The organism is Acinetobacter sp. YH12023 (assembly GCF_013420135.1).
Classification (GTDB): domain Bacteria; phylum Pseudomonadota; class Gammaproteobacteria; order Pseudomonadales; family Moraxellaceae; genus Acinetobacter; species Acinetobacter amyesii.
Genome location: NZ_VOYU01000003.1, coordinates 1 through 115343 on the forward strand (window position 1 = coordinate 1; position 115343 = coordinate 115343).

General features: G+C 39.3%; 119 protein-coding genes and 2 pseudogenes (1 of these 121 running past the window's edge). 43 read left to right on the forward strand and 78 right to left on the reverse strand.

The features are described 5' to 3' along the window. The 32 genes and pseudogenes from FTT92_RS02935 to FTT92_RS03090 all read right to left on the reverse strand — a co-directional run. Window positions 1-1414 (reverse strand): hypothetical protein (locus tag FTT92_RS02935; protein ID WP_180171409.1); only part of this gene is annotated, 1414 nt, incomplete at its 3' end. A 9-nt stretch (window positions 1415-1423) separates the two neighbouring features. Then, a complete protein-coding gene (locus FTT92_RS02940; RefSeq protein WP_180171410.1) occupies window positions 1424-3394 on the reverse strand; it encodes a hypothetical protein in 1971 nt (656 codons plus the stop codon). Beyond that, window positions 3394-3799, reverse strand: a pseudogene (locus FTT92_RS02945) (hypothetical protein). Before FTT92_RS02945 ends, FTT92_RS02940 begins: the two are co-directional and overlap by 1 nt. Beyond that, window positions 3796-7032: a tape measure protein gene (locus FTT92_RS02950; RefSeq protein ID WP_180171411.1), complete on the reverse strand. Its 3237-nt coding sequence runs from the start codon at window positions 7030-7032 to the stop codon at window positions 3796-3798. Before FTT92_RS02950 ends, FTT92_RS02945 begins: the two are co-directional and overlap by 4 nt. A gap of 76 nt (window positions 7033-7108) precedes the next feature. Continuing rightward, a complete protein-coding gene (locus tag FTT92_RS02955) occupies window positions 7109-7693 on the reverse strand; it encodes a hypothetical protein (RefSeq protein WP_180171412.1) in 585 nt (194 codons plus the stop codon). A gap of 58 nt (window positions 7694-7751) precedes the next feature. Beyond that, window positions 7752-8342 (reverse strand): hypothetical protein, encoded by a 591-nt coding sequence (locus tag FTT92_RS02960; protein WP_180171413.1) that lies wholly within the window; start codon window positions 8340-8342, stop codon window positions 7752-7754. A gap of 71 nt (window positions 8343-8413) precedes the next feature. Further along, window positions 8414-9172 (reverse strand): hypothetical protein, encoded by a 759-nt coding sequence (locus FTT92_RS02965; protein ID WP_078193405.1) that lies wholly within the window; start codon window positions 9170-9172, stop codon window positions 8414-8416. A 9-nt stretch (window positions 9173-9181) separates the two neighbouring features. After that, complete coding sequence (locus FTT92_RS02970) at window positions 9182-9604, reverse strand: hypothetical protein (RefSeq protein ID WP_180171414.1); 423 nt, start codon at window positions 9602-9604, stop codon at window positions 9182-9184. Further along, window positions 9579-10094 carry a phage virion morphogenesis protein gene (locus FTT92_RS02975; protein WP_180171415.1) on the reverse strand — a complete coding sequence of 172 codons (516 nt, stop codon included), beginning with the start codon at window positions 10092-10094 and terminating at the stop codon, window positions 9579-9581. Before FTT92_RS02975 ends, FTT92_RS02970 begins: the two co-directional genes overlap by 26 nt. 7 nt (window positions 10095-10101) lie before the next feature. Continuing rightward, window positions 10102-10542 carry a gp436 family protein gene (locus tag FTT92_RS02980; protein ID WP_180128171.1) on the reverse strand — a complete coding sequence of 147 codons (441 nt, stop codon included), beginning with the start codon at window positions 10540-10542 and terminating at the stop codon, window positions 10102-10104. A gap of 7 nt (window positions 10543-10549) precedes the next feature. Beyond that, on the reverse strand, window positions 10550-10906 hold the full coding sequence (locus FTT92_RS02985; protein WP_180171416.1) for a hypothetical protein: 357 nt from the start codon (window positions 10904-10906) through the stop codon (window positions 10550-10552). A 10-nt stretch (window positions 10907-10916) separates the two neighbouring features. Further along, window positions 10917-11993: a major capsid protein gene (locus tag FTT92_RS02990; protein ID WP_180128175.1), complete on the reverse strand. Its 1077-nt coding sequence runs from the start codon at window positions 11991-11993 to the stop codon at window positions 10917-10919. Window positions 11994-11996: 3 nt separating this feature from the next. Further along, the gene (locus FTT92_RS02995) at window positions 11997-12380 is read right to left on the reverse strand and encodes a hypothetical protein (protein ID WP_180171417.1); all 384 of its coding nucleotides are present in this window, start codon (window positions 12378-12380) and stop codon (window positions 11997-11999) included. Continuing rightward, window positions 12380-13348 carry a hypothetical protein gene (locus FTT92_RS03000; RefSeq protein ID WP_180171418.1) on the reverse strand — a complete coding sequence of 323 codons (969 nt, stop codon included), beginning with the start codon at window positions 13346-13348 and terminating at the stop codon, window positions 12380-12382. The genes FTT92_RS02995 and FTT92_RS03000 overlap by 1 nt, the downstream gene beginning before the upstream one ends. A 54-nt stretch (window positions 13349-13402) precedes the next feature. Then, the gene (locus tag FTT92_RS03005) at window positions 13403-14605 is read right to left on the reverse strand and encodes a phage minor head protein (protein ID WP_180171419.1); all 1203 of its coding nucleotides are present in this window, start codon (window positions 14603-14605) and stop codon (window positions 13403-13405) included. Further along, complete coding sequence (locus tag FTT92_RS03010) at window positions 14606-16066, reverse strand: DUF935 family protein (RefSeq protein ID WP_180171420.1); 1461 nt, start codon at window positions 16064-16066, stop codon at window positions 14606-14608. A 12-nt stretch (window positions 16067-16078) separates the two neighbouring features. Continuing rightward, window positions 16079-17326, reverse strand: coding sequence for a PBSX family phage terminase large subunit (locus FTT92_RS03015; protein WP_180171421.1), 1248 nt, complete (start codon window positions 17324-17326; stop codon window positions 16079-16081). 12 nt (window positions 17327-17338) lie between these two features. Continuing rightward, a complete protein-coding gene (locus FTT92_RS03020) occupies window positions 17339-17764 on the reverse strand; it encodes a DUF2280 domain-containing protein (RefSeq protein ID WP_168377682.1) in 426 nt (141 codons plus the stop codon). Between the two features lie 58 nt (window positions 17765-17822). Continuing rightward, entirely contained in the window at window positions 17823-18464 is a 642-nt protein-coding gene (locus FTT92_RS03025; protein WP_180171422.1) for a putative metallopeptidase, read from the reverse strand. A 138-nt stretch (window positions 18465-18602) separates the two neighbouring features. Then, window positions 18603-19043: a hypothetical protein gene (locus FTT92_RS03030; RefSeq protein ID WP_180128189.1), complete on the reverse strand. Its 441-nt coding sequence runs from the start codon at window positions 19041-19043 to the stop codon at window positions 18603-18605. Between the two features lie 68 nt (window positions 19044-19111). Next, entirely contained in the window at window positions 19112-19774 is a 663-nt protein-coding gene (locus tag FTT92_RS03035; protein ID WP_180128191.1) for a hypothetical protein, read from the reverse strand. A 75-nt stretch (window positions 19775-19849) separates the two neighbouring features. After that, entirely contained in the window at window positions 19850-20035 is a 186-nt protein-coding gene (locus FTT92_RS03040) for a hypothetical protein (protein ID WP_180115709.1), read from the reverse strand. Between the two features lie 121 nt (window positions 20036-20156). After that, on the reverse strand, window positions 20157-20804 hold the full coding sequence (locus FTT92_RS03045) for a hypothetical protein (protein ID WP_180128193.1): 648 nt from the start codon (window positions 20802-20804) through the stop codon (window positions 20157-20159). A gap of 60 nt (window positions 20805-20864) precedes the next feature. Next, window positions 20865-21350 (reverse strand): hypothetical protein, encoded by a 486-nt coding sequence (locus tag FTT92_RS03050; protein ID WP_180171423.1) that lies wholly within the window; start codon window positions 21348-21350, stop codon window positions 20865-20867. Further along, on the reverse strand, window positions 21347-21757 hold the full coding sequence (locus FTT92_RS03055) for a hypothetical protein (protein WP_180171424.1): 411 nt from the start codon (window positions 21755-21757) through the stop codon (window positions 21347-21349). Before FTT92_RS03055 ends, FTT92_RS03050 begins: the two co-directional genes overlap by 4 nt. Then, a complete protein-coding gene (locus FTT92_RS03060) occupies window positions 21754-22041 on the reverse strand; it encodes a hypothetical protein (RefSeq protein WP_218951552.1) in 288 nt (95 codons plus the stop codon). The genes FTT92_RS03055 and FTT92_RS03060 overlap by 4 nt, the downstream gene beginning before the upstream one ends. Before the next feature lie 193 nt (window positions 22042-22234). Beyond that, window positions 22235-23005, reverse strand: a complete 771-nt coding sequence (locus FTT92_RS03065) for a hypothetical protein (RefSeq protein WP_180171425.1) — start codon at window positions 23003-23005, stop codon at window positions 22235-22237. A 1-nt stretch (window position 23006) separates the two neighbouring features. Further along, window positions 23007-23894 (reverse strand): replication protein, encoded by an 888-nt coding sequence (locus tag FTT92_RS03070; protein WP_180171426.1) that lies wholly within the window; start codon window positions 23892-23894, stop codon window positions 23007-23009. Further along, the gene (locus FTT92_RS03075; protein ID WP_180171427.1) at window positions 23891-24199 is read right to left on the reverse strand and encodes a hypothetical protein; all 309 of its coding nucleotides are present in this window, start codon (window positions 24197-24199) and stop codon (window positions 23891-23893) included. Before FTT92_RS03075 ends, FTT92_RS03070 begins: the two co-directional genes overlap by 4 nt. Continuing rightward, the gene (locus tag FTT92_RS03080; protein WP_257231568.1) at window positions 24196-24453 is read right to left on the reverse strand and encodes a hypothetical protein; all 258 of its coding nucleotides are present in this window, start codon (window positions 24451-24453) and stop codon (window positions 24196-24198) included. Before FTT92_RS03080 ends, FTT92_RS03075 begins: the two co-directional genes overlap by 4 nt. 55 nt (window positions 24454-24508) lie before the next feature. Further along, window positions 24509-24955 carry a phage regulatory CII family protein gene (locus FTT92_RS03085; protein WP_180171428.1) on the reverse strand — a complete coding sequence of 149 codons (447 nt, stop codon included), beginning with the start codon at window positions 24953-24955 and terminating at the stop codon, window positions 24509-24511. A gap of 21 nt (window positions 24956-24976) precedes the next feature. Next, the gene (locus FTT92_RS03090) at window positions 24977-25180 is read right to left on the reverse strand and encodes a Cro/CI family transcriptional regulator (protein WP_180109393.1); all 204 of its coding nucleotides are present in this window, start codon (window positions 25178-25180) and stop codon (window positions 24977-24979) included. A 100-nt stretch (window positions 25181-25280) separates the two neighbouring features. Between FTT92_RS03090 and FTT92_RS03095 the strand changes: the two genes are divergently transcribed. Both FTT92_RS03095 and FTT92_RS03100 read left to right on the forward strand, forming a co-directional pair. Then, window positions 25281-25928: a LexA family transcriptional regulator gene (locus FTT92_RS03095; protein ID WP_180171429.1), complete on the forward strand. Its 648-nt coding sequence runs from the start codon at window positions 25281-25283 to the stop codon at window positions 25926-25928. A 31-nt stretch (window positions 25929-25959) separates the two neighbouring features. Further along, on the forward strand, window positions 25960-28038 hold the full coding sequence (locus FTT92_RS03100; protein ID WP_180171430.1) for an ATP-binding protein: 2079 nt from the start codon (window positions 25960-25962) through the stop codon (window positions 28036-28038). 6 nt (window positions 28039-28044) lie between these two features. Here the strand turns inward: FTT92_RS03100 and FTT92_RS03105 are convergent, their stop codons facing one another. Beyond that, complete coding sequence (locus FTT92_RS03105; RefSeq protein ID WP_257231569.1) at window positions 28045-29364, reverse strand: DNA cytosine methyltransferase; 1320 nt, start codon at window positions 29362-29364, stop codon at window positions 28045-28047. Between the two features lie 370 nt (window positions 29365-29734). On the opposite strand from FTT92_RS03105, the gene FTT92_RS16670 reads away from it, so the two are divergent. The 4 genes from FTT92_RS16670 to FTT92_RS03125 all read left to right on the forward strand — a co-directional run bounded on the left by FTT92_RS16670 (window position 29735) and on the right by FTT92_RS03125 (window position 32700). Next, on the forward strand, window positions 29735-30007 hold the full coding sequence (locus FTT92_RS16670; RefSeq protein WP_228145162.1) for a hypothetical protein: 273 nt from the start codon (window positions 29735-29737) through the stop codon (window positions 30005-30007). Then, window positions 30007-31128 carry an ATP-binding protein gene (locus FTT92_RS03115; RefSeq protein WP_180171431.1) on the forward strand — a complete coding sequence of 374 codons (1122 nt, stop codon included), beginning with the start codon at window positions 30007-30009 and terminating at the stop codon, window positions 31126-31128. The genes FTT92_RS16670 and FTT92_RS03115 overlap by 1 nt, the downstream gene beginning before the upstream one ends. After that, entirely contained in the window at window positions 31125-32294 is a 1170-nt protein-coding gene (locus tag FTT92_RS03120) for a hypothetical protein (RefSeq protein ID WP_180171432.1), read from the forward strand. Before FTT92_RS03115 ends, FTT92_RS03120 begins: the two co-directional genes overlap by 4 nt. A gap of 139 nt (window positions 32295-32433) precedes the next feature. Then, entirely contained in the window at window positions 32434-32700 is a 267-nt protein-coding gene (locus FTT92_RS03125) for a helix-turn-helix domain-containing protein (protein WP_180113407.1), read from the forward strand. Between the two features lie 13 nt (window positions 32701-32713). Here FTT92_RS03125 and FTT92_RS03130 read toward each other — a convergent pair whose 3' ends face one another. Together FTT92_RS03130 and FTT92_RS03135 are read right to left on the reverse strand one after the other, a co-directional pair. Beyond that, window positions 32714-33976: a tyrosine-type recombinase/integrase gene (locus FTT92_RS03130; RefSeq protein WP_078193444.1), complete on the reverse strand. Its 1263-nt coding sequence runs from the start codon at window positions 33974-33976 to the stop codon at window positions 32714-32716. A gap of 492 nt (window positions 33977-34468) precedes the next feature. Beyond that, on the reverse strand, window positions 34469-35866 hold the full coding sequence (locus tag FTT92_RS03135) for an iron-containing redox enzyme family protein (protein ID WP_180171433.1): 1398 nt from the start codon (window positions 35864-35866) through the stop codon (window positions 34469-34471). A 246-nt stretch (window positions 35867-36112) separates the two neighbouring features. Between FTT92_RS03135 and FTT92_RS03140 the strand changes: the two genes are divergently transcribed. The 5 genes from FTT92_RS03140 to FTT92_RS03160 all read left to right on the forward strand — a co-directional run bounded on the left by FTT92_RS03140 (window position 36113) and on the right by FTT92_RS03160 (window position 40443). Beyond that, a complete protein-coding gene (locus FTT92_RS03140; protein WP_111885491.1) occupies window positions 36113-36586 on the forward strand; it encodes a CinA family protein in 474 nt (157 codons plus the stop codon). Window positions 36587-36775: 189 nt separating this feature from the next. Next, window positions 36776-37117, forward strand: a complete 342-nt coding sequence (locus tag FTT92_RS03145; protein WP_180171434.1) for a hypothetical protein — start codon at window positions 36776-36778, stop codon at window positions 37115-37117. Window positions 37118-37201: 84 nt separating this feature from the next. Then, window positions 37202-37498 (forward strand): hypothetical protein, encoded by a 297-nt coding sequence (locus FTT92_RS03150; RefSeq protein ID WP_078193446.1) that lies wholly within the window; start codon window positions 37202-37204, stop codon window positions 37496-37498. Between the two features lie 43 nt (window positions 37499-37541). Continuing rightward, window positions 37542-38237: a DUF421 domain-containing protein gene (locus FTT92_RS03155; protein WP_180171435.1), complete on the forward strand. Its 696-nt coding sequence runs from the start codon at window positions 37542-37544 to the stop codon at window positions 38235-38237. A gap of 127 nt (window positions 38238-38364) precedes the next feature. Then, window positions 38365-40443, forward strand: coding sequence for a catalase (locus FTT92_RS03160; protein WP_180171436.1), 2079 nt, complete (start codon window positions 38365-38367; stop codon window positions 40441-40443). 45 nt (window positions 40444-40488) lie between these two features. Here the strand turns inward: FTT92_RS03160 and FTT92_RS03165 are convergent, their stop codons facing one another. Next, window positions 40489-42459, reverse strand: a complete 1971-nt coding sequence (locus FTT92_RS03165; protein WP_180171437.1) for a choline BCCT transporter BetT — start codon at window positions 42457-42459, stop codon at window positions 40489-40491. A gap of 525 nt (window positions 42460-42984) precedes the next feature. Here FTT92_RS03165 and FTT92_RS03170 point away from each other — a divergent pair. Both FTT92_RS03170 and FTT92_RS03175 read left to right on the forward strand, forming a co-directional pair. Further along, complete coding sequence (locus FTT92_RS03170) at window positions 42985-43545, forward strand: lipocalin family protein (protein ID WP_078190805.1); 561 nt, start codon at window positions 42985-42987, stop codon at window positions 43543-43545. Window positions 43546-43720: 175 nt separating this feature from the next. Further along, window positions 43721-43954, forward strand: a complete 234-nt coding sequence (locus tag FTT92_RS03175) for a DUF2171 domain-containing protein (protein ID WP_078193451.1) — start codon at window positions 43721-43723, stop codon at window positions 43952-43954. A 480-nt stretch (window positions 43955-44434) separates the two neighbouring features. Here the strand turns inward: FTT92_RS03175 and FTT92_RS03180 are convergent, their stop codons facing one another. From FTT92_RS03180 to FTT92_RS03220, 9 genes and pseudogenes are all read right to left on the reverse strand, one after another. Beyond that, entirely contained in the window at window positions 44435-44590 is a 156-nt protein-coding gene (locus FTT92_RS03180; protein WP_180171438.1) for a hypothetical protein, read from the reverse strand. 144 nt (window positions 44591-44734) lie between these two features. Then, window positions 44735-44944, reverse strand: a complete 210-nt coding sequence (locus tag FTT92_RS03185; RefSeq protein WP_180115730.1) for a cold-shock protein — start codon at window positions 44942-44944, stop codon at window positions 44735-44737. 363 nt (window positions 44945-45307) lie between these two features. Next, a complete protein-coding gene (locus tag FTT92_RS03190) occupies window positions 45308-45577 on the reverse strand; it encodes a hypothetical protein (protein WP_078193453.1) in 270 nt (89 codons plus the stop codon). 169 nt (window positions 45578-45746) lie between these two features. Beyond that, window positions 45747-46091 (reverse strand): annotated as a pseudogene (locus tag FTT92_RS03195) (hypothetical protein); the annotation flags it as partial. A gap of 54 nt (window positions 46092-46145) precedes the next feature. After that, a complete protein-coding gene (locus tag FTT92_RS03200; RefSeq protein WP_078193454.1) occupies window positions 46146-46358 on the reverse strand; it encodes a hypothetical protein in 213 nt (70 codons plus the stop codon). Window positions 46359-46361: 3 nt separating this feature from the next. Continuing rightward, window positions 46362-46577 (reverse strand): cold-shock protein, encoded by a 216-nt coding sequence (locus FTT92_RS03205; RefSeq protein WP_180171439.1) that lies wholly within the window; start codon window positions 46575-46577, stop codon window positions 46362-46364. A gap of 125 nt (window positions 46578-46702) precedes the next feature. Continuing rightward, on the reverse strand, window positions 46703-46924 hold the full coding sequence (locus FTT92_RS03210; RefSeq protein WP_067766975.1) for a transposase: 222 nt from the start codon (window positions 46922-46924) through the stop codon (window positions 46703-46705). Window positions 46925-47857: 933 nt separating this feature from the next. Continuing rightward, complete coding sequence (locus FTT92_RS03215; protein ID WP_180171440.1) at window positions 47858-48067, reverse strand: cold-shock protein; 210 nt, start codon at window positions 48065-48067, stop codon at window positions 47858-47860. A gap of 1220 nt (window positions 48068-49287) precedes the next feature. Next, a complete protein-coding gene (locus FTT92_RS03220; protein WP_078190858.1) occupies window positions 49288-49518 on the reverse strand; it encodes a hypothetical protein in 231 nt (76 codons plus the stop codon). Window positions 49519-49754: 236 nt separating this feature from the next. Between FTT92_RS03220 and FTT92_RS03225 the strand changes: the two genes are divergently transcribed. Together FTT92_RS03225 and FTT92_RS03230 are read left to right on the forward strand one after the other, a co-directional pair. Then, a complete protein-coding gene (locus FTT92_RS03225; protein ID WP_180171441.1) occupies window positions 49755-50231 on the forward strand; it encodes a CinA family protein in 477 nt (158 codons plus the stop codon). A gap of 78 nt (window positions 50232-50309) precedes the next feature. Beyond that, window positions 50310-50927: an aminotransferase gene (locus FTT92_RS03230; RefSeq protein WP_180171442.1), complete on the forward strand. Its 618-nt coding sequence runs from the start codon at window positions 50310-50312 to the stop codon at window positions 50925-50927. A gap of 64 nt (window positions 50928-50991) precedes the next feature. Here the strand turns inward: FTT92_RS03230 and prpC are convergent, their stop codons facing one another. Both prpC and prpB read right to left on the reverse strand, forming a co-directional pair. Then, on the reverse strand, window positions 50992-52128 hold the full coding sequence (gene prpC / locus FTT92_RS03235) for a 2-methylcitrate synthase (protein WP_078193462.1): 1137 nt from the start codon (window positions 52126-52128) through the stop codon (window positions 50992-50994). Window positions 52129-52130: 2 nt separating this feature from the next. Continuing rightward, complete coding sequence (prpB, locus tag FTT92_RS03240) at window positions 52131-53015, reverse strand: methylisocitrate lyase (RefSeq protein WP_180094557.1); 885 nt, start codon at window positions 53013-53015, stop codon at window positions 52131-52133. A gap of 239 nt (window positions 53016-53254) precedes the next feature. Here prpB and FTT92_RS03245 point away from each other — a divergent pair, with 239 nt between their 5' ends. From FTT92_RS03245 to FTT92_RS03255, 3 genes are all read left to right on the forward strand, one after another. Further along, window positions 53255-53908: a TetR/AcrR family transcriptional regulator gene (locus tag FTT92_RS03245; protein WP_180171443.1), complete on the forward strand. Its 654-nt coding sequence runs from the start codon at window positions 53255-53257 to the stop codon at window positions 53906-53908. Window positions 53909-54020: 112 nt separating this feature from the next. After that, complete coding sequence (argF, locus tag FTT92_RS03250; RefSeq protein WP_078193464.1) at window positions 54021-54941, forward strand: ornithine carbamoyltransferase; 921 nt, start codon at window positions 54021-54023, stop codon at window positions 54939-54941. 91 nt (window positions 54942-55032) lie between these two features. Continuing rightward, the gene (locus FTT92_RS03255) at window positions 55033-55509 is read left to right on the forward strand and encodes a hypothetical protein (protein ID WP_180171444.1); all 477 of its coding nucleotides are present in this window, start codon (window positions 55033-55035) and stop codon (window positions 55507-55509) included. A gap of 47 nt (window positions 55510-55556) precedes the next feature. On the opposite strand, the gene FTT92_RS03260 is transcribed toward FTT92_RS03255, so the two are convergent. The 8 genes from FTT92_RS03260 to rpiA form a co-directional block, all read right to left on the reverse strand. Further along, window positions 55557-55910 (reverse strand): YnfA family protein, encoded by a 354-nt coding sequence (locus tag FTT92_RS03260; protein ID WP_180005569.1) that lies wholly within the window; start codon window positions 55908-55910, stop codon window positions 55557-55559. Between the two features lie 77 nt (window positions 55911-55987). Further along, window positions 55988-58264, reverse strand: coding sequence for an ATP-dependent Clp protease ATP-binding subunit ClpA (gene clpA / locus FTT92_RS03265; RefSeq protein WP_078193466.1), 2277 nt, complete (start codon window positions 58262-58264; stop codon window positions 55988-55990). Between the two features lie 12 nt (window positions 58265-58276). After that, window positions 58277-58690, reverse strand: coding sequence for an ATP-dependent Clp protease adapter ClpS (clpS, locus tag FTT92_RS03270; RefSeq protein WP_078188641.1), 414 nt, complete (start codon window positions 58688-58690; stop codon window positions 58277-58279). Window positions 58691-58708: 18 nt separating this feature from the next. After that, the gene (locus FTT92_RS03275; protein WP_180171445.1) at window positions 58709-59458 is read right to left on the reverse strand and encodes a hypothetical protein; all 750 of its coding nucleotides are present in this window, start codon (window positions 59456-59458) and stop codon (window positions 58709-58711) included. Between the two features lie 79 nt (window positions 59459-59537). Beyond that, window positions 59538-60590 (reverse strand): N-acetyl-gamma-glutamyl-phosphate reductase, encoded by a 1053-nt coding sequence (gene argC / locus FTT92_RS03280; protein ID WP_180084340.1) that lies wholly within the window; start codon window positions 60588-60590, stop codon window positions 59538-59540. A gap of 184 nt (window positions 60591-60774) precedes the next feature. After that, window positions 60775-61146: a hypothetical protein gene (locus FTT92_RS03285; RefSeq protein ID WP_180120001.1), complete on the reverse strand. Its 372-nt coding sequence runs from the start codon at window positions 61144-61146 to the stop codon at window positions 60775-60777. A gap of 11 nt (window positions 61147-61157) precedes the next feature. After that, window positions 61158-61838: a SprT family zinc-dependent metalloprotease gene (locus FTT92_RS03290; protein ID WP_180171446.1), complete on the reverse strand. Its 681-nt coding sequence runs from the start codon at window positions 61836-61838 to the stop codon at window positions 61158-61160. A 126-nt stretch (window positions 61839-61964) separates the two neighbouring features. After that, a complete protein-coding gene (rpiA, locus tag FTT92_RS03295; protein ID WP_078188646.1) occupies window positions 61965-62636 on the reverse strand; it encodes a ribose-5-phosphate isomerase RpiA in 672 nt (223 codons plus the stop codon). 107 nt (window positions 62637-62743) lie between these two features. On the opposite strand from rpiA, the gene ilvA reads away from it, so the two are divergent. The 4 genes from ilvA (at window position 62744) to FTT92_RS03315 (ending at window position 67096) form a co-directional block, all read left to right on the forward strand. Continuing rightward, on the forward strand, window positions 62744-64282 hold the full coding sequence (gene ilvA, locus FTT92_RS03300; RefSeq protein ID WP_180171447.1) for a threonine ammonia-lyase, biosynthetic: 1539 nt from the start codon (window positions 62744-62746) through the stop codon (window positions 64280-64282). 193 nt (window positions 64283-64475) lie between these two features. After that, window positions 64476-64943: a hypothetical protein gene (locus FTT92_RS03305; protein ID WP_180106453.1), complete on the forward strand. Its 468-nt coding sequence runs from the start codon at window positions 64476-64478 to the stop codon at window positions 64941-64943. A gap of 104 nt (window positions 64944-65047) precedes the next feature. Then, complete coding sequence (locus tag FTT92_RS03310) at window positions 65048-65707, forward strand: TrkA family potassium uptake protein (RefSeq protein ID WP_078188649.1); 660 nt, start codon at window positions 65048-65050, stop codon at window positions 65705-65707. Between the two features lie 51 nt (window positions 65708-65758). Beyond that, window positions 65759-67096 (forward strand): TrkH family potassium uptake protein, encoded by a 1338-nt coding sequence (locus tag FTT92_RS03315; RefSeq protein WP_168378596.1) that lies wholly within the window; start codon window positions 65759-65761, stop codon window positions 67094-67096. A 67-nt stretch (window positions 67097-67163) separates the two neighbouring features. On the opposite strand, the gene FTT92_RS03320 is transcribed toward FTT92_RS03315, so the two are convergent. From FTT92_RS03320 to FTT92_RS03335, 4 genes are all read right to left on the reverse strand, one after another. Further along, window positions 67164-68321: a phospholipase A gene (locus tag FTT92_RS03320; protein WP_180171448.1), complete on the reverse strand. Its 1158-nt coding sequence runs from the start codon at window positions 68319-68321 to the stop codon at window positions 67164-67166. 18 nt (window positions 68322-68339) lie between these two features. Beyond that, window positions 68340-71279 carry an insulinase family protein gene (locus tag FTT92_RS03325; RefSeq protein WP_180171449.1) on the reverse strand — a complete coding sequence of 980 codons (2940 nt, stop codon included), beginning with the start codon at window positions 71277-71279 and terminating at the stop codon, window positions 68340-68342. A 141-nt stretch (window positions 71280-71420) separates the two neighbouring features. Beyond that, complete coding sequence (locus FTT92_RS03330; protein ID WP_180171450.1) at window positions 71421-72188, reverse strand: hypothetical protein; 768 nt, start codon at window positions 72186-72188, stop codon at window positions 71421-71423. A gap of 173 nt (window positions 72189-72361) precedes the next feature. After that, the gene (locus tag FTT92_RS03335) at window positions 72362-72811 is read right to left on the reverse strand and encodes a GNAT family N-acetyltransferase (RefSeq protein ID WP_078188654.1); all 450 of its coding nucleotides are present in this window, start codon (window positions 72809-72811) and stop codon (window positions 72362-72364) included. 278 nt (window positions 72812-73089) lie between these two features. On the opposite strand from FTT92_RS03335, the gene FTT92_RS03340 reads away from it, so the two are divergent. The 3 genes from FTT92_RS03340 to FTT92_RS03350 are packed head-to-tail and all read left to right on the forward strand — an operon-like array spanning window position 73090 to window position 75045. After that, window positions 73090-74094, forward strand: a complete 1005-nt coding sequence (locus FTT92_RS03340) for an adenosine kinase (RefSeq protein ID WP_180171451.1) — start codon at window positions 73090-73092, stop codon at window positions 74092-74094. Continuing rightward, on the forward strand, window positions 74094-74420 hold the full coding sequence (locus tag FTT92_RS03345; RefSeq protein ID WP_180041404.1) for a Rieske (2Fe-2S) protein: 327 nt from the start codon (window positions 74094-74096) through the stop codon (window positions 74418-74420). The genes FTT92_RS03340 and FTT92_RS03345 overlap by 1 nt, the downstream gene beginning before the upstream one ends. A 16-nt stretch (window positions 74421-74436) precedes the next feature. Further along, complete coding sequence (locus FTT92_RS03350; protein ID WP_168378601.1) at window positions 74437-75045, forward strand: OB-fold-containig protein; 609 nt, start codon at window positions 74437-74439, stop codon at window positions 75043-75045. A gap of 86 nt (window positions 75046-75131) precedes the next feature. Here the strand turns inward: FTT92_RS03350 and FTT92_RS03355 are convergent, their stop codons facing one another. Together FTT92_RS03355 and FTT92_RS03360 are read right to left on the reverse strand one after the other, a co-directional pair. Further along, window positions 75132-75758, reverse strand: a complete 627-nt coding sequence (locus FTT92_RS03355; RefSeq protein ID WP_180171452.1) for a YidB family protein — start codon at window positions 75756-75758, stop codon at window positions 75132-75134. Between the two features lie 112 nt (window positions 75759-75870). Then, window positions 75871-76341, reverse strand: coding sequence for a DUF6231 family protein (locus FTT92_RS03360; RefSeq protein WP_078188659.1), 471 nt, complete (start codon window positions 76339-76341; stop codon window positions 75871-75873). Window positions 76342-76375: 34 nt separating this feature from the next. Between FTT92_RS03360 and FTT92_RS03365 the strand changes: the two genes are divergently transcribed. Continuing rightward, window positions 76376-77245 (forward strand): DUF2797 domain-containing protein, encoded by an 870-nt coding sequence (locus FTT92_RS03365; protein ID WP_180023994.1) that lies wholly within the window; start codon window positions 76376-76378, stop codon window positions 77243-77245. A gap of 78 nt (window positions 77246-77323) precedes the next feature. Here FTT92_RS03365 and FTT92_RS03370 read toward each other — a convergent pair whose 3' ends face one another. The 4 genes from FTT92_RS03370 to FTT92_RS03385 all read right to left on the reverse strand — a co-directional run bounded on the left by FTT92_RS03370 (window position 77324) and on the right by FTT92_RS03385 (window position 81412). Then, the gene (locus FTT92_RS03370) at window positions 77324-78226 is read right to left on the reverse strand and encodes an alpha/beta fold hydrolase (RefSeq protein ID WP_180171453.1); all 903 of its coding nucleotides are present in this window, start codon (window positions 78224-78226) and stop codon (window positions 77324-77326) included. 278 nt (window positions 78227-78504) lie between these two features. Beyond that, window positions 78505-80370, reverse strand: coding sequence for a SurA N-terminal domain-containing protein (locus FTT92_RS03375; protein WP_078193478.1), 1866 nt, complete (start codon window positions 80368-80370; stop codon window positions 78505-78507). Between the two features lie 132 nt (window positions 80371-80502). Then, complete coding sequence (locus tag FTT92_RS03380) at window positions 80503-80775, reverse strand: HU family DNA-binding protein (protein WP_078188662.1); 273 nt, start codon at window positions 80773-80775, stop codon at window positions 80503-80505. Window positions 80776-80941: 166 nt separating this feature from the next. After that, window positions 80942-81412 (reverse strand): phasin family protein, encoded by a 471-nt coding sequence (locus tag FTT92_RS03385; RefSeq protein WP_111883718.1) that lies wholly within the window; start codon window positions 81410-81412, stop codon window positions 80942-80944. 205 nt (window positions 81413-81617) lie between these two features. Between FTT92_RS03385 and FTT92_RS03390 the strand changes: the two genes are divergently transcribed. The 8 genes from FTT92_RS03390 (at window position 81618) to fdx (ending at window position 87793) form a co-directional block, all read left to right on the forward strand. After that, the gene (locus FTT92_RS03390) at window positions 81618-82265 is read left to right on the forward strand and encodes a hypothetical protein (protein WP_078188664.1); all 648 of its coding nucleotides are present in this window, start codon (window positions 81618-81620) and stop codon (window positions 82263-82265) included. Window positions 82266-82377: 112 nt separating this feature from the next. After that, on the forward strand, window positions 82378-82851 hold the full coding sequence (locus tag FTT92_RS03395) for an Rrf2 family transcriptional regulator (RefSeq protein ID WP_078188665.1): 474 nt from the start codon (window positions 82378-82380) through the stop codon (window positions 82849-82851). A 1-nt stretch (window position 82852) separates the two neighbouring features. Further along, window positions 82853-84070: an IscS subfamily cysteine desulfurase gene (locus FTT92_RS03400; RefSeq protein ID WP_078188666.1), complete on the forward strand. Its 1218-nt coding sequence runs from the start codon at window positions 82853-82855 to the stop codon at window positions 84068-84070. Window positions 84071-84174: 104 nt separating this feature from the next. Then, a complete protein-coding gene (gene iscU / locus FTT92_RS03405; protein ID WP_078188667.1) occupies window positions 84175-84561 on the forward strand; it encodes a Fe-S cluster assembly scaffold IscU in 387 nt (128 codons plus the stop codon). 37 nt (window positions 84562-84598) lie between these two features. Then, window positions 84599-84919 (forward strand): iron-sulfur cluster assembly protein IscA, encoded by a 321-nt coding sequence (gene iscA, locus FTT92_RS03410; RefSeq protein WP_078188668.1) that lies wholly within the window; start codon window positions 84599-84601, stop codon window positions 84917-84919. Window positions 84920-85023: 104 nt separating this feature from the next. Continuing rightward, window positions 85024-85539 (forward strand): Fe-S protein assembly co-chaperone HscB, encoded by a 516-nt coding sequence (hscB, locus tag FTT92_RS03415; protein WP_180007824.1) that lies wholly within the window; start codon window positions 85024-85026, stop codon window positions 85537-85539. Window positions 85540-85578: 39 nt separating this feature from the next. Further along, window positions 85579-87438: a Fe-S protein assembly chaperone HscA gene (gene hscA / locus FTT92_RS03420; RefSeq protein WP_180171454.1), complete on the forward strand. Its 1860-nt coding sequence runs from the start codon at window positions 85579-85581 to the stop codon at window positions 87436-87438. A gap of 16 nt (window positions 87439-87454) precedes the next feature. After that, complete coding sequence (fdx, locus tag FTT92_RS03425) at window positions 87455-87793, forward strand: ISC system 2Fe-2S type ferredoxin (RefSeq protein ID WP_078193483.1); 339 nt, start codon at window positions 87455-87457, stop codon at window positions 87791-87793. A 175-nt stretch (window positions 87794-87968) separates the two neighbouring features. On the opposite strand, the gene FTT92_RS03430 is transcribed toward fdx, so the two are convergent. The 5 genes from FTT92_RS03430 to aspA form a co-directional block, all read right to left on the reverse strand. Beyond that, the gene (locus tag FTT92_RS03430) at window positions 87969-89435 is read right to left on the reverse strand and encodes an adenylate/guanylate cyclase domain-containing protein (protein ID WP_180171455.1); all 1467 of its coding nucleotides are present in this window, start codon (window positions 89433-89435) and stop codon (window positions 87969-87971) included. 61 nt (window positions 89436-89496) lie between these two features. Further along, window positions 89497-89931, reverse strand: a complete 435-nt coding sequence (locus tag FTT92_RS03435; protein WP_067762788.1) for an HIT domain-containing protein — start codon at window positions 89929-89931, stop codon at window positions 89497-89499. 223 nt (window positions 89932-90154) lie between these two features. After that, window positions 90155-93622 (reverse strand): transcription-repair coupling factor, encoded by a 3468-nt coding sequence (gene mfd, locus FTT92_RS03440; protein ID WP_180171605.1) that lies wholly within the window; start codon window positions 93620-93622, stop codon window positions 90155-90157. Between the two features lie 179 nt (window positions 93623-93801). Beyond that, window positions 93802-94158 carry a hypothetical protein gene (locus FTT92_RS03445; RefSeq protein WP_078193486.1) on the reverse strand — a complete coding sequence of 119 codons (357 nt, stop codon included), beginning with the start codon at window positions 94156-94158 and terminating at the stop codon, window positions 93802-93804. A 335-nt stretch (window positions 94159-94493) separates the two neighbouring features. Beyond that, the gene (gene aspA, locus FTT92_RS03450) at window positions 94494-95942 is read right to left on the reverse strand and encodes an aspartate ammonia-lyase (RefSeq protein ID WP_180171456.1); all 1449 of its coding nucleotides are present in this window, start codon (window positions 95940-95942) and stop codon (window positions 94494-94496) included. A gap of 423 nt (window positions 95943-96365) precedes the next feature. Here aspA and putP point away from each other — a divergent pair, with 423 nt between their 5' ends. After that, window positions 96366-97868, forward strand: coding sequence for a sodium/proline symporter PutP (gene putP / locus FTT92_RS03455; protein ID WP_180171457.1), 1503 nt, complete (start codon window positions 96366-96368; stop codon window positions 97866-97868). A 61-nt stretch (window positions 97869-97929) separates the two neighbouring features. On the opposite strand, the gene FTT92_RS03460 is transcribed toward putP, so the two are convergent. Next, on the reverse strand, window positions 97930-98424 hold the full coding sequence (locus tag FTT92_RS03460; RefSeq protein ID WP_111883723.1) for an Lrp/AsnC ligand binding domain-containing protein: 495 nt from the start codon (window positions 98422-98424) through the stop codon (window positions 97930-97932). A gap of 133 nt (window positions 98425-98557) precedes the next feature. Here FTT92_RS03460 and putA point away from each other — a divergent pair, with 133 nt between their 5' ends. From putA to FTT92_RS03480, 4 genes are all read left to right on the forward strand, one after another. Next, a complete protein-coding gene (gene putA, locus FTT92_RS03465; RefSeq protein WP_180171458.1) occupies window positions 98558-102289 on the forward strand; it encodes a trifunctional transcriptional regulator/proline dehydrogenase/L-glutamate gamma-semialdehyde dehydrogenase in 3732 nt (1243 codons plus the stop codon). A gap of 229 nt (window positions 102290-102518) precedes the next feature. Next, a complete protein-coding gene (gene trmA / locus FTT92_RS03470) occupies window positions 102519-103601 on the forward strand; it encodes a tRNA (uridine(54)-C5)-methyltransferase TrmA (protein WP_180171459.1) in 1083 nt (360 codons plus the stop codon). Between the two features lie 252 nt (window positions 103602-103853). Then, entirely contained in the window at window positions 103854-104078 is a 225-nt protein-coding gene (locus tag FTT92_RS03475) for a hypothetical protein (RefSeq protein WP_078188679.1), read from the forward strand. A gap of 262 nt (window positions 104079-104340) precedes the next feature. Beyond that, window positions 104341-104589: a hypothetical protein gene (locus tag FTT92_RS03480; RefSeq protein ID WP_180010125.1), complete on the forward strand. Its 249-nt coding sequence runs from the start codon at window positions 104341-104343 to the stop codon at window positions 104587-104589. A 56-nt stretch (window positions 104590-104645) separates the two neighbouring features. Here the strand turns inward: FTT92_RS03480 and FTT92_RS03485 are convergent, their stop codons facing one another. Next, entirely contained in the window at window positions 104646-105422 is a 777-nt protein-coding gene (locus tag FTT92_RS03485) for a phosphodiester glycosidase family protein (protein ID WP_257229270.1), read from the reverse strand. Window positions 105423-105557: 135 nt separating this feature from the next. Between FTT92_RS03485 and FTT92_RS03490 the strand changes: the two genes are divergently transcribed. Further along, entirely contained in the window at window positions 105558-106094 is a 537-nt protein-coding gene (locus FTT92_RS03490) for a lecithin retinol acyltransferase family protein (protein ID WP_180102236.1), read from the forward strand. 114 nt (window positions 106095-106208) lie between these two features. On the opposite strand, the gene FTT92_RS03495 is transcribed toward FTT92_RS03490, so the two are convergent. Then, complete coding sequence (locus tag FTT92_RS03495; RefSeq protein ID WP_373684093.1) at window positions 106209-106676, reverse strand: SRPBCC domain-containing protein; 468 nt, start codon at window positions 106674-106676, stop codon at window positions 106209-106211. A gap of 80 nt (window positions 106677-106756) precedes the next feature. Further along, window positions 106757-107821, reverse strand: coding sequence for an aldo/keto reductase (locus tag FTT92_RS03500; RefSeq protein WP_180171461.1), 1065 nt, complete (start codon window positions 107819-107821; stop codon window positions 106757-106759). 96 nt (window positions 107822-107917) lie between these two features. On the opposite strand from FTT92_RS03500, the gene FTT92_RS03505 reads away from it, so the two are divergent. Continuing rightward, window positions 107918-108841, forward strand: a complete 924-nt coding sequence (locus FTT92_RS03505; protein WP_180171462.1) for a LysR family transcriptional regulator — start codon at window positions 107918-107920, stop codon at window positions 108839-108841. A gap of 9 nt (window positions 108842-108850) precedes the next feature. On the opposite strand, the gene FTT92_RS03510 is transcribed toward FTT92_RS03505, so the two are convergent. Beyond that, window positions 108851-109762, reverse strand: coding sequence for a bestrophin family protein (locus FTT92_RS03510; protein ID WP_180171463.1), 912 nt, complete (start codon window positions 109760-109762; stop codon window positions 108851-108853). A 136-nt stretch (window positions 109763-109898) separates the two neighbouring features. Continuing rightward, window positions 109899-111626: a glutamine--tRNA ligase/YqeY domain fusion protein gene (locus FTT92_RS03515; RefSeq protein ID WP_078193499.1), complete on the reverse strand. Its 1728-nt coding sequence runs from the start codon at window positions 111624-111626 to the stop codon at window positions 109899-109901. A gap of 168 nt (window positions 111627-111794) precedes the next feature. On the opposite strand from FTT92_RS03515, the gene FTT92_RS03520 reads away from it, so the two are divergent. Continuing rightward, window positions 111795-112304 (forward strand): peptidylprolyl isomerase, encoded by a 510-nt coding sequence (locus FTT92_RS03520; RefSeq protein ID WP_078193500.1) that lies wholly within the window; start codon window positions 111795-111797, stop codon window positions 112302-112304. A 138-nt stretch (window positions 112305-112442) separates the two neighbouring features. Continuing rightward, window positions 112443-113162, forward strand: a complete 720-nt coding sequence (locus FTT92_RS03525; RefSeq protein WP_180094521.1) for a UDP-2,3-diacylglucosamine diphosphatase — start codon at window positions 112443-112445, stop codon at window positions 113160-113162. A 234-nt stretch (window positions 113163-113396) separates the two neighbouring features. Here the strand turns inward: FTT92_RS03525 and FTT92_RS03530 are convergent, their stop codons facing one another. Both FTT92_RS03530 and FTT92_RS03535 read right to left on the reverse strand, forming a co-directional pair. Next, window positions 113397-114656, reverse strand: a complete 1260-nt coding sequence (locus tag FTT92_RS03530; RefSeq protein ID WP_180171464.1) for an acyl-CoA dehydrogenase family protein — start codon at window positions 114654-114656, stop codon at window positions 113397-113399. A 12-nt stretch (window positions 114657-114668) separates the two neighbouring features. Continuing rightward, window positions 114669-115343, reverse strand: the 3' portion of a protein-coding gene (locus FTT92_RS03535; RefSeq protein WP_180171465.1) for an SfnB family sulfur acquisition oxidoreductase. 573 nt of this gene lie beyond the right edge of the window; only the last 675 of its 1248 coding nucleotides appear in the window; its start codon lies off the right edge, out of view; its stop codon occupies window positions 114669-114671.

Genomic DNA, 115343 nt, shown 5'->3' on the forward strand with positions numbered 1-115343 from the left:
AGGGCGCATAATCAACACTGATTGAGCCAGCAAGAACCAAGCGACCTGTATATTCACCAACACAGTAAAAACTTTCTGCACCAGTGAAAACAATCGCCCAGCGCTCCTGAATTGCACCTTTATTGGTGATCAAGATTGGGTAGAGAGAATCATTGTAATTAGCAGAAACCCCTGAACCCGTTGGCTCATCATTCCAGACACTATTCCAAGCCTGCTGTACAAACTTCCGTGTATAACGCGCCTGCATATCCCCAATGACCAGCGCAGACCCGACAATAGTATCCACCGCATCATAGTTATGGGTTAAAGGCTTAGTAAATGTCAGCTGACCATTAATTTGCACATCACGGATCTGCCCCATATCTTGATAACGATATTTTGCTATTAATGGCTCAACCAATCCCAGCAGCGTGAAATCCCCGCCAAGCGTCACACGGCCATAATCATAATCAACGGTGTATAAGTCATAACCCACCTTCACGCCGTTGGCATCTTCAAGCTCACACCATGCAATACGCTGATCATTTAAATCATATGTCGTGCCGGCAATTGCACTTGGTAATTCCTGCGACTTAGTTGAACTGACAATACCAATACCACCCACACGGAAGATTGGTACACGGCCATCGATGGGTAGGCGCGTGGCAGACAAGCCCAGTAATTCAGAATCAATCGGCAGATAGGTATAAGCAATAGCGTTATAGCGAACGCTTGAAGCATCTACCCACACTGGCACGTTGATGTAAGTCTTACTCGCTTCTTCATATTCAAGCAGTGGATCGTACCAATCTTCAGCTTCTAACTCTGTACGATTATCAACTGTAACTTCAGTTTTGGTGTAGAAATAAATCTGCACAAAACCGTTATCCCAGTTCACCAGGCCATGAGCACGCGATGTTTCAATCACTCCATTTTCATCGGCAGTAAGAGTGAGCTGACCATACTCAAGCGTTCCAACAAGGACAGTCAGTGACTGTACCCGAAGTGGAATCACTGGTGTACGAAAAGCAATCTTATTGACCGGCGGCAAATCCGTTGTCGTGGTCAATGACTGCAACTGAATACTGTTGTCAGCATTCGGCGTCCAGCTATCAATTTCGACAACCCCGGTACCATATTGGATGACTCCTGACTGAATACCTGAGTTATTAGCGGGATCCACATTGCGATACAACAAGCCTGAGCGGTCTAAAAATGTATCATTACCGACTTTGAAACGGGCTGAACCCGTTAAGATCTGCTCATCAAAACCGGAGGATAAATCTAATTTCAACTTATCAGCCGTTAAAGTATGTGTAGCTGAATTTGAACCTGATGTATCACGATAGCGCACATTAATATCCACTGTATTAAATGCTTTTAAAGTGGTTTCGCTGCCGATAATGCTAGATGTTTGCGGACTATAAAAAGCCATAACAATCCCCTAAGCGGTACCGTAAGTAACAGCCGCTTCAAATTTAGTAATAAATTGTTTGTAAACCGTTTGTGGTGTGACTTCACAAAGCCCTGTTGTATAGTTAATTGAACCTTGCACAGCGCCTCGACTATTGACTAAATTTCCCAACGAGCTTGTTACCGGCACATCTGTCAGCAATACATTGGTTTCAAAATTTCCTGTCTCAGTAGACACAGGAATTTCTAACTCAACACTATTGGGTTGAATCGCAGCGCCTGTACCAATTGTGAATACCAGCTTTTGACTAGAGTCTGGGGTAACATCATTCTTGGTTTGCGTAAGCGAAGTACCAAAGTTATAGATCACATTAAAAACGGTAGATTTTTGCGGCAGTTTATTGGGAATAATCTTGCCTGAGCCTAATGCATAATTAATTGAGCCCGTAGCATCACCAGTGAATTTACCTTGTGCATTAGAAGTTGCTGTTTTGGCTTCTCCTTCAAGCAGCCAATTAATTGTCACGCCTGGTAACACCCCTAGATGGCCCAGATCAAACTCAAAGGCAGCTTTTTCAACGCTCAGATTTGATCGTACAAAAGTCACAATTGGCGTACCCCAATTGAGTAAAATCACACTATCCACATCAGGCAATGCACCTGCAGTTAAAAGCCATGATCCTGTTTCATAATTAATCATGCCTGAACCAAAGGAGCTATTTGCTGCTCTTAACTGCCCTGACCCATCATCCTTCAACTCGTAAAATTTACCTTGAGACATATAGGAAATGGACAATGCACCAGGTGCAGGAATCGGAATCAATACGCCCGACCAGTTAGTACCTTGGTTATTCTGAGTCACTGGAATAGCACTACTCTGGTAATACTGATTCGGTGCAGCTGCCGGCTTAAATGTAATGTTTAAACTCATGGTGCCGGTTGGTGCTGCTGATGTCCATTTCACCAGGCCACGCTGATAGTCGATCGTACCGACTTGTGTACCAAGTGAGTTCTTTAAGAGCCCACCTTGGTCAGTAATAGATTGACCTTGGATTGTGAATGCTACTGAACCTGGCATTACCGCAGACCCAATATATAAATTCTGACTTTCATTCACGACTTGCGATGGATAATTCACAGTTATCAAACCATCGCTACCCGGCACCAAAACAACGCTTTCGCCTGCTGCATTCACATCGATAATCGGTGTTTCACTTTGTGCAGATGGGATCAGCTGGGTAAACATGGAATCTGCATTAACCGTGTATTCACCCACGGTTGCATCAGATGCCAATTGAGTAGATGAATAATACAAACCAGTATCAGCAACGATCGTATCGCGAAGGATGGTTTTAGACTGCGTATTACCGGCATACCACTGACGAGCCGATAAGCCTACAAAGTCACGCTCTAAAGGATCATTGATTTGATAAGTCGCTACCTTGTATTCAACAGTTTTTTGATCAACCACCATCACTGCCGTGCGGGTATCAACCTTAGTAATCCGCACATACTGTTCAAATTGAAGTGCTTTCCCTTCATCTGAAATCAACACAATCGTATCACCAACACTGGATTCCGTTTCTTGTGGAAACATTATGACTTGCAGTGATGACATACCCTGCCAATGTGTGTCTAGAGGTGTTCCAGCAATCTGACCACCTTTGGCCAAGTAATTTTCAACTCGGTTTTGTGCAGCCTGACGTTCATCAGTCCATGATTCAGTGCTGAACAATAATGCTGATACGTTTGGATCTTCAGGTAATTCAGATACGAATACCGTTGCACCCATCAATAGATCCGTATCATCCGTGGTCACAGCTGGAAAGATCTTACGCATCGATACATCACCGACGGTACGATCGAGCTCAGAAATATCATTGAACAAGTTATTACTCAGACCATCTACAACAACTTGACCGTTATATTTCCCACCGCCGTCGCTATTGTCGGTGTCACGCTCAGCGTGATAGATTACTAAATCTTTGGTTTCAATTGGCATTACTCACTCCAAAATCTGAGCGTTAAATTCATAGGATCATCAAGTGATACTGGTGGAATACCTTTCACAGGTGTTGCCTCTAAAGCACCATCAACATGATTGAAAACCACGTCAAACTTCCGTGTGTCATGCGCCCACTCAAACTGTAATTCAAATTGCTCATTCAATACTGACCAGGCCTGCAACGTGCGGACGACACTTAACGAAGCCCACCCCCATTCCACTGTCAGCCGGTACTAAAGTGATTGGTCTTCCTGAGAGCTTGGTGCCTTCTTGAATAATCAGCGTACCATCCATGGCATATTCCAAAGATTGCTCTTTGGCTTTCCAGCTAAATTCATCAGACCAAAAAAAACCGTCTTCAATTGAGACGGTTTCTGATGTTGAGATGCGTTTTATTTTCATGTTGATTTACTCAATGTACCCAACTGTTTAAGCATCGCCTCAAGGCTTGATTGACTCTCAGCTGATCCTGTTAGTTGCACTGTTTCATTACCTAGTTTGAGTTCATAGGAAATGGTTTTTGATGAAGAGCCTAATCCACTCGCCTTGGTAGACACATTATTCGGCGCATATTGCTGCATACGCTCTAACTCTGCATTCACTTGCTCCACGTTGCTTAACCCACCAAAAAAGCCAAAGCCTGACGATTTGTAGCCATTTACACCCTTGGTACCTTCATAGATATCTTTTGCATACTGTTTGGCAGCTGTATCTGAATATCCCATGGCTTTAAGCTCAGCTTCGATATCCCCGGCATTTTTAGCCATCTTGCCTTTGGTACCTTTTCGAGTCTCATGCATACCACTCGATGCTGCACTAACCGCTTCTTCCCATGCGCTTTTAACAGAATCCGCTTCATCTCGACCAGTTTGGCCAAGGTTGCGAAATCCATCTTCAGCGCTACTTGAAGCACGGCGAACACGATGAATTGATTCTTCAAGCTCACCATAGCTTTTGACTGATGCTTTACCCGATGAATCAATTTGCACTTCCAGGCCAAGTGAAGCTGCTTTAGCTTGAGTTGCAGCAATGACTGCTTGATCACCTGATGCAGCAGCAGATTGCATAGTTCTCTCATACGCTTGTCGCAAACTTTCAGCTGTAGCTTCTCCACTTGATTGTATGGTATTGAAGTCTGCTAAAGCGCTCTGAGCCGCTAATCTAAGTTGCTCTTTGGTTTTAATCCCAAGGCGTTCAAAAGCTTGTTCTACTGGGTCCAAGTCTGCAGGTAATTGGGATACTACTTGGCGTACTGCCAGCATACCAAGTTCAACTTGTTTCGCAGACATCTGCCCTGTTTTACCAAACTCCTGAAGTTTTGAAATTGCTAGATCTACTTCATTTTGGCTTTGAGCTGTTTCAAGCCACTTTAACCAGGCTTGATATACTGCCTCACCTGCGGCTTCTCCCTTTAAACCTAAAGCTTCGACGTTATTAGCAAAATCATTTAGAACTTTTGCATTACTATTAAATGCTTCGGTAACACCATTCTTTAGCTCATATAGATCAAGTTTTAATGTCGCCGCAGCTTTACGCGCTTTATCTGCTGACAGTACTGCCTTTTCGGCACCTGTAACATTTGCATCCCAAGTTTGAATAGCAACTTTCCCAGCTTCATCCAAAGTGACGATATAACCCTTCGTCATCAGATCAGCTTGCATCACACCATCCATTGCACCGTTATTGGCTGCAATCGCGGCTTCTGCATAGGCTTGAACAGCATCTAACTTTTCTTGTTCAGTTACCTTCTTTCCATCGAGTTCTCGCTGTCCTTCCAAGAGCAACTGGTCAACTAAGCTTTTAGCCTCTAGTAATGTTTGTGCATTCTTCTCTTCTTGGGTTTGTGCAGCTTCCTCTAATCGCTGCATACCCTTGGATTCAAAGGCTACCGCATCTCTATCAGCCTCAGCATAGTACTCTTTTGCCTTGGCTTTCATCACATCGGCATTTGCTGAAAATTGCTTGCTAACATCACCCCATGTGACTGCCGATAAGACACTATTCGCAGCTGATGCTAAGTCGAAGAATGCTCCTGCTAGAAGATTTACACCGATTTTTATGGCCGTTACGCCATCCGCAATAAAACCAAACGCAATAGATAGCCCTTGAAGAATTCGCTCTAGGAAACTAACTTGCTCACCTGCTGCTGTTGCCTCACCTGTAAATGATGAAAGAACAGATAAAGCATTGGTTAGCGATGTACTCAATATATCTGTAATTGTTTTACCCAGATCAGCAGCAACTGCGACTACCTCTTTTATTGCATCATAAGCGCTTGATAGTGCAGATTTAAGACTTTCAAAAATAGATACATCAATAAATGAAAGCTGATCACCAATCCAAACAAAACCAGAGCCAACATCATTAAGTAGTATTTCAACAATACCCATATTATCAGCAAGAGTTACCAACCATTGCGCTACAGTTGCTGATGCCCCGTTCGCCTGATCCATGGTACCGATCAAAATTTGCCATTGTGTCGAAATACGCTGTAATGCATTTCCAATAGTTGTCGGAAATTTCGCATAATCCGCCTCAATAGCCGCAGATTGTTTATGAAGGCCATTAATAACCTTCTCCGCAGTTAACTCACCATTCTCTGCCATCTTACGCAATTCACTGGTGGTCACACCAAGTGACTGAGCCAAGGCTTTGGAAATCCCTGGCGCTTGTTCCATGATCGAGTTGAACTCGTCACCGCGAAGTACACCAGATTGCAAGGCCTGTGTAAGCTGAGTGATTGCAGCATCAGCCGAAGCAGCAGATCCACCACCTGTTTGGATGGCCATATTGATGGTTTTTGTGAGATCTAATGTTTGTTGCTGGGTCATTCCCATTTGCTTGCCAACGTCATTCACTTTCGTGAATAGGCCAGCTGTGGCGTCAAGGCTTGTATTTGTCATCAATGCGACTTGATGAACACCCGCCATGGCCTGGGTAAAATTACCTCCTTCACTTGTCGCAATGTTGATCCGTGCTGATAGATTTGTATATGAGTCCGCTACTTCTGCTAATTCTTTAATGCCAAGACCAATGCCAAGAGCAGCCATAGCACCAACAAGAGCCGTATACCCAGTCTTAAGTCCAGCAATACCTTTCTGAGCGGTTTGAGCAGCATTATCAGTTTCTTTTAAATTATTATTTGCCCTGCCAACTTCAGCGTGAAAATCGTTAAATGCTTGGTCTGCTTGTTTAACTTCCTTCTCAAGTTGATCGACTTGCCGCTGTGCGACTTCAATATCGGCTGGTGATGCATTTGTTTTTGAGAATGACTCAAGGTTTCGTTTGGCTTCAGTCAAGTCACTTTTTAATTGACCTAAAGCTTTTTCAGCCTTGTTCCCAAAATCAGTAAAATTACCCGCTGTGGATTTAGCATTATCCCCTGCATCCTGAATGATCCCAGTTGCAGCTGTTAGAGATTGAGTTAATTTATCAGCTAATTCAGTTGTGCCCTTTGGAATGATATTTCCAACTTGGCTAGATGCCGCCTCTGAAGCTTGTTTAATTCTCTCTGATTCAGACTTAATTGAATTAAAAAGTCTTTTCGTTACATCTTCTGACTGCTTTGCAGCGGATACCAGGCCCTTGCTATCGCCATCAAGAATAAGTTTGAAAGTTAGATTTTTTCCGGACATGGCGACCTCTTTCTACAGGTATAAAAAAAGCCCACATTTTTGTGAGCTTTGGGTTCGAAATTAATCTGTTAGTGCATTAACAATAATCAATTAGGGCATTGGCATTTTTCTGTGAATCAGAGCTGAGTTTTATAAACAAATCAGAAACTAACTCATTTTTTTGCATGAACTGCAGGAATCCATCAATAGCAAAATCATAAGATTTTATTAACTCATTTTTTAATTTTAACTCACAAGTGGTTTCGGTTTTTCTAGCTTCAAGATCACGCTTAATTTGCTGCATATCTTTAACAGGTTGTGATAGCGCTATTCGAGAAGTTGAACCTGCAACTTTTAAAGCATCACTCCATCGGCTCGCTAAATCAGCATAGAATTTTTTACCATCTTTGTTCATCTCTGGTGAATCAATAATGCTTTTAGCTTCCAAGTAATCCATCATGTATTTACTTTGAAGCTCTTTAATTTTGATATCAGTTTCATCTTTATGCTTCTTGGCTTCGATTTTTTTATCTTCAGCATCTTGAGCCTCTTCAAGTTTTTGCTGATGTGCAACCTCGGCTTGTTTAAGCCTTTCAACATCTGCCTTATTGCTCTGATTGATGAAATAAAACAATCCGCCAACTATCAAAACAACCACAGCGATCAAAACTTTTAAGTTCACCCCAACACCCTCAATATTTTATTATTGAGCACATATTAAGTGAAAACCGCAACTTACCTCAATGTTTACTTAGCTCATCTTGGAACGTTGTAAATCCTTTTTTATCTGCATGGTGCGCTACCCGAATAATGTTCAAATCAAACTTTCCTCGGCTGCGTTGATACTTTTCAGCCGCCTTTAAGTAGCCAACAAAAGCCCCGTAAGTCATCTGCAGAATATCTTCATGTCTATGGCCATATGATATCAAGTATTGGAATGAATCAAACCAAGTTTGTTCAACACTACCTTTCTTCTTACGTATTTTAGGGCCTGGCTTAACGTCTTCTTTGAAATATGCACCATTTACTTCGATCACATGTTTGAGCAGATGGCTAAACTCCAAAGGATCTGATTCAGCGAGATCTAAAAGTATCTTTACATCAGTGCTTGTACACATTGAGCAAAGTTGAAATACATGAGCGCCATAATCTTTTACCAGGCCTGCGCCGATTAAATCTGAATAATCACTTTGCTTTAAGCTGTCACGAATAACTGATGCAATCGGTGACCAAATATCAAAGTTAAAAATTTGAAGTTGCTTCACTTCCACATCATTGCCAAGCACTTTAATTGTGATCGAGCGATTATTCGCTAAAAAGAAATCATTCATGATTGAATCTCTAGAATTCAGGCACAAAAAAAGACGCTTATGCGCCGTGGAGTTCTTTGTGCCTGAGTTTGTTAGTCTAAGTATACAATTCGACCGAAGCCACCTAACTTTTCATCTTCTTGGCGCACAACATCAGCTAAGGCCGAGCCATTAATAGCGATTTCACCAGTTTCTTCGTTGATGAAATTCATACTACCGTCAACAGCAGGCTTAAAGCGCCACAGTTCGAGTGACAGACGTTTATCATTAATTGAGTTAATACCTTTGAATAAATAGTAATACTCAGCATCGTCTGGCAATGAGAAAAGCACGGTTGCTTTTGCTTCACCCGTCGTGTAGTCGACAACAAGTGGTTGAGTAATACCGTCTAAATCTAAGATCTTAATCGTTCCATACTCTTTATCTACAGAGTAATGCGTATCCTCGGTAAGCTCAGTCGGAACATCTAGTTTGGAATCACTAACCATTACATCGGAAATATTAAATCCTTCCAACTTAATCTCATCGCCAGCTTTTAGGTCTGGACCTAAAGACACATCCTGAACTGGTGTTGATGTAATTGGCTTAATTTCCGCCTGAAATGCTAATGCAATATCTTCAGGTTTTTGCTCATCCATGGTGATTGATAGAGATACATCGCGAGTCTTGGTCCACTCGCCAACTTTTTGGCGCTTACCTGTTTTTGTTTCATAACGAGCGTACGTCTCTGATGAGATTCCAACTTCAACGTCAGTTTGGTTTCCCAACTCACGTAAAACTTTAGCGCCGCCCGGAACATTGCGTGCTAAAAATGATGCCCCTTGCAGGGATAAAAAATCATAGCCACTCATGGCTTACTCCTAAATAAATTTTTGTGATTCAAAAATAATGGTGATGTACGCAAAGCCAGCACTATATCCATCACGAACAGAAATCAGATCTAATTCATTACGAGAAGACTGCGGCTTCCACCCCGAAAGAAGTTGAATTACTTTTTCAGTTAATAGCCCTGCTTCATCACTGACTGCCCGACCATCATTCTGCTGCGACTGAGCATTGCGACACGCCACTGTCACAGCCCACTGTTGGCCTATCTGATTAATACGCCCTTTACCCGCGCTTGCTTTCTTGTCTATGCGTACAAAGTTGATATGCGCCGATGGAGTGACCTGCGACATTTCTGTGACCACTACTGAATTTAGCGGGATATAAATCTGCTTAAATTCTGAAATTTCTTTCAGTTTTTCTGCAATCTCATCACGTACCGCGAAGAAGGTACTCATCTATAAAACTTCCTACGATATTTAGGATCATTTCTTCATCTGCAGAATTGATACCTAATTGTGTCCTTGGAGGATTAACCACCTGTTTTACTTTTCTGTATTGACCACCAACAGCAAAGGTAATGTATTGGCTTGTCTTTGGCAGGATCGTAGCACCGAAGTGAAGGTATGGCGCATAAAAGACGTTTGTCCCAACCTCAACACCATTCGAAAGAACGTTGTATGTGTAAGAATTCATCAAGCGCCCAGTATCACGTAGCGTTTGACCACCTTGCATACCCTCTCTTCCCTGCATGTTTGCACGCCAAGATATCTTCCATGGGTTACCATCAACATCAAACCCACCAATGAATCTTTCTTGAACACTGGTTGTTAATGCCAAGCCAATGTCTTCATAAAGTCGAGCTTTTTCAGCATCAATATCCAGCAATTGACTCATTACCGCCTCAATTGCTGAACTATTTGAATCAATCTTGATTGCAAACGCCATAATTGCCTCACTTGATGCTAGGCATCATATTTAAGACATCATCACCAAATACCCCACCACGATAAGTACTACCAATAGGTAAAGTACTTGGCTTCTTTGTAGGCTCATCATCAATAATCTCGTCCGATTCCTCAGACTGGATCTGTAAATGCGCCTTGTTTTCAGCCACGCGCTTTAAGAATGAGATTGCATCCTCATAGCGCTTTCGGACTTCTTCCGTTGGTTGCTGGAAATACAAGCGATAGCGTGCAATATCACATGCCATACGTTTCAAGTTACTTGGCACGTTAGGTAGCGGCAAAGAATAACGGCCACCTATGTGACCGTTAATTTCCTCTGTCGCGTCTTGAATTGCATCTTCTACAGCAGTGACATTGGGTAGCATCATTAACAATTGCTCCAACTCACCACCAAATCGCGCTACCAAGTCAGATTTAGTCGCATACATAGGTCACCTACTTAGCTTCTGAAGCAGCCTTCTTCGCTTCGGCAGTTGTTTTTTTCAGGGCAGCTTCAGATGCAGCTAATGCTTTTTCAAGCTCTGCAACCTTCGCTTTAAGCTCACCATTCTCCTGATTTGATTTGACCTTTTCATCAGTCATCAACTTATTTGCTGCAATAAGATCAGTATTAGCTTTTTCAAGCTCAGCTAAGCGTGCGGCTGAACCATCAGCTTTAGGTTCGTCTGGAGCTTTTTCTTCTTCAATCGCCCCAGATGCTAAAAGGGCCTGAAGTTGTTTAGCTTCAAGCCCTGTGATTTCTTGGCCTGGACGAAAGTGTCCAAGCGACTGCTTTGCAATGTACTTCGTCATAATATTTTCCTTATACGAACCCGCGACCGCCTACCAGGCCATTCTTATTGTTTGGAATCGCCAGTGGAGATGATTCAGCAAGCATTTGAATGCTTGAAGGGTTCTTTTCTTGCCATTGGCTTAGATAGAACTCTAGAGCTTGACCAAAAGCCTCTACGTTTTGGATAGCACAGTGAGCGATCCAACCATTAGCATCAGAGATCAGTCCAAAGAAGTCTTCTGGAATAAATCGTTCCGGTGTACCGCCGCCAATACTGTGTTGAACGTCATACGTCCAAATTTCAATGTTGTCGACCGTACCACGGAACTGCGGTTTATCCATTTGATCAAAGGTTGGAGTCAAAGGAACACTAATACCCGCATATGGTGCAATGAACTTCTCTTTAAACTCTGGATCTTTGATTAACGTGTTGTACACCTTAGATGTTGTAAGCGCCATTATTGGAGAGGTACCAGAATGTTCTACTGATAGATCAATCATGGTCTGGATATCTTTAACCGCTGTTGCACCAACCTGCCCCCATTTGATCAATGGAGCAAATGTACAAGCTGCATTACGCTCATAATCTACTTCATACATTGGGAAGTCAGCAGAAGCGAATGTTGTCTTACCATAGAGCAATACATCACGAGCAATCAGCAACTTTCGATTTTCAATGGACTGGCGCAGGTATAAAGCCTTTTGAGCCTGATCAATCAATAGAAGATCTGCATCACTTAAACGGTTTGAGCCTGTGGCAATCACACCAAATTTACGCAACTGGGTAATCAGTGCGGTATTTTGAACATCGCTTGGAAATACCGTCATCATCGGCTTTAAATATGCCGGCTTAACGAATTTAACGTTACCAGACTCACCTACTTTAATTTGGCGACCAGCAGCTGTAGGCGTTACAAATGGTGCAAGCGGTGTCGCTGTATTTAACTCACCTACAGGAACTTCTTTTTTAGTATACGAGACACGTTGAGGAAAGAAGCGATCCATTAACCACGTGTCTACCTTCTGAGTAGTATCTGTTAACAGCACCAACTGAGGCACATCCAGTAGTTCAACCGGTGCATTCTGAAATGTAAAAGTTTGACTCATTGATTATTTCCCCACGACTTTGCGAAGTTCGATTTTGTTGATTAAGGCCTGGGCACGTACCGCGTCATATTGGGCTTCCGTTAACGGCGTACCATTCACAGTTACCACAGCAATATCAAATGCACCCTGTACGTAAATTGGCATTTCCAGACCATTGGCTGCATGGTAAGTAGCCTGCTCTACAGTCATATCTGTATTAGCAATGGCATTCCAATCACCAACCACACCTTCTGTTACCATGGGGTGATCTGCGAGGTTGTTTGTAGCCACCTTCAACAAATCACCGCGTTTATATGCAGTCGCCGTTTTTACTTTGGCGTTTTCTGTACGAACGCCATCACCCACTACAAGCTGTGTAGTCGTGATTGTTTGAGTAATGGTTCCCATTAATTTTTTGCTCCTTGTTGCGCTGCAGCAAATTGGTTAAACGCATAATCTAAGGCTGTACCTTGCTGATCGCCTTTGCCTTGTTGCCCACTTTGATTGCTATTCGCTTGATGAGTGAATAAGTGTGCGAATTGCAGTGGGATCTGCTGTTGTGGCTGGCCAGATGGTGGTTGCTGGCTACCTGCAGAAAATTGCTTTAATTGCTGTGCCATAAATGCGAATGCAGAATCATCCATATCTGTATAGGATTTCTTTTCTTCAGCACTGAATTGCTTATTCATTGCTGTTTCAAGCGACTTGATGTCTTCTTCACGCTTATCGGCTTTGAATTTTTTAAGTTCGGCTTGAGCTGCATCACGATCAGTTTCAGCCTGCTTTAATTTGGCCTGGGTTTGCTCTAATTCGGTCACGTCGGTGTCCTCTTTGGTTGGGTTTGGATTGGCTTTGCCTGAGAAGGCTTTAATTGAGGTATTGCGATCGGCACCAGTCGAGCAGATCGTGAACTCACGAATGCGGTTTTGACGGAAGATTGTGATAGGACCTTCAAATACTTGACCATTCACAGTCACTGTCTTGCCTTGTGAGACTTCTTCAATAGATCCAGGATCAATCATCATTGACATCTGGAATGGAAAGCCATCATCAGAGTCCTGAACGATTTCCTGCGCCTTAGCATTCGTAAGAAAATCGCCTGAAACATCAATCTTTCCGTTTGTATCTACTGTCTGAACAACACCAATTCGACTTGAGCTAAAGTGTTCTTCAAGTAAGGCTGCTGGCTTATCAATCTCAATCCCATCAAGATCAAAGACCACACCAGAACGGCCCCAATACCAATGACCATCTACACGGCCACCTGCATAAGCAGTGCCTTTAAATTTTCGTTTTTGCCCCTCTTCAGCCTTCGGGACTTCAATAGCTGCAGCATTGAATAGATACTTCAATCGCTCTTCATTTGGATCTGGCATTTTCATGCTCCATAAAAAAACCGCCCTTTCGGACGGTCTCTAGTTAATTTCAATTTAATTTACCAATGCCTTCAGTGTATAAACCATCACCCCTTCAACCATCTCCATCGAAACAACTTCAAAAGAGACTCCCAAAGGTAGCAAGACTCCTTCACCAGCATTTAGTATTTCAAGATCAATCCCCAGGCCATTAGCATTTTCAATCTGAATCATGATGTTTGACTGACCTGCCAAAAGCATTGGTGCATCTAGAGTCACCACCTTGCCTACTTCGAGTGAAGCGGCATAAGCCAGTGTGGTTGTGCCGGTAATAACATTTGAGGTGTTCTTAGCCACAGCATGAATCGCCGCCATATCCTGAACCAACCATTGCTTAAGCACTTCGGCAGCCTTAGAAATAGCTTTGCTATTCAAATAGCCTGTAATGGCCTGATCATTGCCTTGTACATAATCCAACAGTGTTTTGATTGCACTTGGTCGAATCGATGGATCTAATGGAATAACGGTTTTGGCCACCGTATCGAATAGGTCCCGAGTCTTATCATCCATAGGAGCAAATAGGCTCGTAAGCTTTTTCGATGCAGTCCATTCGGCCTTGATAACTTCTTTCTGCTCGAGGAGGTATTCCTTATCCAGCACTGATACATTGATCTTTTTATCAACCAATGCTTCCAGTTCCCCAAATTGCAATGGATGTGATGACCAGTCCAATGCCTCAGCAACCTCCGGCAACTTATCATCCGGTGTAATACCGTATATAAGTGCCTGAGCCTCTGTGAGTGCGATAACAGTACAGCGACAACGAAAGCCCAAAGGCGGGTAATAAGTCAGCCAGAATGGATGATCAATCGGTAGTACAATTCGATTCAATACTAAATGTGCTGGACGTACACGACTATCATCGATAGCCGAGTACATCAGGTAAGGGCGTTTATCCTTATTTCGATTCTGCTGCTGCCATCGCCCATGACCATAAGCACTTTGGATATTTGTGCGAAACACAGTATCCAAGTAATGCTTTGGCAGAACAATTTCAGACTCAGCAATGAGCTTCTGAAAATCGTTAAACGTTCCACCATTGGCCAATGTTTTATTCAGTGATTTAATCACTGTCTCAACTTGCTCAAGACTCGATAGAAAGCTCACTGTAGTCGCCATCTGCCGAGTTTTTAAGTCCAATGAGTAGAACTCATCAGGCAGCACAATCTTTTTATCATGCGCGTATTGAAGCGCTTCAAGGAATGTGACTGGTTGCATCTATTTCCCCTTAGCAGCAGTCGCATACCCCAATATATCCGCCGCATATAAAGCTTGATCTAACTTGGCGGTAAACTCGGTTTTAGTGGCTTTTGGAATAAGCTGCATTAAATTGAATGCCAAGCCTTCAGGACTATCCGACTCAGCAACAAGCTGCTTAATCTGCTCATTACTTAAAAGCTGCAGATCCTTTTGGCCATCGGTTAATTCCTCAACTTCTAGCTGTTCAGCAGAAAGTTTATTGGCCTGGGCTTTAAAGCTAAATGCACGTTTGGGTATAGCGGAGAATTGGGTGTTTAGAAAAGGTTGGTTTGACTCAGCGATATCACCATCCTGAAGCCCGTACTCACGCTGAAAATACTGTGGCGTTAGGTTTGCACCAGCATTCTTAAGATGAGCATCACGCTCGGCTTGATCCTTATTGAGTGGTTTAGGTTTTTCACCGAGCATAACCTCATACGCACGCCAACCATTTAGAGCGCATAGCGCATTCACCACTGCTTGCAAAGTAGGCGTAACCAGTCGAATGTCAGATTTGAGTTTATCCATCCTTACATTTTCATGGACTTGACCTAATGCCCTACTACCAACACCATCAGTCCCACTAGTAAGTGTTTGCCCTAAGATGACTTTTTGAATCTGTCGTACAAGCTGATTATTGAAAGACTCAAACGCAGCTCCAGCAGTACCACTCGCACCAGATGTACCCAGTACCTGAACATCGTCTTCAGCATCGATCGACAATACACTTTGAGCATGAGCATTTAATAATGCTCTATTCATGTCTTCAGTTTCGGTATCTTTACATTTACCTAAAAGAATTGGCGTACCAAAACGCTCTAAGAATTTAGCCCAAAATTTGAACCCATTCTGCTTAAAGAAAAATAGCCAATACAGTGTTGCTAGCAATGCTTTTCCATAAGGTTGTTCATATGAAGCTTTACGACGCGTTAAGAAGAATTTAAATACTTGATCGACCTCCTGCTCATTAGCAGTTCCTTCCTGACGGTAAATTAGTCGACCATCATTTTTAGGTTCAAACCATTGCATTGGCTTTTCACCAATCCATTCCAGGCCGATGTAACCCTCTGGTTTAATTTCATAAACAGCTTCTTGAACCGAATAACCAAAAAACAAGGCATTCAAAGAACCGGCAGCAATCTCATGAAACCATTCTTTGAGAACAAGTGTTAATTTTTCGGCCTCATCTGTATCACTTGGCTCAACTCTTAGCGGTGTAGCCAGTAGTGCATCTATGCGAGTCTCAACGGCCTGGGCAACTTCATCATCATCTAGCAATACGCGTAATCTATGACGTGTAATGCCAGCCTTACGAAGCACCTCATCGGTATCTGGTTGCTTGCCAAAATTAACTAAAAAACGCGTCACCGCTTCTTGAGTGTATAGGTTGCCAAGAGACAAAGCCTTCTTTGACGCTTTGTCTTTTTTAGACTTTGCCATGTGTTTTCCTTATCAATAAGTTCGACTACCTGCACCAGCAGGTTTTTTGCTGCTTCGACCCTTAATCAATGGCTGTAAGCCATAGCGAATACCATCCATATGATGGTTGTTGAGATCCAAAATATCCGGCAGTACATCACCTGCACGATTGACCTTGTATGAATACAACTTGAACTCTCTAGCTGTTTCAGGGCAATCAGGGTGAATAATGATTTGCTTGAATTTCTTCATATACGTCACACCGTCTTCTACAGATCCAGGCCATTTGTCTGCTGCCTTAATCTTGAAACCTTGGCGTTTCATATAGCTAATAGTTTCAGGTCGCGAATTATCAGCTCTGATTTCGTGAGTACGTACGCCCGGCACTTCATCAAAAAGATTCGGAAGATGATCAATCTCACAACCCACTTGATGAGCTTCATTACGTATATAGAGAATATCGTCATGAATAAAAATACGGTTTAGTGTTGTTGGATCTTGTGAGAACCCCCAATCGGAACCGTAGTACACTTCTGTCCAGTCAGCATCAGGTTCAAACTCATCAACCACATAACGACCAGAGAAGATAATGGCCTGGCTAAATTCAAGGTAAGCACCATGCCAAACATGCTCAAACATAGGCCATGCATTTTCATCACCTGCAGCCTGCATCCTAATTGCACGCTTACGATCTTCCTCGTATTCGTCCAACAGTGTTTGCGGAGCAAATGGGTTGTTGTTGATGTTTACTTCAATAACGATGGAGTCTTCAGGTGCAAACTCACCACGTAGAAAATCATCTATAGGGTCGTCTTTCGATTCGGGGTTCCATGTCGCCCAAATTTGTGACCCCTCAGCACGCATTGTTGGACGTAATAGTCTGAGGGATTTTGCTGAAAGCCTATTAGCTTCTTCAATCCAAGCTATCTGAAAACCCTCAAGGGATTTGATTGAATCAGCTGTGTGGTCTTGCATACCCTGAAAAAGAATTACTCCCTCACCACCCTTTCGCTTGATTAGGTCACGTTGCACATCAAACAGATGTGATACGCCTAGAGCCTTAATCTTGTCCTCAATAAGCTGCTTACTTGAGTACTTAATCGATTTCTGAATCTCACGAATACATACAGCGCGAAGATCTTTATCAATGACGCATTCCTCTACCAGCTGCTCACCTACAAAATGTGACTTACCTGATCCACGCCCCCCATGAGCACCCTTATATCGTGCTGTCTTAAACCAAGGTTTTGACCAACGTGGAGTTTTGATTCTAAGCTCCACAGTGGAATCCTTCTAATCTATAAACTCTCGAATAACTTTGATTTCCAAGTCAGCACCATCTTTACCAGTGTGCTCCTGACGAATTGTCCTGCCATCAGTTTCTTGATGTGCAAGCTTTAATAACTTTTGTTTTGCGACTTTGTTCTTCCCAGAGTCGTCATACATCTTTTGGATTTCTTTCAAACGGTAGAACTTGTTCGCAATTGGAATATCGATTAATCCAGCATCGAAATCCTCACGGGTTTTCTCAAACAATTGGACATATTTCTTGCTTAGGTTTTTCCCACGTCGCTTGGTTGGATCGTACAAAGCCACCTGAGATCGATCGAGAATCAGGTCAAATTCTTGCTTCACAAGATCCGCGACTTCTTGAGGGGTGTCACGGCAAGCAAGAGACTGAATTATAAAAATTTTCACAGGCTCTTTAAGTGTTGCCATAAATTCCTCTTTGTGTCGCTACGTGTCGCAAGATAGGCAAAAAAAAGAGCCTTTCGGCTCAGTTAATCACACAGTTTCCGCAACACGCTGCAATGTTTGTCTCCGATACAAATGGAGCATTTTTAGCAATATTCAATAGTCGTTGTACTGAGCTATCGATTCCGTGCTGACGTATTTCACCAAAGAAAACTTCAACATCATGGCCAGCTAAGTAGTGCTTGGGTAAGCCAGTTACATCGCTATAAATGATCTCACCGTCTTCATCGCGCTCAACCCCAATGTGGTAAAGCTCATGTTCAATCAAACGGCAGAATTCACGATCAGAGGTTTGCTCACAAAATGCAGCATCAATCGTGATTAAGTACTGAGGTACAAAGCCAAACCAGTCTCGCATTTGTTGTTCTTGACGAGCTTTCTTCCACCCACCTTGGTTAAACATCACTTTTTCACATTGACCGAGTACCATGCGCTTTTTAGCCATTGCAGCAGACGATGCCCACGCAAATGCCAAAAACTCTTCATTATCATGAATCAGCTCAGCAATATGGTCATGGTCTGGATTATGCAAATCACTACCCAAGGTTAACCAATTCTGCATTACCCAGGCCTTTAGATCCGGAGCTGGCGCTAGACGTATAGCGTCCTCTTCCCCAGCTTGATCAATCAAGTCTGTCGGTGGGAATGGTCTGATCTGTTCCATAAAGCACCCATAAAAAAACCCACAACTTTGGGGAAAATTGTGGGTATTAAAATAACAGGTATTGGGGAATACCTATTCCGAGTATTCTGCTAGGTTTTGCTAATACTTGGAATGGTAAAATATACCAAACGATTAAATTTAATCAAAAGCATGTCTCTTCAAATTCTTTAGCCACTGCGATGCAAGATTAGCCTCTATCTGTAGTGGGCCAGACTCATCTATCTTGTATCTGCTAGCCGATTCTAAGCGCACAACGGTGTATCCCATATCAACTGCGACATCATAGCGATCCATGCTCCAGCCTTTATTTGCTAATTTTCCGCTGCGACCACCAGACCAAGGTCCGCCAGATATCTCAACTAAAATTCGATGCTCAATTAAATGAAAATCAAAACGCCAGTGTTTGGTCGTTTTAAAATGAAAATATTCTTCGTACTTGATTTCCATTCGATTCAATATTTCTTTCAATCGATCAAATGCTTCCAAGTACCTTTCCGAAGCTTTAGGTAATGGCTTGGTGCGGAGTTTGAGCTTGTATGGCTTTTTATTGGTTAGAGCCTTGTATTTTTCAACGTCCATAATTTTGAGCTATAAAAAAACCTCCAGAAGGAGGCTGTATTAATTTTTTAGCTTAAGTTTTTCAATACTTAATCTACTAATTCTGCTTCCTGCGCTTCAACAATCCCATCATTTAATTCATTTTTTATATGATCAGGCATATCTGGGAAAAATTCGTTAAAATCATTATCTGTGATAAATCGATTAAACGCTAAAACACGCCACTTATTGTCATTGATATCTCGCACAAAAATATGATCAATTAGCATAGCTTCAACCACAACAGTTCCTGAAGTATTTAGACTTTCTCCTTCATCTACCTCCACCTCAAGAAATGCCTGAACTGGCACCACACAAATTTCACCAGACTTACTTAAAAGATTAGCTTTAGATGGTAACAACTCATGGATGTAAGGATTTGAAGAATCTTTGACATTGTGCTTAGCAATTTCTTTAATTCTTTTACTATATTCCCTTCTACTTATCCATTCATTGTTACTCCAGGAAGGTTTTGCAAAAGACAAATGCTTATCTACCCAAAATTGCTTATCTGGATGATTTTTACTAAATATGTATGTGTAATCATAATGCTGAATATAGTCATGTATATCATCTATACCACCAGTGTTCTCAGCATCTGACTTTTTCTGAATTATTTCTTTAAATAATGGGTAACTGTTTTCACAATCTAAAGTTGTAGCATTGGCAAAAGCAGCTAAACAACTAACAAGACCAACTAATATTTTTTTCATAAATTTATAACTTATAATTTGCAGGTAAGAAATCAATGTACATCAATTTTTAAGCTTAAAATTTGTTCTGAGTTATTAATTAATATCGATATTGTCAACAATACTCGAAATAATATCTTTACTTGTATTAACAACAGACTTTCCTGCTTCTACCAAGACTTCGATCACATCCACCGGGTTTGCGTGACCTATAGTATCAACAATAGAGTTTGATTGATTATTTTCTTGCTGAGGGTTTTGTTCAAGCTCGTTGTTTTCCAAAATATTACACCCTTCTTTTAAAATTAAAGCCCACCATTTGGCGAGCTTTTAAACTTAGTGAATTACTATAACTTCGCCCACTATAGCAGAAATATGCCATATCGCTTGTACAGGGTCAATATCACTCTTGAAAACAGTCTCTAAAATTTTTAGCAGTCTGTTTTACATTTTCAATAACTCTTTGATCACCAGTGATAACAGCTAGCATATATGTAGCCAGATGCATTAAATTGTTTGACTGTCGAACGATCGTGAATACAAGCTCATCGGGGTAACCATTATTACTTCTATAAACAGCATGCACTCCCGAATGAACAAAAGAGTTTAATGCTTTCCAAGAAATTTCTTTAAATTGAATTAACATTTCAATCGCTTGTTGAGCTGGTGAATTTGCATTTTTAAGCTCAATAAGCATTTTAGAAATAGAAGGCAATTCCTTATTGTTTCTTTCAGCCCTTTCATTACTCAATTCGCCAACAATTAAGTCTAACTGCTCATCATTAGCTACGTATAATGACCAAAAGCCCTTTACCAAAGCCTCATACTGTAGCCTAAACAATGCAAATGCAGAGGTATTGCACTTCGCATGCGCAATTAAGAATCTCAAACTTGCAGCATGCTCCATTGAAATGAATCCCAATGAGTCCGCAGCTTTAATCTTTGGCGAATTGTCGTACAATGGAGTTGACGTAATTGGAAAGATAAATTGCCCTTCCAATAGATGGGATGATTTAAGCAAGCCTGCAATAATGTCCTCATTAATTTCCATTAATACCCTTTTTACAACAACCAAAAGACATATAAAAATTAATAACTTATTGCAGTAAAGTCAAATTCTATTAAACCCATACCGCACATGTAACGCCGCCAGACCACACTTAACATCCATACGGGCATCCATCTGTGTACGTTCTTCATTTGCCATAGCAGACCATGAATTCCCATAAAAATAACGGCAAATGATGGCGTCTAGCCATTCATCCAACACTTCTGACTGACCTTGCATGTCCAATATTAAACGCTGCACTGCGCGAGCTTCATTGTCATCAATCTGGCAAGTGATCTTTGTGCGTGATAACTTTGGCTGAGCATCAGATAAGAAATGAGCCGCTATAATCTCCTTCTTTTGCTCCTCAGTAAGTTTCTTGATTTTCTGCTTCACTACGGCCTGATCCATTGCCACTGCAATAGGATTGACGGTTTTCCCACAAGTACCTGACACAGAATTCATCCAAGCCCCAAACTGGTAAAGCCACCCCTCTAAATCAAAACGTGTCCAATCTACCGACTGCATAATCGATACTGCTGCATTCATCCCAAATCCCCTACCATCTTCTCAATCTGCTGAATTGCTAAACCTGACTTCACTTGCTCTGTACTAAACCGTATGACTTGATAACCCAACATCGTTGCCGCGTTATATTTCTCCATATCACCGATATACCCTTTACCCCTTGTATGCCTTCCACCACTCCAAATACCACCTTCAACCTCTACCAAAATCATTCTGCCCTTTAAGTGGAAATCAGCTCTCCATTTACGGCTCGGGTGAAACTTAAATTCTTGTTCAAAATCGATTTTTAAAGCCTTTAGTTCTCTTGCCAGTTTCGCCTCAAACTCATTGGGTACCTTTTGACTTTTAACCTTAGTTCTTTTGGTACCTCGTTTAGGTTTAGCACCACCGATCATTTGTTTGTATTCAGCAATTGAGTAAGAGTTCAAATTAAAAGACCTTTCTCATATGCCGATTTAATTTTGTTTTTATTTTTAATACGCTCCGGTCTATATCTAAGGTTGTAGCAACATTTACATGCTGCTTCATAACCAATAGTTCTTTCCCCGTTTTTGTTGGGTTTGTTGCGGTAGGTAAACCAAAATTCATCATCCAAAGGCCAATATTCATCACATTGGATGCAAAGCTTTTCTTTACCCAATTCGGTTTCAATAAATTTGGGCTTTAAATTAGATTCGTTTTGGGTGGTAAGGTTTTTAATAGCTAGAGTCATGCTGCACCGCCCAAAGCCTGAGCTTTCATTTTTGCTTTCATAGCTGAACGCTGATTACTTAAAGACTTTGCCTCAGAGCAAAATTCACAGCGACATTTGTGCTTGTTGTACGCGTAAACGGTGCCATGGTTAATTAGGGGGGCATAAGCTAAACCCTCCAATTCTTCACACCAGTCCATAGTTTGGTTATCTCTCACACCCCACCTCCCAATACACGATTAAATCCATTCGCCATCATTGATTGATATTCACTTGGGTTTTCAAATGGATCTGGCCATTCGTTTTGAATCACTGCCTTTGCTTTATTTGCCTCTAATTTTTGGGGCTTCGGCACTTGGCGATTTCGAACATTTATTTTGGCTTTCAGATTGGCCAGCTGTTGTTGAGCTTCATCATTCGCAACCGGTACATGTTTTTTCTCAGATTCACTCCAGGCCAAACTTGGTCTTTCTTGATACCACTCTTGAAATCGCCCCTTGATCTGAGCTTCCAACACATAGGCCTCATACAAGCGAATAAATTCTTCTTTAGCTCGGTACATTTCACCATCATTGATGAGAAGCATGACTTGATCTAATGCGAACTTGGCCAAGGTCGTAATGTCTCGGTATTGAGAACTTCCATCTGCCAAAATAACCGGTTTAGGCTTCGTAATTTTTGTGTACTCACATGCTTTGATCCAAGCCTTTTGAGCATTCCACCAATCTTCGCCAATACACATTGTTCGGAAGTCAGCAAAGCTCGGCATGTACTTATTTCCACTGGTACTCAACAAGAGCAAACCACGTTGAAACTGTTCCGTAGTCACCCCAATCATGGCCTTAGCAACTCGGTCTTCAACAACTTGCATTGGGATTGAGTTCTTACCCTCTGCTGGGAAGTTTTTATTGAACTGTGATGCGTAGAGTGTTCGCAAAGTTGCAATCAACTCATGTACGTCGTCACGACAAACCAAGTGATTCATCTCAATATCCTCCCACCAAAGCGTAATCATCGGGTGTTACGTCGATAATGCTCGATCCACCTTGTTGATCAAAAGACTGAGCGAAATAACTCGGCTCCTGAATTCCAGTTAGATCTTGCTGCAGATTCTGCTGTTTTGGAGGGAAAACCCCTTGGTAGTTTCCAATGATTGAGTTTTCCAAGGATTGGTCTGCCAGAGATCCGTATGACTCGAGTTTTTTCAAAATGAGTTTTACTGCGTTTTCAGTGAGTGGTTTTTTAGAAGCTGTTCGCATATCCACAAATTGGTTCCATAAATCCTGATTTACCAATCTTGGTAATTCACAAGATTTCGGGTCATAAGATTTTTGAGTTTCAACTTTTGTTTTTTCAGTCGAAGGTTGTTCTGAAACACGGGATCTTTTTTTATTTATTTTTTTATTTTGATTAGTGTCTTTTGATAGTGTCTTTTGTGTGTAAAAATTTTTTACTAGCAATGGTAAAAATTCTTTACTAGCGGGGTAAAATTTTTTTACTAGCAGTGGTAAAGAATCTTTACTAGCAACGGCTGCTTTTTCACCTAGTAAAAATTTTTTACTAGGGAATTTCACAGTCCAACCAACACTTGTTTCGTCACCAAGTTTGAAGGTATTTCCATAAATCGTGCTCGGCATTTCTACCAACAAACCAACCTGAATTAACTCGTTTTTAGCCTTGATCACTGTTGGACGGCTCTTACCCGTAATTTCCTCTAACTGGCTCAGTGATATCGAATCCATCACTTTGTTCCATCCACGTGTTTTACGACACACCACAAGATAAATCTTGCATGCGGCATCCGAGATTTGGTTAAGCACTTCGTCCACAAATGCGTTTGGCACTTGAAAGCTATTGGGCGTAAATTGGCTCATTTTGAGTTCACCCCTTCATTAATCTGTATAAAACGTCCAAACATCAAAATCATTTCTGAACGCAGTAAGCTTGAGATAATTTCACCGGCATACCAGGCCGAGATCCGATGTTCATTGGTGAGCATTTCGATAAACTCATCACGTGTGACTGCAGCATTGGCTTCATCACGATTGATCTTGCGTAAGTTGGCCTTACGGATATCCAGTATTCCATTAAGCGTGCGTAGCGCTGGGTCATACCAACTATGAACGCCCTGCAGGTGTTTATGCTCAGGCTGCTTTTTGATTGCCTTGTTGGTGATCATGGAACCTCCGCAAGCGCTTGTTCAGCAGCAGTCAATCGACGTTTAGCCAAGACTTCAGTAACCGTTGCCGGACGCACTAAGTGACTCAGTGCAAAGTTGTGATTTCCATCCAGTAGCACGCCATCACCTTGGACTTTATGTACGGTCATTAGATGGCCTGGTTTAATGGGGTCTGTGAAGACCACGACGTCGCCATTGAGGAATCCATCGTTTGCCATGTCATTGTTTTGTGGTATATTTGGTTTCATATTCATTTGTGATTTCCCTCATAAATTGAATTGAAAGCCTGATGTTCGAGATCAGGCTTTTTTATTGCTCGACGCATTTGTTTATTTGCATTTCTAGTTCTGCCAAAATTTCGTGCAGCATGTGAATGACCTTCGACATATCTATCGCTTCACCTCGGGTGATCCGACCGTCTGCCATCATTTCTTTGAACTGCGCACATATATCCCCACCGCCCATTCCAATGCTCAGCACTAAGTCAGTGAGCGCTGTATCTCGACATTCGGGTATGCATGGCAAGTTAATGGCCACTTTTCCGTGATGAGCATTCAGTCTTTGCAGAATTCGGTAATCCCCTGTTAGCTCCATAAGTTTTGAAGCCTCAAGCAAGGTGATGTGGTGTGTTTCCGTATTGGGATTCACTTTACTATTCAGTACCGCAGGGCTTTTTATGCCCATTCGTGGCGCTAATGCATTCGCTCCACCTTGGTAGTCGTGAACAGTGTTGTAAGCAGCATCCAATATGTTCATATCGGTGTCCTTTGAACGTGGTTATTGGAGGGCTGGGTTATTACTATTTTTAGTAGAACGCTTTATAGGAATTTGCCCTTTTGCTAAATCACGAATTTGATATTCACGCATTAAAGGAATCTTTGTTTCAGGCCATTGGCTAATAGCCTGAGAACTTATTTCTAACTTCAAAGCCAAATCCGCGACATTACAATTCAAAAGCTTTAGAGCTTCTTGTTTTGTCATTAATTTTACTCACAAAGGTAACTTTTCTTACCTTATTAAACAGCATAAAACTTACCTAGTCAAATGGTAAGATTCCTTACATTGAATATGGGCTTAAATTATGGAAACTCTTGGTACACGCCTAAAAGCATTAAGAAAAACAAAAAAAATAACTCAGCAACAACTTGCTAACGCAATCGGCGTATCTAAAACTTCTGTAATTTATTGGGAGAAAGATGACAACCTCCCTAAACATGAAAGCTTGATGGCTTTATCTAAAGCACTAGCAGTATCGCCTGATTTTTTGCTCAGCGGTAAGGCACTTGGGGGCTTAGAATCAAATACTTCCGTGCCATTCCCACTTGCAGGTCGATTAGTTCCAGTTATTTCATGGGTACAAGCCGGCTCGTGGACGACTGTAGATTCTGTACCAGCTGGTACGCAGTTTGAGGAATGGTTACCTCCAAATCCTAAATGTGGAAAAAATGGCTATGGTTTAGAAGTTGTTGGCGAATCTATGCTCCCCGACTTTCGGCCTGGCGATAAGATTTATGTAAATCCTGACTTTCAGATAACAGATTTAAGAACAGGTGATTTAGTTATTGTTTCCTGCCAAGGCGATAGTGAAGCGACTTTTAAGAAGCTAATTGTTGAAAGTGGAAATATGTATTTGCAGCCTTTAAATCCTGACTGGCCTGAGAAAACTATTGCTTTAGAAGATGGTTGTAAGTTGGTTGGTAAGGTTGTTGGGTTGTATCGGGATGTTTGATTTTTTAATAAATTAATATAGGGGTAAAAAAATGACAGCTTATATTTTAAAATATTCGCATAATATTATAGAGCACTTGGGTTTTAAGCTGTATCAAAATAAACCGACGAATGCTATTGCTGAGTTAATATCAAATTCTTGGGATGCTTATGCCACTAAAGTTTATGTTGATCTAATAACAGATAAGGCAAAACCAATTGCAATATGTGTTGGAGATAACGGCTATGGTATGACTAAAGATGAAATTATTGAAAATTGGCTTGTGATAGCAAAACCAAAATCTGTTGCGCGCAAAGCAACTTCATCAGAACATCGCCCACCAATGGGGCGTAAAGGTATCGGAAAACTTGCCCCTTTTGGTATTGCGAACAATATTGATTTAATTACATTAAAAGATAACAAAATTACTTGGTTACGTTTAGATTACAGTCTAATTTCAAGTATTGAAAATGAGCAAATAGTAAAAGAATACAAACCTGAAGTAATCATAGATTCAGAAATAGTCAACACACTTGACAATTATAAAAAGTATATGGAGTATTTTAAAGATAAGGAAATGTATAATATTATCAAGAAGCGACTTGAATTTATAATTAAGGAAGAGAAAGGCACTATTATTTTCTGTCACAATCTAAGTATCAAAAGAATAATTAATGAAGGGCAACTAAAAGAATCTCTAGGCAAAAGATTTACTGTCAGCTTAAGACCAGATTTTTCTATAAATATTAACGAATTGGAACTACAAGAAAAAGACTGTTTTCCTGAGTGGAGTTTACGTATCCCTGAGATTGGTTATGAAACTATTAATGTGCCTATTACTTTTACAGATGTGAATGGTCAAACAATTACTGAAGATAAAACTATTAAAGCTTGGATTGGATTTGTTTCAACTACATTGTGGGCACAGGATGAATCAGGTATTGGAATTTATGCTCATGGGAAAATTGCTCAAGATCGCCCCTATACCTTCCAGCTTAAAGGTCGCGAGATCCTAACGCGCTACTGCTACGGCGTAATTGAAGCAGACTGGATAGATGAGTTTGATGAAGATATTATTTCTACGGATCGTACCTCTATTAATTGGGAGCATGAAGGTATGGAATCTTTTAGAGAATGGGGTGAAAACTATTTAAAGCAGAGAATTAAAAAATTTGAAGAATTCAAAAACGAGAACGAATTGACTACTAATTCTGTTTTAGTAGACGCACTGTTAGAGAAAAAACCATTTTACAATATTAGATCTTCTGAAAAAAAGCATTTAGTTGACCTAGTTTCTGAAGTAACAACTAAAATTAATGATACTGAACAAAAGGAATTATTTATTGAGGCGGCGGCAAAAGCTTGGATACATGAGCCTGCTAGAAAGTTAATTCAAAATCTATGGGAGAAATCCAAAGAAATTCATCCAGAACATTTTGCAGAATTACTCTATAAACTATCTGATGAATTGGTCCCTGAAAGCCTATCTTTAGCAGTAATTTTCTCCCAAAGAGTCTATGCTTTAACCCAGCTATATCAGCGTATCGGGTTAAAAAAAGAAACTGATTTACAGAAATTACTAGAGGAGTTTCCTTGGATATTAGGTCAAGATTACGATCAATATTATGCAAATCAAACATTAAAAACTCTAGTAAATGATGCCATTAAAGATGGTAGCCTTGTCCCAGAAAGATATTATGGTGTTGAAGATGAAGACAAAACTAGACCAGACTTTGTTTTCCTTGAATCACCAAATAAACAGATTGTTGTTGTTGAATTAAAAGGCCCTGAGATTACAGTTAAGGCTAAAGAGATACAACAAATACAATCATATATTTGGTATTTACAAGAAAGATTTAGCACATCAAATATTACAGGAATGATCGTGTCGGGTTTTTTTGATGAAAGATTTAAAACAATGGAAGGTATTAGTAAAATTACCTGGGATGATATTTTAACTAAATCAAGAAAAGAACATACTCACCTATTGATTGGACTTTTAGCTGGTAGTGATGTAAGTGGCAATGATCATAGAGTTCAGCAAATAAGATCTCTAGGCGGACCAGTTATAGAGGAATTTCTACAAAAAGTAGAAAAAAACCACCCAGACTATAAATTAATAAAAATATAGCTTTTTCTAAAGTAAAAGGAGTTTTTTTAGTAAACAATAAGCTACGAGGGGAGGTAAAGCCTCCCCTACCATCTCTCGAACCAAGTGCATTGATTTATAAAATATTTGCTCTGGCCAAATAAACGTGTCAGGAATGCTTTGAATTAACATACATTCTCTAACACTAAGTACGCGATTTTGGCTTGGGTGTAATTTATTATCACTACTAAATGCATTGGTATTGGTTGTAATTGCAGACGACAACCCATCTGGATGAATTCTCTTATAACTAGTTCTAAAGCCTTTTATACTCCTAGTTGAGCCATTATTTTCAATAATATGCGGTCTAACTTTTATTTCATTACCACATGATGAACATTTTATTTCAAACATTGGTGTGGCCGCACTACCACAATGCTCACAAGAATTCATCCATGCCGACTTACCGCTATTCGCAGGTATATTTGCTATCCATGAATAATGCTTATCGCTTAACACAGGCACATGATGAAAAATATCTTTAGGATAAGTATTAGTGTCTTTCGATTTACTATCTAATGATGGTAAATGACCAATTGCATCCATAATATTTTCTGGGAAATTTCTAGGTTTATTAAAGGCAAAAAACTCAATATCTTTTGAATGAATGTTTTTTGATCTAGCAACATCTTTGCGAATATAAATACTAAAACTTCTTTTCCTAGATTGTGGAACGCCAAATTCAGAAACGCATTTAACAAATGTTTGGCCTATATAATTACCTAAAATGACATCAATGAACTCTTCAACATGTCCAACTGTTCCATGTTCATTACGCAACAAACGTCTTCCAAAGTTTGGAACATTTTCAATCACAATAAATTTTGGTTTTAACTTACCACATATCTCCAATGCTTCGAAAAATAAAAAATTTCTAGGATCGGAGCTCGCGCTATGAGTGTCCTTAAGCTTTCCTCTCCTTGAATTAGCTGTACTAAAGCTCTGACATGGCGGCGTGGCAAAAATCAAGTCCAAAGTTTTTCCCTGAGAGAGGACATATTCCACTAATTTATTCTTATCTTCTCTAATATCACTAAAGACTTTTCCAGATATATTTGCCTCATGAACTAATCGTCTATTTGCATCTAGTTCGCAAGCTGCTAAACACGTACCACCTAAAAGTCGTAAACCAAAATCAGAAATTCCAGCACTTGAGAAAAGACTTACATAATTGAAATTAAACTCAGGTTGTACAGATCCGCACATAAAATTCGCATAATTAACTGTGCTGAGTTCCTGTGAGTTATTAAGTTCTAGAGCTAGATTATTCAATTCAATTTCCCAATATTGCCATTGCATCGGCGCCATTATCATAAACAATTTATGCCCCAAGAGCATTCTTTAAAAAAATTTTTCTCTTAGAGAAGTAAGTCATCTTCTGCCTACCAAAAAATTAAAGGTAAGTTTAATTACTACAAACTATTGACTATTTAGGTAAGTTATCTTACCTTTATCTCACAGACAACAAAAAAGCGCACCGACCTGAGAAATCTAATGCGCTTTTACAGAAAACTGCGAGATAAGTATGAACAAAACCTTAACCCCTTTCAATAGCCTCAAGGTAACACTTGTCGCTGCAACAGTAACAATCGGTGTTTTAGCATGTGCCTATAAGCCTGCTTTAAGTAACACTCAAGTCCTTCATAAAAGCATACCTGAAGTTACTACCGTCGCTGCAATGGAACTCACTTCCAAAACTTCAGGTAGTGCTGTTATCCGTTTAGACAACTTCACCCTAGACGTAAGCTTTGACTTTGAACCATTTGAAGACAGCTACGGTGTACCCGGTAGTGAATTTGATACGGCTGAAATTACCCAGCTCTCTGTAGATCACATCACCGATGAATACGGTAACCCTTTCCCAGACTTCACGGACTACAACGACCACCGCAACATCAATGAAATGTTAGTGCAGCACATGATTAAAAATCGTTTGTTGGGAGAAGTGTAATGACTATTAATATTATTCCGGCAGACCAAGCACTAAATGTCAGTGCCATCATCACTTACATCTATGCAGATCCAGGCCTCGGCAAATCCTCTTTAGGCTTTACTGCTGATAAAGCTGTTTCCTTTGACTTCGACCGTGGTGCTCATCGTACCGGTGAACTTCGTCGTGGTGCAGTAATTCCAGTTCAACAATGGGCTGACGTTGCAGGTCTTACAACTCAAGACTTAGCACCTTACAACACTGTCGTTATTGATACAGTAGGCGCGATGCTTGAATGCATTAAAACCCACCTACTACTTCATCCTAACAACCGGCAGAAAGATGGCGCTTTAAAACTTAAAGCCCAAGGTTTGGCCAATCAAACATTCAAGCAGTATGTGAACACCCTAATCAGCATGGGTAAGGATGTTGTTTTTATTGCTCACGCCTCTGAGGACCAAAACAATGATCAGATCATCTACCGTCCTGACTTAGGCGGTAAGAATAGAAATGAGCTGTACCGTATCGCAGATATGATGGGCTACATGACTACTGTCACTACTGGCGAAGGTAAGAATGCTCGTGTCATCAATTTCAAACCATCTCCTACTCACCATGCAAAAAACTCAGGTGCTCTTGGTGGAGAAACTGGTGAAGTTTGGGTACCTGACTTAAAAACAGAACCGATGTTTTTAGCACAATTAATTTCAGCAGCTAAGGCACACATCAATACATTAACCCCTGCGCAATTGGCTTCAGCTAAAGCACTTGAAGACTTGGAAAACTGGAAACAAAGCTGTGATGAAGCACTATATGCCAGTGACCTAAACCAGTTAACTGAGTCTCTTGATAAGAGTCATATGTATTACCAAAACATGCGCCAATCCATGCTACTCAAAGCCAAAGAACTAAATTGTACCTTTGATAAGCATAAAGAAACGTGGATCAGTCCTCCTGAATTTAATGGCATATCAGATGCGCAACGTGATGATCTATTAGCATTCATTGATGAGCGTGGATTAGATACAAAAACTGTATGCGAACATCTAGGTATAGATTCGCTGATGCAGATCGATGTATCGAAAATTCAAGAAGTAAAACAGGAAATAGATCAAATTGCTAAAGCGGGAGTAAATTCATGATTATCTTAAACGGACAAGAAGCATTTGCTGCCATGGCTGCAGGCCAAAATATTGAATGTCGTCATACTGGATCTGATTTAGATTTTGATAGCATTCGCAACTTCCCTGCGACTGTTTTCTTTGACCCTGACCATGAATTCCGCATTGCTGTCGTATATATGGCCATTGGTACTATGCAAGTTCCAGAAGCCATATCCGAAGCACCAGCAAAAGGCACACCATGTTTTGCTCCATCACTTTTAACAGCTGAATTGAGTAAATCATTCAAATGGAAAAACTCTGCATCTGACTTGGAATTACTCACTCGTGGCTTAGTTCATCTATATGAAGATAATGCAGTAGTTCACGCTAAGGCATTGATTTCAGTGAGTGGTGGCTCTTTAAATAAAGAAGAACCTGTCTCTGATACATCATTGCCTTGGGAAAATGAACTAGCTACAGAAGCTGAAAATAGCCAAATTCAAACATCAAATGATGTTGAAGAAAAGACATTCGAACAATCTGCAGTTGAAGAAATTGAAACAGATCCAGTGAAACTGGTTGAAAAGTTCACTATGCAAATTAATGCCTGTACCACTAATGATGCGGTACTAGCATTACGTCCGGTGTTCATGGCAAATGGTCATTTAGAACGTGAACACACTCAGCACCTATGTAAGTTAACTGAGGACAAGCTGCTTAAACTAGATCCTGAGCAATATACACCTAAGCCAGAACATACCGCTCATAACTTGAGTGTAGAAGAACTCAAGCGTTTGCAGGTTGAGGCTGAAAAGTTAGTAGCAGATAAAAAGTTAGCTAGTGAATCAATAGATGATGAATATCAAAATCTTTTGAAAGATTTAATAACCAGTGCAACAAATGCTCAAACACCTAAAGAAGCCACCGCCCTTACCGGCTATACACGCAACTGGACAGAAGTACAGCGTAAACCATTGTTGGATGCTATTCATAAGCGCCTACGTGAGCTTGCACCTGCAGAAGCTGAAATTAAAACTCCCCCTTCACTGATGGTTCAGATTCAGAATGCACCAGACTTAACTGCATTGGATGCCTTGGAAATTGATGTTTCCGCGCGTAGTCCTGAAATACAACCAAAGTTAATGGACTACGTTAAAAAGCGCCGCTTCGAGCTTGAGAATCAAGCAAGTGAGGTTGTCCAATGAAATTCAACTACTCGTCTATGACTCGAATACTGACTGTATACGGGGCAAAAATGACTCACATATTTAACAATGTAGGTGCTGGTGAAATTGAAGAGCTGCTTACTGATGCGAAATTTAAAGAAGCGACATGGAGAAATTAATGGCTCTTAAAACGTTAAATAAAGCTGATGAAAATGACCGTCAAGAAGTATTGAAACGCTTTATTGCCGCGCCATTGGAACAAAACTTCCCTCAAGAAGTTGTAGCATTATATTTGGATTGCTCACCGTGGACTTTGGCAAAAATGCGCTGTGAATCAAACACCTTGCCATTTAAAAAGATTGGACGACGTGTTGCATATAAAAAGTCAGATGTGCTGGCTTTTGAGGAAAGCAAGACAGTAAATTCCACAGCACAATATGCATAATATAAAGGCAGGATTACCCTGCCTTTATTTGTTTTAGTCTCTCACTCCAAACGCTCTCATAATTGAAGCAATCGATTTTTCCTTGATATACAGCCTCAACCATATTCATTGAAGCACGAAGTTCTTCCATTGGAATTTGAACATAACCACCAGTTACATCAATTCTTGGCTTAGCTGTATGGTTAAGAAGACGTTTTGTTACATAGATGTTGAATCTTAATAGGTTGCAGATCGTCGCAAAGGTACGTCGGAAGTCATGCATAGATACATAGAAATCCACTTCATCTCCAACTCGCTTCAATAATGTATCCACCTTAGTGGCATGAACATTTGAAGAAGTAGGCATTTTGGTTGCAGGAAAAACCCAATCATTTTCTCTTAGTAAATATCGATCTTTTAGGATTGACAGCAAGTGGTCACCTATTGGAAAAAGATGGTCGGTACCATTTTTAGTATCCCGGAATAACACAGTACCATTCTTGAAATTAACATCTGCCCAGCTGAGACCACAAACCTCTTGGCGTCTACAGCCTGTGTACATCGCGAATAAAATAATATCTCTATTGGTATTAGAACGAGCCGTATTTTCTAAATTCAGTTCATCCTGATAATTCAGCACAGCATTGTAATATTTAAAAATCACATCCTTATGAAGATATTTTTCTCTACGCTGAAGTACATTCCACCCTTTTGTTACAGCAATGACGTCTACAGGGTTAGATTTCAGGATGGGTTTTTCATCTGTCGAATAAACGACGTGCATATATTTCCATAGTGTACCCAAAAGAGATATTGACCCATTTGCTGCAGAAGGACTTTTTTCAGAGACTTCTAAAAATTTATTCAAAAGCTCGTCTTTGGTAATTTCAAATAACTTTCTATTTGACCAACCCAAATATAGATCAAAGTACTTTTTATATTGTCGTATCGTCTTAGGCCTAAAATCATTTCGGCTGATATAAATGCTTAATGCTTCTGCTACTGTAATGTCTAATGGATTATCTTTGACTGCACCCTTCAAAGTTGCTTTGTACGTTCCATTTGCAATCTGCGCCAATATAAGCTGAGCCTTTGCACGAGCTGCAGCGGCTGGTAAGTCTGAAGTTTTGCCTAGTGTAACTCGGAAGAGTTCACCATTAAAACGTCGTTCGATAATGTAAGATTTACTCTTTGTTGTAGCGCGAACAGCGAAACCTATTAGATCTTGGTCACGATAAATTTTTTGACCTTTTTCTGTTAATGTTATTGCGTCAACATTAGATTTATTTAGCTTCATGGTTGCATCTAAAATTATTGATGCTTAATTTAAACACCATTTGCAACAGTCTACAAATAGTCTACAAGCCAAGTTTTTAAGCTATAAACACCCTGTTATTTTAACTATAACTCATTGTTTATTATTGATATATTAAATTTAAAAACCCTACAGGTGTGTTATAGAAAAAGTAGAATCCACCGAGTTTGGAATGGATTGGAATGTTAAGCATCAAGCTGTATTCCTTTGTATTTACAATAGGTTATAAACTTTTCAGAGTTGTATACTTTTGCATCTAAAAGGCTTGGTTAGGATATGGCGAGTATACAAATTTATTTTAATTAAATTATTTCAAAATTTGTATACTTTTACAAAAAACTAAGCATTATTTTATTTTTTTATTAATAAACATGTGTTTATTTTTATCTTTAGAATTATCACATATTAGTAAAAAACCGCCCGCAGGCGGTTGTTATTAACGATAAAAGTTATAAAACTTTTTGAACATTCATTTTATTGACGAGCTAGAGATGGAAATAAACATTCAACAATACGTTGGGTACTCCATAAACCAATTTCTTGATGATGCATATGAGGCGCTAAATACTTTAGAAGTTTGTTGATCTTATATCCTGTATTCGTATTTCCATCAAATTGTTTCTTAAGCTCAGCCATTTCATAGTTAGCTAAATAATTAAATGAATTGGTCTCTAGGAAGTTTTTCACATACTCATTATTCACTTGATTTTGCTTAGGATCTATAGATTTGCCAGCAATCCAATCATAAATAAAAGTTTTTTCAACAGCATTAAACACTCCAAACATTTTACCATCTTCGTCGTGAATCATCTGCCAAAATCTACTCTCTTCAGGTGGTCGATTCAATTTTATCCAGCCCATACGTACAAGCTCAAAAATAAACTCTTCAACACTATCATCTTCAGACAGCCATTCATTCGTCGTTCTATTGTTAAACATACATTTATTACTATGCATATGTTTACCAACGATCGCCTTTTTCTTAAATATTTCTAGAACCATCTTTTCAGTGCTTAAATTTTTAATTATCTGAACTGAACTCATTCCTTTGTTATTTAGGAGATAGCCGATTTTGAGTTTACGAATGAACTCTTCTTTAGATCTGTACCTTGTAGAAAGTTTTTTAATGGCATTGGTCGCAAGCTGCGCATGCCCATTATCAAAATTATCTATCGTGATATGAACATTAAAATAGTGTGCATCAATTCCAAGTTCTTTTAACTCGTAATTGCTAATTAGCAAATGTAAAGGAAGTTGTTCATAGCCTAAATTAAAACCTGCTATCTCTGGTATAAACTCTGAAGGTGCATATGCAAGCGCAAGCTGTATTGCTGCCTGATGGTAATAGGCATCAGATAAGTTTAAAGATAGTTGATTCAAACCATGTGCCAGTAGTAGGTTGTCGTACATTCTCACGTGATTGGCTTTTTCTGAACCGAGACCAAGTTCCTCTAAATATATCTGAATAAAATCTCTAAATACTGGATCATTCCAATACTGAGTAAAGCTATATAGCCATGAACCATCCACTTTTTTTGTGGGTGCAACCTTGTATAAAAACTCATAAGCTTTACTAACTGATGAAAAATACTCTCTTCCTCCACCTTGCTTTCTTCTATCTAGATATTCTTTATAATATTCACACTGTGTACGGTTATTATGATGAATCCAATCGACAAGATGGTCTATCTCATTTGGCATCTCATCAATGTGTTCGAGAGTTATAATTTCATTCTCTAAAACCTTAAATGCCTTTAATTCTTTGGCAGAATTAGGTATTGAAGCATCTAAGAAGAACTCAACAATTTCGAAATATTTCTGATGATCTTTGGTTATTAAATTTAAGATTCTTTCTTTTACTGCTGTAGGCATTATAATTCTCACGCGGTAAATGATTCTTCTTAACCATAGTTCAGAAAATAAGTAGTATTTGTTAATTTTTTTTAATAAAATTTAACGCAATGTATATTTTAAAAATTTTAATATATAAAACACACCTTTAGCATAATTTTTAACAAGTTTTTAAAAAGTAACATTTTTTTGATGTGACTTAATTCACATATTCATATTTAAATATCAATTATGATTCTTTTATAAAATATTCATAGGATAATTTATATGAAATCAATTTTTGACTTTATTTCTAAAAAATCCCTATCGATAACGCTATTTGAAAGTGCGAGTGCAGGTTATTTAGCATATAGAATTTCACAAGATAAAAACTCTGGAATACTTCTGGATGGTTCTATTGTTAGTTATGACTTACTATTCAAGAAGCGTATTTTAAATATAAAACAATCACTTATAGATAAATATACTGCTGAATCCCCAGAAGTAACCACTCAAATGATTATAAATGGAAAAAAATTATTTAAATCAGATATTTATATTTCTTGCACTGGACTTTTAAAGCGCGGAGGATCCGAAAACAAAAAGAAACCTGTAGGTACTTTTTTCTATTGCATTTATTTTAAGAAAAAATTTTATAATTTCAAAATTTTAACTAAAGGTAAGCCTATCAAAAAATTAAAAATACTATATAAAGCTCTATGCAAGTCACTCACTAAAATATTAAAAAATTATTATTGTTAGTTTCATGTAATTAAAAAAAGACTATTTATGTATATAAAACAGCCCCTAAAGTTTTACTTTTAAACAAATTGAAACTTAATAAAGATTATGTAACATCTTTAATAATCATATTAGCAATATTCATGTTAATAATAAATGATCTACTGTAATTGAGTAGATTATCTAATTAATCTTTAAAGGAACAGTATTATGTCTAATTATAACCAAGATCAAAATAATGATACTCGCTTACAGCACCAACGTGGCGATACTCAAAAACCTCAAAACCAACAAAATCAGCAGTCTGATCAACAGCGTCAGCAGAATGATCAGCAACAACAGCAGCAACCCCAACATCAACAAAATCAACAATCTGATCAGCAGCGCCAGCAGAATGGTCAGCAACAGCAGCAGCAACCCCAACGCCAACAAAATCAGCAGTCTGATCAACAGCGTCAGCAGAATGATCAGCAACAACAGCAGCAACCCCAACATCAACAAAATCAACAATCTGATCAGCAGCGCCAGCAGAATGATCTGCAAGACCAATAGTCAAAGTAACAACATTAATTTTTATTTGCAGAAGTAGCTCAGGGATCACTACTTTTGCAATTTATTAAATAATTTATCGGAGTTATTACTATGAACGACCATCAAAATGAACATCCAATACATCATGACTGGCGCACGGATTACTCCAATAGACCGTACTATGGGGATCTGCAACGCGAAGTGCCAGATATAGATTATGACCGTGATCTAAGGTCAGCTTATGAGCTTGGTGAGCGCGAACGTCATTTATACGGTGAAAATGCGCGTTTCGAAGATTCTGAGCCGGATTTACAAACCAAATGGGAAGAGTTTAAAGCAGATTCTCGCTTGAAATGGGAACATGCTAAGCATGCAATTAAGGATGCTTGGGATAAAATTTAACCCTGTATGTATGTAAAACTAGAATTAATAAATTGTATCAAATATGGACTTCATAAAAATAATTCTGCATGACACCTCTTTTAACTTTGCATTGGAAATTATTTTCCGATGCATCATTATGTTTATCTTAATTATTATTTTTTTAAGATTTTCAGGTAAAAGAGGTGTCAGGCAACTTTCAGTATTTGAGTTAGCTATTATTTTAAGTTTGGGATCTGCAGCAGGCGACCCCATGTTTAATGATGATATCCCCATCATTCAAGCACTCATTGTATTTGCAGTCATTATTCTTCTCTATAGATTAACTACATACCTCATCATGAAATCAGATTCATTTGAAACCATGTTAGAAGGTAGGCCAATGTATATCGTTAAAGATGGCTTATTGATTGTTGAAGATATCAAACAGGAAAAGTATTCATATGACGAATTTTTTGCTGAGTTAAGGCAAAACAAAATAGAACACTTAGGGCAAGTCAAATCAGCCTTACTTGAAACAGATGGGTGTCTAAGTGTAATCCCTTATGCCAAGGATAATATTAAATGGGGACTACCAATTTTTCCTGATCACTACCAAAAAGCACAGCGTTTTGATTCTAAAACATACTATTCGTGCATGCTGTGTGGTCAAACACAATTTATTAGTTCTCTAAATGCTCAGTGCCCCCGCTGCAAATGTGACCGCTGGGCTGAATCTGCTTTTTATTGTGAAAGCAACTCTATTCAACCCTCAGATTGAACACAAAATAGACAATTTTTTTACTTTAAATTTGCCGAGCATCTTTATTGTCTATATTAGCTTTATGCAATAGCAAAACCTTATCTAGCACATGTACTAAATAACATCAGACAAAGGGATGTAGCTCATGAAAAAATCAAATAATCCTAAAATTGATCAGTTTGAAAAAGAGGCATATGTAGACCCTAAAGGTAAAACACTGACCTCATCTTTGGGTGTACCTGTAGCTGACAATCAAAACAGTTTAAAAATAAATCAGACTGGTCCTACTCTGTTAGAAGATTTTCTCTTACGAGATAAGTTAATTCACTTTGACCGTGAACGTATCCCTGAGCGTGTTGTGCATGCTCGTGGTGTTGGAGCGCATGGTTATTTTGAAGCTTATGAAGGCAACGAAAAATGGACTAAGGCTAAATTTTTGACTAATACTCAAAATCCAACACCAATCTTTGTCAGAATTTCTACAGTACAAGGCGGACGCGGCTCAGCTGATGTAGTCCGTGATGTACGCGGATTTTCTATCAAATTTTATACCGAAGATGGAAACTACGATTTAGTCGGTAATAACATTCCTGTATTTTTTATTCAGGACGCAATCAAGTTCCCTGACTTTGTCCACGCTGTAAAGCCTGAAGATCCGAATGAAGTTCCAACCGGTCAATCTGCGCATGATACTTTTTGGGATTTTATTTCTTTAAATACCGAAGCCTCTCATATGACAACCTGGGTGATGTCAGATCGTGCTATCCCACGGAATTTACGATCGATTCAAGGTTTTGGTGTACATACCTTCAGATTAATCAATAAAGAAAATCAGGCGCATTTGGTTAAATTCCACTGGACACCGAAACAAGGTGTTGCCCAAGTCGTTTGGGATGAGGCCTTAAAGCTTAATGGTAAAGATCCCGACTTCCATCGTCGCGATCTATGGGATGCCATTGAACGTGGCAATTATCCTGAGTGGGAATTAGGGGCACAGATCTTTACTGAAGAAGAAGCGGCTCAATGGGACTTTGATGTTTTAGATGCTACAAAGCTGGTACCTGAAGAGCTCGTACCTATTACTCCACTAGGTAAATTTACTCTAAATCGAAATACAGATGATTTCTTCGCTGAAACAGAGCAAGTTGCTTTCAGTCCAGCCAATATTGTTTCAGGAATTGATTTTAGTAATGATCCTTTATTACAAGGTCGTTTGTTCAGCTATACAGATACCCATTTGCACCGTTTAGGTACTGCAAACTTTAATCAAATTCCAATTAATAAACCGGTCTGCCCTTTCCATACCAATCGACGTGGCGGCTATGCAAACCATGAAGTCTATAAAGGTAAAGCGAATTATGAGCCTAACTCTGTAGATGAAAATTGGCCTAGAGAATCTAATAATGATCCGCATGCATTTCGGACCCATCCTGAACAAATCCAAGGCAGCAAGTTAAGAATTAGACCAGAAAGCTTCGCAGATTATTTCTCGCAAGCGACCATGCATTACCAAAGTCTTGCTAAGCACGAACAGCAACATATAAAGGATGCCTATGCATTTGAACTCTCAAAAGTGAAAGCTGTTGAAATTAGGGAACGAGTTGTAAATGAGGTGCTTGCAAATATTGACTTGGATTTAGCTCAATTTGTAGCAAAGGAATTGGGGTTAGATGCTCCGACTAAGCAAAATAAATCGGTTAAGAAAGCTACCGTCGCTAAATCTAGTCACTTAAGTACATTGGCATACCCTGCATCTGATATTAAGCAACGAAAAATTGCTCTGTTGGTGCACAACGGCGCTAATGCTTCCTCTATCGATGCAATTAAGACTTGGGGCGAATCAGAAAGCGCTGTAGTAGAAGTATTAGCACCAAATGCCGCGCCGGTGATATCTAACGATGGTAAAGAAATTGCAGTTGATGGACGTCAGAATGGCGAACCTTCGGTTACCTACGATGCTGTCGTTGTTATTGATGGTGATAATCTAGATGAATTTCTGAATGATGGTGTAGCTAAACATTATGTAATGGAAACATTTAAGCATCTAAAACCTATAGTTTTATTGGGTGATAAAGAAGCTTTAATTAAAGAGCTTAATCTGACTCAAGATGCTGCGCTTTTCACTTCACAAAGTTTCAAAGATGTCAGTGATCAATTTAAAACAACGATACAGAATCACCGTTATTGGGATCGTGAAGATAAAGTTGCTTCTATACCTGCTTAATTTAACTAAGAATAAAAAAACCGCCCTTCTGGGCGGTTTTTTTATCTATTGGTTCTTGGTTCGAACTAGATTTAAAAAATGTAGATGACGTTCGTATTGATCAATAACATCTTGCAAAATATCTTCTTGCGTCCATTCGATGATGTCATAATTTTGACCACCTTCTCTCAAAAATACTTCAGCTTGATAATCTTGCGTAATTTCTGCTGAATCAATCATAAAGCTTGGTGTATTTTTTTCTTGGACAACCACTTGGTAGATAAAGTTAATCTCATCTTGATGGTTTACACGTAGCTGCAAGCCATCATCTATCGTGTTTACCGTCACATCTAAATGACGACGCTTAAACTCTTTCTGTAGATTTGAAAATGCCTGGCTTACCGTTGTATCAATATACTGTTCAACTTCTTCACGTGTATGCGGATAATGCATAATCAATCCTAAACGTTGCTGCCAACTTCTTGGATTATGAATTGCTCTAGGTGTAATACGTGCATCCTGTAATGCTTGCATCTTGGTTGCATCTAAATGTAGAGCCTTGACTAAGCCCCAGCAAATTAAAAGCATTACGAAGGTGAATGGTAATGCACTCAACATTGTTGCAGATTGCAAAGCTCCTAAACCTCCTGCAAACAACAAAACAATCGCAAGTACAGCCATTAACGTTGTCCAAAACAATCGCTGCCAAGTTGGAGAGTTTTCAGATTTTGCAGTTAGATAGTCTGTAACTAAAGCCCCAGAGTCTGCCGATGTCACAAAAAACAACATGACCAGAATGGTCGCCACAAAACTCATCACACCTGAGAATGGCAAGGTCCCTAAATATTCAAATAATGCAACGGATGAATCTCGTTGCACTGCAGAAATCAGCGAGGTGTTCGCTTCGTTTAAAATACTATAGAGTGCAGCATTCCCCATGACTCCCATCCAGATCAGCGTGAAGCCTGTTGGAATAAGTAAAACCCCTACAATAAACTCACGAATAGTACGTCCTTCAGACACACGCGCAATAAACATACCTACGAATGGCGACCATGAAATCCACCATGCCCAGTACATAATTGTCCAACCACCGATCCAACCATCAGACTGGTAGGCATATAAATTAAAGGTCATATTGAACAAATTTGAAATGTATTGCCCCGTGTTTTGGATAGTCGTTTGCAATATAAAAATGCTTGAACTAGCAAAAAATACAAATAGCAACAGCACTAAAGCTAAGCCCAGATTAATCTCTGATAATCGTTTAATACCCTTGTCTAAGCCTATAAATACAGATAAAGATGCCATAGCTGTAACAATGACAATTAAAATAAGCTGCGTCGTCGTTGAATATTCAATTCCGAATAAATAATTTAAGCCAGAGTTAATTTGGGTTACACCAAAACCTAATGTTGTTGCGACACCAAATACTGTACCGATGGTCGCAAAAGTATCCACACCATCACCAATTGGACCATAAATTTTCTTTCCAATAAGAGGATATAAAGCAGAGCGAATCTTAAGAGGTAGATTATGTCTATATGCAAAGTAAGCTAAAGCTAAGCCCACAATTGTGTAAATTGCCCAAGCATGAAGTCCCCAATGAAAGAATGTTACACGCATGGCTTGCTGCGCTGATTGAATTGTTTCAGGCTCACCAGTTGGAGGTGAAACATAGTGCATCACTGGTTCCGCGACACCGAAGAACATTAAGCCAATGCCCATACCAGCTGTAAATAGCATAGCGAACCAAGAGCTATTACTAAACTTTGGCTGGCTATGGTCTAAACCAAGTTTAATTTTACCCATATTTGAACAGGCAATATAAATAAGCACTAAGAGAAAAATGGCTACAGATAGTACATAGAACCAACTGAATGAGTTTGTAACCCATTGATTCAGTTGTTTAGTTATTAAATCAAAAGCATTGGGAGCTAAAAATACAATGGCAATAAAAATGCCGATAATAACAACTGTGCTAATAAACACATTTGGATTCACATTGGAATACCATGACGGTTTCAATGAAGACATACCTTCCCTATTCCGTTTTATTTGTAAGACAGATCTAAATTGATCAAAGAGATATCCGCTACTTGCGAAAGAAACAGGCTTTTATTGAAAAGTGCTGGCATTTTCATTTTCGTTTGAAAATTTAAAGCTGACTCGTTCAAAGCCGTTGTTTAGAGTTTGAGCATGTTATCATATTTTTAGATATATAATCCAATATTAAGTAGTAAAGCAAATTAAGACCATTACTAAACTATTTATTTCGTCAATTAATTTTCTTATTCAATACTCTCTTGAAGTGCTTTAGAAGTAAGTGAGTTCTTAGAAAGTAATTATAATTTTGCTTAATGTAAGCATTTTTTCACTTAGTTTTTGGGCTTATATAAGTAATATTATTTTATCTGTTAAAAATGGTAGTAAAAGGATTAATAAAACTTGAAAAGTTAAACAATGATTAAAGATCAAATACTTAATACATAAAAAAACAAAATGACCTTAAAAGCAATTTATAGTAATTAATTCACTTTCAAATTAAAGTAGGCTTATAACATGAATTCAAAAACCCGTAAGCTCCTTTTAGCTGGTGGTGCAGTACTTATAGCTGGTTCAATGCTCTCAACTGCAAATGCAAACACTACGGAAGTCCAAGCGGTATCAAAGGTAGATTTAAATAAATATCTTGGTACATGGCATGAAATTGCACGTAAGCCGCTATATTTCCAGAACAAATGTGATTACAACGTCACTGCTAAATATTCTTTAAATGAAAATGGTAACGTGAAAGTAGATAATAGTTGCTATAGTGCAGACGGCAAACTTAACCAATCAATTGGTGAAGCATATGTTCAGAATGCGCCAGCCAACTCGAAACTTAAAGTGAGCTTTTTACCAAAAGCAATTCGTTGGTTGCCAGTAGGCCGTGGTGATTATTGGGTTCTAAAAATTGATGATGACTATCAAACTGCATTAGTTGGGTCACCAAATAAAAAATATCTTTGGGTACTCAGCAGAACTGCTAACCCTGACCAGGCCACAGTTGATGAATACTTAGATTATGCAAAATCCATCGGTTTTGATTTATCAGATCTGATTAAGACTAAGCATAAGTAATAATCCAATAAGTCCCCATCATGGGGACTTATTTCTAAATAATACAATGTAATTTATCTGGCCATGAACGTAAGAATATAAGGCCCTTTGTATCCCTTCTATTTCAATCCCTGATATCAGCGTCTATTTACTATAGGCTGAATGCTCACTCACATTGAAATAGGATAATATTCTAATGACTACTATTAATGTTGAAAATATTAAGAGCCATGCAGATGTAATTGCTTCATGTGGGACTAAAGTTGGTGAAGTAGACCACTTGCAAGGTTCGGATCAAATTAAACTGACTAAGCATGGTGATGGTCATCACCACTTAATTCCAGTTTCATGGGTTGGTGAAATTACAGACAATAAAATTGTACTGACTAAAGACTCTCAAGAAGTTAAAGATAATTGGATTGAAGCTTAAAACCCTAATCCTAAAAAACCCTCTTAATGAGGGTTTTTTCATATCTGCTGTAATAATCATTGGAGGAAGTTAGTCTTTATCTAATGTATGAGGTGTTGTCGTCTCTTCATTTTCATTGCTGTCTTTTTGCTGGCAACCTACCAGCCCCAATACGAATACCACGCTTATAATGGCTAACGTTTTCATACTTTAGGCCTATATATGTGTTAAAACTCTACACTAACAAAGCATGACGATTACTGTGTAAATTTATGAAAATCATTGATGAGATAAATAATAAGAAAGTCCTTAAATAAAGATTTTCATAAATTAATGATTGTCTAGATTATGAAGTTATCCCTACATACAAATAATTAAATTTCACGCAGGCCAGTAATTCTTGTGCTGGCGCTAGACGTATAGCGTCCTCCTCCTCCTCAGCCTGATCAATTAGTTCTAAAGGTGGGAATGGTCTAAAGTATTCCATAAGTTTAGCTCCTATTATTGAGCGTGACTTAATCCTGCTCTAGCTTCGATGATGATTTTTTGAATTTCTTCCCGTCGTTGTTTCTTCTTTTCATGGTAAATCCACACAGAAGAAATCAACACACTTATAATTAGTCCGCCAATCAGTACTTGTAGTCTTGTAAAGGCCATTTTTTATTGCTCTTATCATGTAGTTTTCATTTAATTAAATTAAGCATTTAAATATTAAAACTTAATGGCAATTAATGACAAAAACCCGTCAATTATTGACGGGTCAAGACATGACATGTCATTACATGTTTAGTAAATATTTTTTTAGAGAATTTGGATATTGCTGGCTTGCTTGCCTTTCTTGCCATTTGTAATTTCAAACATTACGCGCTGACCTTCCTCTAGTATTTTATAGCCATCGATTCGTACTTCACTATAGTGTGCAAATAATTCTTCACCAGTATCGGAAGCAATAAATCCAAAACCTTTTGTACCGTTGAACCACTTCACTGTCCCGTTTGTTAAATTAGACATTCATATTTCCTTTAAGTAATTATAAGTTTAGAAATTGCTGTAAATATTAATTAACAAGCATATTCAATATAACCAATAATCCTTAAATATGAGGATACAACTGTTAGATCTATGTGAATCAAGTTCTTGTTTTATTTCGCAATTACGCACAAAAGTGATAAATTTCTCTCATATTAAGGTAATAATCAGATATAGATTGTAATATTCGATCATTCACACTTTCCATAAATTGAATGAAAAAAGCCCCACATATACATGTGGGGCTTCACCCAATTCATTTGCGCTGATATGAGCCAGTAAATTATAAAGCACTTTAATCAAAATATGTATTCAAAATATATCTTTAAAGCTAATTAATATAAACTATCGATTCAACTGCGTGTATGCCCATTTTAAAAATTTATCTTTATCATGAAAGTTTGGTACATTGATTAAGTGAATAAAACTCACTGCTCCAAATTTACCCGCAATCTTTTTAGGATCAACAATTTCAAAATCATTGTCATTACCTAAATTAAGTTCTTTGAAAAACTCCAGAACCTTGTTATGCAAACCTTGCTGTGAATGTTCAGTTCGCTCTATCAGAAAATCATAAATCTGGCTTAAAACATGTAATTCAAAATTTTTATTCATGACTTTCTTCTCATAATTGTTAAGGTTGGAATCCCAAACTAACGGTTATTATGAGAAAATTAAAGTAATCTAACATCCTGAAACAATATGCTTTGAAATATCTAATTTAAGATAACTCATGTTTTTTTTAAGCTTTTAGTCAGGCCTTTGCCCGCCCCATATTGATATCTGCAAGTTCAAATCTGTGAAATCGATACCCCAATTCTTCAGCATGGTCATAACGATCCATACTCCAAGCCTTTGTTGCTAGTTTACCCTTGCGACCTCCAGACCATGGACCAGTTGCTATTTCAATTAGCATGCGATGTTCGATGAGGTGTAAATCAAAACGCCAATGTTTGGTACTTTTGAAATGAAAGTACTCCTCATACTTCATTTCCATCCGGTCTAATATTTCTTTTAACCTCTCGAATGCTTCTAAGTATTTTTCACTGGCTTTAGGTAAAGGCCTGGTGCGTGGTTTCTTTTTGGGACGTATCTTTTTGGTTAGCGCTTTATATACATCAGGCTCCATATTTCACCCAATAAAAAACCTCCCGGAGGAGGTTAATTTAATTGCATGTAAAAATTAAAATAACTTAAATATTTTTCCAGTTTTATCACTGTAGAAATGCATATCAAAGCTAGGCTTAATTATTTCATCATCTATATTTAGATAACGGACGCAATCCCCAAAACTATTTGGCTCATCAGATGACTTTTCGCACATAGCTTCTAGTGTATAGACAGCGCCATGTTGATCAACCACATCTAACATTACTTTGTTTAATAAAGTTTCCATGTATTAGCCATCAATCCCAACGATTTCACTCGCTTGGAAACCACGTTGACCTCTTGATACGCTAAATTGTACACGCTGACCTTCAGCAAGTGATTTGAAACCACCTGAAATGATTTGAGAAAAATGAGCAAAAACTTCTTCGCCGTTATCAGCCGCGATGAAACCGAAGCCTTTAGTATCGTTAAACCACTTAACAGTGCCTGTAGTTAAATTTGACATAATAATTTCCTTTAATAATATTTAATATAGAGTTCTTGAAAAAATTAAGAAAATAAATAATTAATTTATAAATAATTTAATTAAAAAATTTTAGCTCTAAGTTGTTCAGGTTTAAGAGTGAGAGTTTAAAAATACAATTTATATAGTTTATTTAGTTCTGTATAAAAAGATTTACCATCAATATTTAAAGTTAGCTTTTGTCCTGACTCTAGGACAACTTGTTTAGCAACTTCAACTAAAGTTTTACCATTCAAATTGCTTTGAATTTTTTTTAACGGAATAATATTCACACGAATTTCATCGCCGTTAGTTGCTGAAGCAGTAGTCCAGCCGTTAGATATGTTCATTTATTGACTCATATAATGAGCTTTTGTAAACAGAATAGTATTAAAAATAAAACCAACTTTAATTTTGGAGATTGTTCACTTAAGAAAAATTTAAACTTATGATATTTACAGTAGCTATGAAATTTAAGAAAAGATATAAAAATTAAATCATTATCTTAAAAATATGATTTAAGGAAAACCCACGGATAGCTGCAGGCCTCCCTTGATCGGCATGATGCGAATTCATGCTATGCGTTAACTGTTTGAATTTGATGCTTGAACATCAGAATGGAGGGAATACGCAATTCCGTTAACAACTCAAACACTACCGTTCCGCTTACGGATTCGATCAAACACACTATATCAGATATATTAATATTCACCTAACCTTATTTCAATTTTATTTATATTTGTGATTTTTATATTCTCTTCCTGCTAGCTATCCAATATTTGTGTGATAATCATTGCAATACTTTATGTAAATTTCTAAGTCGTGTTTTGCCTGTACTTTGTCTGTCATATAGTCAACAAAAAAATCCCGCTACTTCCTAGCGGGATTTTCTGAAACTTTAAATTATTTTGAGTCGTTATTTCTTTACTTTTAAACAACTCTGACAAAAAAATTAAATTTCCATCAAAGCACTTTCGTGTAACCATCTCACTATGTATACTAATCATACATTTTATAAGTTGTAACATTTTAATGGCCCTTGATATATTAAATTAATTATTTAAATTTAATAACATAAAATATTATTTAACCAATCGTTTCATTTCACTTAACCTTATTTCCTTGTTTTCCGTATGAACTACAAAGCAAATAACGATTAAACTAAAGAAAAATATTGTAATAAGTATTTTGAAGCTTGTACCCATGTGAACAAAGCTCAAAAAAATTTTTACGGCTAAATTTTTATGTTTATTAACTGCGGTTAACAACCCAACACAGTTGCCTTACACAACTGTGATATTGCTAGCTTGTCGGCCTTTTTTTCCTTGAGTAATTTCAATTTGTACACGCTGGCCTTCTTTAAGTGCTTTATAGCCGCTCATGTTTATTTCACTGTAGTGTGCAAATAAATCTTCACCACTATCAGATTGTATAAATCCAAATCCCTTACCTTCATTGAACCATTTCACTATACCACTGGCATTGTTAGTCATTTTTTATTCCTAATGTTTGAGTTTGTTATTTCATACTCTTTAGTAATACTTAGTATTTCATACTCTTTAGCAATACTTAGTAAGTTATTTAGTTAGTTTAGTTGCTCATAAGCCCATTTTAAGAACTTATCCTTTTCTCGAAATAAGGGTACTAATCTAAGATTGATTTTAGATATGCTCCCAAATTTTCCATAAAGGATATTTGGCTCCGTTTGTATGACGTCCGATTGATCTCCTTGAGAAAGTTCTTTGAAAAACTCCATAGCTTGGTTATAGGGTGTTAATTTTTCGAATCCTTCCCGTTCGACTATAAAATCATAGATCTGCCTTAAAACATTATGATCATATAGATTGGGCATTTTGATTGCTCGATATAGAATTGTTGTTCTATAAATCTAACTAAATTGTATAAATTTAAAAAGTGCGAAATAGTTCAAAAAATAAAAAATTAATGTAAATTAAAGATATTAATTTTATCCATTTTAAATATCTAGCTAAACCATTGTTAAGTTTAATTAAAATACATAACCTAAAAGTCTTAAAAGTTATTTTTTTACAATTTTAAAAAATTAAAGTTTTTATATCGTTAAAGGCTTTGTTGCACAAACCTACCGGTAAGGTCTTATTCCGCAATATAATTCCTAGATGAACAAACCTACGTCCAAAATCTTTCGTACGTGGCGCTTCTTCTTTCATAACATCTTGCACAGAAAAACTTTGCTATCGTTTTGGCTTTACCCATACACAAATGAATTAAAACCATCAGCTCTATTTTAAATTTATTCAAAAATTTATATCAATATTTTTGATAAAAAATTTAATTATGTAGTTTTATTTACTAAGCTTTTTATTTAAAGCCAAAGATGTTGGTAACCAACTTAGATCATTTTGGATTAATAAAATAGAAATACACAACTAAGCATACTAGCGAAATCGTTGAAATTAAAAGATAAGTGCCCGTTGTATTAAAGCTTTTTAGAAATTTAAATAAGTCCATCATTTCTTCCCCCCATGAAAAAACAGATAAATTATACTAAATAATATCTGGGGGATTAAATAGCTGTTAGTCGAATAGCGAAGACGACACGATCAAGTGGTCATTAAAAATACATATCTCCTTTAAATCTAGATTTATATATAAATTTGAGTCTGTCAAATACAAAAAAAACAGCTCCCAACTCAATGAGAACTGTATTTTTAATACTACAAATTGATCGAAATTAAACGGCAAGTACTTTCACAATAATGGTTTGCATGTCTTCATTTTCTTCCGCCAAATAAACACGCTTTAACTCTTTGCTTTTCACTTTGAATTGATGATTTTGATACTGAATTACAGCCGGAATTTGATCAAAATACAGGCTATCTGCGTCTAATTCTTCTTGAAAAAGTGGCGTGCCCAATTGATAGTCTAGGCTTTTTAATACTACATATTTAACAGTCGTTTTCATTGAAATAAACCTACTTTTGTTACGCTCTTTATTTTAAGTTTTAACATCGTTTTCCTTCCGAAGAAACCTTTATTTCATATTTTCGTACAGCTTCTAAACAATCACGCTATTTTCGTGAATTCCACAACACACACAGTACCAACTTAGACTTTTAGTGAAATTACAGACGAGCGAAATCAATGCTAAAATTTTAAGAATACTAATGATCATTCACCATTCTACTTTGGGGTAAGCACGTGCTTAAACAGTGTTGCGATGCTTTAGAACAAAAATCCATGACCATCGCGTTTATCGAGAGTGCAAGCTCTGGTTATTTATGTAGTCAATTTTCAATTTATAAGAATAGTGGTGCAGATATCTTATTAGGTGGACTAGTGAGCTATGATCCATCGATCAAACGTGAAATTTTAAAAGTAGATCCTTTACTAATAGAAAAATTTACGGCCGAATCCGCAGAAGTGACTCAAGCGATGGCTGAGCAAGGACAACAACTATTTTTACATGCGGACTTCGTGGTGGCCTGCACTGGATTACTCAAACCCGGTGGCAGTGCAACCGTAGAAAAACCCGAAGGAACATTTTATATTTCAATTTTACATGATGGTCGTATCTATAATTATCATTATTTTATTTTGGGTACGGCTTTAGAACGCTTAGAGCAGTTAACTGAAAATGTTGCTCACAGTGTATTAGACATCTTAAATGCAGAATAAAACATACATAATCTTCATATTTAAATATCATTTTGCATCGCATACTGTATTGAGGAATTTACTTATCAGGACAAGAAAATGCAGCTACGTCATTTCAATGCATTCGCAATTAGCACCCTACTTTCCTGCTCTGCTTTCGCGACGGTAGGCGGCCCTCAAACCATTGAGGTTTTAGGTTTTGATAAAAAAGACCAAAAAATCTATTTAATGCGTCATTTTGAAGATGGTCGTGGTCGTTTACCACAATTATATTATTATCAATTAGATAGCAAAAAACCGACGCAATTAATTACAGTGAAGTCTTTGTATATTAATCCAAAGACAAAACGGATTGATTACGATCAAGACAGCACCCAGTTTAATAAAGAAATCGCGAAAATAAAAAAACGTTTAGTCAAATTAACACCAGTAAATAACAATAATGCTCGAATACAGGTATTAACAACCATGAATGGCACTGCAAAATCATGGTATGACCCCACTGAAACCATTGATAAATGGACCTATCAATATCGTGTTAAAAATTCGCAGTATAAAAGCGCTGTACAAAAGGCTGAGACCTATAAAGAAGGTTTAAAAATCTCTAAAACTTATCGTGTAGTGCAAAAGCCTTTTTATTTAGTAACTGTTAAATATCTAGGGATTCCATTTGAAACAGGATATAGCGTTGAAGATCCAGTTTTACTAACCAAATAGATTGTTAAATTAAATAACAAATAATAAAAAAGCCTCTTTTGAGGCTTTTTTATTACACTTAAAATTATGCTGCAGAACGCTCTGCAATTGGCACAACTTTACGTAATTCCGGACCTGTATAGTCCGCACTTGGGCGAATAATACGATTGTCCGCACGCTGCTCCATTACATGCGCAGCCCAACCTGTTACACGTGACATTACAAAGATTGGCGTGAACAACTTGGTTGCAATATCCATGAAATGATATGCAGATGCATGGAAGAAATCAGCATTACAGAATAATTTCTTCTCACGCCACATCACTTCTTCACAGCGCACTGATACAGGATAAAGTACAGTATCACCGACGTCTTTTGCTAGGCGTTCAGACCATTTCTTGATAATGCCATTACGTGGATCGTTATCTTTGTAAATCGCATGACCAAAGCCCATGATCTTTTCTTTACGCTCAAGTTTGCCTAGCATTTCTCGCTCAGCTTCTTCTGGAGACGTCCAGTTTTCAATCATTTCCATTGCAGCTTCGTTTGCACCGCCATGTAATGGGCCACGAAGTGAACCAATTGCACCTGTGATGCATGAATGCATATCCGACAATGTTGATGCACATACACGTGCTGTAAATGTTGAAGCGTTAAACTCATGCTCTGCATAGAGAATCAGTGATACGTTCATCACTTGCTCATGCAATTCATTTGGTTTTTCGCCACGCAGTAAATGTAAGAATTGAGCACCGATTGAATCATCATCGGTGTTTTCTTCTACACGTACGCCATCATGGCTGAAGCGATACCAGTAGCAGATGATCGCAGGAAGCGTTGCCAAAATACGATCTGCAACATCTTGTTGTTCATCGAATGATTTTTCAGTTTCAAGGTTACCTAACATTGAAACGCCTGTACGCATCACATCCATTGGGTGTGAGTCAGCAGGAATACGTTCTAATACTTCTTTCAATGCTTGCGGCAATTGACGCAATGATTTGAGTTTGGCTTTGTATGCTGCTAGTTGTTCTGTTGTTGGCAATTCACCAAAGAAAATGAGATACGCAACTTCTTCAAACTGACAGTTTTCTGCCAAGTCTTGAACGTCATAACCACGATAGGTTAAGCCCGCACCACTTTTGCCTACAGTTGACAATGCAGTTTTACCAGCTACTTGTCCGCGCAGTCCTGCGCCCGTGAGTACTTTTCCTTCAGCCATTTTTATTTTCCTTCAGTGAACAATTTATCTAAGGTGTTTTCAAAAGTGTGATAATCGAGGAATTGATAGAGTTCTTTTCGTTGTTGCATTTTATCCAGTACATTGACTTGTGTACCGTCATTGCGGATCGCATGCATTACTTCTAGTGCCGCTTTTTGCATTGCACGTGTTGGTGATAATGGGTAAAGCACCATTGAAATGCCTTGCTCACCTAGTTCTTCTTTGGTGTAGTAAGGGGTATCACCAAACTCTGTAATGTTTGCCAGTACAGGGACACCGACTGCATCGCAGACAGTTTTGTACATGGTAATATCAGTCATTGCTTCAGCAAAGATCGCATCAGCACCGGCTTCTACACATGCACATGCACGGTCAATCACTGCTTGCAAACCTTCTTTTTGCAAAGCATCTGTACGTGCCATCACTACAAAGTTTGAATCAGTTTTTGCATCGACAGCCGCTTTAATACGGTCAACCATTTCCTGCTGCGTCACAATTTCTTTGTTCGGACGGTGTCCACAGCGTTTTTGCGCGACTTGGTCTTCGATATGAACCGCTGCTGCACCCGCAGCAATCATTTGTTTCACAGTACGAGCAATATTAAATGCACCGCCCCAACCTGTATCGATATCGACAAGTAATGGTGTATCTACACGTTCAGTAATACGACGAACATCTTCCAAAACATTGTCTAAACTGGTCATGCCTAAGTCAGGTAAACCATATGAATAGTTCGCAACACCTGCACCAGATAAATATATGGCTTTATAGCCAACTTCTTTTGCCATCATTGCTGCATAGGCATTTACTGTGCCAATGATTTGTAATGGTTTTTCGATTTCCAATGCTTGTCTAAATCTTAAGCCTGCAGACGTTTGTTGTGTCATATTCCTTTCCACGGCATTTACTTTAATTTTCGAAGTTTGAGTATATCCATATTTTTTTCCAACTCTATGGCTTTGTAGAATATTAACTCTAAAACTTTAGTCAAATATTTCACTTGTCACCTATCTGTTGTTATTCTTTAGTCAAAGATCCCTTATTTATGAGCAAAGCAGAAAAGAACTGATTTTTTTGCTATAATTATCGTCAGCTCAGATCTTTTTTTGTTAAATATTATCACTTTATGCAAGATTTAATACACATTGAACCTTTAACGCATGACCAGCCACAAACGCGGCGCGGACATGAACGATGTGTTGCGCTTTTAGAAAGTGCTACGGAGCTTTTTTTAAAACGTGGTTTTGATGCAGTTTCATTAGATGACATCGTGAATCATGCAGGTGGTTCAAAAGCGTCAATCTATAAATATTTTGGTAATAAAGACGGATTATTTAAGGCCATTTGTGACTATCGTCGCTGCTTATTTTTCAAAGATATTTGCCTACCATTTACGGTGAGCCCTGACACCGATATTCGTGCTTATCTCATCAATACTTTAAGTGACTTTCATCAGCATATCGTGATGCCTGAAAATGCGGCATTTATGCGGTTAGTCTTAGAACAAACAGGACGTAATCCTGAAATAGCACGTTATATTCATGAGCAAGGCCCAAAACAAATTCAGAACACCGTTGCAGAAATTTTGTATAAAGCACATCAACACGGTTTGCTGTATTGTGAAAACCCACTATTTTCGGCTCAATTTTATTTTGGAATTTTGCGAAATTTAGAATGGCGCGTTCTCATGGGCATCAGCATTGACGAAAATGATCAAGAAACCATCAATTACATCAGTTATTGCGTCGATCGTTTCCTAGACGGTCACCAAAAGCGCTAGATTTTTTGCATTTTACCTCTCTTATAGTATATTAATCGATTCCTTTTTCTCTAACCAACCAACAACTAATTGTTGTTTTGTTTTTTGATTCAGCAATTATTGTGGAGTAACAATGGCTCTACGTCACTTTCTAACTTTACGCGATTTATCGACTTTAGAACTTAACCAAATTGTACAGCGCGGTATCGAACTCAAGCGCAAACAGCATAACAATGAAGTTTTCCAACCTTTCGTTGGTAAAGTCATGGGCATGATTTTTGAGAAATCGAGCACCCGTACACGTGTATCGTTTGAAGCAGGAATGAGCCAATTTGGTGGTAGCGCAATTTTCCTTTCATCTCGCGACTCTCAATTAGGTCGTGGCGAGCCAGTAGAAGATTCTGCACGTGTGATTTCAAGCATGCTTGATATTGTGATGATTCGTACTTTTGGTCATGACATTGTTGAACGCTTTGCTTCTTATTCAAAAGTTCCTGTCATCAATGCATTAACAGATGATCACCACCCTTGCCAATTACTTGCCGATGTTCAAACATTTGTTGAACACCGTGGTTCTATTGAAGGTAAAACGGTTGCTTGGATTGGTGATGGCAACAATATGTGTAACTCATATATTGAAGCTGCTCATATGTGGGGCTTTAAATTAAAAATCGCTGCACCTAAGGGCTATGAACCTAAAGCAGAATTTCTATCTGAATTTGCACACTGTGTGGAACTTGTTGATTCTGCCGAAGATGCTGCAGTTAATGCAGATTTAATCGTTACAGATGTTTGGGCAAGTATGGGCCAAGAAGAAGAGCAAAAAATTCGTGAAAAAGCGTTTGCTGATTATCAAGTGAATGAACGCCTGATGGATCTTGCTCACGCTGACTGCCTATTTATGCACTGCTTACCTGCGCATCGTGGCGAAGAAATTTCTGAAAATATGCTTGACCACAAAAATGCTGTGGTTTGGGATGAAGCTGAAAATCGCTTACATGCACAAAAAGCACTTGTTGAATTCTTAATTAACGAAAATCTTAAAAAAGACTAAGGTTTTACTTAGATAAATGAAGCACCTTCGGGTGCTTTTTTTGTTTTTGCATGCTTTAATAAAACCATAACTTTTATAAGTGATTAAGATTATGCGTTTAAAAAATATTTGCTTATTGGCTCTTGGATTGAGCTTATCTACTTTTAGCTTTGCTGGTGAACCAAGTGAATTAGATCAATACTTGGTGAAAAATCAGATTTTAGATAGCAATTTTAAAATTAAAAATAAAACAGCTTTAAACGAAATACTGGCTGCCATTAGTGATGAAGATTCACGCACTCTTCCCTATCAAGTTGATCAGAATATGTTGATGGAAAAAATGGAAATGGAAGCGGATAAGATTGAAATTGATGGTATTATCACCACCCCTGATTTTGCGCAATTTGAACAATCAGTCGGTGAACATAAGGTGAAGCAACTCATCAAGCATAATTCACTCCAAAACTGTGAATTACTATTCGAGCATCAATTTCAACGTGTTAATCCATATAAAATTGAAATGGATCTAAGCTCGGGTAGCAATCAATACGAAATTATCATTAAAAATACAGAGTGCAAATTTAAATAAATATCTAATTTCTTACAGCTCTTGGTTTAACTTTTGCATTGTTTAACTTAACGAATTAAACCTTGAGGCTGTAATACAATCACAGCTGCGCCCACCAACACAATGACGCCACCTAGCATATCCCAACGTGTTAGAACTACGTGATCGACAAAACGCAACCACAGCAATGCAGAGAAAATGTAGATTCCGCCATAGGCTGCATAGATACGACCCGAAGCTGCTGGATGCAACGTCAATAACCAAACAAATGCAGCCAATGCAAGCGCTGTTGGAATCCATAACCACTGCGATTTTTTCTGATTTAAAATCAAATATGGGAAGTAACAGCCTAAAATTTCCATCAGTGCTGTCAGTGCAAATAAACCAAATGTGGTCAGCACTTTTGTTAATGGTATGTCCATCATTGAGAAACCCAAATCTAGCGTCGAATAAATATAAAAAACCCGTGCAAGCACGGGTTTTTCGTTAATTAAATTACTTAAGCAGGTTCAGCGGTTTGGTCTTCAAACACTTCGAGTTTTAAGCCCACAGCTTTGCCATTTTCTTTCTTCACTGAAACACCAACATTACCGCCATGTTCCGCAAGCTCGCCAAACAAAATCATTTCAGCAAGCGGTTTCTTCAAATGCTCTTGAATTAAACGCTGCATTGGACGAGCGCCCATCAAGCGATCGTATCCTTGCTCTGCCATCCATTCGCGTGCATCTTGGTCAACCTCAAGAACCACTTTTTTGTCATCTAACTGTGCCTGAAGCTCTGTTAAAAACTTATCAACCACACTTTCAATGACAGTTGTTGGCAATGCTTTAAATTGAATAACACCATCTAAGCGGTTACGGAACTCCGGAGAGAAGGCTTTTTTCATCGCGTCTTGGTTATCATTACTGTTATCTTGATCCATGAAACCAATGCTCACACGTGAAATTGATTCTGCACCAATATTGGTAGTCAGCACTAACACGACGTTACGGAAGTCAGACTTACGACCATTGTTATCCGTTAATGAACCATGATCCATAATTTGTAATAACAAATTAAAGACATCTGGATGTGCTTTCTCAATTTCGTCTAGTAAAAGTACGCAATGCGGATTCTTATGAATCGCGTCGGTCAACAAACCACCTTGATCAAAACCTACATAACCCGGAGGCGCACCAATTAAACGAGATACGGCATGACGTTCCATGTATTCCGACATATCGAAACGTACAAGTTCAACGCCTAATAATTTTGCCAATTGCTTAGTGACTTCAGTTTTACCCACACCTGTAGGACCAGCAAAGACAAAATTACCCACTGGCTTATCTGGTGCTTTAAGACCTGCACGAGATAATTTAATCGCAGATGCAAGCGCTTCAATCGCTTCATCTTGACCAAACACCACACGTTTCAGATCACGCTCTAGATTTTCAAGAACGCTCTTGTCATCTTTAGAGACAGTTTTTGGTGGAATACGCGCAATTTTCGAAACGATATCTTCAATGTTTTCAACTGAAATGACTGTATCATCTTGCTCAGCTTTTAAACGACGCTGTGCACCCGCCTCATCAATCACATCAATAGCTTTATCAGGCAAGAAACGATCATTGATAAATTTCGCAGATAGTTCTACCGCAGAAACCAACGCTTGATCTTCGTATTTCACATGATGGAATTCTTCAAATTTGCCTTTTAAGCCACGCAGAATATCAATCGTTTCTGAAATAGATGGTTCATTGACATCAATTTTTTGGAAACGACGAGATAATGCATGATCTTTTTCAAAAACTTGACGGTATTCTTGGAAAGTCGTTGAACCGATACAACGTAAAGTACCATTCGCCAAAGCTGGTTTGATGAGGTTCGATGCATCCATCGTGCTGCCCATACTTGAGCCTGCACCGATGATCATATGAATTTCATCAATAAATAAAATTGCTTCGGGCTTTTTCTTCAATGCATTTAACAGTTGTTTTAAACGCTTTTCAAAATCACCACGGTATTTAGTTCCTGCAACTAAAGCACCAATGTCTAAACTAAATACTTCTGCATTTTCAAGCGGTTTAGGAGCTTTACCATTTACAATGAGCCAAGCCAAACCTTCAGCAATAGAAGTTTTACCTACACCTGGGTCACCTACCAAAAGCGGGTTGTTTTTACGACGGCGGCATAGAATTTGAGCTGTACGTTCAATCTCTTTTTCACGACCAATTAGTGGATCTGTTTTGCCTTTTTGAGCTTCAACATTGAGATTGGTCGTATATAGCTCTAATGGGCCAGAATTTGAAGACGTGGTGCTTTCACCATCGAGCTCTTCGATTTCTTCTTCGGCTTGAACTTCATCTTTACGTGTGCCATGTGACAAATACTGCGTTAATGTCAAACGGTTGATTTGATGGCGTTTAAGTAAATACACCGCAAATGAATCACGCTCTGAATACATCGCAACTAAAATGTCTGCACCTTCTACAGTGCGGTCATTACCACTCGATTGCACATGGAAAATTGCACGTTGCAAAATGCGATCAAAACTTTCTGTAGGATGTGGTGCTTGATCGCTATTTTCGCCAAGCTTAGGGGTATGTTGTTCTACGTATTCTTCAAGTTCTTTGCGAAGCACAATAATGTCTGCGCCACATGCTTTCAATGCATTAACAGCGGAATCATTATCCAGTAAAGCCAATAATAAATGTTCTACCGTCAAAAATTCATGTCTCTTTTGACGAGCCATGCTGACAGCCAAACGTAGTGATACTTCTAATTGACGACTGAGCATGTAATCCCCTTATTAATCTTTTGGCTCAATCTGACAAAGTAATGGATGACTTTGCGACCGAGCGTAATTATTGACCTGATTTGCTTTAGTCTCTGCGATGTCTCGCGGATAAACCCCTGCAACACCCTTTCCTTCATAATGTACAGTTAGCATTACTTGAGTGGCTTGGTCAAGATTCAAAGCAAAGTATTGTTGTAAAATTTCAATTACAAAGTCCATTGGGGTGTAATCATCGTTCATTAAAACGACAGCATACATAGGAGGACGCTTTAACTCAGGTGGCGCAGTCAATACTTGAATGTCTGAATCACCATCATCCTGCGTACCTTGGCTGAGAGTCGGGTTTAGATGCCAGTCCACTAAACCAGATTGGTAAAATGAATTTTTAATGTCAGATAAACACGTTTGACGCTTATTGGTTCGCATAGGATTTAGGTTTCACACTTAGTTTGCACTTGCTTCAGTTTGAGGAATTTCTGAAAGGAAGGCAGATTGATTTTCAACAGGCTGACCTTTCGACCAGCTAAAACGGCGAATAACTGGTTTAGAACCTGTTAAACGCACTTCAATAAAGTCTGGACTAAAGCCTTTTGGCATGGTCCAACGTCCAGTGAGTCGTTCACTTTCGCCAAAGTTAAAGTTTTTGTCCTCTAAAGGCACTGCAAGTACTTCTGTGCCCTTAATTAGACGCAGCTCAACACTTCCAGATACATTACTTTTTGACGGGCTAACTTGAACAAGATCTAGTTGGTATTCATACGCATTTTCAGGTAACGGTTTAATCGCTAAATGTTGTACTGCAAGAGGCATACCACCACGTTGGCGCAATACTTCACGATACAAAACACCTAAATTACCGGTTAATTCTTGATCGTCACGTGCTTTTTTAACAGCCAAATATAAATCATTTGAATTACTTACAGCGACATCACGCTCTTGAATTGCCGCATTCAAACTTTTATTCAGGCCTGCTAATTCAGTTTTTTGCTTTTGCACCACATCAACAAGTTGCTCTGCATCTGCATCATAACCGACCACAGTTAAGCCCTGACGATGACCGATACTATATCCGAGCAAACCGCTGCTCAATGCAAGTACAACTGCACCAATCGCCAGTGGCATATTCGTCTTCATAAAAGGCGTTTTTTCACTGTTTTCAGGTTCTGACTTGAAATTAGATTCTGTATTCGACATCGTCATCTCTTATTTTTAGTTCACTCAAGGCACACATTTAAATCCAGTTTTAAATGTGTGTGAAGTTTTAAATCGTTTCTTATGGTAATAAACCAATGCCTTGAAGTCCTGCATTTTCAGCAAAACTAAACATCAAGTTCATATTTTGTACGGCTTGGCCTGCAGCACCTTTCACCAAGTTGTCTTGAGCCACCAAAATCACCAATTTTTTCGGTTGAGGCTTGCAAATCGCAATACGTAATTGGTTCGCACCACGCACAGTACGTGTTTCAGGTGAGCTACCTGCAGGCATCACATCTACAAACTGCTCATTGGCATAGAACTGTTCATATATGCTTTGTAAATCCGCAGAAGCACCTGCGTCTGTCAAATCAATATAGATAGTGCTGAGCATGCCACGAATCATCGGTACTAAATGCGGTACGAATAAAATTTCGTTAAACACACCTTTTTGACCTGAAATATTTTCTAAGGCTTCTACTATTTCGGGATGATGACGGTGACCCGCTACACCATATGCTTTAAAGTTATCTGCATTTTCAGAATAGATCATACCTAGGCTGGCTTTACGACCTGCACCAGACACACCTGATTTTGCATCAATAATAATGCTTTCAGGTTTCACTAATCCTTCGGCTTTTAATACTGGCGCTAAACCGAGCTGAACAGTTGTTGGGTAACAACCTGGGTTACCAATCACTGAAGCCTTTTGAATTTTTTCACGGTTTAATTCAGACAAACCATAAACTGAATCTTTTAATAGCTCTGGACAGGCATGGTCTAAACCATACCATTTCTCAAATTGAGCTAAGTCTTGCAAGCGGAAGTCTGCTGCCAAATCGATCACTTTCGTATTTGCAGCGACCAATTCTTCTGCATGCTTCATTGCTACACCATGCGGCGTCGCAAAAAATACAACGTCACATTGTTTTAGTTCTTCAATATTTAGATCTGAATAGCAAAGGTCTGTATGTCCACGCAAGCTTGGGAACATATCATCCACACGGCGGCCATTTTCAGTACGCGAAGTTAAAACTTTCACTTCCGCATTTGGGTGTCGCAGTAAAATACGCAGTAATTCAACACCTGTGTAACCTGTACCGCCGACAATACCTACTGAAATCACGCTCATTACCTCTATTCAAAGTATCCATTTGATGACTGCGTAGTATGACAGGAAGTTGAGGATTTCTGAACTGTTTTGGTTGGGTTTATTTCTTCATACAGGATAAATTTATAAAAAAACAATAGTGCTCCATAAACTGCTTCAAGCTAGGATTACAGAAACTAAGTAGCGAGTAGTAAATATAAGTTATCTAGTCAAAATAAAGTTTGATACGATCTACCTTTAAACTAATTATTTTATTGTCTAAATACCCGTATTCACTTAATAGAATTTCATCTTTAAAAAAGATATCTCCTACTGATAAAGTTCCGTTATTTAACATCCCAATAATTTCATAAGCAAAAGACTGATCAATATTTCTAAATTGAGGTGAGTTATCTGTTATCTTGGGTACATACTCATCAAATATTTCATATTCTAATTCAACATGATAAACACTATTAACGTTGAAAACAAAATTATAATCACTACAAAAAACGTTTAATATTTTTCCATCAACTTCAATCCAAAGTGATTCTTCAACATGCCCATCTTGAGACAGTATTTTAATTTTATAACTCATTTGTATACCCCCTATTTTTCCACCCACCACCAAGGCATTGCCGTCATTTTTAGTATTTTTCGATGCTGCTGAAAATTTATATCATGCTTTTGCACTTCAGCCCAAAAATTTAGACTATGATCAAAGTGCTTAGTATGCGCTAACTCATGTACAGCCACATAACGCGTGATTTCCAACGGAAAAAGTACCAGCCCACTATTCAACATAATGTCATGCTTTGCAGAACAGCTGCCCCAGCGAGTTTTGGGCTGACGAATTGAGCAATCACCATATTTCAAGCCTGTTTCACAGCTCACTTGCTTTAAATAAATTGGTAAATACTCTTTGGCATAAGCAATCACAAAGCTTTTTAAATATTGCTCAGGCTGCCGAACACTGATGAAAAGCTGATGCTTTTCTTCATCTAAGATGAATGAGTTTTTTTGTACTTTATAAACAATGCTCAGAGGCTGCTCTAAATTGAATAGTTTTAATTCTACTGGTAGAGTTTTATCAATCTGCCCTGTTTTTTCCTGCTGCTTCTGCCATGTCTCAATCATCCATTGTTCCGATTGTTTAAGAAAATCTTGAACTTGGCGCTGTGTACAAAACTGGGGAACCGTTAATTTAATTTGAGTTGGTTCTACACGCAGTCTTAGGCGTGTGGCACGTAATTTTCGGGTGATTTGAATTTCAGGAAGGTTGGGAGTCATATTTTTTATTAATTTTAAATCCTCCCTAACCCTCCTTTTACAAAGGAGGGAAAACCACCTAAATAAATTCAGGTGAAAAGTCCCCCTTTATCAAAGGGGGATTTAGGGGGATTCTAATAGAACAGATTAAACCGCAGTACGCTCTTCAATACCGTTATCAGTGGCTACAACAGCAATATCCGCCTTGTTTAGAGCAAAGATACCGTTACACACTACACCCGGAATGTCATTCAAAGTCTTTTCAAGCTCTAAAGCATTTAAGATATTTAAGTTGTGTACGTCTAAAATTACATTACCGTTATCAGTTACTACGCCTTCACGGTACACAGGGTCGCCGCCTAAAGAGACAATTTTACGCGCAACAGCAGAACGTGCCATTGGAATCACTTCTACAGGAAGCGGAAATTCACGTGCCAACTGATCAACCCATTTAGAATCATCTACGATACAAACGAATTTTTTCGCAATTGATGCAACGATTTTTTCACGAGTCAACGCAGCGCCGCCGCCTTTAATCATGTGCATATGACGGTCGATTTCATCAGCGCCATCCACATAGGCATCTAAACCACCAACATGGTTCATATCAACCACTTCAATGCCTAATTTTTTCAAACGTTGTGCAGTTGCTTCAGAACTTGCAACAGCAGCTTCAAGTTGAAGCTCTGGCAATAATTCGATGAGGAAGTTCACAGTACTTCCTGTACCAACACCCAAAATGCCGCCCTTTGGCAAATGCTTTAACGCAGCTTTTGCGGCAGCTTGTTTCTTTTCATCTTGGGTAGCATACAGACTCATAACTTGGCTCAACTATTTTTTGACATTTGTTGCTGATTTTACAGCCCAAATGTACGGGTGTTTGTTACAATGAACGCCTATTTTAAACTGTTAGATGGAAAATTAACATGCTGTCTCGTTTGGTTCGACAAATATTACAGGCAACGGTCTATGACGTTGCAATCGAAACCCCACTCGAAGCAGCGCCACGAATTAGTGAAAAACTAAACAATAACATTCGCTTTAAACGCGAAGATTTACAACCTGTCTTTTCTTTCAAGCTACGCGGTGCCTACAACCGTATTAGTCAATTACCGAAATCTCAGTTGGAACGTGGCGTTATTACTGCTTCTGCAGGTAACCATGCTCAAGGCGTGGCATTATCTGGTAAAAAGTTGGGTATTCGCGCCATTATTGTTATGCCTAAAACCACACCAGACATTAAAGTACAAGCGGTTAAACGCTTAGGCGGTGAAGTGGTTCTGCATGGCGATTCTTTTGATGTAGCCAATAAATACGCAATCCAATGTGCAAAAGATGAAGGTATGACCTTTATTCCACCTTATGACGACGAACTCGTTATGGCCGGTCAAGGAACCATTGCCAACGAAATTTTGCGTCAATGGCGTGATGTAGACTATGTATTTGTTGCTGTGGGCGGTGGTGGTCTCATTGCCGGTGTAGCTGCTTACTTAGGTGATGTGGCACCGCATGTTAAAGTCATTCCTGTTGAATATGACGAATCAGCATGTTTAAAAGCAGCCTTTGAAGCTAATGAACGTGTCATTCTTCCATCTGTAGGTTTATTTGCCGACGGTACAGCAGTTGCTCAAATTGGTGAAAAACCATTTGAAGTGATTCAGCTACAAAAATCAGATAACTCAGGCCCTATTGTTGAGCGTGAAGTTGTACTGGTAAATACCGATGAAATCTGTGCAGCGATTAAAGATACCTTTGATGAATGCCGCAGCATTGTAGAACCGTCAGGTGCAATGGCGCTTGCAGGTATTAAGAAGTATGTTGCTGAGCATGGCCTAGAAGATAAAAATATGGTGTCGATTGTTTGCGGTGCAAACATGAACTTTGACCGCTTACGCTACATTGCGGAACGTACTGAACTCGGTGAACGCAAAGAAGCCATCTTTGCTGTGACCATTCCAGAAGAAAAAGGTTCATTCCTCCAATTCTGCCGCGCACTACAAGGCCGTAATATCACTGAATTTAACTACCGTGCAAGTAACTCAAGTGCCGCTCAAGTCTTTGTGGGTATCAGTCTAAAAAATGGCGAGAAAGAACGTCAGGAAATTTTTGAAACCTTAAAATTCCAATACGATGTAGACGATCTTTCTGATGATGAAGTGGCTAAACTGCACATTCGTTATTTGATTGGCGGTCATGCCGATATCGAAAATGAACGATTATTCCGCGTGGAATTCCCTGAACGTCCGGGCGCATTGCTGACTTTCTTAGAACGTCTTGGCCCGACCCATAACATCACCCTATTCCATTACCGTAACCACGGTGCTGCTGAAGGTCGTGTATTGGTGGGTATGGAAGCAACGGATGCGAAACAAAACCCAGATGGTTTAATTGAAACATTGGAAAATATTACCTACCCATATGTTGAGATTACCAATAACCTCGGTTATCAACGTTTCTTGAAATAAATAAAAAGTCTATATGAAAGCTGGGATCTAGGTTCCAGCTTTTTTATTTGTATCAATTCTTTTCTGCATCAAAATAAATATATTCATCTATTTAATTCATCAACGCTGTGATTGTTGTTAATTCAACCACACCCTATAATCCATTGAAATAAAACAAAATGGATTATTAAAATTGAATTTTTATGCCTTATTTATGATCGCTATTGTGGGTTTAGGTGGATATTTTTATGCATATCCGGCTTATCAACTTAAGCAAGAGGAAGATAAGATTCGTCAAAGTATGAAACAAATTCCAAATCAATCCCGTACGCAAAATCTAGAAAATATTTACGGTTATACCGCGCAGGCTGAAATGCTGAATCAATATCCAAATTACATTGTATATATTCGCTTTGATGAGCTAAATGATCAAACCGCTCCAGAACCTGTTCAAGCCATCATCCGTGAATTTTCATGCGATGGCTTAAACCGCTTAAAGAACAATTCTGAGCTTGTTCGTAAAGCCACTCTAAATGTCATTAAAGAAGATCAACATCAATTTCAATACATTCTAAAAAATAAATTAGGCTATGAAATTTTTAAATATCAACAAGTTATGGATAATTGCCCCAATATTGCTGAACTTTATGCCTATCAAAACACTGAAGAAATTAAAAATTAGAGCTTTTCGGTTTAGATGGATTATGTAAATTTTCATAGCCGCTCTAGGCTGAACAAGCTAACATCAACATATTCAATAACTTTAGAATAATTTAGGAATACGGCATGGCTCAATTCGCTGTGATTGGCTTAGGAAGTTTTGGCGCAACTGTAGCCACAGAACTCATGGGTTTAAAACACGATGTCATTGGAATCGATAGCAACAAAAAGTTTGTTGAAAGTATTTCGGACCAACTGACCCATGCAGTGATTGCTGATGCAACAGATGAGCACGTTTTACAAGAACTCAATATTCAAAATTGTGAAGCCGTCGTAGTCGCAATTGGTGAAGATATTGAAGCCAGCATCTTATGTGTGCTCCATCTTAAAAATATGGGGATCAACAAAATTTGGGCCAAAGCTAAGTCCAAAGCGCATCACATGATTTTAACTCATTTAGGTATCAGCAAAATCATCCACCCTGAAGAAGATATGGGCGTCCGTGTTGCCCAGTCACTGAGTTATCCGATGGTGAGTCGCTACATGGTGCTCGAAGATGATCATTATTTGGTGAAGGTTGAAATTAAAGAATCACAACAAGGTACGCGTTTAAATCAAATTATGGATCATGTCCCTGAAGTGAAGACGATTCTGCATAAACGTGGCACCGAGCTTCAATATAGTTTAGATCCGAACCTGATCTTACAAACTGGTGATATTTTAGTGGTTGAAGGTTTACTCGAACATTTACGTCGACTGGCTAAACACTTTAAAGCAACTTTGTAATCAGCGTCGTGTCTATTTGCACACAATCGCGCAAGATGACAGTAGAAAAACATGAAACTGCACAATAAACAGCGTAATACCATTAATCTTAGCCCACCCAGTATTTTGGCATTGGGTTTTCTTGGGCTTATTATCATTGGCACCTTGCTGTTAAAACTCCCTTATTCACATCATGGCGATTTAAGTTGGATCAATGCCCTCTTTACAGCGACCTCCGCCGTAACCATTACAGGACTTTCAGTTGTAAATGTCGGCGAGGCCTATACGGTATTTGGTAAAGTCGTGATTATGGGTTTACTACAATGCGGCGGTCTCGGCTTTATGACCTTTGCGATATTAGCCGCTATGAGTTTGTCCCCTAAAATTGGGCTAAAACAACAAATTATGGCTCAAGAAACCATTGGACAGACCAGCCTTGCCAAAGTGACCATGACCATCAAAGGCGTACTGCTGTATTCACTATTTTTTGAAATGGTGGGAACGGTAATTTTGACCATCGCTTGGATGCAAGAATACAATTTTAACCAGGCCCTGTTCTATGCTGCCTTTTATAGTGTTTCAGCATTTAATAATGGTGGATTTTCATTATTTCCCAATAGTTTAATGAGCTTTGCTGACCGTTATTTCATTACGTTTACCATCAGTATGCTTTACATCATTGGGGGTATTGGCTTTTTGGTACTGATGGACATTAAGCGCAATAAAAGTTGGAAAAAACTCAGTACCAATAGCAAGTTGATTTTATCGACTATTGCAGGTTTAAATGTCTTTGCCTTCATCACCATTTGGTTATTAGAAGCCAATAATGCTGCGACCTTAGCCACGATGTCACTTGGTGACCAAGCCCTCAACGCGTGGTTCCATGCAACGGTTCCACGCTCTTCGGGTTTTAACAGCTTACCTATGGAAAGCATGAGCGATGCATCATCACTCGTCACGATGTTACTGATGTTTATTGGTGGTGGTTCTCTCAGTACAGCTGGTGGCATCAAAGTCGGGACGTTTATTATTGTTGTACTCAGTGTGGTCAGTTTTTTAAGACGTGAAGATGAACTGCGTGTGTTTAACCACTCTGTTTCAGAAAAAACCACCTTTAAAGCATTAGCGGTAATTTTCATTACAGTGACGTTGATATTTATTGGTTTTTTCAGTCTATTGCTTCTCGAACCTGATAAACGCTTTTTAGATTTGCTGTTCGAAGCGGTATCCGCTGCTTGCACCGTTGGTCTATCTCGTGGCATCACCAGCGACTTACAACCCGCCAGTTTAGTCGCCCTGATGTTATTAATGTTCGCAGGCCGCCTTGGACCCTTAACACTGGCTTATCTGATTGCCACACCGAAGAAGAGTCGCTTAAAACACCCACCTTCTGAGATTCAGATTGGTTGATTTGTACATTTTCTCACAGTTATAAAAAAAACCACGCCTTAGCGTGGTTTTTCTTAAATTCGAATCTTTAGAACCAATTCATTAATGACACACCGACACCGACATAGGTTGCCCGATGGTTATAGTCAATCAGGCTTTCACCATAGCCATCAAACAATTGAACTGTGCCGCGCAATTTACCATTGATTGGGAAAGTCCAATCAAACTGCACAGCACCATGTGAGTCATCACCACCTTTCAGTGAATGACGTAACATCAAACTAAAGTCATGATCTTTATGACGATAAAATGCTGTTAAATCCCCACGTCCCACATAATCGGTAATATCTGGGTTGTTATCATCTTTGGTATCTTCTTCGAAACGATACCAAGGACGTAACATCAGTGCAAAATTGTCACGTTCAAATCCTAGATTTAACATGACACGGTTCCAACTCCGCGATAAGGGATCAGAACGCCCATTAGACTGATGGTTAAAAGTTAAGCCCAGCATACGCCAGTTCAAACCCAAGAGTTCATAGTTGGTACGAAAAACCAGACTGGCTTCAGGTTCATAGTTGGTTTCACGAAATGGTCGAGATTCATCTTCGTTGTAGACTTGCCAACGAGAAGACTGGGTATAGCCCAACCAGATATCACCATTATCACCAAATAAGTTTTCAACAGCTTTGGTTTTTAATGACAATTGGAACTTGGCTTCCATCGATTTCAGGTTTTGTTCCTGATCGGCTTGTACCGTGTTGTTTTCATTCGGGCTTGATGGACGTTCATTTTTATCTGAAGTCCAGTATCCCGGCATTAAATACACAGGTTGATAGCCACGAATATTCCACGTCCCTAATTTACTCTCTGGAGAAAGTTCCCAACGACTATCCAATAATGAAAGATTTGGATTGAGGTTCGGTGCTTCTACAGCAAATAAACGGTCCGTAAACGCATGACTGACTTTTTCTTTGAAAGTTAGCTTCTCTGTCGGTTCAGGCTTAATTTCTTGTGCGGCTTGACGCTCAGAAACCAAGATTTCTTTTTCAGCAGGTTGCACTTTAAACAAAGCGTCATAACACGATAATCGCTCTGCATTTGACTCAAGTGCCACACATGCTTCTGCGGTTGCAGGCTTAGCAGCCACATCCGCATTTTGTGCATTTACAGTACTGACATACATTGAACTGAGCGCAATGAGGCTCAGTTGCAATGTCGTACGCTCAAGAGATTTGAACGCCATAAAAACCCCTTTTTTGTTTTAATTCACTTGTTTTATTTCGAAACCAAGCTCAACCAAAGCATCTCGCTTAGCCACCGGTGCAACCACAGCTTTTGTCGGTTGTTGTTCAACCAAATACGCCACAGCAACACGTTTTAGATCTTCCAAAGTCACACTCAACAGACGTTCACGTAACATTTGACGGAAAGCTGGCGTGCGTTTATGCAATAAAGCATAACAAGCTGTAATAGCTTCACCCGCTGGTGACCCCGGTTTATCCATGCTAGCAATTAGACCCAAAATCGCTTCTTCTAGCTGATGAGGTTGTTGTTCAGCATTCAGTAGCCACTGCACACTTGCGTCAAAATCTTTAAACGTTTCAGCTAAACGTGGGTCACGGTAGCTATAGAAACGGAATGAACATGCATTGCCGTCATAGCTTGCTCCGCCACCATAAGCACCACCTTTTTCACGAATCGCACTATGCAAGAAGCCATTACGTAAATAAGCCGCCAAAATCATCAAAGGTGCTGCATCTGGATGCGACACTTCCACCGCAGGATATGCTGAAGCGCAGAACTGAACATTGGCTTGAATGAGCCAAGCTTCGTCATTGTTGCTATCTGCAAAATTCACTTGAGTTAAAGCATGCGGGTTATCGTCAATTGCCACTTTATCCCAAATGGTTTGAACTTCCTCAACCAATCGGTCTGAATGATGTTCTTCACACACCACCAAGAATTGTTTTGGTGCTTTAAGCAAACGGTTATGAATTAACTTAAGCTCATCAATCAAGGCATTATAAGCCGTGTCGTCTTGCTCAATTTTGCTGACAAGTTCTGACAACCAGTTCAGCGCGCCTAGGCCTGTATTATGATAATCACGTAACGCCAATGCACTATGTTGACGACCTGCAATTTGCATTGCATAGCTATGACCAGAGCCAGAAACACGTGAATGCCAACGTGCTTTACGTTGTTGCAATAACTCTACGATACGATTTTTTTCATCAAAACGTAGCTGTTCAAAAGCCAATTTCAATAAGCGAATTGCTTCAAGATTATTCACCAATGATTTAGTGGTCAACGTTAGCCAAGCACTAATTTGACCTTTATCGTCCACTTTTGAACGCAGGGATGCACCCATACCTAAACCGCCACTCACAGCTGTTTGCAACTGTTGTAGCTCTAAGTAGTCGTATTCACCTGCACCAACTTCACCCATCAAAATCGACAAGAGGTTGAAATACGGCGATTGCACCACTTCATCAGGAATCTGAATCAAAACTTGTTGGTAATAAAGACCATTGGTGCCTGCGTGGTAAAGATTTAACGGTGTATCTAATCCATTACTGATAATTTCGCGTAATTGACCTTGTACAATCTGTAATTGTGCAGGAACGTCTTCTAAACCTACTTTAGGCAATAGGTTCAAATCATCTGGGGTATCTTGACGAATGTTCAGTGCTTCAGTCTGCGCAATAATCTCTGCTTTTTGCGCTTCAGTTAAGTTCGCAACAATTTCTTTTAAACGTGCTTTTTCTGCTGCCGCTTCCAACGCATTTTTTTCAGCATCTGGAACCAAAGTTAATTGCACACGATGTTGATTATCAAGCAAGTAAGTTTTGATTAAGTTAGATAACCACATTGGGTCTTTCAACTCTTCCTTCACTTGTTCAATGGCCGTATCCACATCCCAAACATCCACAGGGTCTGAATGGTGAATCGCACTGCTTAAACCATTCAGAATTAAGCTTAGGCCATATGGTGTACCATCACCATTGATTTCACGCTGATGCAATTCAATTTGATGCAAAATCGCCTCAACTAAAGCCGGGTCAACAGGCTTAGCCGCAACGTCTTCTAATACTTTAAACACGCCATCTTTAAATTGTTCTGCATGCTCAGGGTTTGAACCTTGAATTGCACAGTAGAACGTCATTTCATAGTTTGAGTCATCTACGCCCATGAATGGACCAGTCGACTGTGCATAACCACAGGTTTCTAAGTAATGACGTAATGGCGAAGCAGAATCTTCAAGCAATACCCCCTCAACCAAACGCATACCTAAACGTAATTTGATATTACTTGCTTCAGGCAATAACCAAGAAAGCACATGATATGTTTTGTCTTTGAGGTCTTCAGCATCAACTGCATACGTTTCAGTTACAGTTACAGGCGCAGTTAAGCGGCGCTCAGGTTTTGAATATAGCGTTTGACCTTTTTCAAATTTTGACAAAGCAAGCGTTTCAAACTGTTCTTGTAAATTATATGCAGGCTCATTACCAAAGGTCATGAACACGGCATTACTTGGGTGATAATGTGATTTGTAGAAACTCACTAGCTCTTCATAGCTTAAGTCAGGAATGTCTTTCGGATCACCACCTGAGTTGTAATGATATGTCGTTTCTGGGAATAAATGATGGGCAAGTTGGTGATACAACTGATCTGAAGGTGAACTCATTGCACCTTTCATTTCATTAAATACCACGCCTTTATATACAGCTTCGCCATTTTCTAGCTCAATACGAATCCCTTCTTGCGCAAAATCAAGCGGGTTCAAATTCGCAGCAAAAGCAGCATCCATATAAACTTCTAACAAGTTTTGGAAATCTTTTTTGTTTTGCGTTGCAAATGGATAAGCCGTCCAATCCGCAGCGGTAAACGCGTTCATAAACGTATTGAGTGAACGACGAATCATTAAAAAGAATGGGTCACGTACAGGGAACTTTTCTGAGCCACACAGTGCCGTATGCTCAAGAATATGCGCCTCACCTTTTGAATCCATAGGCTGCGTACGGAAGGCAACTAAAAATACGTTTTCGTCATGGTTTGTGGCTAAGTGATAATGCACCGCGCCAGTCACTTTGTGTTTATATTCAGACACTAAAATGTCTAAAGCTTCAACATGATGTTGACGAATCAACTGAAACGCGGGATGTACAGTTTGAGAAATGGTTTCAGTGACATCTACAGTCATGTGTGCTCCTAATCTATTCATTTAAATTAGGCAAAGTATACCTTAAAAAATCACAACTAGATTCACCGAAACGACATTTCCAACTGTTTTAATCAACTTGAACTTTAATTTTAAAAATCACTTGTTTTCGCACTAAAACATTTAGACTGGTTTTATGGATTGCCTATCATTTCGTGTTGACCAATAGACACAAATCACAATCGCCAATAACAATACAAAGGAAGCCATAAAGCGACTTATATCCAATCCACCTGAACTGATTGGCTTATCTAGAAAATCGCCGACAACTGCGCCCAATGGACGTGTCAAAACAAAAGTAGCCCAAAATATAAACGTCTTTGAGACCCTACTAAAAAAGTACAACAACGCCATCAATAGAATTAAACCACCAAATAGCCAAATGCCACCGCTATAGCCTAATCCTGCACTATCGGAAGTCCAGTCCCCCAAAGCCGTACCTAATGTTTGAGAAAATGTAATCGTCAACCAATAAAAGATCTGTGTTCGCGGCAAATTCACTACACTTGGATTGATCGATCCTTCGACTCGATACCAACTAAAAAGCGATATGAGCACCAAACTCAGCAACAGCAAACTACCACCCAAGTAGCCAATCCCTAAAGAACGATCTACAAAATCCGCTAAGGTCGTACCGACCGTGGTACTGGCAATAATCGTGGCCCAATATAAATAAGGTTTATAGGCTTTGGACTGTATTTGAAAATACAGCATACCGATAAATATGCCCGCAAAAATAAAGGTACTAAGTAGATAGCCCAAATTTAAGGACATGGACAATGCATCACCACTGGTTTCACCAAAGGTGGTCGCAAAAATTTTGGTCAACCAAAACAGTGCGGTAATCTCAGGGACTTTTTTAACATAGTTTTGTAGCTTATGCACTTGCATATACTTCACTCTATGCAGTTATTTTGATGCTTATATCTTCGATAACTAAAATGAATTTTTGCTTAAAACTTTGCTTAAAATAAGGCGCTCTTTTTTAGAATTATCACAAGAAAAAAGCATCCGATATCGGATGCTTCATTTACAGTATTTAGAGTCTATTTTGGTATTTAAAACTAAACCAGATATTTAAAATAATTATAATTTGGATGACTTTCGACATAGACATAATTCTGTTTTTGATAGAATTTGGCAGCATTTTTAAGCTCTGTATTTAAGCACAGTGCAGAAAAATGCTTTTTCGCACCCTTTTCCAATTCCACCAATAGCTGCTTACCCACGCCATGCTGACGGTACTGCGGATGCACATAGAAACGGCGAACTCGTCCAATCCGTTCTTCTACACCAGTATCACCCCATTGCTGATTTAAACCGCCACAAGCAATCAATTTATCGCCATCATAAGCAAGCAATAATTGCTCACCCGTTTGGTCAAAACGATTTTTACCACTTTGATATTCTTCAATTAAACGGTGTATAAATGTATAGCCTTCATGCTGCGCCAAAGCAGCAATATTTTCGATTTGAGCAGGAAGTTGCTCTGCTGGACGAATCGTAATTTCCATATATTCACACTTTTAATCTGTTATCTATTTATGATGACCAAATCATCTTGATTCAGTCTGAACACCCTATAGCTCTATAAAAGTAAAAATTTTCGATTTGCACAATAGCAAAGCTGATTAAAACGGCAACTAATTCAAAAAAAAATGTAAAAATATAATGGATTTGCCCGATTTTTATACACACCTGTCCTTTAATTGAATTTTCTTCAACAAACTACAGCATTCCTGAGCATTCGTGTAAACTTAGCACTTTCATTTTTTTGATGTGATTATACAACATGGCAACTGTTGACCTTTTTGCAATTGGTAATGCACTTATTGACCAAGAATTTAAAGTCTCTGACGAATTCCTAATTCAACACAATCTGCAAAAAGGTACGATGCAACTGACTGATGGTGATACTCAAGCAGCCCTTTATAACAATCTAAAAGCGACTCAAGAATATAAAGGTCAAGCTTCTGGTGGTTCTGCAGCAAATACTACGGTTGCTTTTAGTGCTTTAGGCGGAACTGCATTTTATGGTTGTCGTGTCGGCAATGATGACTTAGGTCAAATTTACCTAAATGGTTTAAACGACGCAGGTATCCAAACTGCAACTCAATCAATCAGTGAAGGTGTAACCGGCACATGTATGGTATTGGTCAGCTCTGATTCTGAACGTACGATGCATACTTACCTCGGTATTACTGCGGAATTGACTGATAGCCAAATTGATTTTGGCAGCTTAAATACTGCGAAATGGTTATATATCGAAGGTTATCTTTCAACATCAGATAGCGCGCGTCTTGCGGTAAAACAAGCACGTCAAATCGCCAAAGCCAATGGTGTACAAATTGCATTGACCTTATCTGATCCAGCAATGGTGCAATATGCACGTCAAGGTCTAGATGAGTTACTCGATGATGGCGTGGACTTATTGTTCTGTAATGAACAAGAAGCGCTGATGTACACAGAAACAGATCATTTAGATGCTGCACTTGCTAAATTGCAATCACTAAGTAAACACATTGTCATTACATTAAGTGCCAAAGGCGCCTTAATCCATAATGAAGCAGCAACATTTACTGTGCCAGGTCGTAAAGTTACCGCAGTAGATACCAATGGTGCTGGTGATGCATTTGCGGGTGCTTTCCTATATGCACTGAATGCAGGTCATGACTATCAAACGGCTGCTGAACTTGCCATCTTGATTTCAAGTGAAGTTGTGGCTCAGTTTGGTCCACGCCTAGCAGTTGAAGACTATGCTCAGCTTTTACAATCATTTCAAAAGGAATGTGCTTAATGTTTAAAATTTGCATGACGGATGATGTGCCTGAACGTGAAGCACGATCATTCGAAACGCCTGATGGTGAAACGATTTTTATCACCCAACGTGATGGCATGTTTTACGCTTATCAAAATAACTGCCCACACTTGCACGTAGAACTTGAGTTTCTAGAAAATCAGTTTCTAGATCGTGACCAAGAATTTATTGAGTGCTCAACACATGGCGCCCTGTTTATGGTCGAATCTGGGGAATGTATTTCTGGTCCATGCCAGGGTCAAGCCCTTGAAAAAGTGAACATTAACGTGCATTCTGATGGTGGAATCTACCTCACAGAAGAATAAACACTGGAATACAACCATGTCCGCATTTTTAACAGACTATAACTTAATACCCTTTCATTTAAGTTTATTAGCCGTACTGTTATTGGGCATGGTTGAAACCATTGGCTACTATATCAATATTAGTCCTAGCCAAGTTTTAAAAAGAATTGCCCCTCAGCGCATACAAGAATTGGCATTATTGAATGTCAAATTTTCTAAGACTCTGATTTTGTTCTTCTTACTGATGAATTTTAGCTTTGCAGGCTATGTACTTCAGTTCTGTATACATGCCAAAGAAGGTCAATTCGTACCTGCTTATTATCTTATTTTACCTGCGCTGATTATTGCCATATTCTTTACGGTATTTATGATCCATTGTTTGGATCAGGTTGTCCCGCCCAAATATAAAAAACAAACCGTTAACCTACTGGGTCGTCTAGCCACCATTTCAAGTGGAAATGCCCGTCCCGGCTTTTCAGCTCAAGCCCGTGTGCGTGATGAGTTTGGTCAACTACATTATGTGCAAGTTGAGCCAGAGTTTGGTGAGTTAGAATTTCAGTCGAAAATCATTTTGATTCGTCAAAAAAAATCACACTATATTGGCAAAAAAATCAGTGTGTCGAACCGTTTATTTAATCCATCTTAGCGTCACATTGTTATCATTTTTCAAATCATAAAAAAGCCAGTGTTCACTGGCTTGTATTCAATCAAATACCTAAATCGATATTTTGATTAACGCTTCAGGAAACCTGAGACCAAATTCATCACTTGTTGAATATCAGCATTCGCTTCTTGCTGATTAGTTTGTCCAGCTTGTGGCGTCAATGAGTCAATAATTTGCGGCAATACCCTTGAAATTGCGCTATATACATCTTGTTTCTGAGTTTGTGTTTCTTGTGCAACTTGCTCCACTTCGGCATCATCAAATAAATTTTGTACTTGTTGATTAGTCACAGCAGCATTATCACCAGGGCCTGTAGATACCCAATCATCAACCTGACTGCTCAAGCCCTGTCCACGTAATTTATCCAAAGCACCTTGTAGGCCACCTTGTTTTTGAATCCAAGCCAACACTAGAGGTAACACTGCAACTAAAATAGTTGATGCATTACCACCACTACTACGTTGCTGCGACTGCGCTGCACCGCCCAGTTGACCCAATACAGAGCCTAAAATTCCACCTAAACCACCTGCTTGGTTTTGAGCATTAGTTTGGGTATTTTGAGCGCCTGCATTTGCGCCCAATTGACCCAATACCGAACCTAAAATACCGCCCAAGCCACCTTGTTGATTTTGATTGTTTGCACCACCAAGGGCCTGCTTTGCTAAAATCTCAACAATATTATTTAAATTTGTCATTTTATTTTTCCCAGTGAAACCTAGATAAACTTAATTACAGCATACGTGGGAAAAGACAGTTTTATCATAAATGTTTGTTAATTTTTGCAATTTCTCGCAGGCTAAGTATTTGTTACCAACGGAATTTATCCCAGTTTTCAGGATTTGCCCAAAATTTAGAGTTAAACCAATCTGGAATATGTTTATAAGTCAAAATATTAAACTGCCATAAAGCAAAATCACTTTCATGCGTGGTTTTATCAATGAGCTGAGTAAAGCCTAAAGCACGTAATAATTGTTCATCGTGTAATTTACTCACCACCACGATGCGTTTGGCAAATAGGTCACGCAATTTTACCAACATCTGCGTTTTCTGCTGCTGATCCAAACTCAACATCGTTTCAGTATCAAGAATCACAAATCCAAGGTCAAAACGCTGGGTAAAAGGCAGATTTAAAAACTCAGTTACGTTAAAATGTTGCCATTGAATTGGATGAAATTGATTGTATTGCTCAAGATCCTGACCAATACAGATTGCGGTTGAAATGGGCTGCTCTTTTGACAAATCGTCTAGCATAGAAGTGATGACATTTTGTTCAGCCATTGACCGCATCCTTAATAATGAAGTGAGTATTCGTATGGAACTACAAGGCATTTGCCATAAAATGCATGCAGGTCTTAAAGACCTTAGTGTAACTGATCAACATACACACAAGGCAAATGTTGAGTATAAATTTATTCTAGATCGCTCAGAAGTTGATCTACCGTTTAGCCTTGGCCAAGAAATTGAAATTGAAGCCACTGGAAATATCTACTGCATTTCTTGCGGCGCAAAAACGCCTAAATCGTATTCACAAGGTCATTGCTTCAAATGCATGAAGACTAAGGCTTCTTGTGATATGTGCATTATGAAGCCTGAAACCTGTCATTATCATCTCGGGACTTGCCGTGAAGATGATTTTGCCCATGAAGTTTGCTTTCAACCGCATATTGTCTATTTAGCCAATTCGAGTGCCTTAAAAGTGGGGATTACTCGACTTGGTCAAATGCCTACACGTTGGCTGGACCAAGGTGCGACGCAAGCTTTGCCTATTATGAAAGTTGGTTCACGTCGTCTATCTGGTCAGCTTGAAGTCATGTTTGGAACGCAAGTGGCCGATAAAACTGATTGGCGTAAATTGCTAAAAGGTGAAGCAGAACCCATCAACCTGATCGAAATTCGCGACCAATTGGTAGAAGAATTCGCACCTAAAATTCAGACCATTCGCGAAGAATTTAGCCAAAATTTAGAGTTTAATGAAACCGTCGAACTGTTAGAAGATGAGTTACCACGCCAATTTATCTACCCGGTAGAAGAATATCCTGAAAAAATCAAATCGCATAATTTGGACAAAACACCGATTATTCGAGGAAAATTACAAGGGATTAAAGGTCAGTATCTGATTTTGGATACCGGTGTGATCAATATTCGTAAATACACGGGCTATGAAATTAAAGTACGTACTTAAATCGACTTAACGTGTCTAATTAAGCTTAAAAAAGCGAGATATTTCTCGCTTTTTTTTCACACACTTTACCGATTTGATTCATTGAACAGTTGAAAGAAACTTTAAATATGGCAACGCCATTAACTGCTCCGCTTCTAAGATAGGCATATGACCAACATGGTCTAAAATCAGAGGCTTTTCGGCTTTTTTAAATAAGCTTCTCAGTTCTTCTGCCACTTCAACATTGATAATCTGATCTTGCTTCCCCCAGATAATAAACACAGGTGCATCAATGCCTCGTGCAGCCAAAGCAAAGGACTCTGGCGTATACAAGGTCGCCATTTTTTGCAGTTGCTCCACCATTTTACTGGTTTGTTTAGACTGAACTATCATCAACTTTTCTTGCCCAATTTTTAATTCTTGTGGAATAAAAGGCGGGGATTGCATCACGATCTTCATCACGCGATCAAAATCACCAGTTTTTCTGACCACTAGCTCTGCAAGCTTTGCCGTATCTTTTAAATACACTGTATTACTCGAATTAAAGACACCTGCCGAATCCACCAACAATAAAGATTTCACTTCTAAGGGATACTGAGCGCTATAGAGCATGGCAATTGCACCACCCATCGAATGCCCTGCGATATGTAAATTTGGATCTAACTTTGTAGCATCAATAAATCGTCGTAATTTTTCAGTTAAATTTGGAATCGATAGATCAAATTGATCTGCGACAATAGTTTCTCCATGTGCTGGCAGATCTGGAATAATGACATGATAGTTGCCCGTTAAATAACGGGCAACGCGGTTCCAATTATCACGCGTGCCTGACAAACCATGCAGCAACAACAGCGTCGGTTTTTGTGGATTTCCGCCTTCACTGTATGTCCATTCGATTTCATTATTTTTGACTTTTTTACTGGTCAAGCCCGCCCACGCTCTTTCCTGCTCTAGAACATTTTGAAAGTTTAGTTCTGCAGCTTGAATACTACTGCAACGCAAATCGTTAGTAGCATCTGTATCATGTGTTTAAATAATGATCCATCCATCGCAATAACGGATTCTTTAAACGTTTACATTGAGGCATATACAGAGATATCATCCGCTTAATCCTTTGTCGTGATGAGTTATTTCGTCTTCATATTATTTTTTTGAGAACACCAATCTACGATGCTAGAGTCGATATTTCATTTGCCAAATCTTTTAAATAAAAATTATATCTGTCAATTTAAGTCAAAAAAAAACCAGCTCGAAAGCTGGTTTTTTTAAAGCTGCCTAAATTATTTAATTTTGGCATGATCTTTTAGATAACGTGTGTAGTCATCAAATTCTTGCTGACCACGAAGCTGTTGATAAAGTTTTTTTAACTCATCTAACTGCTCACCCGTTAATGCCGCATCAGATTGTTTGTTCACTGCAGTCACAGCAACCACAACCAACTCATTTGGTAGATTTGTGGTCGTAACAGACCAATGACCTGCTTTCGGCGCTTTTACACTAAATGCAGCACGTTGAATTTCGCGTTTCAACAAACCATCAGCACGAGTGAAAGTACCCGCATTTTCAAAGTTTAAATTGCCTTTCGCGACTGAAGCAGCAGGTTTTGCAGCAAACTCTTTCAATGTCGCTTGAATTTGGGCTTTTGCAGCATCAGACGCTTTCTTTTCAATCAGCTGAGTTTTCACATGCGCTTTCGCTTCAGCTAAGGTTTGAACACCTGCAGCATGATAGTTACGCACTTTTACCCAAACTACATCACCGTTTTTCAACTGAATGCTAGATGAAACATTACGTTCACCATTTTTAACATCATCGTTAAACAATTTAACTTTGACGTTTGCATCACTTAAAACTGGATGTTGCGATGCTAATGTTAAGCCATTCAATGATTGAACTTTTACACCTTTCACTTCTTGACCCACGACATCAAGGGCATCACTGCTCACAACCATATCATTGAGGCTGTTTACAGTGTCAGAAAAAACATTGGCTTTTTTCGAAGCAGCGACTTCTGCTTGCAGACGTGCTTTTTCTTGTTCAAATGAAGCCACTTTTACAGCTGGCGCCACTTTTTCGATCAAGTGATAACCACTGTCTGTTTTCACTGGAGCAGTCACTTGACCAGCTTGAGCACCTTCAACTGCTGCATCAAATGCATCACCAAATACACCTTTTTCATAAGCAACCAGTTCACCACCTTTCGCTTTAGATTCAGGATCTTCAGAGAATTGCGCAGCAGCTTGGTTAAAGCTTAAACCCGCTTTAATTTTAGCTTGAACACTTTCAGCCAGTTTTTTAGCTTCGGCATCTGAACGATTGTCCGCAGTGATCATAATGTGCTTAACGATAGGTTTAACTGACTTCTGTGCATTCTCAACAAAGCTGTTATACGCTTCTTTCAGTTCAGCATCAGTTGCAGCTTCTACAGGTGCAGTAATATTGGCAGGTGTTAATACGACAAAATCTGCATCAACACTAGTTGCTTGCTTAAATTTGTTTTTATGCTGCTCATAGTAAGCGGCAATTTCTGCATCAGATACTTTTACATTTTTCTTGTAATTTTCAAGATTAATGCTTGCCAACTGAATACTACGTTGTTCCGTTTGTAAGTTCGCAATTTGCAAGATATCAAGCTTACTCACCAATGCATATTCCATAAATGTTGTAGACAACATTTTTAAAGCATGGTCTTTACGTAAATTATCAATGAATGTGCGATTCGTCATACCAATCGATTCGAGGTATCGCGCAAACGCTTCATCAGAAAATTGACCATTGACTTGAAAGCTTGGCTGCTGATGAATCATTTGCACAATTTGTGCATCACTCAAGCTAATGCCTAATTTATCAGCTTGTTGCAATAGCAATTGGCGTGAAACCAAAGTATCCATCGCTTTATTGCTAATGAAATTTTGATTCAATAATGTTTCATCACCCTGAGCATATGCCAGATATTGTTCTTTTAATGAGTTCGTCAGTGCCTCGAGTTCTTTTTGAGAAATTTCAGTACCGTTTACAGTCTTTGCTGCATCTTTAGATCCACCACTAAAATATCCTTCAATACCTACAAGTGCTAAAGGGGTCAAAAACAAAACGAGCAAGACCTTGCCCAGCCAACCCTTAATGACTTTACGAAACGATTCCATAAGTATTCCAATATTTTATTTGCGGTGAATTTTAACCGAAAACCCGAGATGAATGAATGCGATATATCAATTAATCACATTTACCAATAAAAAACGCGCCAATTTATGGCGCGTCTCATGTGCTTAATAAGATTAAGCTACAGAATCTTTCAAGCCTTTACCCGCTTTGAAGCTAGGAACTTTGCTTGCTTTGATTTCTAAAGTCGCACCAGTTTGTGGGTTACGACCAGTACGTGCAGCGCGTTCTTTAACGCTGAATGTACCGAAACCAACTAAAGTAACTGTATCACCAGCTTTTAATGCATTGGTAACTGCAGCAATTGTAGCATCTAAAGCTTTACCGGCATCGGCCTTAGATAATCCCCCATTTTCGGCAATTGCATCAATTAATTCTGATTTATTCATGAAAATTACGTCCTCTTAATATCGTTTATTTAAGGTTCAAGAATTTGTATAAAACGCCATAACGCCTTTATAGCAATGCTTTAGGGTTAAACGCAATACTCCTCAACCTCTTTTTATAGAATTTTTTGACGAAAAAAACCTTGAAAATTCGATAATATTAAAAAAGTTAGTGTTTTTTTAATATTTCGGCCCTCAGTTGGGCATTCTCTTCGGCTAATTGGTCAACTTTAGTATGTAATTGAAGTATAAGCCTTTCTAAGTGCTGTAAATCCTTTACAGTCACCAATCCTAAACGGTTTAAAGAATGATTAACACCATTATCTAAAATTTTTTCTACTTTATCTTTCGTATCGGTTACAGATTCCTTGGCTTTTTCTGAAACTTTTTCGACAGTTTGATCTGCAATATCAATCGTTTTGGACTCAAGCTCCTCTCCAACTTTGACTAAAGAGTCAAAAAGCTTATTTCCCTCTCCCTCAGCACGTGAAAAAGCACCTAATCCAGCCAACCAAATCTGTTTGGTATATTTACGAAAATCCATTTTAGAGCGCCGATCAGAATGACTACGTACCCGAGGTTTAGCCAGCTTTTCTGATGTTTCCTGTGCATCGTCAATTATGCTTTCTGTATTTTCCATAATCCGCACTTCTCCTGATTATTTTATGTGCACATCAACATGTGATTCTTCATTTTAACAACATAATAGCAAACATATAACTTGATAGATTGATTAAACTGTTCTACAAAGCTAGTGAATTACCAAATTTTTGGTATATTCTAAGTTCCTCTAGAGCAGGACGCTCAGTTTCCAGTGCTTTCAGATTTTAACAAGGACATTTTTTATGAGCGATACGCAACAAACACAAGCTCAACCACATTTGTTGCTTACTATGACCCTGATTGTTTTAGAAACGATTTTTACCTTCATTTTAAAACATGACCGTGTTGTAGCATTACAAGCTAAAAAATTTGTTGATCAAAAAGTCGCACTAAAAATAAATAGCTACATCCCTTATTTTGACTTTTATGTTCAGTTTACTGAGCACGGCATTCTGTTCGACACAAAATCTCCAGATAAAGCCATCGACCTTGATGTCCGTACGACATTAATGGATTTGGTAAAAATTTTTGTTTTTGGTAATCGCAAAAGCATCAAAACCATGCGTATCGATGGCGATGTAGTTTTAAAAGATGAATTTCGTGATTTGGTTTCTTTATTTAGTGTGCCGAAAATTTTATCTGACTGGAAACACTGGTTGTCTGAACCTGTCGAAGAAAACGATATCGTTGCATCTAAAAAACGTATTGCCCCACTTTTAGAAAAAATTGAACAGCAACGCTCTAAAATAAACACGCTACAAGTTGAAGTTAAACAATACAAAAACCGTATTAAGCGTATTGAACGTCGTCAAAAGCGGATTAATATCGCTTTTAGTCTAATATCTGTTCTTTTAATAACGTTATTAGTGTATAATGTGTGGTTCAAATAAATACATAATTTTTCAGACAAAATAAAACAAATAAACAATCTCAAAAAAACTTGACTATTTTAGTCAGGATTCATAAAATCTGCACATCTAGACTTAACATGTGTATCGAATCATGCGCTTAACAACTCGCGGTCGCTACGCAGTGACTGCTCTACTTGATCTAGCTTTGCAGCCAACTGAACAAACGATCACTCTTGCAGAAATTGCAGCTCGTCAAACCATTTCAGTGGCCTATCTTGAGCAGTTATTTGCAAAATTAAAGCGTCACGGCTTAGTTTCCAGCATCCGTGGAGCAAACGGTGGTTATCACCTAGCTCGTAGTGCTGAAGACATCACTGTTTTGGAAATTATTGAAGCTGTAAATGAAACAGTTGATGCAACCCGTTGTGACCACAAAGGCAACTGCCAAAATGGTGCAATGTGCTTGACTCACGATTTATGGCAGGAACTCTCCCACCACATTGCCGATTATCTTGCAAAAATCACCCTTGCTGACCTTGTAGCACGCGATAACGTTCAAACCGTATCAATTCGTCAAAATTCAGCAAACTTTGATTCAGCCCTTTTATCGGTTACAGGTATTTGACATGAAGCGTCCTATTTATCTTGACTATGCAGCAACTACACCTGTAGACCCTCAAGTCGCAGAACGTATGATGGAATGTCTAACGTTTGACGGTACTTTTGGTAATGCAGCTTCTCGTTCTCATGCTTACGGCTGGCAGGCAGAAGAAAAAGTAGAATATGCACGTGAACAAGTTGCTAATCTAGTAAAAGCTGATCCACGCGAAATCGTTTGGACTTCTGGTGCAACTGAATCTGACAACCTTGCGCTTAAAGGTATTGCTCAGTTCTATGCATCTAAAGGCAAGCACATTATTACAAGTAAAATTGAACATAAAGCAATTCTTGATACTTGCCGCGAGCTTGAAGAAGAAGGCTTCGAAATTACTTATCTTGAGCCAGAAGCAAAAACTGGTTTAATTACACCTGAAATGGTTCAAGCAGCCCTTCGTCCAGATACAATTCTTGTATCTTTGATGATGGTGAACAATGAAATCGGTACGACTACAGATGTAGCTGCAATCGGTGAATTGACTCGTGCAAACAAAACTTATTTCCATGTAGATGCTGCGCAAGCTGCTGGTAAAGTAGAAATTGATCTTTCAACAATGAAAGTTGATTTGATGAGTTTCTCTGGTCACAAAATCTATGGTCCTAAAGGTATTGGTGCTCTTTATGTACGTCGTCAACCACGTGTACGTATTAAAGCGCAAATGCACGGTGGCGGTCATGAACGTGGCATGCGTTCAGGTACGTTAGCGACTCACCAAATCGTGGGTATGGGCGAAGCGTTCGAACTTGCAGGCAAAAACCTACATGCCGAACAAACTCGTATTCGTGTACTTCGTGACAAACTTTGGAATGGCTTGCAAGGTCTTGAACAAGTCTTCCTGAACGGTCACCCAGAATACAACGTTGCAAACTATCTAAACGTCAGCTTTAACTTTGTTGAAGGTGAATCGTTAATGATGGCACTTAAAGATTGCGCAGTATCTTCTGGTTCTGCATGTACATCAGCAACCTTAGAACCATCTTATGTACTTCGTGCATTGGGTCTTTCAGACGAATTGGCCCACAGCTCGATTCGTTTCAGCTTTGGTAAATACACCACTGAAGCCGATATTGACCACGTACTTGAAATTACCAAAGCAGCAGTTGAAAAACTACGTGATCTTTCACCGCTTTGGGACATGTACAAAGAAGGTATCGACCTTAATTCTGTAGAATGGGCTGAACACTAATTCATCCCGGTGAGATAGCTTTTATTTTAAGGCTATCTCATTGATTAACGTAATTTCACCCCCATATTAATCTTAAGGCTGACCCCGAGGTTTGGAGAAGCATCATGGCTTATAGCGAAAAAGTAATTGATCATTACGAAAACCCTCGTAATGTTGGTGTTTTAGACAAAAATGCAGAAAACGTTGGTACAGGTATGGTCGGTGCACCAGCTTGTGGCGATGTTATGCGTCTACAGATCCAAGTTGATGACAACGGCGTAATTGAAGAAGCTCGCTTCAAAACTTACGGTTGTGGTTCAGCAATTGCATCTAGCTCATTAGTAACAGAGTGGCTAAAAGGCAAAACTCTTGATGAAGCTCAAGCAATTAAGAACATTGATATTGCAACTGAACTTGCACTTCCACCAGTAAAAGTACACTGCTCTGTACTTGCTGAAGATGCAATCAAAGCTGCTGTAGAAGACTACCGTAGCAAGAAAGTAAAAGCTTAATTGTTTACGTGTTTTAAAAAAGATTAACGGAGTTTTCATGATTCATTTAACTGAAAATGCTGCAACTCATATCAGCAATTACATCAAGAATCGCGGTAAGGGTGAAGGTATTCGCGTTGGCGTGAAAACTTCTGGCTGTTCTGGTTTAGCTTATGTACTTGAGTTTGTCGATGATATTGACACGCATGACCAAGTATTCGATCAGTTTGGCGTAAAAGTATTCGTTGATCCAAAAAGCTTAGTTTATCTTGAAGGTATGGAGATGGACTATGTGAAAAATGGTTTAAACGAAGGTTTTGAATTTAATAACCCAAATAAAAAAGGCGAATGTGGCTGCGGCGAATCGTTTACGGTTTAAGCCATTTCCACGCTCCTTTTTCGCATTAAAACAGTGTAAAATTCACTGTTTTAATTGCATTTAAAGCAACACTTTTTGCACCTCTATTGCGGACACCATCTCCCATGAATCATTTTGAGTTGTTTAACTTACCTGTAGCACTCGATATTGATTTAGCAGTTTTAAAAGCTGAATTTTTAAAGTTGCAGCAACAATATCATCCAGATAAAGCCGAAGACAAAGATCTAGCCCTGATAAAATCTAGTGAGATTAATCAAGCATTTAAAGCTTTATCCAATGTTGATAGCCGCGCTGCATATCTTTTAAGTCTCAAAAAACAAGATTATCACCTTGATCAATCGATTAGTGATTTTGAGTTCCTACAAGATGCCTTAGAAATTCGTGAACAGTTAGATGAGGCATGCTCTGCTGATGACCTCACTTCACTTAAAACTGAAGTTCAGCAATGGATAGACGGTTTGGTTCGTGAATTTAAAATTGATTATGACGACGAAGACTGGGCAGAAGCACGTGATACCGTACGTAAATTACGCTTCTTCCAAAAAGTAATGGCTGACATCGATAAAGCTGAAGATCGCTTCTTAGACGACGATAGCTTTGATTTAGACGATGATTTTTAATTTATTTTTTATATTTGACGTTCAAAGGATGTAACACACATGGCTCTCTTGCAAATTGCAGAACCTGGTCAATCAAGTGCACCGCATGAACACCGCATTGCAATTGGTATCGATCTTGGGACTACACACTCTTTAGTAGCCACGGTACTTTCTGGTAAAGCGAAAGTGCTTAACGATGAACATGGTCGTGTGTTACTCCCTTCTATTGCACACTACGGCGAATCCACTACGCAATATGGTGACGATGCAAAGGCATTCTTAACGACTGATCCTAAAAACACCATCGTTTCTGTAAAACGCTTTATGGGTCGCTCTAAAGCAGATATCAAATTCCAACACCCGTACAACTTAGTCGGTGAAGCGAATGAAATGCCTGCTTTTGAAACTGCACAAGGTCGTAAAACACCCGTTGAAATTTCTGCTGAAATTTTAAAACAACTCAAAGACCGTGCAGAAAGCAGCTTAAATAATCCAGTAAATGGTGCTGTCATTACTGTGCCTGCCTATTTTGATGAAGCACAGCGTCAAGCAACGCGTGATGCGGCTCAGCTTGCAGGTTTAAATGTCCTACGTCTATTAAATGAACCGACTGCTGCTGCAGTGGCTTATGGCTTAGACCAAGACACCAATCTTGCACATGATCAAAACTATGTGATCTATGATCTGGGTGGTGGTACTTTTGACGTTTCAATTTTACGTTTCTCTCAAGGCGTTTTTGAAGTTCTAGCAACTGGTGGCCACACGGCGCTTGGTGGTGATGACTTAGACCGTCTGATTGTAAAATGGGCAAAAAAACAACTGAATATTGAAACTTTAGATGATGCTGAATATGCCCATTTCATCGTTTCTGCTCGTAAAGCAAAAGAAGCTCTAACCGAGGCTGAATCTGTAGAGCTTAAAGTTCTTGATCAATCATTGACTTTAGACCGCCCTACTTTTGAATCCATCATCAAAGTTGCTTTGGATAAAACCATCAGCGTTTGTAAACGTGTCATGCGTGATGCCAAGCTTGAGCTTAGTGATATTCAAAATGTGGTATTGGTCGGTGGTTCTACTCGCTCGTATGCTGTACAAAAAGCTGTTCAAGATGTCTTCAATCAAGAACCGCTCTGCACTATTAACCCTGATGAAGTTGTGGCCATTGGCGCGTCGATTACAGCGAACCAGCTTATTGGTAACTCTAAAGATGGTTCATTGCTTTTAGACGTTACACCGCTTTCTTTAGGTTTAGAAACCATGGGCGGTTTGGTTGAGCGCCTTATTTCGCGTAATACAGCTATTCCAGTGGCTCGTCGCCAAGAATTCACAACCTATCAAGATGGTCAAACAGCGATGTTGATTCATGTTGTACAAGGTGAACGTGATCTGGTTGAACATTGCCGTAGTCTAGGTCGTTTCGTTCTTCGTGGAATTCCACCGATGACTGCGGGTCAAGCACGCATTGAAGTGACTTTTCAGGTCGATGCTGATGGTTTACTAACTGTGTCAGCTAAAGAAACCACTTCTGGAGTACATGCTCAAATTGACATCAAACCATCTTATGGTTTATCTGATGCCGACACCGAACGCTTACTGATTGATGGTTATAAGTTTGCTGAAGAAGACAAAAACTTACGTCATCTTCAAGAAACCAAAGTTGAAGCAAAACGTGAACTTGAAGCACTTGATCAAGCACTTAAAGTGGATGCTCAACTCCTCAGCCAAGAGCAACTCAGTTCCCTCACTGCTGCACGCACTGTTTTAGATGCTGCACTGGAAACGACAGATATCAAAGCTATTGAACATGCTGTAGAACAGCTTAAAATACATAGCGATGCATTTGCTGCAGCTCGTATGAATCAGCACATTGATGCCGCATTGAAAGGCACAAAACTCGATGACTGGTCAAACTCAAATTAATTTATAGGTCAAGATTATGCCACGTATTAAAGTACTGCCTCACGCAACAATCTGCCCAAACGGCGCTGAGTTTGAAGTCGAATCAAATGCTAACCTTTGCGAAAGCATGTTAAAAAACGGCATCAAAATTGAGCATGCATGTGATATGTCTAAAGCGTGCACCACTTGCCATGTGGTTGTACGTAAAGGTTTTGATGGTCTAGATGAAATGGATGATGTCGAAGCAGATCTTCTCGATCGTGCATGGGGATTAGAACCAGACTCTCGCCTGTCATGCCAAGTAAAAATTGAAGATGAAGATTTGGAAATTGAAATTCCTAAATACACCATCAACCATGCTTCAGAAAATCATTAATTTATAGATAATTTTCTATAATCAAAAAGCCAGTTCATCGTAACTGGCTTTTTTATGCATAAAACTATTCAACAATTTACAAAAAAGAAGACGTTTTGATAAAAGAATGAATTGAGTTATTTTTAGAATTTAAGGCAATACGATTAGATCTAATTTTTATAATGTATATGTGAAATTAAGAGTGAGATTCAGTTTTTTTGACTTCTTCGATCACTTCGTCTTCTAAATTCAGTTTAACAATACCAGCAGAGTTGGTCATTTTTTGCTGAGTTTGTAAGCGTTGAATCATACGTTCTAAAACATGTATTAGTTCAGGATATTCAAAGTTTTGTACTTCATCTAAGTTCAACAATAGATTAAAGCCTTTATATTCGTAGTCGAACCAACGCTGATAATCTGTTTTCTGTGAGGTGTACTTTTCCATCACTTGCCAAGTACGTACTGGGCCTTTGATACCTTTTAAGAAGATCGGTGCTTTGGGCGCACATAAATAGTCATTTTTCACTAAATGATGAGTGTCATCTGAAATCAAAATTTCGTCAACTTCAGCAGCACTTTGCAATCGTGCAGCCAAATTCGCATCACGACCCACGATGGTATATGCCATACGGTGAGCTGCACCATAGTTCCCAACGTGGCAATACCCTGTAGAAATACCCATACGAATGTGTAGCGGCGGATAACCCATTTTAATCCAGCGTTCACGCAGCAACTTCATTTGCTGACGCATGACCATTGCCATCTCTAAACAGGTTTTTGCATCTTGCTCTACGCCTTGGCTATGTGGATCACCAAAGAAGATTAGAATTGCATCCCCCATAAATTTATCGACAGTCGCTTCATACTGTTTGGCAATCTCTGTCATATGGCTCAAATAGTCATTGAGTAGAAATGCTAAATCGTCTGGGATTAATGTTTCAGAAAGTTCTGTGAACCCTTGGATATCTGAAAAGAAAATCGTGAGTTTTTTACGTTTATATTCAATTTTAGCCTCAGACTCACCTTTCATAATCGATTGCCAAAGTTGCATAGGCGCATAACGACTCAATTGATTGGCGAATTCCATATAACGATTCATCTGATCATAATAATGGTTCTTTTTATTGCTCAAAGACTGAACTTGGGTGTGTTGATAAAATGTCCCCACACTGAAATATGTAATAAGACACAAAAAACCTAGAACGGTTAACTCACTGCTGGTTGACTCAAAATATTCTTGAAAACCAAAGATATAAATATTACATAAATAAAATACAGTGACGCCTACAATTCCTGCCAAGGACATCATTAAGAAATTAATTTTGTTATAAATGGTTGTATATAGCAGCGCAAAGACCGCAAGAAAGGTTAAAACGAGGCTTAAATGTACTGCAGACATTAGTACAGCAATTACTATGATATCGATCAGAAAAAGCACATTGCTCTTAACTTGATTGCTATATCGATAAATTAACCAATGAGAAAACTTAGGAACGACTAAAATCAGAAAAAATAAAAATGCAGGAATATAGATTTGATATTGCGTATCTGGCTGAGTGTAATGATAGACAACAATCACCAAAGACAGCATGATATATCCCATCAAACGATGAAAATATTCAAACTGTTTAGGCTCTTTGCTGATTAAATTGTCTAACGGCACTCGATCGCCCCCATACGGACACTTATTCTTCTACTATCCTGATATTGTCCGTAAATCGGGATTAGTCCATACGCCAATCAAAAGGCATATCACCTTGACCACGTAGTGCAAGCATTAGTGTTTGGCGCATGTGTGCCAAGACATCATTGTTATAAGGAACTGCTGGCGTACCCCAAACTGGTTTCGGCCAAGCCACATCATTTTGATAACGAACAACATGATGAAAATGTAATTGTGGAACCATATTACCCAATGCAGCTACATTCATTTTGTCTGCACGGAATACACGTGACAATTGGCTTGATAACCAGCTTGATTCACGTAAAAACTGCTCTTGGTCTGCCTGACTTAATTCATAAAGCTCTGTAATTCCCGGAACACGTGGAATCAAAATAAGCCACGGGAATTGCATATCATTCATCAAACGACATGTTGACAGAGGAAAGTCGCCTACATAAAACGTATCTTGAGCAAGTTGTGGATGTAAACTAAACATATCTTTATAAATGATGCAAAATTAGAATGATGGCTAATACTATCACATCCTTATGGGTGTGAATATTCAGTACAGAACGTTTCATTACAAATAAACCGCATTTGAATAAAACGTTGCTTGCTTATGACTCTAATAAATTTTTCAAAAAAATCAAGCGTTTCTTCTATAGAAAAAACACGCATAAAAATCTACTCATTCTAAACAAGCAATTTATACGCCAAATCTAGTGATTTGGCGCTAATTCCTTCAGTAAACTGTCTAATAAGTCATTTATAAATTGAATGCGTTTGTCATATTCTTCGAGCATGACCATCACTTTTAGACGCTGTCCACCTTCCATTCGGAAGAAAGTCGGATGCTTTTGCATCATTTGGATGATGGATATGGCTTGAACTGGTGTATCTGGTGAGAACTCAATACTGCCGCCATGTGAGCTGATATCAATTTTAGTAATACCCAATTGTTCCGCTTTTAAACGCAACTGATGGACCGAGGATAACTGCTTAACTGCTTGTGGTGGTAAGCCAAAACGATCAATTAACTCCATACGAATGTTATCGAGTTTCTCTTGAGTATCCGTATTACTAATGCGTTTGTAGAACAATAACCGTTGATGTACATCACCTAAATAATCATCTGGAATTAAGGCTGGCATATGCATGCTAATTTCAGCCGTTAATGATAATGGTGAGTCAAAATTAGGTGTTTTGCCTTTTTGAATGGCTTTGGTGGCTTTTTCAAGCATTTCCATATATAGACTATAACCGATAGTTTGCATTGAGCCACTTTGCTGTTCACCTAGCAACTCACCTGCGCCACGAATTTCTAAATCTTCTGTTGCCAACATAAAACCGGCACCCAAAGTCGATGCACGCGAAATGGCATCTAGGCGTTTTTCAGCATCACCTTTTAAGCCTTTAAGCGAAGGCACAAGTAAATAGGCATAGGCTTGATGGTGCGATCGACCAACACGACCACGTAATTGATGCAACTGTGCAAGCCCCAGTTTATCTGCACGCTCAATCAAAATGGTATTGGCGTTTGGCACGTCAATCCCAGTTTCAATAATGGTTGAACACACCAGCACATTATATTCTTTGTGATAGAACTGCTGCATGATTTGCTCTAGCTCACGCTCACGCATTTGACCATGTGCTACTGCGACTCGTGCTTCAGGAACCAATTCACGTAAAGTCTCTGCCGTGCGTTCAATGGTCTCGACTTCATTGTGTAAGAAATACACTTGCCCGCCACGTAATAGTTCACGCAAGATCGCTTCTTTGATCGAATCTCCAGTATGCTCTTGCACAAAGGTTTTCACAGCAAGACGACGTGCAGGTGGCGTCGCAATAATAGATAGATCACGCATGCCACTAAAGGCCATATTCAGCGTACGTGGAATAGGCGTTGCAGTTAGCGTTAGCATATCAACATCGGCACGTAAAGCTTTAATTCGCTCTTTATCACGTACACCAAAACGGTGCTCTTCATCCACGATCATGAGACCGAGATTTTTAAATTGCACGCTTTCCTGCAAGATTTTATGTGTGCCAATCACGATATCCACTTTACCTTCTGCGAGGTCTTCAATGGTTTTGGTATGTGATTTTGATGAACCAAAGCGTGATAGGACTTCAATACGTACAGGCCAGTCCGCAAAACGGTCTTTGAAAGACTCGTAGTGCTGCTGCGCCAACAACGTGGTTGGAACAAGTACAGCCACTTGTTTGTTATTTTGTACTGCCACGAATGCAGCACGCATGGCCACTTCTGTTTTACCAAAACCGACATCACCACAAACCAAGCGATCCATTGGCTTCGCTTGTTGCATGTCATAGAGTGTCGCTTCAATAGCATTGGCTTGGTCTAAAGTTTCCTCATAGGCGAAGCCACTGGCAAACTGCATATAGAGACTTTGATCCAGTTCAAATCCATAACCCGGCTTCGAGTGACGACGGGCTTGAATATGTAAAAGTTCTGCCGCCACATCATGGATCTGCTCTAAAGCCTTGCGTTTGGCTTTAGACCATGCATCTGTGCCTAATTTATGTAATGGTGCTAAATCTGGGTCACCACCACTGTATCGGCTAATTAAATGCAGGTTTGTTACAGGGACATACACTTTGGCTGCATCAGCATAGTCTAACTGCAAAAATTCATGGTCTTGGTCATCGATACTCAAGGTAATTAAACCTGCATATCGCCCCACACCATGATCAATGTGAACCACAGGTGCGCCAATACTTAGCTCGGTTAAACTGCGAACAAGGAACTCTTCTGATACTTCCTGTTGGCGTTTACGACGACGTTGAACCACACGGTGTTCATAAAGCTGATTTTCAGAAATTACACTGAGTTTGTCAGTTAGCAATAAACCACGATCTAAGGGCGCATTGGTGATCGCAATCGCATGCATAGAATGCATAAAATCATCAAAACTTTCGACCGTCGGGATATCTCCCAAACTCGGACGCAACGCATCTTTTAAGGTTTCACGTCGACCTGCACTTTCAGCCACCAAAAGCACTGGATAATTTGCCGCATCGATATATTGCTTAACAGCTGAAAATGGCTTTTCACGTTTTGGATCGACAGGTAAACGGGGTGGAATCTCAGCTGCAAGATTGATCACGCCATTGCGTTCATCAAAAGCCTCAGGTGAAGCCACGATACGACGGCAAAGATTTAATTGTTCTAACACTTGATTTGGTTGTAGGAAAATCTGCTCTGGCGGCAAAATCGGTTGGTCGACATTATGACGACGGTCTTCATAACGACGCACAATGTCTGACCAAAACTGAATTAATGTGTCATCTATGGCTCTGTCTGTAATGACAATGCCATTCTCTGGTAAGTACGAAAATAGCGTACTTTGCTCTCTCATGGCTTGTTCAGAGAAGAACAACGGAAAATAAAACTCAATACCCGGTGAAGCTATACCATCTTGTACATCTTGATAAATTGGGTTTTTCTTTGGATTTGCCGTCGGAAAATTTTCCGCATATCGATCACGAAACAGTGAACGTGCTTCTTTTAATGGAAATTCTTTTGCAGGTAAAACCGTAAAATAATCTAAGTTTTGGGTGGTTCGCTGAGTTTCAGGATCAAAGAATTTGAGGGTATCGATTTCATCATCAAATAAGTCAATACGAATCGGTGAACTTTGCCCCGAAGCGTAAATATCCATGATGCTGCCGCGTACTGCAAATTCACCATGATCATAAACGGTATCCACCAAGTGATAGCCCGCTTGTACTAATCTTAATTTTTGTTGTTCGATATCAAATTTTTGACCCACTTTAATATCAAAGTGTTCACCTAATACCCAAGATGCAGGCGCAACTCGCTGCGCTAAAGTTGTTGCTGAAACCAACAACACGCCTTGCTGTGGCATATTAGACAAAATCGCCAAGCGTTCAGAAACAATGTCTTGATGTGGCGACAGCCGGTCATAAGGTAAAATTTCCCAATCTGGGAAAATAGTCGGCTTAATTCCGTAAAATTCCAGCTCACTTTCTAACTGCCCGAGATGCTGATTATTACGTGCAACAATCACAAACAACTGTTTCGATTGTTTGCTAATTTCTTTAAATAATAATGCAGCAGATGAGCCTTGTAAGTTTCCGACCCACCGCTTTTCGCCAGCTTTAAGCTGTTTAAGATTGAGTTGTGAAATTTCTTGCTGGAACATGATGTAAATAGCTTTTAATGTTTTAATCACTTAGTGATCATATTAACACGATGCTTTTTACATTCCGAGATTTAAGCAACTATATACAGTGTTTTAACCAATATGGATTTGCGATTGTATTTTCTATTGATGAGTACCCTTAACGTACACATCAAACTCAAACACTGCAGTCCATTCACTTACTTACGATCACGGATGAATTGACGATAATAATCATTCAATAGTTTGACATAGAGTTTAAACTGCAACAGATTTTCTTCAGTATTGCCTAATCGTGCAACAAAGCGTTGACTTGCAATTTCCAGGTCTATTTTTTCATTGATAATCATTGCAGTGGCATAGAGCTGTTTTAAATCATCGAAATTTGTCATTTTTCTATTTGACAGATATTCCATACGTTCAGACAAAGTATTTAAAACTACGCCTTCAATGATATAGCCCTGAGTTTCATCATATTGAATGTGGTGTTGTTCTAAGTAAAGTTGCTCAGGCGACTCTTTAGCGCCTTTGAATAAATCGACTAACTTATTAAACATCTGACTATCTACAACATGATAAAAAACCTATTGTACTTCGATTACATCCTTTTTTGGGCAAGTTAAAGTATTTCTGACTTTATCTATGCGCTAAATTTTTCATCCAAACCTTCATGACTATATATAGAACTATAATTACGATCTTAAGCAAATATAGCGTTTTATTTTCAACCCAATACTTTCTTTTAGAAATTAAGTTCCTATTAGAGACTTAATACATCACTGCCATCAGATTAGTTCTCTAGCTTTACCACTGATTTCTTCAAATAAAAAACGAAGGTTTAACCTTCGTCATTTACCCATCATTTAGCTATTTAAAAGTCCTAAATAAGCATTTAACTCACTTGAGCGAGTGGCATACTAAATGGTGTCACTTCAGAAACTAGATTTTCAATCGAGAAAATTTCATCCAATTGACTTTCAGTTAACAGCTCTTGCTCTAAAACTACTTGGCGAATGGTTTTATTTTCGGCAATACATTGCTTACCGATTTCATCACATTTTGCATGACCTAAATATGGATCGAGTAAGGTCACGATTCCTACACTACGCATCACAGCATCAAAACACGCTTGCTCATTTGCCTGAATCCCTTGAATACATTTGCTGTCTAATGTTTTTACGGCATTCACCAAAAGCTCAATCGATTCATTCATGGACAATGCAATGACCGGCTCCATGACATTTAATTGTAATTGCCCTGCTTCTGCAGCCAAAGTAATGGTTAAATCATTACCCATCACTCGAAATGCAATTTGGTTGACCACTTCTGGGATCACTGGATTAACCTTTGCAGGCATGATCGACGAACCTGCTTGTAACTCAGGTAAACGAATTTCCGCTAAACCTGTTCGTGGCCCCGAACTTAAAAGACGTAAGTCATTACAAATTTTAGAAAGTTTGACAGCTAAACGTTTTAAGCAACTCGATAATAAAATAAATACGCCGCAATCGCTGGTTGCTTCAACATAGTCTTCTGCACCTTGCAATTTTAGACCAGTCAAATGAGCTAGATTTTCAACGGCCTTCGCTGCATAACCCGCAGGAGAATTCACGCCAGTACCAATTGCTGTCGCACCTAAATTAATTTCCAATAGAAGCTGTCGATTTTGCTCAATCAACTTCAAATCTTCTTTTAATAATGTTGCAAATGCTCGGAACTCTTGCCCCAAAGTCATCGGAACAGCATCTTGTAACTGTGTACGCCCCATTTTGATGACATGTTTAAACTCATCGGCTTTAATATGTAAGCTTCCAATTAGCTGATTTAAAACCACAAATAAAGCATCAAAAGCGCTAAATGTTGCTAGACGCAGCGCTGTTGGATAGACATCATTGGTGGATTGTGACTTATTAACATGATCGTTTGGATGAATCCGTTGATAACTACCTTTTGCATCTCCAAGTGATTCAAGGGCAATATTGGCAATGACTTCATTGGCATTCATATTGATCGATGTGCCTGCTCCACCTTGATAAATATCAATTGGAAATGAATCTGCCCATTGTTCAGGATGATCAATCAATGCATCACACGCCTGCTGAATCGCTTGGCGAATATCATCTTGTATTAAGTTAAATTGATAATTGGTTTCTGCTGACGCTTTTTTTACCTGAGCAATAGCGCGTACAAAGTTTAAATTTTGTCCGACATGCTGCTTTGATATTTGAAAGTTTTCGATGGCACGCAATGTATGTATACCGTAATAACATGACTGCGGGACTGCTTTATCCCCCAATAAATCATGCTCTATTCTCGTTTTTTCCATTTGAACCGTTGTCACTGCGCATTCCCTCTAATTACGCACCAAGACTGTGCATACCTCATATTCGACCTGTTCAAATCATCTCACTACAGATGATGTGATGCACATTTGCAACCAAATATTTCAAATGCACATTTCTTGTTCACCATGTAACATTGTGTAATTTTTACCTAATTTCATTAGTTCTCTTTTTGTGATGAAAAGTCTTAAGTAGATTTACATTTCAAAATTTAAATTCCCTTCTGTACAACATTTCAGCAGCACAATAAAAAATTCGATTTGTAATAAGAAAAAATATCATTTACGCAAAACATACATAAAATATGCTTAAAGGTTACAGAGTGTAATTTTTAAATCGTGCTTGAATCTGCGACTTACGACAGAAGTACAAATTTTCATCTAGGACAGAGATGATTTGCTTTCATTAAGGATGAACCGCCTATGAGCCATTTAAACCCGACATTAGTCACCTTTATTTTTTATATTCTTGCAATGCTTGCCATTGGTTTGTATGCCTACAAAGCTACGCATAACTTTGACGAATACATTTTAGGTGGACGAAGTTTAGGAAGTGTTGTGACCGCACTTTCAGCAGGTGCATCCGACATGAGTGGTTGGCTACTCATGGGTCTCCCTGGTGCAATTTATCTATCTGGTCTTTCCGAAGCTTGGATTGCAATCGGCTTAATTATCGGTGCTTGGTTGAACTGGCTGATCGTTGCTGGTCGCTTGCGTGTTCATACCGAATATCAAAATAATGCCCTGACCCTGCCCGATTATTTCACGAGCCGTTTTGCAGACCGTAAAAAGATTTTACGTATCATTTCAGCTGTAGTGATTTTAGTGTTCTTTGCGATTTACTGTGCTTCTGGCATGGTCGCTGGCGCACGACTTTTCGAAAGTTTATTCGGTTGGAACTACACAACAGCACTGTGGATTGGTGCAATTGCAACCATCAGCTATGTCTGTATTGGTGGATTCTTAGCGATCAGTTGGACCGATACTTTCCAAGCGGGTCTGATGATCTTTGCACTGCTGATCACACCGATCATCGCCTACCTTGCTTTAGGTGATAACAGTCAAAATCTTGCTGCTGTTTTGGAAACAGCTCGCCCACAAGCTTCTAATTTATTTGAAGGTTTAAGTACAGTTGCGATTTTATCCAGCATGGCATGGGGCTTAGGCTATTTTGGTCAGCCGCATATTTTGGTTCGCTTTATGGCAGCCGATTCTGTTAAATCCATTCCGAATGCACGACGCATTGGTATGACATGGATGATCCTGTGTCTAGGCGGTGCTGTAGCAGTGGGTTATATCGGTATTGCTTACTTCCAAGTCCACCCAGAACTGGCAAGTGTCGTTAATGCCAACCCTGAAACGGTATTTATGGAGTTGACTAAAATTCTATTCAATCCGTGGATTGCTGGGATTATTTTAGCCGCAATTTTAGCTGCGGTGATGAGCACACTTAGCTGTCAGTTATTGGTTTGCTCAACCACCTTGACGGAAGATTTGTACAAAGGATTTATTCGTAAAAATGCATCGCAAAAAGAATTGGTTTGGATTGGACGTGCGATGGTCTTGGCAATTGCCGTATTTGCAATCACCTTTGCAATGAACCCTGCAAGTAAAGTTTTAGGCTTAGTGGCTTATGCATGGGCAGGTTTCGGTGCTGCATTTGGCCCACTGATTATTCTTTCATTGCTTTGGAAACGTATGACGCTTAACGGAGCAATCATTGGCATGATCGTAGGTGCTGTGACTGTCATCGTGTGGAAAAACTACTTAGGCCACCTTGGTTTATACGAAATCATTCCAGGCTTTATTTTCTCTGCGATCAGTATCGTTGTCGTGAGCTTATTGGGCAAAGCACCTGAAGCTGAAGTTGTTGAACGCTTTGAAAAAGCCGAAGCGCAATATCAAAAAGAAATGTCTGAAATCTAAAATTTTTGACACTAAAAAGGGGCTAAATGCCCCTTTTTAGTACTCAATTATTGATGATTAGCTACTTCGGCCGAGCCGCAGGTTTCAGCTTAATTTGCATACTTTCTTTGATCACTTCCATCACAGGATAACTACGCGTTTCCTTGATACCAGGTAATTGCCAAAGCACCTGCCCTGAAATTTTTCTAAATTCTTCCATGTTTGCACAGCGTATTTTCACTACAAAATCAAAACCACCGCTGATCATGTGACATTCTACGATTTCTGGAATTTGACGCACTGCATCCGAAAAATCTTCCAATACGTTGGGTGTGGTTTTATCTAGTAAAATCTCCACAAAAACCACAAATCCATTGTTGAGTAAGACCGGATTTAAACGTGCTTCATAGCCTAAAATAAAGCCTTCCTTCGATAATTTTTGCACACGTGCCAACGCCGCAGTAGGTGATAAATTCACCATTTCTGCAAGCTTAATATTGGACAATTTTCCATCTTGTTGCAGCAGCTCTAAAATTCGAATATCTATACGGTCTAAGCTCAAATATGGGCTAGTCATCTGAATTTTTCTCTAAATATTATTAAAACTATAGTGAGTTATTCGCTAAATATTCTGTGATGATAAATTAAATAAAGGATCAAGCTCAAGATTTATTTGCTCGTCATAGAACTTTGACACGGAAATTTGAAACATGAATGGAAAAGTATTTGAAGTCACGGGAAGCGATGACTACATCACCGAATTTAAAGACAAGAATAGCTTTGAACAATCTATTAATACAGCATGGCGTCGTGCTGAAACTGAGTGCATTGAAAACTTATTAGCACACAGTGAAATCCCTTCCCCAATCAGCGATCAAATTCAACAATTGGCTTTTGACTTAGCCCATTCATTACGTGAACGTAAAAGCGGTACAGGTAAAGCAGGCATTGTACAAGGCTTGCTACAAGAGTTTTCATTGTCTTCTCAGGAAGGCATCGCGCTCATGTGTTTAGCTGAAGCGCTACTCCGTATTCCAGACAAAGCAACACGTGATTTACTGATCAAAGATAAAATCAACCAAGGTAACTGGAAAGATCATGTTGGCCAAAGTAGCCTCATGTTCGTAAATGCTGCTGCTTGGGGTTTAATGCTGACGGGTAAACTAATGGAAACCCCTCAACAAAAAAGTCTGTCTAGTCTATTGACGGGTATTTTAGCACGCAGTGGACGTGGCATTATCCGTAAAGCTGTCGACGTGGCTATGCGTATGATGGGCGAACAGTTTGTTACAGGTGAAACCATCAATGAAGCGCTTAAACATGCAGAAATTTTAGAAGACAAAGGCTTCCGCTATTCATATGACATGTTGGGTGAAGCAGCATTAACTGAACCTGATGCAGAACGTTATTATCAAGACTATACCGATGCGATCCACGCGATTGGTCAAGCCTCTGAAGGTAAGGATGTTTATAACGGCGCAGGTATTTCGATCAAATTGTCTGCCCTACACCCGCGCTATCAACGTTCACAGATCGACCGTGTGCATAACGAACTTTATGGCAAAGTGCTTGAACTTGCAGTATTAGCCAAGCATTACAATATTGGTCTAAACATTGATGCTGAAGAAACTGACCGCCTAGAAATTTCTTTGGAACTACTTGAGCGCCTGTGTTTTGAGCCTAAATTAGCAGACTGGAAAGGTATTGGATTTGTGATTCAAGCCTACCAAAAGCGCTGTTTCTATGTGGTCGACCATATTATTGACCTCGCTAAGCGTAGCCAAAAACGTTTAATGATCCGCTTAGTGAAAGGTGCATACTGGGACAGCGAAATTAAGAAAGCGCAAATTGAAGGTATGAGTGACTATCCTGTATTTACGCGCAAAGTTCATACCGACCTGTCTTATATTGCATGTGCTAAAAAACTTTTAGCAGCACCTGAGCAAATTTATCCTCAGTTTGCAACACACAATGCGCAAACCGTTGCTACGATCTACCAATTAGCACAGCCAGAGCTTTACTATCCAGGCCAGTATGAATTTCAGTGCCTTCACGGCATGGGTGAACCCCTCTATGAACAAGTGGTAGGTTCGAAGTCTAATAACAAACTGGGTGTGCCTTGTCGTATTTATGCACCAGTGGGTAACCATGAAACCTTATTGGCCTATTTGGTTCGACGTTTACTGGAAAATGGTGCGAATACCTCTTTCGTCAACCGTATTGCAGATAAAAATTTAAAAATTGAAGATTTAATTGAAAATCCAAGACAGACGATATTAGCGACGGCTGAAAAAGAAGGTATCACTAGCGCTAAGCATCCTTCTATCCCATTTCCGCAAGATTTGTATGGCACAGAACGTCGCAACTCAAAAGGACTCGATTTAGCCAATGATCGCGACTTATCTCAGCTCAATACCACGGCAGTACAGCATGCACATACCCAGTGGCATGCTAGTGCAATGGGCGCTAATTTAGAAGAAATTCATACTGCAAGTATCAACATTACAAACCCTGCAAACCGTAGTGATGTGGTCGGCAGTGTCAGTGAAGCTAGTCTAGAGCAAGCAGAAATCGCTCTCAATAATGCGGTAAATGCCCAAGCTTCATGGAAAACTTTAGACAAAGATCAGCGTGCAGCATGCTTAAACCGTGCGGCAGATTTGATGGAAGCACAATTGCAATCTCTTATGGTGTTGTTGTCACGTGAAAGTGGTAAAACTTATGCCAATGCTATTGCTGAAGTCCGTGAAGCTGTAGATTTCCTACGTTATTATGCAGCTCAAATGATTGATCTAGCAGAAAATACGCAAATTGAACCTCTTGGCACTGTGCTGTGCATTAGCCCATGGAACTTCCCGCTTGCTATTTTCACAGGTCAAATTGCTGCAGCCTTGGTTGCAGGTAATACCGTGATTGCCAAGCCTGCTGAACAAACGCCACTGATTGCTGCTCAAGCTGTACATATTTTATGGGAAGCAGGTGTTCCCTTCGATGTATTGCAACTCCTTCCTGGCCGTGGCGAAACCATTGGTGCCAAACTCAGCGCGGACTCACGTGTCCAAGGCATCATGTTTACTGGCTCAACGGAAGTCGCACGTATCTTGCAAAAAACCGTGGCACAGCGCTTAAACCAATTTGGCGAAAGCGTGGTATTGATTGCTGAAACTGGCGGTCAAAATGCCATGATTGTTGACTCATCAGCATTGACAGAACAAGTGGTATTGGATGTCGTTAACTCTGCCTATGACAGTGCAGGTCAACGCTGTTCTGCCCTACGTATTCTCTGTGTACAAGAAGATAATGTGGACGTTGTCCGTACCATGTTACAAGGTGCGATGAAGCAACTTCGTGTCGGAAATCCTGCACTTTTAGCAACTGACATTGGCCCAGTGATCGACCTTGAAGCACAGCAAAATATTGAAAAACATATTGAGAAGATGCGTAGCAAAGGCTATCCAGTACATCAAATCATGTTTAATGCTGATGACAATGCCTTAAGTACGGGAACTTTCGTTGCACCAACTTTGATTGAACTGCCAAATTTAAATGATTTAGAACGCGAAGTTTTTGGGCCAGTATTGCATTTAATCACCTACAAATATGGTGAGATTGAAAACCTATTAACGCAAATTAATGCCAAAGGTTATGGTTTAACCATGGGCTTGCATACACGTATTGATGACACGATTCAAAAAGTCATCGGTCATGCAGAAGTCGGCAACTTGTACATTAACCGTAATATTGTAGGTGCTGTGGTCGGTGTACAGCCTTTTGGTGGCGAAGGCTTATCAGGTACAGGTCCAAAAGCTGGCGGTCCTTTATATCTTTACCGTTTAATGCATCAAATTTCTGAGAAAAAATTGGCTACACCTTATGCTGCTCAGGCAGAAACACAAGCTGCACACTTCCCTGCATATGAAGCTTTTAACGCTTGGGCGAAGCAGCATTTTTCAGGCATTGCGATTCAAACACCACAGGCCATAGCCGCAGGACAAAGTTTTGAACTGCAAGGACCAACCGGTGAAAACAACCAATATGCCATTTTGGCACGTAAAGGTGTACTTTCACTAGCCAATAATGATGCAGATCAACTGAATCAAATTGCTGCGATTTTATCGGTGGGTAGTCAACCCGTGGTACTTGCAGACAATACTTTTGTGTTGAAACACTTAAATAGCATGCCGAAAATCCTCGTGGACCAATTTAAAGTGATCACGGATCTTTATCATGGCAATTTTGATGCAGTTTTACATCATGGTGAAAAAGCTGAGTTATTAAAAATTCAACAAGTCATTGCATCTCGTGAAGGTGCAATTATTGGCATTACGCATTTAGCTTCAGGCCAATATGACATCCCTGTAGAACGTTTCGTGATTGAGCGGGCAATCAGTGTCAATACTGCGGCAGCCGGTGGTAATGCCAGCTTAATGACGATGAATTAAACATTCGAATGAACTCCAACTAATCAGTTCCTCACTTAGCTCAATCTTTATGAATGTTCCATAAAGATTGAGCGTTTTTTTAACTACCCCTAGATAAATATTCTGTTTAGCGCATTCAGACTCATTTTCTCGACAGATAAATACAGCCAAAAGTGGAATTAATTTAGTCTTATAAGGTGAATTTTGCTAACATGACTTTTTTTAATATGTTTGCGATTTTTTACTGCATATGACTTCAACTTATCAGCAACAACTTGATGCCAAAGTTGCCCGCATTACGGCTCAATTTTCAGAATACAACCCTCCCTCTTTAGAAGTTTTTCCTTCTGCTGAACAAAACTTTCGTATGCGAGCGGAATTCCGAATTTGGCATACTGAAAATGATATGTTCTATGCAATGTTTGAACGCAATGCAGACAATGAAAAACAAGTTGTCGAAATTAAAGATTTCCCGATTGCAGATAAAAGCATTAATGATTTAATGCCCGTATTATTAAATGAACTCAAGGCACAAGAGATCTTATCTAGCCGATTATTTGAAGTTCATTTCTTAGCAACGCTGAAAGGTGAAATGCTGGTTTCATTGGTTTACCGCTGCCCGCTCAATGCTGAATGGGAAGTTGCTGCAAAAGCGCTGTCTGAAAAGCTCAATATCAAGATTTATGGTCGTAGTCGTGGTCAGCGCGTGATTTTAACTGATGACTATGTGGTTGAAGAACTCCAAGTATTTGACCGTAAATATCAGTATAAACAAATTGAAAGTAGCTTCACACAGCCAAATGCCGGCGTATGTCAAAAAATGCTGGAATGGGCGTGTCAGGCTGCCGATCATTCAGACAAAGACTTACTTGAGCTCTACTGTGGTAATGGTAATTTCACGCTGCCTCTTTCCACACGCTTTAATCGCGTTTTGGCAACCGAATTAGCCAAGTCTTCAGTTTATGCCGCGCAGTGGAATATTGAGCAAAATGGTATTGATAATATCCAAGTGGCTCGTCTTTCAGCTGAAGAGTTTACCCAAGCCTACAATGCTGAACGTACATTCCGCCGCCTTGAAGAAGCTGAGATTGAAATTTCAAGCTATAACTTCGATACGGTATTTGTCGATCCACCGCGTGCAGGTATCGATGATGAAACACTAAAACTGTTGCAACGTTTTGAACGCATTATCTATATTTCATGCAACCCAGATACTTTACATGACAATCTTAAACTGCTTTCACAAACGCATAAAATCAGTAAATTTGCCTTGTTTGATCAATTCCCTTATACACACCATGTAGAGTCTGGTGTGTTTCTTGAGAAGATTTAAACAAATTATTTCAAGTCATGTTGTTGTTATAAAAGGAGCTTTCTAAAAGCTCCTTTTTTATATGCTAAAAAAGCTTTATTTTCTCGCCACATGCAGTGCAATGGATGCCTTTTTATATCAATTAGGCAAAGATTCTAAAAGTCCAATCGAAAAAATGATCATTCAACTGGCTAAAATATCACTTTAGTAGTCTTGCTTTATTTATTGGATTGGTTATATTTCGTCCTATGTTAGGTCGCAAATGAAGGCTCTATGAGTTTTTGGCATAAGTTGTTCGCTAAAGAACAGCAAAACGGGCATAAGAATCAAATTGCCTGTGTTGAAAATGATTGCTCTTGTAAAACCAATGAACAGCTTATTGCTGCTCTTACAAAGGCAACGGATGAAGATGTTATCCTCGGTATCAAAAAAGTACTCGCTTCGCGCGGTTATAGCCGTAAGGAATTAAATGAAATCCAACATCTACCTCTACAGTAGAGTCTGAACATTCAATGTTCAAACAAGGCATTCTGTTTTACAGAGTGCCTTTTTCATTTTTAGTCTAATCAAAAATATGCCGCTTATTTACAGATCAGGTTTTGTGGATTGGCCACATCGCTATTTACAGCTTTTATGCTATGCTCCAAGGCAACTCAGTGATGTCTAATTTTTAAACACACGACAATAAAACCTAATATTGCACTAAATTAGAGGCAGATGACCTCTAAACAGCATTGATATAAAAACTAAAGGAATGCACATGAATAAATTAACAAATTGCCTTGTTACCTGCTGTATACTTAGTCTAAGTGCTTGTAGCCAAATCCCCAAAGAATGCGAAGAATCCTGGGATAAACTCGAAGCCTTGTCGAAACAAATGGGCTTAAACGAAGAACAAATCAAAGAACAGAAAAAACAGTTTGAAGAAAGTATTAAAAAACAATCTAAAGAACAAGCCATTCAAATGTGCCAAACCCAAAGTACCTTTTTAGGTTTAGTCGGCAAATAAACAGTAGTTTCTATCAATCTAAACACTGTACAGATGAAACCCGATTATTCGGGCTTTTATTGTTTGCATTGAGATGCTGTTGTATACGCTACAATTGGCCCTAAAGGTTTCAAACTTGAATCATGTCTATTCAATGCTTGAATATCTGCACTAGACACAGATCCATCTAAATACAAGGCATTGTTAATCGATAATTGCTGCTTAAAATATTGTGCAAATGCATAAAACGACACGCCTTCACGACTGATCACAAAATACAACTTCCCGTTCTTGATCCCCACGCCATTGCGGATTTTCAATGAATCTGACTGTGGGATAAAGTTTGGATTGATTTTTCCATCTACCACCAGCATTGGACCTGACTGCGTTGCATAACGTGCCTTAAAATCTGTGGAAGCATATTTTTGTGTAGTTAATATCACCGCTTGCTTGTCATTCCATGCCAGAACACCATTCGGCTGAATTAAAAAATTACCAAAGCCTCGTGTTGCACGATTCAAGGCTTTTTTCTGCAGCCCATTTTCAACGTAAAGACCAACAGGCGCTAAGTCTGCATGATACATCCCTGCATTCATTGCGAAGTTCATCGTATTACACTTACGCGCTAATGACTGCTTTAAACGCTGTAGGTCTCGATATGGCTGCTGCTCTGCATCATATAAATAGAGCTTTAGTTGACTCAGATCCGAAATTTCAACCACATCCACTGCAATGGGCTGACTGACACGTTTCGCTTGAATATTGGCATAGGAAATAGTCGGTGAGAAAATCAGACCGAGCAGCATCATAAAGCGCATTTTTTTAAACATTGAGGTTGATTGAAGACCAAGCATGACCCTATCCATAGTGCACGTTAAAAATCGAACAAATTTTAGCTAAATCATCGCTAAAATAGTCGATTAATTCACAGATTAAAAGTAGACTAATCTTTAAAAATAATTCGGATTTAAAGTAGGACTGGTAAATTCATGCACGTGCAGAAAGATGGTTTTCCTCTTGGAACACATCTGATTGTTAAACACTTCGGTTATAGCCATCATGGCATATATGCCGGCCGCGGTAGAGTCATTCACTACTCTGGTTTTGCACACCTTTTCAAAAAACATCCAATTGAAATGACTTCGATCGAAAAATTCAGCCACGGCAAAAAAATTATCGTTCAGTCATATAGCAATCCAAAATTTAAAGGTCGTAAAGTGGTGCGTCGTATGCGCTCTCGCATGCATGAAAACAACTATCATCTGATTATTAATAACTGTGAACACTTATGCACATGGGCTATTACCGGCGTTGAAAGTAGTCCTCAAGTGTTCCGTATGATGAACCGACTCACCACGATTGGCTATGTCAGTTCTCTGATGAGTTTTATGAGCAGTATGATGCTGACTGTGACCACCACTTGCTTTGCACTGGTGTTATATATTAAAAAGAAACTGCGCGAAAAAGCCAAAATGCAAATGCCGGTTTATACCTATTTAAAGCGTGAAGAACATAAAAATCGTTAATTCACTGCAGCAGCATTGAACCGTGGCTTTATCAAATTTCAATACATCAGCACATTGCTTAGAAATCCTGCGCTAATACACAAGCTTTTCCTTAAGGCGTATCAGATGTCATGCTTAATTTTGGTCACTCTTCACATTGCTAAAAGGTGGAAATTTATCTTCAACCAAATTGCTTTGCAGGCCATGTTCTAAATAAATTTTGGCTGCATCCAAAACCGTTGTAAAACCACCTGTACTATCGATAATAAAATCAATTAATGCCTGACCTTGCAGAGGAATCTTTGAATTTTTGATACGAACGTAGGTTTCCATCGGGCTAATCTGCTCAAAAATAAAATCGACTTGAGTTTTTGGTTCTCCCCACTGTATTTGAATTAATTTGTTTTCCTTAATACTCAGCACGTCTATATCGGCGACTGCATTATATTTCTGCCAAGTCCATTGCACGGTTTTACCTTCTTCTAGATAGCCACTCGATGCACTAAACCAAAAATGCTGTGTTATTAAAGGATCAACAAAAGCATTAAATACGATATTGATGGACTTACGAATTAACATCTGGGTTTCAATCACGACACTCATCAGCATTCCTACAGTATTTTAATTTTATTCAGTGATAGCACAGAGAATTGATCATTGCCTACCACTGAATTGTTATTGCCCTATTCTGCTGTATGTTCTGAAATAAATGCTGATGTCACTAGCGTTGGATTTTTCTCTGCAAATTGCCCATTCCAATACGGATAGTATGGATAAGGTGGATACACTGCACTGACTGCGTCTAATCGGGCTAACTGCTCTACGCTTAATGACCATTCCTTCGCCGCAAGGTTATCCAACAGTTGCTGTTCATTACGTGCGCCTATCAAAATACTAGACACAGTCGGTCTGGTTTTCAGCCAATTCAATGCAATCTGCGGGATAGAGTGCCCTGTTTCCATGGCAATTTCTTGCATTACATCTAAAACTGCAAATAACTTTTCATGTCGAACTGGCGGTGCGAATTGTGCTGTTTCATGCAGCCGACTTTGCTTTGGAATCGCATGCTCACGATCAAATTTTCCTGTTAATCTCCCCCAGCCCAGCGGACTCCAAACCACTGCACCAATCTGTTGATCATGCTGCGCAGGCATCAACTCCCATTCATAGTCACGTCCAATCAAAGAATAATAGACTTGATGCACACTTAGCTTTTCATAGCCATGCTGTTGGGCAATCGACTGTGCTTTCATAAGCTGCCAGCCTGAAAAATTCGATGCACCGATATAGCGAACTTTTCCACTACGTACCAAGTCATCTAAACTGCGCATCAGCTGCTCAAGTGGCGTCGTGCTATCAAACTGATGCAGCTGCAGCACATCAATATAATCTGTGCCTAACCGTTTTAAACTCGCCTCCACGGCTTGTATTAAATAACTTCTAGAATATCCACCTTGATTGATTCCATCATTCAATCGAATACCCACTTTGCTGGAAATAATCACCTCTTGGCGTTTTGATTGAAGTAATGCACCGAGCATCTGCTCAGAGGCACCATTTGAATAAGCATCTGCGGTATCGAAATAATTCACGCCTTGATCAATACAGAGATCAATCATCCGTTGGGCATCATTTAAACTCGATTGCCCCCATGCAGAGAAAATAGGGCCTTGCCCGCCAAATGTACCTGCACCAAAGCCGAACTCTGAAACTTGTAAGCCAGATTGCCCTAGATTGTGATAGTTCATGGTGATTTCCTGTGTTTGATTTATACACAGAATAGGCACAGATATTTATCAGAAAAACCCTGAATATCAAGAAAGACTTTCTTGATTATATTGATAATGCTAACTGAAGATTTCGAGTTATTCACACGAATGGCGACACTGGGTTCAATCAGTCAAGCCGCAAAAGAGGCCAATCTCTCTGTTTCTGTCGCTAGTAGCCGTCTACACAGACTTGAACAAAGTTTAGGGCTACGCCTATTTCATCGCACTACACGGCAACTACATTTAACACAGGAAGGTGCTGTTTTATTGCAACAAGGTTTTCCCTTGCTCGAACAATTTAATTCTCTGCTAGGCCAATTTCAACCTGAACCACAACAACTTAGTGGGGTATTAAAAATCACATGTTCAGAAGTTTTTGGAAATCGTATTTTAGGGCCAGTATTTGCAGCCTTTGCCAAGTTGCATCCAACATTGACTTTGGATATTGAACAGACCGATCAAAATTTAGATTTGGTCTCCGCAGGTTTAGATGTTGCGATACGTATTGGACAGTTAGAAGACTCATCACTGATTGCTAAACCGCTCAGCTTAAACCGTCGTATTTTGTGTGCCTCGCCTAGCTATATCGAACAACATGGCGAACCTCACTCCCTAGAAGAGCTCTCTATACACCAATGCATTTTACAGAAATACCCTAAGGGTGTTTCGCAGCTTTGGACATTCGTCCAAGATCAACACAACATAAATATACCTGTTTCAGGACAAGTTCATATCAACTCAGGTGAAGGCGTACGCCAAGCAGCACTTGCAGGTTTAGGCATCTCAAACCACTCCATCTGGCATGTGGAGGACGATCTACTCTCTGGCCGACTTATCCAAGTTCTACCCAAGATCCCTGTTCAAAGTACTGCAATCTATGTGGTAATTCCGCATCGACATTTTGTTCCGCCTAAAGTACAGGCTTTTATGCGACACTTGGACGATTATTTTCAGCATCAATATGCTTGGTACGTATCGCCGAATTTATCTGAAAATTAGGCCAAAAATTTATCTTAAATTACTGTTAAAAGTCTTAATCAGCGGCGGAAGTTCAACTTCTAAGCTGCTATACATTTCACGCTCAATGTTTCGTACAATCGAGTCCAGCGGTAAATCATTTTCCTGCAAGCCAAAAGGCTCTTCCAGTTCTGCACTTAACGCATCCAAACCCAAAAATAAATATGCAATCAAAGCCACAATGACAGGTGTCCATATCCCTAAACTGGCCTCTAGGCTAAATGGCAAAATCAGACAAAATGAATACACTGCGCGATGTAAAAGCACCGAATAGGAAAATGGTAATGGCGTGGTCATAATACGGTCACAGCCTGCATGGATATCACCCATCGCTACAGTATGACGTGTGAGCGTGCTGTAAATAATGTCTGTAATCTGACCTTGCTTATAGGCTTTGACTAAATCTTTTTGAATAATTTCAAGTAAATACTGTGGTGCATTGATATTGTCTCGGCATTGCTGCCATTGCTGATCCGTCAAAGCTACGCCGTCTTTAAAATGTGCAATATCTTGTGATTCATAGCGTAAGCGATCACGTAACAAATTGCAAAACAGCATGATGCGGTACATCAACACGTTTCTTTGCTCATCTTCAAGGACATGGCTATCACGAATCATGTGACGTGTATTGGCAATCAATGAGCCCCAAAGCTTGCGCCCTTCCCACCAACGGTCATAACAGGCAGTATTTCGAAAGCTCAAAAAAATCGACAGAATCACCCCAAAGATGGTAAATCCGATGGCTGGAACTTCAGGCGTATTCAGGTAGTGTGCAGCGCTTAGATACACCAAAATCGCCGACAAACTCACGACGATAGCCAACGCAGGCATGACTTTTGGGAGTATCGTGCCATGCCATGCAAATAAAAGTTTAAAGCTATTATTTTTATTTCGAATGATCACTTATTTCCCCTCTGTACTGCCTTAATGAACCATCTCAAGCATGAAAAAAGCCCAACCGAAGTTGAGCTTAATCTTAACCTACTTGATCTTAACCTATTGGGGATTCAAAGATGAATCCCTTTAAAAATCTAAGATTTTATTTACCTGGTTTAAAACTGTCTTTCAAATCTAAGATGCGGTTAAACACTGGTTTTTCAGCTGTATGATCAAACTGATCTGCAACAAAGTAACCTTCACGTTCAAATTGGAAACGATCTTCAGGTTTTGCTTCTGCCAATGCAGGCTCAATGACCGCTTGAACCACTTTAAGTGATTCTGGATTTAAGTTTGCAAGGAAGTCATCACCCACTTCAGGGTCTGATTCAGTGAATAAACGGTCGTAGATACGAACTTCCGCAGCAATACCCTTGCTTGCAGAAACCCAATGTACAACACCTTTCACTTTACGGCCTTCAGGGTTTTTACCTAAAGTTTCAGGGTCGATTGAACATTTCAATTCAACCACTTCACCGTTCTCGTCTTTAATCACTTCATCGCACTTAATCACATACGCATGACGTAAACGCACTTCACCGCCCGGAATCAGACGTTTAAAGCCTTTAGGCGCAACTTCTTCAAAGTCTTTACGATCAATGTAAATGTCTTGAGTCAACGGAATGATACGGTCACCCATGTCAACGTTAGGATGACGTGCATGTACCAAATCCATTGCTTCAGGCAAGTTAGTTAAAGTCACTTTGAGTGGATTCAACACTGCCATACCACGCGAAGCAGTATTTTCTAAAGACTGACGGATGCAGTATTCGAGCATTGCAACATCAACAATACTACCATCGACTTTCGTTACACCTACACGTTTACAGAAGTCACGTAGACCTTCTGGGGTAAAGCCGCGACGGCGCATACCCACAACGGTCGGCATACGTGGGTCATCCCAACCATTCACAAAACCACCTTCAACCAATTTACGTAATTTACGTTTAGAGGTAATGGTGTAATCTACATTTAGGCGGCTTGATTCATACTGATGTGGTACAGATGGTGATTTAACTTTCTCGACAACCCAGTCATAGAATGGACGGTGATCAACAAACTCTAGTGTACACAGTGAATGCGTAACCCCTTCAATGGCATCTGATAATGGATGCGCATAGTCGTACATTGGGTACATTTTCCATTTATCACCAGTTTGGTGATGTTCAGAATGCAAAATACGATACAAAATAGGATCACGCATATGAATGTTAGGTGAAGTCATGTCAATTTTGGCACGTAGTACTGCCTGACCTTCTCCCAACTCACCATTACGCATTTGTTCAAAACGCGCTAAGTTTTCTTCTACGCTAGCATCACGTTGCGGCGAGTTTTTACCCGGCTCAACAAAATTACCGCGGTTTAGTTTGATTTCTTCAGGGCTTTGCAAATCCACATAGGCATCACCTTGTTCAATCAATTGCACTGCCCAAGTGTAAAGCTGATCAAAATAGCTCGATGCATAACGCGGCTCGCCGTTCCACTCAAAACCTAGCCATTTCACGTCATTGGCAATACCATCTACATACTCTTGTTCTTCGGCATCTGGGTTTGTATCGTCGAAACGGAGGTTACATAGACCCGCGAATTCTTGAGCAATACCAAAGTTCAGACAAATGGCTTTTACATGACCAATATGTAGGTAGCCGTTTGGCTCTGGTGGGAAACGTGTTACAACTTGTTCGGTACGACCTGCAGATAAATCATCGGTAATGACTTGACGTACAAAATCTAAGCCTGGCTGTTGTTCCTGCTGCGCAGCTTCGACAGGGGCATTGTTCTTGGTTGTCGGATTGTTAGGCAGGGATGAAACAACATCGTTTGGCTTCATGGTAATAAAATCACTTCTATAAAGATAAAATTAGGATAATTAAAACGCTTTTCTTCATTTTTAACAAAGAAAGTAACGTTTTTACTTGCCTTGTAGTTTACAGTTTGCTTATGCTTCTCACAACCAAAAAACCCATGGCTTTCATGTCCATGTACAGGAGATTACACAATGAGTTTTCCTCAAGTCGAATTAAACACCAATAAAGGTCGTATTGTTCTTGAGCTTAACACTGAAAAAGCACCTAAAACTGCTGAAAACTTCTTACAGTATGTTCGCGATGGTTTCTATGACGGCGTGATTTTCCACCGTGTTATTGATGGTTTCATGATCCAAGGCGGCGGCATGGATGAAAACTTCAAAGAAAAAACAACTCGTGATTCTATTGAAAACGAAGCTGACAACGGTTTAAGCAATGATGTTGGTACGATCGCTATGGCACGTACTCAAGCACCTCATTCTGCTTCAGCTCAATTCTTCATTAACGTGAAAAACAACTCCTTCCTTAACCACACTGGTAAAACAGCGCAAGGTTGGGGCTATGCAGTATTTGGTAAAGTAGTTGAAGGTCTTGACGTTGTTGACGCAATCAAAAGCGTTCGCACTGGTAACCGTGGCTACCACGCAGACGTTCCTCTAGAGAACGTTGTAATTGAATCAGCTAAAATCATTTCTGAGTAATTTTTAAATCCTCCCTGAGTAGCATTGCTGCGCAAGTCCCTTTAATAAAGGAGGGAGTTTCAATATGAAATAAATGTCGGAACTCCTCCCTTTTCTAAAGGGAGGCTGGGAGGGATTTTTAGAATAAGGAAAAGATTCGTGACCTATCTGTTTATCGCTGATTTACATTTGTCACCTGAACACCCTCGACTCGTTCGGGGGTTTTTAGCTTTGTTAGAACAATACAAAACTCAAAATACCCAGCTGTATATTTTAGGTGATTGGTTTAATGCTTGGATTGGTGATGACTTTACTGCCCCATGGTTAGACGAAATCATTGCAGCGCTTAAAGATTTTACTGCGTTGGGAAATCAAATTTATTTCCAAGTGGGTAATCGTGACTTTGCATTGGGTCAAAAGTTTTTAGATAAATTTCACGGTCAATTATTACAAGACGTGGATTATCTCCACATTGGCAACTATAAAATTCGCCTCGAACATGGCGATTTACTTTGCACCGATGATGTGTCTTACCAAAAGTTTCGTAAAGTGATTCGTAATCCTTTGCTTTTAGGTTTCTTAAAAAGCTTACCGCTTAGCATTCGACAAAAAATCGCCAATGGCTTCCGCAAAAAAAGTACAGAAACCAAGCAAGTTAAATCTTATGAAATCATGGATGTAAATGCCGAAGCTGTAGAAAAAGCTTTAGAGCATGCCGATCTACTGATTCATGGACATACCCACCGGCCCCAAATACATGATGTGCATGGAAAACTACGTATCGTTTTAGGGGACTGGCGCGCAGAACAAGCTCAAATATTAGAGGTTGGTGAAAACCCATCTGTGAGTGATTTAAAATTAAAAAAATGGTCTTACTAACCCTTAGACTTTAGTTAAACCTGCCGTCATATTTGGTTAAAACAATACATCCAGATATCAAGACATAGCCTTTTACCAGACTATCTCAACAGATTATCAATTGAACTGCATCCTACATATAGCAGATTAACGTCATTTAAAATCTTAAAAAAACAAAGTTTAAACTTAAAAATAATTTCACAAGGAATTCACTATGGACTACTTTCATCCACAGTGAACATCTTCAGATATTAATTAAGCAGCAATGACAGGTTGCTTAACTGCTGGGCTATTACCAATTTGCCATACATATGGTAGCGGCGTTTGATTAATCTCCCAATTTCCAATGACTTTCTGTTTATAAATAAGTGGATTATGCGATGATACTACACGAGCATTACGCCAAAAGCGGTCTAACTGTTTAGTTGTCGAGCTTGCTGAAGCGCCCAAGGCATTAAACAACTCACTACTCAAATTTAGTACCAACTCTGATATGACCACTTGCCCTTTAGAGGATTCAAGCTCCGCACGGTCATTCGCTTGCTGATCCAACTGGGTATCAGACTGAAAATGACTTAAATATGCGACATCCAAAGCTTCTGCTGCACGAAGTGTAATTGCTTCAGCTGCATAAGACTGTGCCGACGCCTTACCAATCACTTGTAAAATTTGTGCATCATCTCGAACTAAATCAGCATTACCATGGCTGTAAATACGTGTGCGTTCACGGACTTCATTACTGAAAACGTCCACAGCATTTTGTGCTATACCTGCCAGCGTTGCCAAATGCACGACCTGATAGAACGCCGTTTGATATTTAAAGCGCTGATCGAACGGCAAAATATGATCACGATCAATGCTGACATCTTGAATATTCAGTGTGCCGCTGCCTGTGGTTTTTTGGCCAAAGCCATCCCAGTCATCGTATACTTGTATGCCAGCGTCATGTGTTGAAACTGCGGCTATAACATGTTGATTCGTTGTTTCATCTAAAGCGAATAGATCGATCCAATCTGCAAAGATTGTTCCGGTAGAATAGTATTTTTGACCATTGACCCTTAGCTGACCTTGCGCATTTTCAGTAACTCGGGTAACAACATCTCCAATTTCAACTTTTCCGATTTCTGTCCAAGCATTACCGACCAAATCGCCTTGCAGAAAGCGTTTAAACCAAACCGTTTGATCTTGTGTTTTTTGCGCATTTAAACGGTCTTCTACAAAAGCAAAATGACCTCTTAATGCCTGTACAACATTAGAATCGGCCTTAGCCAATTCAATTAACAACTGAAACAACTGTTTTTGTGAAACCCCTTCACCGCCAAACGCCACGGGTACACGGACCGCACCAAATCCAGCTTGTTTTAACCATGAAATTGCATCATACGGCAGTTTCCTATTTTGTTCCCGCGCCAAAGCGCCTTCTGCAATTCTCTGAAAAATCGGACGGAACTTAGCGGCCACTTGATCATAGTCAGCACCTAAAGATAAGGGCTGTTTATTATTTTGAATCGTCATAATCTTCTCCTCTTAACTCCAAGCATGGCGCGGCGGTGGTACATCATTTAAATAGTAGTTGCCTACAATATTCAGCTTCCAACGTACGGGATCGTGCAAAGTATGCGTGCGCGCATTACGCCAATGACGGTCTAAATTCAGCTCAGACAACGTTGATCGTGTGCCTGAGAGTTCAAATAGTTTATTCGCCGCAAGTAACGCAATTTCAGTCGTCAGGACCTTAGATTCTGCTGTTAGTAGTGTTGCCTCTGACACCGTTTCTTCTGTTGGGTTCTCTACGGCTCGGTCTATCGCTTCACCCGCCAAAGCCAACACTGCCTCTGCAGCTCGGAGTTTAATTTTCAACTCGCCGATGTTGGCAATCGTATACGGATCTTGCACCGCCTTTTCTAAGCCCGAATCAATCCAAGGATGTGCATGCTGGCGCACATATTGAATCGTTTCATTAATCGCACCGCGCGCAATACCAGCATCGACAGCAGATTGAATAAATTGAGAAATAGCGCCCGCAGCCGTTGGACGTTCAAAAGCTTGATGAATGGGTACAATGTGATTTAAATCCACTTTGACATTGTCCAACAGTACAGAACCGCTGACTGTCGTTCTTTGTCCAAAACCACTCCAGTCGTTAATAATGGTTAAACCCGGCGTATGCTGGGGTACTAAGGCTGCATAAGGCTTTCCATC

What these genes read in the sequence shown, in the direction of transcription:
- FTT92_RS03495 (WP_373684093.1), bottom strand. Translation starts at nt 106,676, where the DNA reads ATGAGTGTCGTGATTGAAACCCAGATGTTAATTCGTAAGTCCATCAAT.
- mfd (WP_180171605.1), bottom strand. Translation starts at nt 93,622, where the DNA reads ATGTTCCAGCAAGAAATTTCACAACTCAATCTTAAACAGCTTAAAGCT.
- FTT92_RS03090 (WP_180109393.1), bottom strand. Translation starts at nt 25,180, where the DNA reads ATGACAAAACAAGAAGCTCTAAAGCTTTTGAATTGTAATGTCGCGGAT.
- FTT92_RS03005 (WP_180171419.1), bottom strand. Translation starts at nt 14,605, where the DNA reads ATGCAACCAGTCACATTCCTTGAAGCGCTTCAATACGCGCATGATAAA.
- FTT92_RS03460 (WP_111883723.1), bottom strand. Translation starts at nt 98,424, where the DNA reads ATGACTAGCCCATATTTGAGCTTAGACCGTATAGATATTCGAATTTTA.
- trmA (WP_180171459.1), top strand. Translation starts at nt 102,519, where the DNA reads ATGACTTCAACTTATCAGCAACAACTTGATGCCAAAGTTGCCCGCATT.
- FTT92_RS03345 (WP_180041404.1), top strand. Translation starts at nt 74,094, where the DNA reads ATGTTTAAAATTTGCATGACGGATGATGTGCCTGAACGTGAAGCACGA.
- FTT92_RS03515 (WP_078193499.1), bottom strand. Translation starts at nt 111,626, where the DNA reads ATGAAGCCAAACGATGTTGTTTCATCCCTGCCTAACAATCCGACAACC.
- FTT92_RS03160 (WP_180171436.1), top strand. Translation starts at nt 38,365, where the DNA reads ATGAAAAAATCAAATAATCCTAAAATTGATCAGTTTGAAAAAGAGGCA.
- hscB (WP_180007824.1), top strand. Translation starts at nt 85,024, where the DNA reads ATGAATCATTTTGAGTTGTTTAACTTACCTGTAGCACTCGATATTGAT.
- FTT92_RS03230 (WP_180171442.1), top strand. Translation starts at nt 50,310, where the DNA reads ATGCAGCTACGTCATTTCAATGCATTCGCAATTAGCACCCTACTTTCC.
- FTT92_RS02950 (WP_180171411.1), bottom strand. Translation starts at nt 7,032, where the DNA reads ATGTCCGGAAAAAATCTAACTTTCAAACTTATTCTTGATGGCGATAGC.
- FTT92_RS03445 (WP_078193486.1), bottom strand. Translation starts at nt 94,158, where the DNA reads ATGTTTAATAAGTTAGTCGATTTATTCAAAGGCGCTAAAGAGTCGCCT.
- FTT92_RS03135 (WP_180171433.1), bottom strand. Translation starts at nt 35,866, where the DNA reads ATGCCTACAGCAGTAAAAGAAAGAATCTTAAATTTAATAACCAAAGAT.
- FTT92_RS03400 (WP_078188666.1), top strand. Translation starts at nt 82,853, where the DNA reads ATGAAGCGTCCTATTTATCTTGACTATGCAGCAACTACACCTGTAGAC.
- FTT92_RS03170 (WP_078190805.1), top strand. Translation starts at nt 42,985, where the DNA reads ATGAATTCAAAAACCCGTAAGCTCCTTTTAGCTGGTGGTGCAGTACTT.
- FTT92_RS02980 (WP_180128171.1), bottom strand. Translation starts at nt 10,542, where the DNA reads ATGTATGCGACTAAATCTGACTTGGTAGCGCGATTTGGTGGTGAGTTG.
- FTT92_RS03320 (WP_180171448.1), bottom strand. Translation starts at nt 68,321, where the DNA reads ATGGCGTTCAAATCTCTTGAGCGTACGACATTGCAACTGAGCCTCATT.
- FTT92_RS03475 (WP_078188679.1), top strand. Translation starts at nt 103,854, where the DNA reads ATGAGTTTTTGGCATAAGTTGTTCGCTAAAGAACAGCAAAACGGGCAT.
- FTT92_RS03480 (WP_180010125.1), top strand. Translation starts at nt 104,341, where the DNA reads ATGAATAAATTAACAAATTGCCTTGTTACCTGCTGTATACTTAGTCTA.
- FTT92_RS03360 (WP_078188659.1), bottom strand. Translation starts at nt 76,341, where the DNA reads ATGGCTGAACAAAATGTCATCACTTCTATGCTAGACGATTTGTCAAAA.
- FTT92_RS03115 (WP_180171431.1), top strand. Translation starts at nt 30,007, where the DNA reads ATGACTATTAATATTATTCCGGCAGACCAAGCACTAAATGTCAGTGCC.
- ilvA (WP_180171447.1), top strand. Translation starts at nt 62,744, where the DNA reads ATGCTGTCTCGTTTGGTTCGACAAATATTACAGGCAACGGTCTATGAC.
- FTT92_RS03205 (WP_180171439.1), bottom strand. Translation starts at nt 46,577, where the DNA reads ATGTCAAATTTAACTACAGGCACTGTTAAGTGGTTTAACGATACTAAA.
- FTT92_RS03190 (WP_078193453.1), bottom strand. Translation starts at nt 45,577, where the DNA reads ATGAATAAAAATTTTGAATTACATGTTTTAAGCCAGATTTATGATTTT.
- FTT92_RS03390 (WP_078188664.1), top strand. Translation starts at nt 81,618, where the DNA reads ATGAGCGATACGCAACAAACACAAGCTCAACCACATTTGTTGCTTACT.
- clpS (WP_078188641.1), bottom strand. Translation starts at nt 58,690, where the DNA reads ATGCGAACCAATAAGCGTCAAACGTGTTTATCTGACATTAAAAATTCA.
- argF (WP_078193464.1), top strand. Translation starts at nt 54,021, where the DNA reads ATGGCTCTACGTCACTTTCTAACTTTACGCGATTTATCGACTTTAGAA.
- FTT92_RS03080 (WP_257231568.1), bottom strand. Translation starts at nt 24,453, where the DNA reads ATGAATATGAAACCAAATATACCACAAAACAATGACATGGCAAACGAT.
- FTT92_RS03095 (WP_180171429.1), top strand. Translation starts at nt 25,281, where the DNA reads ATGGAAACTCTTGGTACACGCCTAAAAGCATTAAGAAAAACAAAAAAA.
- FTT92_RS03145 (WP_180171434.1), top strand. Translation starts at nt 36,776, where the DNA reads ATGTCTAATTATAACCAAGATCAAAATAATGATACTCGCTTACAGCAC.
- FTT92_RS02960 (WP_180171413.1), bottom strand. Translation starts at nt 8,342, where the DNA reads ATGAATGATTTCTTTTTAGCGAATAATCGCTCGATCACAATTAAAGTG.
- prpB (WP_180094557.1), bottom strand. Translation starts at nt 53,015, where the DNA reads ATGACACAACAAACGTCTGCAGGCTTAAGATTTAGACAAGCATTGGAA.
- FTT92_RS03255 (WP_180171444.1), top strand. Translation starts at nt 55,033, where the DNA reads ATGCGTTTAAAAAATATTTGCTTATTGGCTCTTGGATTGAGCTTATCT.
- FTT92_RS03035 (WP_180128191.1), bottom strand. Translation starts at nt 19,774, where the DNA reads ATGAAAAAAATATTAGTTGGTCTTGTTAGTTGTTTAGCTGCTTTTGCC.
- FTT92_RS03060 (WP_218951552.1), bottom strand. Translation starts at nt 22,041, where the DNA reads ATGACTCTAGCTATTAAAAACCTTACCACCCAAAACGAATCTAATTTA.
- FTT92_RS03285 (WP_180120001.1), bottom strand. Translation starts at nt 61,146, where the DNA reads ATGAGTTATAAAATTAAAATACTGTCTCAAGATGGGCATGTTGAAGAA.
- FTT92_RS03375 (WP_078193478.1), bottom strand. Translation starts at nt 80,370, where the DNA reads ATGGAATCGTTTCGTAAAGTCATTAAGGGTTGGCTGGGCAAGGTCTTG.
- FTT92_RS03085 (WP_180171428.1), bottom strand. Translation starts at nt 24,955, where the DNA reads ATGAACATATTGGATGCTGCTTACAACACTGTTCACGACTACCAAGGT.
- FTT92_RS03050 (WP_180171423.1), bottom strand. Translation starts at nt 21,350, where the DNA reads ATGAATGCAGCAGTATCGATTATGCAGTCGGTAGATTGGACACGTTTT.
- FTT92_RS03220 (WP_078190858.1), bottom strand. Translation starts at nt 49,518, where the DNA reads ATGAAAACGACTGTTAAATATGTAGTATTAAAAAGCCTAGACTATCAA.
- FTT92_RS03125 (WP_180113407.1), top strand. Translation starts at nt 32,434, where the DNA reads ATGGCTCTTAAAACGTTAAATAAAGCTGATGAAAATGACCGTCAAGAA.
- FTT92_RS03200 (WP_078193454.1), bottom strand. Translation starts at nt 46,358, where the DNA reads ATGGAAACTTTATTAAACAAAGTAATGTTAGATGTGGTTGATCAACAT.
- FTT92_RS03165 (WP_180171437.1), bottom strand. Translation starts at nt 42,459, where the DNA reads ATGTCTTCATTGAAACCGTCATGGTATTCCAATGTGAATCCAAATGTG.
- FTT92_RS03070 (WP_180171426.1), bottom strand. Translation starts at nt 23,894, where the DNA reads ATGAGCCAATTTACGCCCAATAGCTTTCAAGTGCCAAACGCATTTGTG.
- FTT92_RS03505 (WP_180171462.1), top strand. Translation starts at nt 107,918, where the DNA reads ATGCTAACTGAAGATTTCGAGTTATTCACACGAATGGCGACACTGGGT.
- FTT92_RS16670 (WP_228145162.1), top strand. Translation starts at nt 29,735, where the DNA reads ATGGAACTCACTTCCAAAACTTCAGGTAGTGCTGTTATCCGTTTAGAC.
- FTT92_RS03305 (WP_180106453.1), top strand. Translation starts at nt 64,476, where the DNA reads ATGATCGCTATTGTGGGTTTAGGTGGATATTTTTATGCATATCCGGCT.
- FTT92_RS02940 (WP_180171410.1), bottom strand. Translation starts at nt 3,394, where the DNA reads ATGCCAATTGAAACCAAAGATTTAGTAATCTATCACGCTGAGCGTGAC.
- FTT92_RS03075 (WP_180171427.1), bottom strand. Translation starts at nt 24,199, where the DNA reads ATGATCACCAACAAGGCAATCAAAAAGCAGCCTGAGCATAAACACCTG.
- FTT92_RS03155 (WP_180171435.1), top strand. Translation starts at nt 37,542, where the DNA reads ATGGACTTCATAAAAATAATTCTGCATGACACCTCTTTTAACTTTGCA.
- FTT92_RS03030 (WP_180128189.1), bottom strand. Translation starts at nt 19,043, where the DNA reads ATGGACGTTGAAAAATACAAGGCTCTAACCAATAAAAAGCCATACAAG.
- FTT92_RS03130 (WP_078193444.1), bottom strand. Translation starts at nt 33,976, where the DNA reads ATGAAGCTAAATAAATCTAATGTTGACGCAATAACATTAACAGAAAAA.
- FTT92_RS03045 (WP_180128193.1), bottom strand. Translation starts at nt 20,804, where the DNA reads ATGGAAATTAATGAGGACATTATTGCAGGCTTGCTTAAATCATCCCAT.
- clpA (WP_078193466.1), bottom strand. Translation starts at nt 58,264, where the DNA reads ATGCTCAGTCGTCAATTAGAAGTATCACTACGTTTGGCTGTCAGCATG.
- rpiA (WP_078188646.1), bottom strand. Translation starts at nt 62,636, where the DNA reads ATGAGTCTGTATGCTACCCAAGATGAAAAGAAACAAGCTGCCGCAAAA.
- FTT92_RS03330 (WP_180171450.1), bottom strand. Translation starts at nt 72,188, where the DNA reads ATGCAAGTGCATAAGCTACAAAACTATGTTAAAAAAGTCCCTGAGATT.
- FTT92_RS03355 (WP_180171452.1), bottom strand. Translation starts at nt 75,758, where the DNA reads ATGACAAATTTAAATAATATTGTTGAGATTTTAGCAAAGCAGGCCCTT.
- FTT92_RS03485 (WP_257229270.1), bottom strand. Translation starts at nt 105,422, where the DNA reads ATGCTTGGTCTTCAATCAACCTCAATGTTTAAAAAAATGCGCTTTATG.
- FTT92_RS02970 (WP_180171414.1), bottom strand. Translation starts at nt 9,604, where the DNA reads ATGAGTACCTTCTTCGCGGTACGTGATGAGATTGCAGAAAAACTGAAA.
- FTT92_RS03350 (WP_168378601.1), top strand. Translation starts at nt 74,437, where the DNA reads ATGTCCGCATTTTTAACAGACTATAACTTAATACCCTTTCATTTAAGT.
- FTT92_RS03435 (WP_067762788.1), bottom strand. Translation starts at nt 89,931, where the DNA reads ATGTTTAGTTTACATCCACAACTTGCTCAAGATACGTTTTATGTAGGC.
- FTT92_RS03275 (WP_180171445.1), bottom strand. Translation starts at nt 59,458, where the DNA reads ATGTCGAATACAGAATCTAATTTCAAGTCAGAACCTGAAAACAGTGAA.
- FTT92_RS03140 (WP_111885491.1), top strand. Translation starts at nt 36,113, where the DNA reads ATGAAATCAATTTTTGACTTTATTTCTAAAAAATCCCTATCGATAACG.
- FTT92_RS03490 (WP_180102236.1), top strand. Translation starts at nt 105,558, where the DNA reads ATGCACGTGCAGAAAGATGGTTTTCCTCTTGGAACACATCTGATTGTT.
- FTT92_RS03340 (WP_180171451.1), top strand. Translation starts at nt 73,090, where the DNA reads ATGGCAACTGTTGACCTTTTTGCAATTGGTAATGCACTTATTGACCAA.
- putP (WP_180171457.1), top strand. Translation starts at nt 96,366, where the DNA reads ATGAGCCATTTAAACCCGACATTAGTCACCTTTATTTTTTATATTCTT.
- FTT92_RS03315 (WP_168378596.1), top strand. Translation starts at nt 65,759, where the DNA reads ATGAAACTGCACAATAAACAGCGTAATACCATTAATCTTAGCCCACCC.
- FTT92_RS02985 (WP_180171416.1), bottom strand. Translation starts at nt 10,906, where the DNA reads ATGACGAAGTACATTGCAAAGCAGTCGCTTGGACACTTTCGTCCAGGC.
- FTT92_RS03395 (WP_078188665.1), top strand. Translation starts at nt 82,378, where the DNA reads ATGCGCTTAACAACTCGCGGTCGCTACGCAGTGACTGCTCTACTTGAT.
- FTT92_RS02990 (WP_180128175.1), bottom strand. Translation starts at nt 11,993, where the DNA reads ATGAGTCAAACTTTTACATTTCAGAATGCACCGGTTGAACTACTGGAT.
- argC (WP_180084340.1), bottom strand. Translation starts at nt 60,590, where the DNA reads ATGAGCGTGATTTCAGTAGGTATTGTCGGCGGTACAGGTTACACAGGT.
- FTT92_RS03365 (WP_180023994.1), top strand. Translation starts at nt 76,376, where the DNA reads ATGGAACTACAAGGCATTTGCCATAAAATGCATGCAGGTCTTAAAGAC.
- FTT92_RS03185 (WP_180115730.1), bottom strand. Translation starts at nt 44,944, where the DNA reads ATGTCTAATTTAACAAACGGGACAGTGAAGTGGTTCAACGGTACAAAA.
- FTT92_RS02975 (WP_180171415.1), bottom strand. Translation starts at nt 10,094, where the DNA reads ATGGCGTTTGCAATCAAGATTGATTCAAATAGTTCAGCAATTGAGGCG.
- FTT92_RS03175 (WP_078193451.1), top strand. Translation starts at nt 43,721, where the DNA reads ATGACTACTATTAATGTTGAAAATATTAAGAGCCATGCAGATGTAATT.
- iscU (WP_078188667.1), top strand. Translation starts at nt 84,175, where the DNA reads ATGGCTTATAGCGAAAAAGTAATTGATCATTACGAAAACCCTCGTAAT.
- FTT92_RS02995 (WP_180171417.1), bottom strand. Translation starts at nt 12,380, where the DNA reads ATGGGAACCATTACTCAAACAATCACGACTACACAGCTTGTAGTGGGT.
- hscA (WP_180171454.1), top strand. Translation starts at nt 85,579, where the DNA reads ATGGCTCTCTTGCAAATTGCAGAACCTGGTCAATCAAGTGCACCGCAT.
- FTT92_RS03310 (WP_078188649.1), top strand. Translation starts at nt 65,048, where the DNA reads ATGGCTCAATTCGCTGTGATTGGCTTAGGAAGTTTTGGCGCAACTGTA.
- FTT92_RS03530 (WP_180171464.1), bottom strand. Translation starts at nt 114,656, where the DNA reads ATGACGATTCAAAATAATAAACAGCCCTTATCTTTAGGTGCTGACTAT.
- iscA (WP_078188668.1), top strand. Translation starts at nt 84,599, where the DNA reads ATGATTCATTTAACTGAAAATGCTGCAACTCATATCAGCAATTACATC.
- FTT92_RS03100 (WP_180171430.1), top strand. Translation starts at nt 25,960, where the DNA reads ATGACAGCTTATATTTTAAAATATTCGCATAATATTATAGAGCACTTG.
- FTT92_RS03120 (WP_180171432.1), top strand. Translation starts at nt 31,125, where the DNA reads ATGATTATCTTAAACGGACAAGAAGCATTTGCTGCCATGGCTGCAGGC.
- FTT92_RS03335 (WP_078188654.1), bottom strand. Translation starts at nt 72,811, where the DNA reads ATGGAAATTACGATTCGTCCAGCAGAGCAACTTCCTGCTCAAATCGAA.
- FTT92_RS03000 (WP_180171418.1), bottom strand. Translation starts at nt 13,348, where the DNA reads ATGCCAGATCCAAATGAAGAGCGATTGAAGTATCTATTCAATGCTGCA.
- FTT92_RS03520 (WP_078193500.1), top strand. Translation starts at nt 111,795, where the DNA reads ATGAGTTTTCCTCAAGTCGAATTAAACACCAATAAAGGTCGTATTGTT.
- FTT92_RS02965 (WP_078193405.1), bottom strand. Translation starts at nt 9,172, where the DNA reads ATGAGTGGCTATGATTTTTTATCCCTGCAAGGGGCATCATTTTTAGCA.
- FTT92_RS03380 (WP_078188662.1), bottom strand. Translation starts at nt 80,775, where the DNA reads ATGAATAAATCAGAATTAATTGATGCAATTGCCGAAAATGGGGGATTA.
- prpC (WP_078193462.1), bottom strand. Translation starts at nt 52,128, where the DNA reads ATGGCTGAAGGAAAAGTACTCACGGGCGCAGGACTGCGCGGACAAGTA.
- FTT92_RS03260 (WP_180005569.1), bottom strand. Translation starts at nt 55,910, where the DNA reads ATGGACATACCATTAACAAAAGTGCTGACCACATTTGGTTTATTTGCA.
- FTT92_RS03215 (WP_180171440.1), bottom strand. Translation starts at nt 48,067, where the DNA reads ATGACTAACAATGCCAGTGGTATAGTGAAATGGTTCAATGAAGGTAAG.
- FTT92_RS03020 (WP_168377682.1), bottom strand. Translation starts at nt 17,764, where the DNA reads ATGGCAACACTTAAAGAGCCTGTGAAAATTTTTATAATTCAGTCTCTT.
- FTT92_RS03290 (WP_180171446.1), bottom strand. Translation starts at nt 61,838, where the DNA reads ATGACTCCCAACCTTCCTGAAATTCAAATCACCCGAAAATTACGTGCC.
- FTT92_RS03210 (WP_067766975.1), bottom strand. Translation starts at nt 46,924, where the DNA reads ATGAACATATCTAACGGCTGGACTACTGCTTCAGCAACTAACGGCGAT.
- FTT92_RS03025 (WP_180171422.1), bottom strand. Translation starts at nt 18,464, where the DNA reads ATGGAACAGATCAGACCATTCCCACCGACAGACTTGATTGATCAAGCT.
- FTT92_RS03245 (WP_180171443.1), top strand. Translation starts at nt 53,255, where the DNA reads ATGCAAGATTTAATACACATTGAACCTTTAACGCATGACCAGCCACAA.
- FTT92_RS03325 (WP_180171449.1), bottom strand. Translation starts at nt 71,279, where the DNA reads ATGACTGTAGATGTCACTGAAACCATTTCTCAAACTGTACATCCCGCG.
- FTT92_RS03180 (WP_180171438.1), bottom strand. Translation starts at nt 44,590, where the DNA reads ATGGCCTTTACAAGACTACAAGTACTGATTGGCGGACTAATTATAAGT.
- FTT92_RS03010 (WP_180171420.1), bottom strand. Translation starts at nt 16,066, where the DNA reads ATGGCAAAGTCTAAAAAAGACAAAGCGTCAAAGAAGGCTTTGTCTCTT.
- fdx (WP_078193483.1), top strand. Translation starts at nt 87,455, where the DNA reads ATGCCACGTATTAAAGTACTGCCTCACGCAACAATCTGCCCAAACGGC.
- FTT92_RS03385 (WP_111883718.1), bottom strand. Translation starts at nt 81,412, where the DNA reads ATGGAAAATACAGAAAGCATAATTGACGATGCACAGGAAACATCAGAA.
- FTT92_RS03065 (WP_180171425.1), bottom strand. Translation starts at nt 23,005, where the DNA reads ATGAATCACTTGGTTTGTCGTGACGACGTACATGAGTTGATTGCAACT.
- FTT92_RS03105 (WP_257231569.1), bottom strand. Translation starts at nt 29,364, where the DNA reads ATGGCGCCGATGCAATGGCAATATTGGGAAATTGAATTGAATAATCTA.
- FTT92_RS03500 (WP_180171461.1), bottom strand. Translation starts at nt 107,821, where the DNA reads ATGAACTATCACAATCTAGGGCAATCTGGCTTACAAGTTTCAGAGTTC.
- putA (WP_180171458.1), top strand. Translation starts at nt 98,558, where the DNA reads ATGAATGGAAAAGTATTTGAAGTCACGGGAAGCGATGACTACATCACC.